104 protein-coding genes and 5 pseudogenes (1 of these 109 cut by a window edge) are annotated in these 112936 nt (G+C 63.4%); 43 read left to right on the top strand and 66 right to left on the bottom strand.

The features are described from left to right. Both HDG39_RS20560 and HDG39_RS20555 read right to left on the bottom strand, forming a co-directional pair. On the bottom strand, nt 1-249 hold the 5' end (the start) of the coding sequence (locus HDG39_RS20560) for a GntR family transcriptional regulator (RefSeq protein WP_184008123.1). The gene continues 426 nt to the left of window position 1, outside the view; 249 of the gene's 675 nt are visible here — the first part of the coding sequence; it begins with the start codon at nt 247-249; its stop codon lies beyond the left edge, outside the window. 606 nt (nt 250-855) lie between these two features. Then, nucleotides 856-1536: pseudogene (locus tag HDG39_RS20555) on the bottom strand (IS6 family transposase). Nucleotides 1537-1730: 194 nt separating this feature from the next. Here HDG39_RS20555 and dinB point away from each other — a divergent pair. Next, nucleotides 1731-2876 (top strand): DNA polymerase IV, encoded by a 1146-nt coding sequence (gene dinB / locus HDG39_RS20550; RefSeq protein ID WP_026226600.1) that lies wholly within the window; start codon nt 1731-1733, stop codon nt 2874-2876. Further along, nucleotides 2877-3267, top strand: a pseudogene (locus tag HDG39_RS20545) (DinB/UmuC family translesion DNA polymerase); the annotation flags it as partial. It lies immediately after the preceding gene. Here HDG39_RS20545 and HDG39_RS20540 read toward each other — a convergent pair. The 6 genes from HDG39_RS20540 to HDG39_RS20515 form a co-directional block, all read right to left on the bottom strand. After that, a complete protein-coding gene (locus tag HDG39_RS20540; protein WP_184008121.1) occupies nt 3234-4712 on the bottom strand; it encodes a heavy metal sensor histidine kinase in 1479 nt (492 codons plus the stop codon). The pseudogene HDG39_RS20545 and the gene HDG39_RS20540 overlap by 34 nt on opposite strands. Further along, nucleotides 4709-5395: a heavy metal response regulator transcription factor gene (locus HDG39_RS20535; RefSeq protein ID WP_018424874.1), complete on the bottom strand. Its 687-nt coding sequence runs from the start codon at nt 5393-5395 to the stop codon at nt 4709-4711. The genes HDG39_RS20540 and HDG39_RS20535 overlap by 4 nt, the downstream gene beginning before the upstream one ends. 106 nt (nt 5396-5501) lie before the next feature. Continuing rightward, complete coding sequence (locus HDG39_RS20530; RefSeq protein ID WP_184008304.1) at nt 5502-7037, bottom strand: efflux transporter outer membrane subunit; 1536 nt, start codon at nt 7035-7037, stop codon at nt 5502-5504. A gap of 50 nt (nt 7038-7087) precedes the next feature. Further along, nucleotides 7088-8314: an efflux RND transporter periplasmic adaptor subunit gene (locus HDG39_RS20525; RefSeq protein WP_184008119.1), complete on the bottom strand. Its 1227-nt coding sequence runs from the start codon at nt 8312-8314 to the stop codon at nt 7088-7090. Nucleotides 8315-8337: 23 nt separating this feature from the next. Beyond that, nucleotides 8338-11592, bottom strand: a complete 3255-nt coding sequence (locus HDG39_RS20520) for an efflux RND transporter permease subunit (RefSeq protein WP_184008117.1) — start codon at nt 11590-11592, stop codon at nt 8338-8340. A gap of 392 nt (nt 11593-11984) precedes the next feature. Then, entirely contained in the window at nt 11985-12419 is a 435-nt protein-coding gene (locus HDG39_RS20515; protein ID WP_184008115.1) for a VOC family protein, read from the bottom strand. 151 nt (nt 12420-12570) lie between these two features. On the opposite strand from HDG39_RS20515, the gene HDG39_RS20510 reads away from it, so the two are divergent. The 3 genes from HDG39_RS20510 to HDG39_RS20500 all read left to right on the top strand — a co-directional run bounded on the left by HDG39_RS20510 (nt 12571) and on the right by HDG39_RS20500 (nt 14722). Further along, a complete protein-coding gene (locus HDG39_RS20510) occupies nt 12571-13446 on the top strand; it encodes a LysR family transcriptional regulator (RefSeq protein WP_184008113.1) in 876 nt (291 codons plus the stop codon). A gap of 187 nt (nt 13447-13633) precedes the next feature. Then, nucleotides 13634-14272, top strand: coding sequence for a LysE family translocator (locus HDG39_RS20505; protein ID WP_184008111.1), 639 nt, complete (start codon nt 13634-13636; stop codon nt 14270-14272). Nucleotides 14273-14371: 99 nt separating this feature from the next. Next, a complete protein-coding gene (locus tag HDG39_RS20500; RefSeq protein WP_184008109.1) occupies nt 14372-14722 on the top strand; it encodes a hypothetical protein in 351 nt (116 codons plus the stop codon). 222 nt (nt 14723-14944) lie between these two features. On the opposite strand, the gene HDG39_RS20495 is transcribed toward HDG39_RS20500, so the two are convergent. Beyond that, nucleotides 14945-15679, bottom strand: coding sequence for an IS6 family transposase (locus HDG39_RS20495; protein ID WP_184008107.1), 735 nt, complete (start codon nt 15677-15679; stop codon nt 14945-14947). A gap of 260 nt (nt 15680-15939) precedes the next feature. Between HDG39_RS20495 and HDG39_RS20490 the strand changes: the two genes are divergently transcribed. The 6 genes from HDG39_RS20490 to ugpC all read left to right on the top strand — a co-directional run bounded on the left by HDG39_RS20490 (nt 15940) and on the right by ugpC (nt 22508). Further along, nucleotides 15940-16722 carry an inositol monophosphatase family protein gene (locus HDG39_RS20490; RefSeq protein WP_184008105.1) on the top strand — a complete coding sequence of 261 codons (783 nt, stop codon included), beginning with the start codon at nt 15940-15942 and terminating at the stop codon, nt 16720-16722. A 304-nt stretch (nt 16723-17026) separates the two neighbouring features. Continuing rightward, on the top strand, nt 17027-18259 hold the full coding sequence (locus HDG39_RS20485; protein WP_184008103.1) for an ABC transporter substrate-binding protein: 1233 nt from the start codon (nt 17027-17029) through the stop codon (nt 18257-18259). Nucleotides 18260-18291: 32 nt separating this feature from the next. After that, nucleotides 18292-19161 carry a carbohydrate ABC transporter permease gene (locus HDG39_RS20480; protein WP_184008101.1) on the top strand — a complete coding sequence of 290 codons (870 nt, stop codon included), beginning with the start codon at nt 18292-18294 and terminating at the stop codon, nt 19159-19161. A 50-nt stretch (nt 19162-19211) separates the two neighbouring features. Next, entirely contained in the window at nt 19212-20012 is an 801-nt protein-coding gene (locus HDG39_RS20475) for a carbohydrate ABC transporter permease (RefSeq protein WP_260328132.1), read from the top strand. Between the two features lie 107 nt (nt 20013-20119). After that, a complete protein-coding gene (locus tag HDG39_RS20470) occupies nt 20120-21325 on the top strand; it encodes a porin (RefSeq protein ID WP_184008099.1) in 1206 nt (401 codons plus the stop codon). A 91-nt stretch (nt 21326-21416) separates the two neighbouring features. After that, complete coding sequence (gene ugpC / locus HDG39_RS20465) at nt 21417-22508, top strand: sn-glycerol-3-phosphate ABC transporter ATP-binding protein UgpC (RefSeq protein WP_184008097.1); 1092 nt, start codon at nt 21417-21419, stop codon at nt 22506-22508. Between the two features lie 25 nt (nt 22509-22533). Here the strand turns inward: ugpC and HDG39_RS20460 are convergent, their stop codons facing one another. Beyond that, the gene (locus tag HDG39_RS20460; protein ID WP_184008095.1) at nt 22534-23553 is read right to left on the bottom strand and encodes a LacI family DNA-binding transcriptional regulator; all 1020 of its coding nucleotides are present in this window, start codon (nt 23551-23553) and stop codon (nt 22534-22536) included. A gap of 276 nt (nt 23554-23829) precedes the next feature. On the opposite strand from HDG39_RS20460, the gene HDG39_RS20455 reads away from it, so the two are divergent. Both HDG39_RS20455 and HDG39_RS20450 read left to right on the top strand, forming a co-directional pair. Next, on the top strand, nt 23830-24699 hold the full coding sequence (locus HDG39_RS20455; RefSeq protein ID WP_260328108.1) for a phosphatidylinositol-specific phospholipase C: 870 nt from the start codon (nt 23830-23832) through the stop codon (nt 24697-24699). Nucleotides 24700-24924: 225 nt separating this feature from the next. After that, complete coding sequence (locus tag HDG39_RS20450) at nt 24925-26517, top strand: phosphatidylinositol-specific phospholipase C domain-containing protein (protein ID WP_184008091.1); 1593 nt, start codon at nt 24925-24927, stop codon at nt 26515-26517. 477 nt (nt 26518-26994) lie between these two features. Here HDG39_RS20450 and glnA read toward each other — a convergent pair whose 3' ends face one another. From glnA to HDG39_RS34650, 15 genes and pseudogenes are all read right to left on the bottom strand, one after another. Further along, nucleotides 26995-28500 carry a type I glutamate--ammonia ligase gene (glnA, locus tag HDG39_RS20445; RefSeq protein ID WP_184008089.1) on the bottom strand — a complete coding sequence of 502 codons (1506 nt, stop codon included), beginning with the start codon at nt 28498-28500 and terminating at the stop codon, nt 26995-26997. Between the two features lie 101 nt (nt 28501-28601). Next, nucleotides 28602-28805: a hypothetical protein gene (locus tag HDG39_RS20440; protein ID WP_018424860.1), complete on the bottom strand. Its 204-nt coding sequence runs from the start codon at nt 28803-28805 to the stop codon at nt 28602-28604. Nucleotides 28806-29116: 311 nt separating this feature from the next. Next, nucleotides 29117-30283 carry a radical SAM protein gene (locus tag HDG39_RS20435; RefSeq protein WP_184008087.1) on the bottom strand — a complete coding sequence of 389 codons (1167 nt, stop codon included), beginning with the start codon at nt 30281-30283 and terminating at the stop codon, nt 29117-29119. 180 nt (nt 30284-30463) lie between these two features. Beyond that, complete coding sequence (locus HDG39_RS20430) at nt 30464-31555, bottom strand: hypothetical protein (protein WP_184008085.1); 1092 nt, start codon at nt 31553-31555, stop codon at nt 30464-30466. Between the two features lie 338 nt (nt 31556-31893). Beyond that, nucleotides 31894-32019 (bottom strand): zinc ribbon domain-containing protein, encoded by a 126-nt coding sequence (locus HDG39_RS20425; RefSeq protein ID WP_409339020.1) that lies wholly within the window; start codon nt 32017-32019, stop codon nt 31894-31896. A gap of 160 nt (nt 32020-32179) precedes the next feature. Beyond that, nucleotides 32180-33796 (bottom strand): methyl-accepting chemotaxis protein, encoded by a 1617-nt coding sequence (locus HDG39_RS20420; protein ID WP_184008083.1) that lies wholly within the window; start codon nt 33794-33796, stop codon nt 32180-32182. A gap of 179 nt (nt 33797-33975) precedes the next feature. Beyond that, a pseudogene (locus HDG39_RS35175) lies at nt 33976-34381 on the bottom strand (phosphatase PAP2 family protein). A gap of 155 nt (nt 34382-34536) precedes the next feature. Beyond that, complete coding sequence (locus HDG39_RS20410; RefSeq protein WP_184008081.1) at nt 34537-36249, bottom strand: SulP family inorganic anion transporter; 1713 nt, start codon at nt 36247-36249, stop codon at nt 34537-34539. Nucleotides 36250-36907: 658 nt separating this feature from the next. Beyond that, a complete protein-coding gene (locus HDG39_RS20405; protein ID WP_184008079.1) occupies nt 36908-37960 on the bottom strand; it encodes a LacI family DNA-binding transcriptional regulator in 1053 nt (350 codons plus the stop codon). A 45-nt stretch (nt 37961-38005) separates the two neighbouring features. Beyond that, a complete protein-coding gene (locus HDG39_RS20400; RefSeq protein WP_260328106.1) occupies nt 38006-39166 on the bottom strand; it encodes an ABC transporter ATP-binding protein in 1161 nt (386 codons plus the stop codon). A gap of 3 nt (nt 39167-39169) precedes the next feature. After that, nucleotides 39170-40087, bottom strand: coding sequence for a carbohydrate ABC transporter permease (locus tag HDG39_RS20395; protein ID WP_184008077.1), 918 nt, complete (start codon nt 40085-40087; stop codon nt 39170-39172). Then, on the bottom strand, nt 40084-41040 hold the full coding sequence (locus HDG39_RS20390; RefSeq protein ID WP_184008075.1) for a carbohydrate ABC transporter permease: 957 nt from the start codon (nt 41038-41040) through the stop codon (nt 40084-40086). Before HDG39_RS20390 ends, HDG39_RS20395 begins: the two co-directional genes overlap by 4 nt. Before the next feature lie 8 nt (nt 41041-41048). Continuing rightward, nucleotides 41049-42287 (bottom strand): ABC transporter substrate-binding protein, encoded by a 1239-nt coding sequence (locus tag HDG39_RS20385; protein ID WP_184008073.1) that lies wholly within the window; start codon nt 42285-42287, stop codon nt 41049-41051. Between the two features lie 94 nt (nt 42288-42381). After that, nucleotides 42382-43800 (bottom strand): GH1 family beta-glucosidase, encoded by a 1419-nt coding sequence (locus tag HDG39_RS20380; RefSeq protein WP_184008071.1) that lies wholly within the window; start codon nt 43798-43800, stop codon nt 42382-42384. A gap of 66 nt (nt 43801-43866) precedes the next feature. Then, nucleotides 43867-44133, bottom strand: coding sequence for a hypothetical protein (locus tag HDG39_RS34650; protein ID WP_184117204.1), 267 nt, complete (start codon nt 44131-44133; stop codon nt 43867-43869). Here HDG39_RS34650 and HDG39_RS20375 point away from each other — a divergent pair. Further along, nucleotides 44120-44506 (top strand): ester cyclase, encoded by a 387-nt coding sequence (locus HDG39_RS20375; RefSeq protein WP_184008298.1) that lies wholly within the window; start codon nt 44120-44122, stop codon nt 44504-44506. The two genes, HDG39_RS34650 and HDG39_RS20375, sit on opposite strands and share 14 nt — an antisense overlap. A 275-nt stretch (nt 44507-44781) precedes the next feature. On the opposite strand, the gene HDG39_RS20370 is transcribed toward HDG39_RS20375, so the two are convergent. Next, entirely contained in the window at nt 44782-44937 is a 156-nt protein-coding gene (locus HDG39_RS20370) for a hypothetical protein (protein WP_184008069.1), read from the bottom strand. A gap of 82 nt (nt 44938-45019) precedes the next feature. Continuing rightward, nucleotides 45020-45148: pseudogene (locus tag HDG39_RS35635) on the bottom strand (DUF1479 domain-containing protein); the annotation flags it as partial. A 303-nt stretch (nt 45149-45451) separates the two neighbouring features. On the opposite strand from HDG39_RS35635, the gene HDG39_RS20360 reads away from it, so the two are divergent. The 3 genes from HDG39_RS20360 to HDG39_RS20350 all read left to right on the top strand — a co-directional run bounded on the left by HDG39_RS20360 (nt 45452) and on the right by HDG39_RS20350 (nt 48418). Beyond that, nucleotides 45452-45835, top strand: a complete 384-nt coding sequence (locus HDG39_RS20360; RefSeq protein ID WP_184008296.1) for a nuclear transport factor 2 family protein — start codon at nt 45452-45454, stop codon at nt 45833-45835. A gap of 104 nt (nt 45836-45939) precedes the next feature. After that, nucleotides 45940-46887: a lactate/malate family dehydrogenase gene (locus HDG39_RS20355; RefSeq protein ID WP_184008067.1), complete on the top strand. Its 948-nt coding sequence runs from the start codon at nt 45940-45942 to the stop codon at nt 46885-46887. A 52-nt stretch (nt 46888-46939) separates the two neighbouring features. Further along, a complete protein-coding gene (locus HDG39_RS20350; RefSeq protein ID WP_018424839.1) occupies nt 46940-48418 on the top strand; it encodes a DASS family sodium-coupled anion symporter in 1479 nt (492 codons plus the stop codon). 184 nt (nt 48419-48602) lie between these two features. Here the strand turns inward: HDG39_RS20350 and HDG39_RS20345 are convergent, their stop codons facing one another. Together HDG39_RS20345 and ftrA are read right to left on the bottom strand one after the other, a co-directional pair. Continuing rightward, nucleotides 48603-49820, bottom strand: a complete 1218-nt coding sequence (locus HDG39_RS20345) for a DUF2252 domain-containing protein (RefSeq protein ID WP_184008065.1) — start codon at nt 49818-49820, stop codon at nt 48603-48605. A gap of 175 nt (nt 49821-49995) precedes the next feature. Next, on the bottom strand, nt 49996-50955 hold the full coding sequence (ftrA, locus tag HDG39_RS20340) for a transcriptional regulator FtrA (protein WP_184008064.1): 960 nt from the start codon (nt 50953-50955) through the stop codon (nt 49996-49998). 120 nt (nt 50956-51075) lie between these two features. Between ftrA and HDG39_RS20335 the strand changes: the two genes are divergently transcribed. Next, nucleotides 51076-51531, top strand: coding sequence for a rhodanese-like domain-containing protein (locus HDG39_RS20335; RefSeq protein ID WP_184008294.1), 456 nt, complete (start codon nt 51076-51078; stop codon nt 51529-51531). A 152-nt stretch (nt 51532-51683) separates the two neighbouring features. Then, a complete protein-coding gene (locus HDG39_RS20330) occupies nt 51684-53768 on the top strand; it encodes a putative bifunctional diguanylate cyclase/phosphodiesterase (protein ID WP_184008062.1) in 2085 nt (694 codons plus the stop codon). Here HDG39_RS20330 and dapA read toward each other — a convergent pair. Continuing rightward, on the bottom strand, nt 53761-54654 hold the full coding sequence (gene dapA, locus HDG39_RS20325; RefSeq protein WP_184008060.1) for a 4-hydroxy-tetrahydrodipicolinate synthase: 894 nt from the start codon (nt 54652-54654) through the stop codon (nt 53761-53763). The two genes, HDG39_RS20330 and dapA, sit on opposite strands and share 8 nt — an antisense overlap. A gap of 437 nt (nt 54655-55091) precedes the next feature. Here dapA and HDG39_RS20320 point away from each other — a divergent pair, with 437 nt between their 5' ends. After that, nucleotides 55092-56384: an aspartate carbamoyltransferase gene (locus HDG39_RS20320; RefSeq protein ID WP_184008058.1), complete on the top strand. Its 1293-nt coding sequence runs from the start codon at nt 55092-55094 to the stop codon at nt 56382-56384. A 19-nt stretch (nt 56385-56403) separates the two neighbouring features. On the opposite strand, the gene HDG39_RS20315 is transcribed toward HDG39_RS20320, so the two are convergent. Next, a complete protein-coding gene (locus tag HDG39_RS20315) occupies nt 56404-57264 on the bottom strand; it encodes an alpha/beta hydrolase (RefSeq protein ID WP_184008056.1) in 861 nt (286 codons plus the stop codon). Nucleotides 57265-57409: 145 nt separating this feature from the next. Continuing rightward, nucleotides 57410-58234: an NAD(P)H-dependent oxidoreductase gene (locus HDG39_RS20310; protein ID WP_184008054.1), complete on the bottom strand. Its 825-nt coding sequence runs from the start codon at nt 58232-58234 to the stop codon at nt 57410-57412. A gap of 70 nt (nt 58235-58304) precedes the next feature. Between HDG39_RS20310 and HDG39_RS20305 the strand changes: the two genes are divergently transcribed. After that, complete coding sequence (locus HDG39_RS20305) at nt 58305-59213, top strand: LysR family transcriptional regulator (RefSeq protein ID WP_184008052.1); 909 nt, start codon at nt 58305-58307, stop codon at nt 59211-59213. On the opposite strand, the gene HDG39_RS20300 is transcribed toward HDG39_RS20305, so the two are convergent. Then, nucleotides 59214-60089 (bottom strand): aldo/keto reductase family oxidoreductase, encoded by an 876-nt coding sequence (locus HDG39_RS20300; RefSeq protein ID WP_184008050.1) that lies wholly within the window; start codon nt 60087-60089, stop codon nt 59214-59216. 107 nt (nt 60090-60196) lie between these two features. Between HDG39_RS20300 and HDG39_RS20295 the strand changes: the two genes are divergently transcribed. Then, nucleotides 60197-61123, top strand: a complete 927-nt coding sequence (locus HDG39_RS20295; RefSeq protein WP_184008048.1) for a LysR family transcriptional regulator — start codon at nt 60197-60199, stop codon at nt 61121-61123. A 39-nt stretch (nt 61124-61162) separates the two neighbouring features. Here the strand turns inward: HDG39_RS20295 and HDG39_RS20290 are convergent, their stop codons facing one another. Further along, complete coding sequence (locus tag HDG39_RS20290; RefSeq protein WP_260328103.1) at nt 61163-61627, bottom strand: response regulator; 465 nt, start codon at nt 61625-61627, stop codon at nt 61163-61165. Nucleotides 61628-61756: 129 nt separating this feature from the next. Here HDG39_RS20290 and HDG39_RS20285 point away from each other — a divergent pair, with 129 nt between their 5' ends. Continuing rightward, the gene (locus HDG39_RS20285) at nt 61757-62965 is read left to right on the top strand and encodes a sensor histidine kinase (protein WP_184008290.1); all 1209 of its coding nucleotides are present in this window, start codon (nt 61757-61759) and stop codon (nt 62963-62965) included. A 194-nt stretch (nt 62966-63159) separates the two neighbouring features. Then, nucleotides 63160-63354 (top strand): hypothetical protein, encoded by a 195-nt coding sequence (locus HDG39_RS20280; RefSeq protein ID WP_184008046.1) that lies wholly within the window; start codon nt 63160-63162, stop codon nt 63352-63354. Here HDG39_RS20280 and HDG39_RS20275 read toward each other — a convergent pair. The 3 genes from HDG39_RS20275 to HDG39_RS20265 all read right to left on the bottom strand — a co-directional run bounded on the left by HDG39_RS20275 (nt 63346) and on the right by HDG39_RS20265 (nt 65584). Then, a complete protein-coding gene (locus tag HDG39_RS20275) occupies nt 63346-63588 on the bottom strand; it encodes a hypothetical protein (RefSeq protein ID WP_260328102.1) in 243 nt (80 codons plus the stop codon). The two genes, HDG39_RS20280 and HDG39_RS20275, sit on opposite strands and share 9 nt — an antisense overlap. A 197-nt stretch (nt 63589-63785) precedes the next feature. Next, a complete protein-coding gene (locus HDG39_RS20270; RefSeq protein ID WP_184008287.1) occupies nt 63786-64733 on the bottom strand; it encodes a hypothetical protein in 948 nt (315 codons plus the stop codon). Between the two features lie 272 nt (nt 64734-65005). Next, nucleotides 65006-65584, bottom strand: a complete 579-nt coding sequence (locus tag HDG39_RS20265) for a hypothetical protein (RefSeq protein ID WP_184008044.1) — start codon at nt 65582-65584, stop codon at nt 65006-65008. A 170-nt stretch (nt 65585-65754) separates the two neighbouring features. On the opposite strand from HDG39_RS20265, the gene HDG39_RS20260 reads away from it, so the two are divergent. Then, nucleotides 65755-66102, top strand: coding sequence for a metal/formaldehyde-sensitive transcriptional repressor (locus HDG39_RS20260; RefSeq protein ID WP_260328101.1), 348 nt, complete (start codon nt 65755-65757; stop codon nt 66100-66102). Between the two features lie 7 nt (nt 66103-66109). Further along, on the top strand, nt 66110-67036 hold the full coding sequence (dmeF, locus tag HDG39_RS20255) for a CDF family Co(II)/Ni(II) efflux transporter DmeF (protein ID WP_184008042.1): 927 nt from the start codon (nt 66110-66112) through the stop codon (nt 67034-67036). A 125-nt stretch (nt 67037-67161) separates the two neighbouring features. Here the strand turns inward: dmeF and pcaF are convergent, their stop codons facing one another. The 7 genes from pcaF to HDG39_RS20220 form a co-directional block, all read right to left on the bottom strand. Next, on the bottom strand, nt 67162-68364 hold the full coding sequence (gene pcaF, locus HDG39_RS20250) for a 3-oxoadipyl-CoA thiolase (protein ID WP_184008040.1): 1203 nt from the start codon (nt 68362-68364) through the stop codon (nt 67162-67164). A gap of 364 nt (nt 68365-68728) precedes the next feature. Beyond that, entirely contained in the window at nt 68729-69709 is a 981-nt protein-coding gene (gene denD, locus HDG39_RS20245) for a D-erythronate dehydrogenase (protein ID WP_184008038.1), read from the bottom strand. Between the two features lie 33 nt (nt 69710-69742). Next, a complete protein-coding gene (gene otnI / locus HDG39_RS20240) occupies nt 69743-70543 on the bottom strand; it encodes a 2-oxo-tetronate isomerase (RefSeq protein WP_184008036.1) in 801 nt (266 codons plus the stop codon). 61 nt (nt 70544-70604) lie between these two features. Further along, entirely contained in the window at nt 70605-71267 is a 663-nt protein-coding gene (otnC, locus tag HDG39_RS20235; protein WP_184008034.1) for a 3-oxo-tetronate 4-phosphate decarboxylase, read from the bottom strand. Continuing rightward, nucleotides 71264-72577 (bottom strand): 3-oxo-tetronate kinase, encoded by a 1314-nt coding sequence (gene otnK / locus HDG39_RS20230; protein ID WP_184008033.1) that lies wholly within the window; start codon nt 72575-72577, stop codon nt 71264-71266. Before otnK ends, otnC begins: the two co-directional genes overlap by 4 nt. Nucleotides 72578-72591: 14 nt before the next feature. Then, on the bottom strand, nt 72592-73482 hold the full coding sequence (gene ltnD / locus HDG39_RS20225; RefSeq protein WP_184008031.1) for an L-threonate dehydrogenase: 891 nt from the start codon (nt 73480-73482) through the stop codon (nt 72592-72594). Between the two features lie 72 nt (nt 73483-73554). Continuing rightward, nucleotides 73555-74259, bottom strand: coding sequence for a FadR/GntR family transcriptional regulator (locus HDG39_RS20220; protein ID WP_184008029.1), 705 nt, complete (start codon nt 74257-74259; stop codon nt 73555-73557). 245 nt (nt 74260-74504) lie between these two features. Between HDG39_RS20220 and HDG39_RS20215 the strand changes: the two genes are divergently transcribed. Continuing rightward, nucleotides 74505-75329: an IclR family transcriptional regulator gene (locus HDG39_RS20215; RefSeq protein WP_018424811.1), complete on the top strand. Its 825-nt coding sequence runs from the start codon at nt 74505-74507 to the stop codon at nt 75327-75329. A gap of 84 nt (nt 75330-75413) precedes the next feature. On the opposite strand, the gene HDG39_RS20210 is transcribed toward HDG39_RS20215, so the two are convergent. Continuing rightward, the gene (locus HDG39_RS20210) at nt 75414-76604 is read right to left on the bottom strand and encodes a M20 aminoacylase family protein (protein ID WP_184008027.1); all 1191 of its coding nucleotides are present in this window, start codon (nt 76602-76604) and stop codon (nt 75414-75416) included. A gap of 43 nt (nt 76605-76647) precedes the next feature. On the opposite strand from HDG39_RS20210, the pseudogene HDG39_RS20205 reads away from it, so the two are divergent. Continuing rightward, nucleotides 76648-77220: pseudogene (locus HDG39_RS20205) on the top strand (LysR substrate-binding domain-containing protein); the annotation flags it as partial. Nucleotides 77221-77235: 15 nt separating this feature from the next. On the opposite strand, the gene phnN reads toward HDG39_RS20205, so the two are convergent. Genes phnN through phnF form a run of 3 tightly spaced genes read right to left on the bottom strand, consistent with a single transcriptional unit; the run spans nt 77236 to nt 79303 of the window. Continuing rightward, on the bottom strand, nt 77236-77787 hold the full coding sequence (gene phnN / locus HDG39_RS20200; RefSeq protein WP_184008023.1) for a phosphonate metabolism protein/1,5-bisphosphokinase (PRPP-forming) PhnN: 552 nt from the start codon (nt 77785-77787) through the stop codon (nt 77236-77238). Further along, nucleotides 77784-78548, bottom strand: coding sequence for a DUF1045 domain-containing protein (locus HDG39_RS20195; protein ID WP_184008021.1), 765 nt, complete (start codon nt 78546-78548; stop codon nt 77784-77786). The genes phnN and HDG39_RS20195 overlap by 4 nt, the downstream gene beginning before the upstream one ends. After that, entirely contained in the window at nt 78545-79303 is a 759-nt protein-coding gene (gene phnF / locus HDG39_RS20190; protein WP_018424806.1) for a phosphonate metabolism transcriptional regulator PhnF, read from the bottom strand. Before phnF ends, HDG39_RS20195 begins: the two co-directional genes overlap by 4 nt. Nucleotides 79304-79482: 179 nt before the next feature. On the opposite strand from phnF, the gene phnG reads away from it, so the two are divergent. Genes phnG through HDG39_RS20155 form a run of 7 tightly spaced genes read left to right on the top strand, consistent with a single transcriptional unit; the run spans nt 79483 to nt 85402 of the window. Continuing rightward, complete coding sequence (gene phnG / locus HDG39_RS20185; RefSeq protein ID WP_184008019.1) at nt 79483-79998, top strand: phosphonate C-P lyase system protein PhnG; 516 nt, start codon at nt 79483-79485, stop codon at nt 79996-79998. Then, complete coding sequence (phnH, locus tag HDG39_RS20180) at nt 79998-80609, top strand: phosphonate C-P lyase system protein PhnH (RefSeq protein ID WP_184008017.1); 612 nt, start codon at nt 79998-80000, stop codon at nt 80607-80609. The genes phnG and phnH overlap by 1 nt, the downstream gene beginning before the upstream one ends. Then, complete coding sequence (locus HDG39_RS20175; protein WP_184008015.1) at nt 80609-81745, top strand: carbon-phosphorus lyase complex subunit; 1137 nt, start codon at nt 80609-80611, stop codon at nt 81743-81745. The genes phnH and HDG39_RS20175 overlap by 1 nt, the downstream gene beginning before the upstream one ends. Then, complete coding sequence (locus HDG39_RS20170; RefSeq protein ID WP_184008013.1) at nt 81742-82680, top strand: alpha-D-ribose 1-methylphosphonate 5-phosphate C-P-lyase PhnJ; 939 nt, start codon at nt 81742-81744, stop codon at nt 82678-82680. The genes HDG39_RS20175 and HDG39_RS20170 overlap by 4 nt, the downstream gene beginning before the upstream one ends. Next, nucleotides 82677-83447 carry a phosphonate C-P lyase system protein PhnK gene (phnK, locus tag HDG39_RS20165; RefSeq protein ID WP_018424801.1) on the top strand — a complete coding sequence of 257 codons (771 nt, stop codon included), beginning with the start codon at nt 82677-82679 and terminating at the stop codon, nt 83445-83447. Before HDG39_RS20170 ends, phnK begins: the two co-directional genes overlap by 4 nt. Nucleotides 83448-83455: 8 nt before the next feature. Beyond that, the gene (phnL, locus tag HDG39_RS20160; RefSeq protein WP_184008011.1) at nt 83456-84232 is read left to right on the top strand and encodes a phosphonate C-P lyase system protein PhnL; all 777 of its coding nucleotides are present in this window, start codon (nt 83456-83458) and stop codon (nt 84230-84232) included. A gap of 36 nt (nt 84233-84268) precedes the next feature. After that, a complete protein-coding gene (locus HDG39_RS20155; RefSeq protein ID WP_184008009.1) occupies nt 84269-85402 on the top strand; it encodes an alpha-D-ribose 1-methylphosphonate 5-triphosphate diphosphatase in 1134 nt (377 codons plus the stop codon). Between the two features lie 194 nt (nt 85403-85596). Here HDG39_RS20155 and HDG39_RS20145 read toward each other — a convergent pair whose 3' ends face one another. Both HDG39_RS20145 and HDG39_RS20140 read right to left on the bottom strand, forming a co-directional pair. Further along, on the bottom strand, nt 85597-87435 hold the full coding sequence (locus tag HDG39_RS20145; RefSeq protein ID WP_184008008.1) for a GGDEF domain-containing protein: 1839 nt from the start codon (nt 87433-87435) through the stop codon (nt 85597-85599). After that, nucleotides 87435-88445, bottom strand: coding sequence for an extracellular solute-binding protein (locus HDG39_RS20140; RefSeq protein WP_184008283.1), 1011 nt, complete (start codon nt 88443-88445; stop codon nt 87435-87437). Before HDG39_RS20140 ends, HDG39_RS20145 begins: the two co-directional genes overlap by 1 nt. Between HDG39_RS20140 and HDG39_RS20135 the strand changes: the two genes are divergently transcribed. From HDG39_RS20135 to HDG39_RS20120, 4 genes are all read left to right on the top strand, one after another. Next, nucleotides 88396-88740 carry a hypothetical protein gene (locus HDG39_RS20135; RefSeq protein ID WP_184008324.1) on the top strand — a complete coding sequence of 115 codons (345 nt, stop codon included), beginning with the start codon at nt 88396-88398 and terminating at the stop codon, nt 88738-88740. The two genes, HDG39_RS20140 and HDG39_RS20135, sit on opposite strands and share 50 nt — an antisense overlap. A gap of 557 nt (nt 88741-89297) precedes the next feature. Then, the gene (locus tag HDG39_RS20130; RefSeq protein ID WP_184008007.1) at nt 89298-90080 is read left to right on the top strand and encodes an ABC transporter substrate-binding protein; all 783 of its coding nucleotides are present in this window, start codon (nt 89298-89300) and stop codon (nt 90078-90080) included. Between the two features lie 267 nt (nt 90081-90347). Then, nucleotides 90348-91463, top strand: a complete 1116-nt coding sequence (locus tag HDG39_RS20125) for a succinylglutamate desuccinylase/aspartoacylase family protein (protein WP_184008006.1) — start codon at nt 90348-90350, stop codon at nt 91461-91463. A 329-nt stretch (nt 91464-91792) separates the two neighbouring features. Next, nucleotides 91793-92971 (top strand): porin, encoded by a 1179-nt coding sequence (locus tag HDG39_RS20120; protein ID WP_184008005.1) that lies wholly within the window; start codon nt 91793-91795, stop codon nt 92969-92971. Between the two features lie 94 nt (nt 92972-93065). Here the strand turns inward: HDG39_RS20120 and HDG39_RS35165 are convergent, their stop codons facing one another. Further along, a complete protein-coding gene (locus tag HDG39_RS35165; protein WP_260328097.1) occupies nt 93066-93200 on the bottom strand; it encodes a hypothetical protein in 135 nt (44 codons plus the stop codon). Between the two features lie 134 nt (nt 93201-93334). Here HDG39_RS35165 and HDG39_RS20115 point away from each other — a divergent pair, with 134 nt between their 5' ends. Both HDG39_RS20115 and HDG39_RS20110 read left to right on the top strand, forming a co-directional pair. Beyond that, entirely contained in the window at nt 93335-94627 is a 1293-nt protein-coding gene (locus HDG39_RS20115) for an MFS transporter (protein WP_184008004.1), read from the top strand. A gap of 44 nt (nt 94628-94671) precedes the next feature. Then, nucleotides 94672-95727, top strand: a complete 1056-nt coding sequence (locus HDG39_RS20110; RefSeq protein ID WP_184008003.1) for a serine hydrolase domain-containing protein — start codon at nt 94672-94674, stop codon at nt 95725-95727. A 135-nt stretch (nt 95728-95862) separates the two neighbouring features. Here HDG39_RS20110 and HDG39_RS20105 read toward each other — a convergent pair whose 3' ends face one another. The 3 genes from HDG39_RS20105 to HDG39_RS20095 form a co-directional block, all read right to left on the bottom strand. Then, nucleotides 95863-97596, bottom strand: coding sequence for an IlvD/Edd family dehydratase (locus HDG39_RS20105; protein WP_184008002.1), 1734 nt, complete (start codon nt 97594-97596; stop codon nt 95863-95865). 225 nt (nt 97597-97821) lie between these two features. Continuing rightward, nucleotides 97822-98247: a DUF1801 domain-containing protein gene (locus tag HDG39_RS20100; protein ID WP_184008000.1), complete on the bottom strand. Its 426-nt coding sequence runs from the start codon at nt 98245-98247 to the stop codon at nt 97822-97824. A gap of 260 nt (nt 98248-98507) precedes the next feature. Beyond that, nucleotides 98508-99299, bottom strand: a complete 792-nt coding sequence (locus HDG39_RS20095; RefSeq protein ID WP_184007998.1) for a DUF899 domain-containing protein — start codon at nt 99297-99299, stop codon at nt 98508-98510. A gap of 296 nt (nt 99300-99595) precedes the next feature. Between HDG39_RS20095 and HDG39_RS20090 the strand changes: the two genes are divergently transcribed. Beyond that, complete coding sequence (locus HDG39_RS20090; protein ID WP_184007996.1) at nt 99596-100039, top strand: VOC family protein; 444 nt, start codon at nt 99596-99598, stop codon at nt 100037-100039. A gap of 53 nt (nt 100040-100092) precedes the next feature. On the opposite strand, the gene HDG39_RS20085 is transcribed toward HDG39_RS20090, so the two are convergent. From HDG39_RS20085 to HDG39_RS20045, 9 genes are all read right to left on the bottom strand, one after another. Further along, nucleotides 100093-100470 carry a BON domain-containing protein gene (locus tag HDG39_RS20085; protein WP_184007994.1) on the bottom strand — a complete coding sequence of 126 codons (378 nt, stop codon included), beginning with the start codon at nt 100468-100470 and terminating at the stop codon, nt 100093-100095. A gap of 30 nt (nt 100471-100500) precedes the next feature. Beyond that, nucleotides 100501-101646, bottom strand: coding sequence for a porin (locus HDG39_RS20080; RefSeq protein ID WP_184007992.1), 1146 nt, complete (start codon nt 101644-101646; stop codon nt 100501-100503). 139 nt (nt 101647-101785) lie between these two features. Next, nucleotides 101786-103411, bottom strand: a complete 1626-nt coding sequence (locus HDG39_RS20075; RefSeq protein WP_184007990.1) for a 3-(methylthio)propionyl-CoA ligase — start codon at nt 103409-103411, stop codon at nt 101786-101788. Between the two features lie 49 nt (nt 103412-103460). Next, the gene (locus HDG39_RS20070; protein ID WP_184007988.1) at nt 103461-103817 is read right to left on the bottom strand and encodes a Rieske (2Fe-2S) protein; all 357 of its coding nucleotides are present in this window, start codon (nt 103815-103817) and stop codon (nt 103461-103463) included. A 32-nt stretch (nt 103818-103849) separates the two neighbouring features. Next, the gene (locus HDG39_RS20065) at nt 103850-104416 is read right to left on the bottom strand and encodes an RBBP9/YdeN family alpha/beta hydrolase (RefSeq protein WP_184007986.1); all 567 of its coding nucleotides are present in this window, start codon (nt 104414-104416) and stop codon (nt 103850-103852) included. 18 nt (nt 104417-104434) lie between these two features. After that, nucleotides 104435-105283, bottom strand: coding sequence for a TauD/TfdA dioxygenase family protein (locus tag HDG39_RS20060; protein WP_018424780.1), 849 nt, complete (start codon nt 105281-105283; stop codon nt 104435-104437). A gap of 10 nt (nt 105284-105293) precedes the next feature. Continuing rightward, the gene (locus HDG39_RS20055) at nt 105294-106274 is read right to left on the bottom strand and encodes a quinone oxidoreductase family protein (protein ID WP_184007984.1); all 981 of its coding nucleotides are present in this window, start codon (nt 106272-106274) and stop codon (nt 105294-105296) included. Between the two features lie 107 nt (nt 106275-106381). Continuing rightward, a complete protein-coding gene (locus tag HDG39_RS20050; RefSeq protein ID WP_184007982.1) occupies nt 106382-107704 on the bottom strand; it encodes an MFS transporter in 1323 nt (440 codons plus the stop codon). 157 nt (nt 107705-107861) lie between these two features. Further along, nucleotides 107862-108917, bottom strand: coding sequence for a beta-keto acid cleavage family enzyme (locus HDG39_RS20045; RefSeq protein ID WP_184007979.1), 1056 nt, complete (start codon nt 108915-108917; stop codon nt 107862-107864). Between the two features lie 242 nt (nt 108918-109159). Here HDG39_RS20045 and HDG39_RS20040 point away from each other — a divergent pair, with 242 nt between their 5' ends. Beyond that, nucleotides 109160-110161 (top strand): AraC family transcriptional regulator, encoded by a 1002-nt coding sequence (locus HDG39_RS20040; RefSeq protein ID WP_184007977.1) that lies wholly within the window; start codon nt 109160-109162, stop codon nt 110159-110161. 87 nt (nt 110162-110248) lie between these two features. On the opposite strand, the gene phaC is transcribed toward HDG39_RS20040, so the two are convergent. The 3 genes from phaC to HDG39_RS20025 form a co-directional block, all read right to left on the bottom strand. Beyond that, complete coding sequence (phaC, locus tag HDG39_RS20035; RefSeq protein WP_184007974.1) at nt 110249-111991, bottom strand: class I poly(R)-hydroxyalkanoic acid synthase; 1743 nt, start codon at nt 111989-111991, stop codon at nt 110249-110251. 14 nt (nt 111992-112005) lie between these two features. Beyond that, nucleotides 112006-112476: a MaoC family dehydratase gene (locus HDG39_RS20030; protein ID WP_184007972.1), complete on the bottom strand. Its 471-nt coding sequence runs from the start codon at nt 112474-112476 to the stop codon at nt 112006-112008. Nucleotides 112477-112558: 82 nt separating this feature from the next. Next, nucleotides 112559-112936 (bottom strand): electron transfer flavoprotein subunit alpha/FixB family protein (locus tag HDG39_RS20025; RefSeq protein WP_221305802.1); only part of this gene is annotated, 378 nt, incomplete at its 5' end.

Here is a 112936-nt window from a genome sequence, read left to right as displayed (position 1 = left end):
CTCTTCACTCGACAGGGGGGTCACAAAGAAACCGCGGTTGGGATCATGCTCAATGATCCCCTCGGCCGCCAGCAGTTTGAGCGCTTCTCGAACGGGCACACGACTGATGCCGAAACGCTTGGCAAGGTCGGACTGCCGCAACTGCAAGCCCGGCGCTAGCGTTCCTCGATTAATCAGCTCGCGCGTTTCCGCCGCTATTTGAGCAGGAAAATCGATGGCGTCCAGTTCGGGAAGTGCCACAGTTGTCATCAGTCCTCCGTACGCGATTTTATATGGTTTGGCATTATATCGGGCTGCGTCGAAGATCCAGCGGCCTCTCAGCTTATGCGGGCATCCTTCCCCATACGTGCCTTGTGAACACGGCGCGCTCGCGCTGGATATCGCCCATACCCCTTCACGAGGCAATGATTGGATGCGGCGGTTTTCGCCGTCGTAAAGGCGCTCGTGGTCTTGGATGACCTTGACTGTTAGTTGCGTTGACCTAAGCGTTCGGACCGGTTGCGGCTTCGCGCAAGCAATCGCGCCGGGCTTGGCAGTTCACGTGATCTGGGGGCGAAACATCCATTTAGCACGGTGCTGCACAGACGCCACCGAGCGGGCCGGCGGGCGAATGTTGTCGATCCAGTGGGACTCGAGCCGCCTGTTTGTCGACACAGTGCGCGCGATTGCCGTTGCAGTATTGCTAGACGTTGCGCCGGCTCACGGTGGACATCTTCAGTCGCGCCTGCGTCGTCGAAGACCGCCGGCCAGCGACCGACAGCGCAGCCGACAAACGCGCCGGCAGCCGCATGATGTCCCGCGGCTTTGTCGCGGTAAGATTCCAAGAGCGAGCGATATCGCAAGGAGAAGTACTGCTTATGTCGCGAGCTCGTAGAATTGGTCAGTGGCGGACGGATGGGTTCCGCGCATACGTTGCATCTGTCCTTTGGCGATCATTTGCATGATCTCAATGCCGGCCAGAAGGATCCGGGCACAGCGAAAGGTTTTGAACCTTGGCATGGGCCGCGTTCGTCGTTTGATCGCCCGATGATCCTGCTCTACCCGGGTATTGAGATATTTGGACTGGCGGATCTTGATGGGCGCTTCGAGCGCGGCGAGACTGGCGCCGCTTTTGTCGATGGTTACTGTCTCGGGTACACCGTTCTGGGCGATCGATTTCTCAAGGTAACGCCGGGCCGCAGTCTTGTCCCGATGGGCGCGTAGCAGAAAGTCAATGGTGTTGCCTTCCTTGTCGACGGACCGGTAAAGATACCGCCATTCCCCCTTGACACGGATGTACGTCTCGTCCATCTGCCAGCTCTTCCCCACCGGCCGCTCACGGCGGCGAAACGCTTTCTCCAGCACCGGCAACGGCTTAATGGCCGAGCGGTGCACAATCGAATGATCGACTGAAACGGCGCGCTCAGCCATCATTGCCTGAAGGTGCCGCAGGCTCAGTGGGTAGGCCACGTATCAGCGCACGCAAGTCAGGATCACGTCGAGCGGGTAGCGCAGGCGTTTGAGCACTCGGGCCACCGCCGGATTCATCGTTTTCATCGCGCTTTCAGTCGTTGTGTCTTTCCGCCCATCATAGCGGCCCCCCTTACTGCAACAGAACCATAAATGTACAGTCTCAGAAAATGCCCCCCCAAACGCGACATGTCGCGGTCTCGTTGCCTGCCCCAAAAGGCCGTTGAGGACAGTCGTTTCGGTCGGGCGAAGCATTAATCGCTATTTTTTGAGTCTTAGGCATGCCAGATGATCGGCGCATAGCCCATATCGACATGGACGCATTCTTCGCGTCTTGTGAACTGTCGCAGTACCCCGAGCTACGAGGCGAAGCCATGGTGGTTGCTGGTCGTCGCTCGGATGCGCCGCGAACAAATTCGGATGGCACACGCGAATTCTCCCGGCTGCGCGACTATGTGGGCAGAGGCGTCCTTACGACCGCGACATACGAAGCTCGCGCACTCGGAGTTCATTCCGGAATGCCCGCGATGAAGGCCGCCCGGTTAGCGCCGGACGCCATTCTCCTTCCCGTGAACTTTGACCTCTACAGAACTTACTCGCGACTGTTCAAGGACGCAGTGCGATCAATTAGCCCGTGCATAGAAGATGTTGGAATCGACGAGGTCTACGCCGATGTTTCGCTCACGAATGGCAATTCAGAAGAAATCGCGCGCAAGTTGAAGTCGGCGGTGTTCGAAGCAACTAGTCTGACATGCTCAGTCGGAATCGCGCCAAACAAGCTGCTTGCAAAGCTGTGCTCCGATATACAAAAGCCGGATGGGATTACGATCCTCAGGTTTGAGGACATCGAATCCAAAATTTGGCCGATGGCCGCGAACAAGATCAACGGCATTGGACCTAAGGCCAGCGCCAAGCTTGCGTCGTTGGGAATAGCAACCATTGGCGAGATCGCTGCGTGTGACGAAACTTGGCTCGTGGAGCACTTTGGACGAAGCTATGGGGCGTGGCTTCGCAAAGTCTCTCACGGTCTTGATGATAGGCCTGTCGTGACGTACAGCGAGCCAATCTCGATGAGTCGCGAGACGACTTTTGAGCGCGATCTGCACGTCGTACGGCACCGACAGGAACTCGGCGCCGCCTTTACCCGTCTTTGCGAACAGGTGGCGCTCGATCTACAGAGAAAGGGCTATCTGGCTCGGAAAATCGGGATCAAACTGCGCTTCAATGACTTCAAGACAGTAACGCGCGATGTAACGCTTCCTGAACCAATTGCTGATGCGAAAGCGTTGCGCCGCGCGGCGACGGAGTGTTTGAAAAGAATTGATCTTGTTAAACCCATCAGACTGTTGGGAGTCAAGGCTGGCAATCTCCAACCCGCTGGGGAATCAACCGGCAATGAGTCGTCTCAGTTCACGCTGGATTTTTAGTCGCAGCCGAAGTCGATCGGCCGCGAGACCACGTTCGAGCGCGATCTGCATCCGCGCCACGACCGGCCGGCGTTATCGAGCGCGTTTACGGGGCTGTGCGTGCGTGTCGCCGACGATCTCGTGCGCAAGAGCTACGTGGGCCGCCCGATCGGCATCAAGCTGCGCTACGACGATTTCCGCACCGTCACGCGCGACCTGACGCTCCACGAACCGACCGCCGACGCGACCGAAATCCGCCGCGCGGCGACCGAATGTTTGCGACGCGTGGAGTTGGAACCGCAAGCTGCGGCTATTGGGCGTGCGCATCAGCACGCTGACGTCGGCCAGCGAACAGGCGCTGAAGCCGCGCCTGCCGGTTCAGGCCGACTTGCCTTTCGCGAGCGACGAATAGGCGCTATCGGCGGCGGCGCCGGTCGCATTCGCGTTCGCACGCATGGCCGGCACGTCGCCCGACGTGGACAGCGCCGACGCCGCCACCGAAAACGAGAACGTGTTGACGCCGTTCGCGCTGTGCGCGGACACGGTGCCGCGATGCATCTCCGCGATCGCCTTCACGATCGCGAGCCCGAGCCCGTGGTTTTCGCGGCTATTGGTGCGCGAGACTTCCGCGCGATAGAAACGGTGGAACAGATGTTCGAGGACGTCCGGCGCGATCGGCTCGCCAGGATTTGCCACGGCGACGCGCACCTGGTCGCGCATCGGTCCTTTCCCGCGCGCGATCGTCACGCTGATCGACGCGCCCGGCTCGCAATGCTGGATCGCGTTCATCAGCAGGTTCGTGCACGCGCGGCCGAATAGCGAGCGGTTCACGCGCGCGAACGCATCGCCGTGCAATTGCGCATGCACGCGCGCCTCTTCGAGCGGAATCTCCAGAAACTCGAGCGTATGCGCGAGTTCCGCCGCGAGCGACACCTCGACGAGCCCCGTCGCGCGTTCGCCCTGATCGGCGCGCGCGAGGAACAGCATGTCGTTGATGATCGTGCGCATCCGCTCGAATTCTTCGAGATTCGATTGCAGCGTGTGGCGCAGATCGTCGACCGAGCGGTTGCGGGTCAGCGCGACCTCGGTCTGTCCGATCAGGATCGTGACCGGCGTGCGCAGTTCATGCGCGACGTCCGCGTTGAACGATTCGAGCCGGCCGTAGGCGCCGTCGAGCCGTTCGAGCGCGCCGTTGAACGAGTTCGCGAGATCGTTCAGTTCGAGCGGCAGCGACGCCGTATTGAGCCGCTGCGAGCGATTGTTCGGGCTGACCGCCGATGCGTCGCGCGTCAGACGCGTGAGCGGTGCGAGACCGATGCGCGTGACCGAGTAGCTGAGCAGCAGCACCGCGAGACTGCCGAGCGCGGACAGCGCCGCGAGCGCCGAGCCGAACACGCGCATCGTGCGCAGGTTCGGTGAATAGCTCGACGCGACCTGCAACTGCACCGGCGGCCGCCCGGCGTTGGCGGGCAAGGTCACCGTCGAGGTCAGCATGTCGGGGCCGCCGCCCGCCGGCGCGATGCGCGCATAGCCGCCCGGCCAGCTCTTCGTGACGGCGCCCTGCACCGGCATGCCGAAGTGATAGCTCGGGTCCGCGCTCGTCACCGAGTACACGGTGCTGCCGTCGTGCGGCGTCATGTCGGTGAGTTTTTCGCGGCACATCCGCCATTTTTCGGGCGTCACCGCGTGATTGACCATGATGCGCGCGATCTGCGTGCGATCGTCGAGCGACTCGCGCAGATGATGTTCGAGCTGCGTGCGCAGCACCAGAAAGAGCCCCGTGCCGACGAGCGTAAACACGAACAGCGCGACCAGCGCGAACATCGACGCGAGACGGCGGGCAATCGAACGGTTCATGATGTCTCGGCCTCTTCGCGCACTTCGAGCACGTAGCCCATGCCGCGCACCGTGTGCAGCAGCTTCGACGGGAACGGGCCGTCGAGCTTCGCGCGCAGCCGCTTGATCGCGGTTTCGACGACGTTCGTATGGCTGTCGAAGTTGACGTCCCACACGAGTTCTGTGATCGCGGTCTTCGACAGAATGTCGCCCTGACGGCGCGCGAGCACGCTGAGCAGTTGAAACTCTTTGGCGGTCAGGTCGAGGCGTACGCCATCGCGCGTCGCGCGGCGGCCGATCAGATCGACGAACAGATCGCCGACGGAAATCAACGTGGACTCCTGCGAACGCGTGCGGCGCGCGAGCGCATGCAGACGCTCGACCAGTTCGAGGAACGAGAACGGTTTGGTCAGGTAGTCGTCCGCGCCTTCGCGCAGGCCGCGCACGCGGTCGTTCACGTGATCGCGCGCGGTCAGCATGATGACCGGCGTCGACTTGCGCATGCGCAGCGCCTTCAGCACGCTGAAGCCGTCGCGCTTAGGCAGCATCACGTCGAGGACGATCACGTCGTAATCGAATTCGGTGGCCAGATGCATGCCTTCCTCGCCGTCGAGCGCGACATCGACGACCCAGCCCTGCTCTGTCAAACCGGAGCGCAGGTAGTCCACCACCTTGTGCTCGTCTTCAACGATCAGCAATTTCATCCGCGTCCCCATGCCACTTGTGGCGGTCAACTTTGCATTATAGGAAACGCCCCTGATGCCTCGCGCCGATCCCACTCCCTCGGCATGGAAGCTCGGCCGGGGCCATTCAGTGTGCAGGAGCCGGCATCTCCTTCTGCTGCGCGCCGCCGGCTGGCGCTTGCTGCGGCGATGCCGTAGCACTGGCGAGGTTCGCTGTCGCGTTCGTACGGTTAGCCTCGTTCCCGGCCATTGCGCCACCTTGCGCGCCGCCCTCCCAGCCGCCGCCGAGCGCCTTCACGAGCGCCACCGACAGCGTCAACTGCTGGCCGTGAATCTGCACGTCCGTGCGCTCGCTCGTCAGCAGCGACTCCTGCGCGTCGATCACGTTCAGATAGGCGACGAGGCCGCCCGAATAGCGATCGTTCGCGAGCGACAGCAGCCGCTGCGCGTCCTCGACCGCCTCGCGAGACTGCTTCGCCGCGCCGTCGAGCACCGACAGTCCTGTGATGCCGTCCTGTACCTGCTGGAACGCGCTCAGCACGGTCTGCCGATAATTCGCCTCGGTCGCCTTGTAGCCCGCGCTCGCGTACTGGACGTTGGCCGCGCGCCGGCCGCCGTCGAAGATCACTTGACCGACCGTCGCGCCGAGCGTCCACATCAGCGTCGGCGCGCTCAGCAGATTGGCGAACTCGGTGCTCTCCCAGCCGATGCCCGGCGTCAGCGTGAGGCTCGGGAAGAACGCCGCCTTGGCCACGCCGATCTGCGCGTTGGCCGCCGCCATCGCACGTTCCGCCGAGGCGACGTCGGGACGCCTTTGCAGCACGTCGCTCGGCACGCCGAGCGGTACGGTCGGCGGCTTGATGTCGAGCACCTTCGGCTCGATCGCGAACTGCGGTGCGGGCACGCCGACCAGCGCGGCGATCGCATGCTCGAACTGCGCGCGCTGATTGAGCAGCAGCTGCGCCTGCACGCGCGTCGAATCGAGCTGCGATTTCTGCTGCAGCACGTCGAGGCCCGATACCGAGCCGAGATCGTGCTCGGTGTTCACGTAGTCGAGCGCTTTCTGCTGCAGCTTCACCGACTGGTTCAGCACGTCGATCTCGTTGTCGAGCTCACGCAGCGAGAAGTAGTCGGTGGCGAGGTCGGTCGTCAGCACGAGGCGCGCGTTCGCGAGATCGTCCGCCGACTGTTCGGCCGACGCCTGCGCGCCCTCGACCTGACGACGGATGCGGCCGAACAGATCGGTGTCGTAGCTGATCGTCGGCCCGAGCTGGAGGTTGTTCTGCACCGTCGATTCGGTCGGCGTCGCGTAGTTCGTCAGTGGCCGGTCGTGCGAAATACGGAAGCGCGAGGCCTGTGCATTGAAATCGACTTCCGGCACGCGCTGCGCGCTGATGTTCGCGAGCGTCGCCTTCGCCTGCTCGTAGTGCGCGCTCGCCGCGGCGAGCGTCTGGTTCTGCGCGAGTGCCTGGGTTTCGAGCGTCGCGAGCGTCGGGTCGGCGAAGCCCGTCCACCAGTCCGGCGCGATCGGCGCATGCGACGGCGCGGCGACGCGCCAGAACGAATCGGTGTGCCATTCGGGCGGCACCTCGGCCTGCGGCCGCTGATAGTCCGGGCCGACCGTGCACGCGGCGAGCAGCGCCGCGCCGGCGCAAGCGCTCAGCGCGGTGAAGACAGTGCCACGCGTACGCGCCTGGCGTGAAGCCGCGAACGTCACGACGCCCCCTTGCCGTTCTTCTGCAGCGGCTGCACCTGCACGTGATCGCCATCGGCAATCGAATCGCTCGGGTTGACGATGATGCGATCGCCCGGCGAGATACCGCTTTCGATTTCGAGTTGCTGTCCGAGGTCCACCGCGATCACGACCTTGCGCAGGCTCACGTTGCCCTTTGCATCGACGACCGCGAGGCGCGGACCCTCCGCGCGAAACAGCAGCGCGTTGCCGGGCACCGTGAGACGCGCATGCGCGACGGCCGGCACCGCGACCTGCACGTACGCGCCGGGGCGCAGCTTGTCGTCGGGATTCGGCAGCGTCACTTCGATCTGCAAGGAGCGCGTGGGTACGTCGATCGCGCCAGATATATGCGTGATCTTGCCGTTGAACTGCTGGCCCGGCAGCTCGGCCTGCGTGACCACGACCTTCTGCCCGACCGCGACGTTCTGCGCGTAGGCCTGCGGCAACTGCACATAGACGCGCAACGGGTCCGATTGAGCAAGCGCGAACAACGCACGGCTCGTGCCGCTGCCCGCGTCGATCAGATCGCCGACGTCGACGTTGCGCTGCGTCACCACGCCGGTAAACGGCGCGACGATCCGCTTGAACGATTCGAGTTGCTGCAGACGCTTGACGTTCGCATCGGCGGCCGCGAGATTCGCGAGATCCTGCGTGTAGGTGCTTTGCCGTTCATCGAGTTCCTGCTGCGACACCGCATCGCGCTGGCGCAACTGCTGCCAACGGTCCAGCGAGCTCTTCGCGAGCGCGAGGCTCGAATTGATCTGCTGACGCTGTGCCAGAGCCTGCGCGAGTTCCTGGTCGATTTCCGGCGTATCGAGCTCGGCGAGCAGTTGCCCCTGCTTCACGTGGGTGCCGATGTCGGCGTACCAGTGCAGCAGATAGCCGGTCGCGCGTGCATAGATCGGCGACTCGACATAGCCGCGCAGCGTGCCCGGCAGCAGCGTGTCGCCGCCGCCCTCGGTCTGGGTCGGCGTGACGACGTTCACGTACTGCGTGGCATTCTGCTGCGCGATCGCCGCGACTTCGCGGTTTTGCAGCACGTTCGCGATCACGGTGCGAAGTGTGCCTACCACGAGCAGCACGAGCACGATCACGACGGCGATCTTCGCGCGCTTCCATTCGCGATGGCGCGGCGGCAGCCGGTGCTCTCCTTCTTCGGTTTCCCGCGCGGGGATCGCTAGCGATGCATGAGTTTTTTCGGTCATCTCAGTCAACCATCGTTTAACTTTTACGCGGGCGTCGCCGCACTGCTGGGTTCCGGTGCGGGGGTGCCACGATGGCCGCCACTGCCACCGCCGTTGCCGCCATCGTCGCCACCGCCGTTGTCGTCGTCGCCGCCGTTCTTATGACGGCCCGCGAGCCACGAATGAATTCCCGCAAACACGAGCGGCACGAAAAACAGCGTCGATACGGTCGCGAACAGCAACCCGCCGATCACCGCGCGGCCAAGCGGCGCATTCTGCTCGGCACCCTCGCCGAGGCCGAGCGCCATCGGAATCATGCCGATGATCATCGCGAACGCGGTCATCAGCACCGGACGAATCCGGCTCGCGCCGGCTTCGAGCGCGGCCGTGAGCGGCGGCGCGCCGGCCGACAGCCGCTGGCGCGCGAACGCGACCATCAGAATACTGTTCGCGGTCGCGACGCCCATCGTCATGATCGCGCCGGTCAGCGCCGGCACGCTCAGATGGGTGCCGGTCAGGAACAGCATCCACATGATGCCCGCGAGCGCCGCCGGCAACGCGCTGACGATGATCAGCGGATCGACCCACGACTGGAAGTTCACGACGATCAGCAGATACACGAGCACGATCGCCATCGCGACGCCGATGCCAAGCCCAAAGAACGAACTGCGCATCGTCTGTACCTGGCCGCGCACGGTGATCGTGCTGCCGCGTGGCAGCGAGCCGCGCACCTCGTTGACGATCTTGTCGACCTGATTCGCCACGCTGCCGAGATCGCGCTTTTCAACGCTCACATACAGATCGATCACCGGACGGATGTTGTAATGCGTGACTTCCGCGAACTGGCTCTTCGGCGAGATCTGCACGAGGTTGCCGAGCAGTTGCGTCGGCCCGTTCATTGTGGCCGAGACCGGGGTGCGCAACAGTTCGTCGATCGAAGACACCTGGTACTGCGGCGTCTGCACCGCCACCTTGTATTCCACGCCGTTCCTGTTGTTGACCCAGAAGCCCGGCGACGTCTGCGAGCTGCCCGATAGCGAAACGAGCACGTTCTGCGCGACGTCGTTCGCGGTCAGGTTCAGTTGTTGCAGGCGGGTGCGGTCCATGTGCAGATCGATCACCGGTTCGTCGAGCTTTTGCTGGATATGCGTGTCGACGGTGCCGGGAATCAGTCGCACCTGCTTCAGCAGCTTGCGCGCGACGTCGAGGTTGCCCTGCTGATTCGCGCCCGAAATCTGCACGTCCACCGCGGCAGGCAGGCCGAAGTTCAGGATCTGCGTGACGATATCGGCCGGCTGAAAGAAGAACTCGACGCCCGGGAAACGCTGCGGCAGGATCGCGCGCAGCTTGTCCATGTAGATCTGCGACGGCTTGTGGCCTTCGTTCAACGCAATCTGGATCTCGCCGTCGAGCGTGCCCATCGTGCCCGCGTTGCTATACGACAGGTTGATGCCGCTATACGGCAGCCCGAGGTTGTCGAGAATCGTGCCCAACTCCCTGGGCGGCACGACTTCGCGGATCACCTTCTCGACCTCGTCGGCCAGCCGCGCGGTTTCTTCGATACGCGTGCCGGTCGGTGCCCGCATGTGCAGACGGATGTCGCCCGCGTCGACGCTCGGAAAGAAGTCTTCGCCGAGTGCAAAGAACAGACCCATCGACAGCACGCAGAAACCGAGGAACAGCGCGCCGAACATCTTGCGACGCACGAGCAGGCTGCTCAGGATCATGATGTAAGTCGCGCGCATGCGCTCGAAGCCTGCGTCGAAGCGGTGATACAGACGCATGAACAGATTCGGCTTCGTGCCCGCCTTCGACTTGTGCGCGTGGCCCATCAGCAGCATCGCGAGCGTCGGCACAAGCGTACGCGACAGGATGTACGAAGCGAGCATCGCGAACACCACCGCCTCCGCGAGCGGCACGAACAGATAGCGCGCGACGCCGGTCAGGAAGAACATCGGCACGAACACGATACAGATACACAGTGTCGAGACGAGCGCCGGCACTGCGATTTCGCCGGCGCCGTCGAGAATCGCATCGTGCAGATTCGTGCCCATGTGCAGGTGCCGCTCGATGTTCTCGATCGTCACGGTCGCGTCGTCCACCAATATGCCGACCGCGAGCGCGAGGCCGCCCAACGTCATGATGTTGATGGTCTGCCCGAGCGCGTGCAGCACGATCAGCGACGACAGAATGGACAGCGGAATCGAGATCGCGATGATGCAGGTGCTGCGCCAGTTGCCAAGGAACAGCAGGATCATCGCGGCGGTCAGCGCGGCGGCGACCAGCGCTTCACGCACCACACCCTGCACCGCGGCCTTCACGAACACCGACTGGTCGAACAGCGCGGTGATCTGCAGATCCGGCGGCAGCGAGGCGCGCGCGGCCGGCAAAATGCCTTTCAACGTATCGACGATCGACAGCGTCGACGCGTTGCCGTTCTTCAGCACCGACATCAGCACGCCGCGATGACCGTTCTGCCGCACGATGTTGGTCTGCGGCGAGTAGCCGTCGCGCACATGCGCGACTTCACGCAGGTAGGTCGTCGCGCCGTTGACGGTGCGCACCGGAATGTCGTTGAGACCTTCCAACGTCGGCGGCGACCCGTTCATGTCGATCGTGTATTCCTTCGCCCCGATCTTGGCCGTGCCGGTGGGCAGAATCAGGTTTTGCGCGTTGAACGCGTTGACCACATCGGCAGGTGTCAGGCCCTTGGCCAGCATCGCGCGCGTGTCGAGGTCGACCGAGATCAGCCGCGATTTGCCGCCATACGGATACGGCACGGCCGCGCCCGGAATCGTCACGAGTTGCGGTCGCAGGAAGTTCAGCGCGGTGTCGTTGAGATCCTGCTCCGAGAGCTTCGGACTCGACAGGCCGAGCTGGATCACCGGAATACTCGAAGCCGAGTAGCTGATGACCAGCGGCGCGGTGGCGCCCGGCGGCATCTGCTTCAATTGCGCCTGCTCGACTGCGACCGTCTGCGCGATCGCCGTCTGGATGTTCGCGTTCGGCTGCAGGAACACCTTCAGGATGGCGATGCCGGGCAGCGATTGCGACTCAATATGTTCGATGTCGTTGACCGTCGTGGTCAGACTGCGCTCGTTGACCGACGTGATACGGGTGGCCATGTCCTCGGCCGACAGCCCCGTATACGTCCAGATGATGCTGACAACCGGAATGTTGATTTCCGGCAGCACGTCGACGGGCGTGGTGAACAGCACGAAGGGCGTCGCCAGCACGATCAGAATTGCCATCACGATGAACGTGTATGGCCGCTTAAGCGCTACGTTGACGATCCACATTGAAACGGGCCAGAGAAAATGCGGGTGGACGGAGGGATTGAATCTGCGCTTATGCTAGATCGATTGCACCAACGCCTGCATGGCACGAAAATGGCGAAATCGTCAGGAAGCTGGTTGAAAGCAAATGCGCCATTTTTGAAGGCGAAGGGTTCGCGCCGAATTAGCTGCGAATTTGCCGCAAAGCAAACGTTTGTTGAATAAATTTACGCGCAGTTAATGAAACGTTTGCTGATACGCGGCACGTTTTTTGGCCGGATAATATGAAACATGCTTTCAGATTGATTCGCAAGACGGGCGGCCATCCCCTTCAACGAAAAATGGCCGGTCGACCTGAATGATCGACCGGCCTTCATTTGCAGTTATCCGTATCTAGGCGTCAACGCCCGCGACGCTTATTTGGCGAACAGCGACGACATATCGGCGAACGCCTTGAACTCGAGCGCATTGCCCGACGGATCGAGGAAGAACATCGTCGCCTGCTCGCCGACCTCGCCCTTGAAGCGCACATGCGGCTCGATGATGAATTCGATGCCGGCCTTCTGCAGTTTGTCCGCGGCCGCCTGCCATTGCTCCATCGACAGCACCGCGCCGAAGTGGCGCACCGGCACCGCGTCGCCATCCACCGCGCTGGTATGACGGTGACCGACTTCGTCCGGCGCCAGATGCGCGACGATCTGATGACCGTAGAAATTGAAATCGACCCATGCGTCCGAACTGCGCCCTTCCGGGCAGCCGAGCAATTCGCCGTAGAACTCGCGCGCGGCGACGAGGCTATGAACAGGAAACGCCAGGTGGAACGGCGGCAAAGCGGTTTCGGCAACGCTCATGATAGGAAGACTCGCTGGGGTGGGTGTGAGGATGAATTACGACTGGCACGACTGGCAACCGGTTCAGTCGAAGCAAAGTTTAGCCATGAATAAAAATGTTGAGAAACGATATATATTTGATCTGACCATCACCAAAATCGATTGATCGATCATGCTCAGCGAGTTGAAAACCTTGATTGCCGTCAGCCAGTACGGCACGTTCTCCGGCGCGGGCGCGCGCATCGGGCTCACGCAATCGGCCGTCAGCGCGCAAATGCAGCGGCTCGAACAGGAACTCGGCTTTCAGCTGTTCGACCGCACCGGCCGCTCTGCGACGCTCAACGAGGCGGGCCGCGAAACGCTCGCGCTCGCAGAGGAAATGATGACGCTCTATGCGCGGCTCTCCGAGCGCAGCGGCGGCGCCGCCGAAAGCGGCATGCTGCGGGTCGGCGCGATCGCGTCCGCGCAGGTGTCGCTGCTCACCGACGCGCTCGCGCGCTTTCGCGACGACCGTCCCGGCTGGCGGATTCGCGTGGTGCCGGGCGTGTCGCTGGGGCTGCTCGGCCAGGTCGACTCGGGCGAGCTCGATCTGGCCGTCATCATCAAACCGCCGTTCGCGCTGCCGTCGGAACTCGAATGGCGCACGCTCGTCGCCGAACCGTTCGTGCTGCTCGCGCCGAAAAAGCTTGCGCGCGGCGGCCGCTCGTGGCGCGAACTGCTGCGCAGCGAGCCGTTCATCCGCTACGACCGCGCGTCGTTCGGCGGACGGCTCGTCGACCGTTTTCTGCGGCGCGCGCGCCTTGGCGTGCGCGATGCGGTCGAGCTCGACGAATTGCAGGCGATCGTGCAACTGGTCGCGCGCGGCATGGGTGTCGCGCTGATTCCGAATACGGCCGGGCTCGGCAAATGGCCAGCGAGCGTCGTCGCACTCGAACTCGGCGATGCGAGCTTCGAGCGCGAGATCGGGCTCGTGCTGCGGCCGCGGCATAGCCGGCCGATGGTCGCCGATGCGTTGGCGGAGTGTATTGCGAGCGCGACGCACGGTTGAGCGCTTTGCACGCCGCATTCGATGCGAGTTCGCTCCGGGTTCGCATCGAGTGTGCTGCCATACGTACGCGCAACTGTATCTGTGAGTCGCGCGCGACGGCGCGCACAATCGTTGCTTCATTCAACCGGCTGTGTGGCGCGTTGCAGTGCATTGTCGAACACGCGCTCCGCCCTTACATTTGCCCGCCATGATCGCCAGCCCTCTGCTCACCGCCGATGTCCTGATCGCCTACAGCGCCTATTTCGTCGGCACCGCGAGCCCTGGGCCGAGCAATCTCGCGATCATGTCGCTCGCGATGAGCGCGAGCCGACGCGCGGCACTGGTGTTCGCGCTCGGCGTGGTGTCGGGCTCGTTCTCATGGGCGCTGCTCGCGTCGCTCGGGTTGTCGGCGGTGCTCGCCGCCTACTCGGAATGCCTCGTCGCGATCCGGATCGCGGGCGGCTTGTATCTGCTGTGGCTCGGCTTCAAGTCCGCACGCTCGGCGTGGAGCGGCGGCAAGCCGGCCGCGATCGCGGCGCGCGTCCACGAACCGCTCGGGCGACTCTATCTGCGTGGCCTTTTGCTGCATCTCACGAATCCGAAAGCGGTGCTGGTGTGGCTGTCGATCGTGTCGCTCGCGATGTCGCCGGTACACGGCGCCGCGCACGTGACGCCGGTCGTGCTGGGCTGCATGGTGATCGGCGCGACGGTATTCAGCAGCTACGCGGTGCTGTTTTCGACGGCGTCCGCACGCCGCGTCTATACGGCGATCCGGCGCTGGCTCGATGGCTCGCTCGCGGTGATGTTCGGAATTGCGGGGGTTAAATTGTTGACGTCGAAGAGTTGAGGTGGGTCGGGCGCGTCTGGGTCGCCCGAGGCCGCGCTCTGCGATACTGGCGGTTCGGCTCCATCAACGACGGCTGCTAGCGCACCCACCTACGCAACGATGAACGGCAACGACCACGACGCACCTTCTTCCAACCAACGCTCGCCGCTGCAAAAGCGGCTCTATCTCACCGGCGCGGCGATCCTGGTCGTCAGCCTGATCGCCGCGGTGCTCATCTACGTGAGCGTGCCGCCGCCCGATAGCGCGGTCGCGATGTACGGCATGATCGATCCGCGCTATCAGATCGAGCTACAGCAGATCGGCGGCAACGCGGCGGTACTGATGGCGCAGTTGCATCAATGGTTCGATAGCTTGTGGCACGGTGTCAGGCTCGCTTATACGGTCGCGGCGCTGGGCGCCGCGCTCGCGGCTGGCTGCATTTTCATCGGCCATTTTTTCGCGGACGATTGAGTCGCGAGGCGCTCGCATCGAGGCGGCGCGCGTCAAGCAGGTTGTCGCCTCACTCATGCAGCCAGAGGCTGTTTATTTGCGCCGATCGACGCCATCTCAACGACTGAGTCACGTTCGGGGTTAAGCGTCACGGCACCAACCGGTGTCCAGTTGCGCGTGTGACACGACGGCGCTGTCAACTTACGTGACATCATCGATACCGATTACGCAAGACATTGCGACTCAGAAAGTATTCGACGGATTTTGGGCGAGTTCGGCGAATTCGCGCCATGCAACGAACCGGGCTGCGAGTTGTTTGCGATAAAGCGCCGCGCGCAGCAGGTGCCGCTTGAGCGCGAAGTGTTGCCGGATCGGCCCGAAGCACGAGAGGAATTCTTGCGTGCGTTTCGGGTCGCGAAAGCCGCGCATGCGACGCTCGCGTTCGCGCGTTGGTTGGTGGCTATTCTCCGCGCGGTTGTTCACGCGCGCGGCCGCTTTAACGAACACATGCTTTACGTTCACCAACTCTGGAATTTCGGCCTTTGCGGCCGGATAACTTCGCAACTGGTCGGTGACGATCTTGCGCGGCACAGGGCTGGAACGCAGCACACGCTGGAAGAACCGTTTGGCTGCGGCCTTGTCGCGCCGCTTTTGCAGCAGGATGTCGAGTTCGGCGCCGTGCTCGTCGACCGCTCGCCATAGCAGATATGGTTCTCCACGAAGCGTGACAAACATTTCGTCGAGATGCCATGTACTACCCGGCTTACGCCGCGCCGCTTTCGCGCGATGAGCAAAGCCTTTACCAAACTTGTCACACCAGCATCGGATCGTCTCGTAGGTCACGATCACGCCACGCTCGAAGAGCAGTTCCTCGATGTCGCGCAAGCTCAACTGGAAGCGGAAATACCATCGAACAGCGCAGCTGATGACCCCAGCCGGAAAACGGTGACCGTGATAGAGCGATTTCGATTTTTTCATCGCATCATCTTATCCGACGAGCCTCGCAACCTGACAGTGCCGCCCGGTTCGTTGCATGGCGCGAATTCGCCGAACTCGCCCAAAATCCGTCGAATACTTTCTGAGTCGCAATGTCTTGCGTAATCGGTATCGATGATGTCACGTAAGTTGACAGCGCCCTCCTGTGGACTTGCACTTGACGTTGACAGCCGATTACCTAAACTGCGTTACTTTTTACTTCGGGGCCGTCATGGCTGCCACCATTTATAAGGACGTGGTTCATGTGCGATACAACGATGCAGTTACGATACCTGTCCGCCTGTGCAATCGCGCGCGAAGCGGGCAATCTGATGCGCACGCGTTTTATTGAGCGCAACGGCGTACAGGATCTGACCTTCAAGGGCCCGCAGGATTATCTGACTGCAACCGACGGCGACGTCGAGCGGCTGATCGCTCGACGTCTGGCCGCGGCGTTCCCCGACGACGACTTCTTCGGCGAAGAGAGCGGTGGTGCTTTAGGCACGAACGTCTGGGTGGTCGATCCGATTGACGGTACCTCAGAGTTTGCGCGAGGCGTCCCACACTTTTGCGTGTCGATCGCGTTCCTGCGCGATGGCAAGGTCGAGATTGGCGTGCTCTTCGACCCGATGCGCGATGAGCTGTTTGCGGCCTGGCGCGGAGCTGGCGCGACGTTGAACGGGCAACCACTGCGCGTCAGTAAGATCGATGATATCGCGCGCGCAAGCGTCGAACTTGGCTGGTCCTCGCGCGTGCCTTACGGGCGTTACGCCACCGTCCATGCGCGGTTGCACGCTCTCGGGGCCGGTGTGACCCGGCGAGGCTCGGGTGCGCTCGGGCTTGCCTACGTCGCGATGGGTCGCCAGGACGCCTATTGCGAACTGCACATCAACGCCTGGGACGCGGCAGCGGCCATTCTCCTCGTGGAGGAAGCGGGCGGCTGGGTCAATGACTTCCTGACCGCAGAATGTATGGTGCAAGGCAATTACGTCATCGCCTGCCCCCCGGCGCTGCGCGATGTGCTGGAGCAGGCAATGGACGCGTGAACGCCAGAAATCTCCCTGTGCATCCTGACACGCAATTGTCACGCTTGATCGCGGATAATTCGCCTTACTATTTCTTTGCAGTTCATTGCACACGTGTGCAACAGCGTGGCCGCATGTTCGTTGGAACCAGGCGGGCAGGGGCAATGCTGGACGTGTTCTGCCGCTCGATGCCATCGGGATGGCGCCGGTCTCGAACTGAAGCGGGGAAGCAGTGACCTGTTGTCAGGGACCCCGTAAATTTCAACCATTCGGATGGGCCCTGGTAGCCGGTCTGTCCAGAGTCATCACTTACCTGAGAGAGCAAATGAAGGTGCTTACCTGTTGGCGCGCGTTTTCGGTGGCAGTAGCACTGTCCGTTGTGGCGTTGGCTGCCGATGCGGCGGACCTCGTGATCGCGGGGCGCGGCGACATCTACGGGCAGGGTCTTGCGCAGGCGGTCGCCGGCTACAGGAAGCTGCATCCGGATACCGATATCGAACTGCTGAAGTTACCTAACAATAATCTGTACCAGAAGTTGAAGCTCTCCATGCGGGAGCGCACGGGCGCCTACGACCTCGTGATGATGGACGACACGTGGACGCCCGAGTTCATCGCCAACGGTTGGCTGAAGCCGCTGTCCGAAGCGCTTGCCGACGCGGACATGGTTCAATCAACGGTTGCGCTTGGCCGTGCCCCGTCGGGTGGGTTGTATGCATTGCCGATCGTCGGAAATGTCGAAATGTTCGCGTATCGCAAGGACCTGCTCGCGAGCAGGGGCCTGCAACCACCACACAGTTGGGACGATGTACTGAAGATTGCGCGCACCACCGGCGCAGACAAAGGCGTCTCGGGTGTCGTGTTCCGTGGCACGAAGGGCAACCCGGTCGTAACGGGCTATCTGCCGATCCTGTGGGCGTACGGTGGCGATGTGGTCGACGCTGGCGGCAAGGTGACGATCGACTCGCCGCAGGCGCTGGCAGCACTGAGGATGCTGATCGCGCTGAAGGCGGCCGCGCCCAAGGATGTCGACGTATACGGAGCAGCCGAAGTGCGCGATGCCTTGCAGAGGGGCGTAGCTGCACAGGCCATCGAAGTCTGGCCCGCATGGATTCCTGCGCTGGATGACCCGTCGAAATCGCGCGTGGTCGGCCAGATTGCATTGCAATCTCCGCCGGGGCAGGTGAAAGGTCCGGCCCCCATGCTCGGTATCTGGCAAATGGGGATTCCGAACGATGCGCCGCATGCGAACCGCGCAGCAGATTTTCTTGCGTATCTGACTTCGCCAGCTACGCAGGCGCAGCTGGCAACGCTCGGCATTCCGCCGACGCGTAAGAGTGTCTTCGCCAACCCGGCACTTGTCAGGCAGTACCGCTGGTATCCGGATCAGCTCAAGGCGCTCGAAGCGGGCCGCGCGCGGCCGCGGGTGAAGGGCTGGCAACAGATCGAGGCGATCCTAGGCGATTCGCTCCAGCTCGCGCTGACGGGACAGGTTGCGCCAGATGTCGCACTGCGGCAGGCTGCGCAGAAGATTGCACTCGTGCTGCCTGTGTCCGGATGATCAACATGCAACTGAACGCTTCAGGTTCGCTCATGTGCATACTGCGTCGGCACTTGCCGCTGATCGTCCTGGTGAGTCCGGCTATGGTGGTGCTCAGCGTGCTCGCGCTGTACCCGGTGGCGCGGGTCGTGATTGACTCGTTCTACGACATCGATTACGCCTCCGGCCACCGGACGCTCATCGGTTTCGCGAACTATCGCGCGGTTGCTGCGGATGCCGGGTTCGGCGCGAGCTTCCTGAACACGCTGGAGTTCACGATCGTCGCATCGATCGCCGAAGTCCTGCTCGGGCTTGGCCTCGCGCTCCTGTTCGCGCACGCGTTTCCGGGCCGCAAGATCGCGTTGCCGCTTGCCATCCTGCCAATGATGCTCTCCACGCTTGTGTGCTCGGCCATCTGGCGCAACTGGCTCAACTACAGCGGCTTTCTCAACGCGTTGTTGGCGGCACTGGATCTGCCGCCCGTGCCCTGGCTGTCCAGTCCGCACCTCGCGCTCTGGTCGCTGATTCTCGTCGACGTGTGGCAGTGGACTCCCATGGCATTTCTTGTGATTCTCGCCGGCTTGCAGTCGCTTCCGCGCGAGCTCGCCGAAGCGGCCCGCACCGACGGAGCAAGTGAGTGGCAATGCCTGTGGCACATCACGCTGCCGCTCATCGCGCCGCACATCATGCTCGCGCTGCTGCTGCGCTCGATCGATACCTTCAAGCTGTTCGACAAGGTTTACGCGTTGACGGGTGGTGGCCCGGGAAACGCGACCCAGACACTTTCGACCTACATCTACGACACGGGTTTTCGCTTCTTCAACGTCGGACCGGCCAGCGCGGCTGCCGTGTTGATGCTTGCCACGTGCGCCGTTCTTGTCTCGGGGTACATATGGAAATCAGCCGTGAAACGGGGTACGTGATGCGAGCGTTGCGCGGTTTCCCATTGGCGCCGGTTGCGCGAGGCTCGCTTATGCTCGGGATACTCCGGCTTGGCGCACTCGCGGTCCTGCTGTTGCCCTGCGTGTGGATGATCAGCGCGGCGTTCATGCCGACCATCGAGCGCCTTGATCATCCACTCGCGCTGTTGCCTTCCGCCCCAACGCTAACCCACTTGGTGACAGTATGGCAGAGCGGCATCGACAGACAGTTGCTCAATTCGGTACTTGTCGGGCTTGGAGCGACGCTACTCTCGCTCTCGCTCGCATTCCCGGCCGCGTATGCACTCGTCCGGCTGCGCTTTCCGGTGCGTCTGGACCTGCTATTCCTGGTCCTCGTGCTTGCGCTCAAGCTGATGCCACCGATCACGGTTGCCGTGCCGCTCTTCTCGCTGGCGAAGTGGCTGCATCTGCTTGATTCGCAGTTCGGGCTGATGCTCGTTTATCAGGTCTACACCCTGCCGATGGCGATCTGGATGCTGTTGCCGTTTGTGCGCGATGTGCCCCTGGAGTGCGAAGAGGCGGCAGGCCTTGATGGAGCCAGTCTCGCGCAGCGCATCGTGTTCATTGTGCTGCCGCTTTGCGCGCCGGGATTGATTGCTACGGGCATCTTCGTGTTTATCACCGCGTGGAACGAATTCCTGCTTGCGTTGCTGTTCGTTTCGTCCCCGAGCCGCTTCACGCTACCCCTTGCCATCGCGGCATACGTGACTGAGAACGGTATTGACTGGGGTGAGTTGATGAGCGCCGGGCTGATCGCATCGCTACCGACGCTGATGCTCGCCGGCTATGTCCAGCGATACCTGCTGCGTGGCTTCACGGGCGGGTTGAAGTGAGCACTGGATAAAGCGGAAGTCGCCGACACGGTGATGGCGGTGGCGCGGGAGCCAGGTGAGTTGCTTTTTTAGCTTGTAGAAGTAGAAACTTAAATCAGGACGCCAAAATGAAAGACGGCATCAAGGTAGTTCTCGCATTTGCGGGGCTGGCGGTAACGTCGATGTCTCACTCCCAGACGAGTGTTACCCTCTTTGGCGCGGTGGACAATGGTATTGCATACCAGAGCAGCAGCACGTCGAGAGGGGCGACCACGGGCGGCCGTTCCGCCGTAACGATGACAAACGGTGCGTGGGCTGGAAGCCGCTTTGGTTTGAAAGGGGCAGAGGATCTTGGCGGTGGCACAACGGCGATCTTCCAGCTCGAGTCGGGCTTCAACAGTCAAAACGGCCAGGCGCAATTCGCAGGAGGTATCTTCACACGCCAGGCGTTCGCTGGTCTGGCAAATGAGAACTATGGCTCGCTTACCTTCGGCCGCCAGTACACGTCGTATTACCTGCTGCTCTCACCGTATAGCCCGACGAAGTACCTCACCGGCTTTTTTGGCGCCCACCCGGGTGACATCAATTCGCTCGACACCACTTTCCGCGCGAACAATTCGGTAGTCTATACGTCTCCGGGAATCAAGGGTTTCACGTTCGGCGTGTCATATGCGCTGGGCGGGGTCGCTGGCGCGTTCAATAGCGGCTCGACCTGGAGCGCGGCAGCGCAGTACCTGAACGGTCCGTTTGGCCTGGCTGCAGGCGTGCAGCGTGTCAATAACGCCACGCCGGGAGGCGGTGCCTGGGGTGCGGGTTCCACCGCGAATTCGGGCGGTCAGCCGGGTCTCTCCGCGCTCAACAATGGCTACGCGACCGCGCAGGCGCAACAACGTATCGCGGTGACGGGCGGCTACAGTTTCTTCCCCGGGTGGGACGTCTCGATGTCGTACTCGAACGTCCAGTATGTGCCAGGTGTGGGTTCGTCGTTCCAGCAGAAGGCGATCTTCAATACAGCGGGTCTCGTGCTGCACTGGAAGCCGGGGGCGGCGCTGGATCTTGCTGGCGGCTACAGCTACACGCGGGCGACCCAGGCGAACGGCATTCACCATGCGGCCCGGTATCAGCAGATTTCGCTCACGCAGTTCTACAGCCTCTCGAAGCGCACTGGCCTCTACTCGGGCCAGGCATATACGCGTGCGAACGGTCAGACTCTCGGCTCCGACGGCGTGCAGATCATCAATGCGACGGCCACCGTGGGAGACGGCTTTAACGGCACGCCGTCGTCCTCGGGCAGCCAGGTCGTGGTGGGCGCAGGCATCCTGCACCGCTTCTGATGATTCCGGCTGCCGGGTCCTGCGCATTCGCCGTGCACCTTTGTGATACCCCGTCGGCCGGCGTTCAAGTTCCAGTCCGGAGATAGAACAGATGTCCACACTTGCATTTCGTTCGGTTGGCAAAACCAGACAGTCTGCGCATCAGGTGCTACATGAGATTGATCTCGACGTGGCCGACGGCGAATTCGTCGTCCTGGTCGGGCCATCGGGCTGCGGGAAGTCGACGCTGCTCAGGATGACTGCAGGACTCGAGTCCGTGACGACGGGGCAGATCCTGATCGGTTCGCGTGTCGTCAACGACGTGCCTTCACAGATGCGTGACGTGGCGATGGTGTTCCAGAATTACGCGCTCTATCCGCACATGAGCGTGGCGGAAAACATCGCGTTCGGCATGAAGATGCGCGGCACGCCCCAGGATTTGATCCACCGGCGCATCCACGAGACTGCGCGCATGCTGTCACTGGACGCGCTGCTCGAGCGCAAGCCGGGCGAGCTCTCCGGAGGGCAGCGCCAGCGTGTCGCGATGGGACGGGCGATTGTGCGCGAGCCGCAGCTTTTCCTGTTCGACGAGCCGCTTTCGAACCTGGACGCGCGCCTGCGATCGCAGATGCGTGTGGAGATGCGCAGCCTCCATGCACGCCTTGGCACGACAACGCTGTATGTCACGCACGACCAGGTTGAGGCGATGACGCTTGCTCAGCGCATTGTCGTACTCAACCAGGGGCGGATCGAGCAGATCGGCACGCCAGCGCAGATATATGACAGGCCGCAGACTGTTTTCGTGGCGGGCTTCATGGGCGTCCCAGCGATGAACCTACTCAAGGGGCAGCTCGCGGCGGACGGCCGCACCTTCAAAGTCGACGGCGTGGCCAATGGGAATATCTGCGTAGCCAATACTCCCGTGCACCGCTTGCTTGTGCCAGGGCACCCCTACGTGTTGGGCATTCGCCCCGAACACATTCTGGCAGGCGGCGTCGAAGGCGGCTGCACGACACGGCTACCGGTGAAACTGTGCGAGATGCTCGGCGCGGACAATCTGGTGTTTGGCGCGTGGGGTGGGCAGGAACTGATCGTGCGTCTGCCATATCAGCAGTGCGTCGTGCCGGGCGACGCGATCGATGTACTACTGCCGCCCGAGCGGCTGCACTTCTTCGACGCCGGTACAGGCCACCGTGTGGGTTGACGTCCACCCGGTGGCACGACACTGGCTACGTACAGCTCCTGCGCACGAGTACCTCCACTGGCACGACGCGCGTACGTGATTCGCCTGAAAATGCGTTGATCCGTTCGATCAGCATCGCGATTGCCGCATTGGCCAGGCCCGTCGTGTCCTGCCGGATCGTTGTCAGCTGATAATTTTCGTAACCGGAGGCAGGGATATCATCGAAACCGATCACGAACAGATCACCGGGCACGCGCAGGCCATAACGATGCCGTACCGTATCGATCAGTCCAAGCGCGAGCAGGTCCGACGAGCAAAACACGCCATCGGGGCGCGGCTTGCCACGGAATATTGCATGTGCGGCGGCGACTCCGGATTCGTAGGTATCGGACCTGCTTGTGTGCGTTGTGGCATGCAACGTCCCTCCCGTGACAAGTGTTTCCACGGCGCGCGTAAAGCCTTCCGAGCGCGCCTTTGCGCTGAAGCTCGTCTTTGTTGGCCCGACGAAGACGAGACGCCTGGCTCCCGCGTTCGCCAGCATGAGAACCGCGGAAGAGGCGCCGGCCTCGTTGTCGCTCAAGACCATGTCGGCGCCAGGCAGGTTCACGGCGCGGTTAATCATTGTCACCGGGATGCGGTGGTCAAGATACTGACGTGCGAGGCTGACCGGCGGCGACGCCGAAGTCATCACGATGCCCGCGATGCGATAGCTCAGCAGCATCTCGAGCGACTGGCTGATCTGGCGCGGATCTTCAGCGTTCAGCACGAGCGGCGTCAAGGCATGCCGGCTCAGCCCGGAGATGATCTGCGCGAGCAGTTTCGTCCGGAAGGGATTTTCGAAGCCGGCCGTGACCACGCCGACCATGCTGCTGCGCTGCATGATCATTTCTCGCGCTATCAGGTTGACCTGATAGCCGAGGGCACGGGCTGCCCGCATCACGCGCTCGCGTGTTTCCGGTGCGATGCTAGCGGTCGGCGAAAAGGCGCGCGATACGGCAGAACGCGACACACCGGCGTGCTGTGCAACTTCGGCGGCGGTGACCCACGGTGTTTGTTTCTGCGACATGTCTTAGCGGGTAAATGCAAACAAGGCTGGCTTATTGCAGCTTGCATGATCAAGAGGACGCGAGGTGCGCATCGGGCAACATATAACGGAAGAAAACAATTTCAGCGGAGCGCGCAGTGCAACGCCACTGTACAACCAGAAAACGGGCCGTCTGCACGCGGCATGTGCGTACCCGCTTCAGTGCGATTCATGCCGGGGTCGAGTCCAGTACCCCCGCAATATAACCCATCACCCCCGATGAACACTTACCTTACCGAAGCTTCGACGGCTTGCTGGATGTCGAACCTTTCCGATGATCTCGCGCTGAACCACATGACTTTGCCGGGCAGCCACGACAGTTGTGCATACACGATCGAGGATCCGCTCGCCAAAACGCAGGGCGCAACACTGGCCGAGCAACTGGTGCATGGCGTGCGGGTACTCGATATTCGCTGTCGGCATCAGGGAGACGTTTTTCACATCAATCACGCGCGCATTGCGCTTGGCCTGATGTTCGAGGATGTGATCGCCGCCTGCGCTGCGTTTGTGGCACAGCATCCCGGCGAATGCATCATCATGTCTGTGAAGGACGAATGTGGTTCCCAGGACTGCACACGCAGTTTTGAACAGACGTTCAGGTCGTACGTCGCGCACCATGCGAGGTTACGCTGGTATCTGGGCGACACGATTCCGTGTCTGCGCGAAGTGCGTGGCTCAATTGTTCTTTTGCGGCGCTTCGCCAGCGAGTCCCGCTTGGGAATTGATCTGTCCGCATGGCCCGAGAACGACACGTTCGAGTTAAACCTGCCAGGTGCTGCCTTTACCATCCAGGACGAATACCGTGTCCCGGTACGGGCATCAATTGACTATAAGTATGGCGTGATCGAAGCACTACTCAGTCACACTGGACGAAGCAGTATTGGGCGCTGGGTCATCAATTTCTGCAGCGGCACCGGGATGGGCGCCAACCCACGGGTGGTGGCCTGTGGGGACAACCAGCGGCGCGGTATCAACGACATGCTGGCCGAGCGCCTCACCAGTCACGATGGACCGTGCGGAACCGTGATGATCGACTTCTGTGAGTACGCGGACTGGGCACTCGTTCATACGCTAGTGGTGTGCAATACGAACCAGCGCCTGGGCAGACAGTCGCTGACGGACTCCTGAGCAACACAAAAATCGTTGATTTCATGTTATTTCCATTTTCCCGCTCTACGATTGGAACGGTCGCCATGTGTGTCCGGAGTCGGAATTGGAGTCAGCAGACCTAACGATGTGCATACTTTCACTTTGCATTGTGACCGAAGACTATGGCGCATCGGCACAAGCCACACCCTTTCACCATTGCTGGTGTACGGCATTCTCCCGTTTTTACGTGCACCGGCGTAGTTAATGCCGCCGTTACCGCTTTCGGCAGAGTTGATGTTCTCGCAACCGATCGTCATTTCATTCCGAGGTAAATTTATGAAAAATTCAAGAACGACATGGTTATTTCATGCCACGTTTTTTTTGCTTTCCTTGATCGCGTCAATGCGCTCAGAAGCGGTTACCGAGCACGAGAACGAAGTAACTTTTTCTTCCTATTCAAGTCCCGTTTCCGGGCAGACGATAAAATTAGGTGGTTTAATAAACGTGGAGTACAGCATAACTGCGGGACAGCCGTACAGCGGGGTTTATCTAAAAAATGATCAGACGCTGGTGGTCAGGGCCGGAAGAAAGGGCAGTACTACCCCGGTAACCTGGCTAAAAAGCAAAGGTTTTCCACTAGGGAGCAATCCGGCCGATCTTAATTTTGCTGTCGCTGGTGACCTCGTACTGAATGTAACGTCGCCATCTTACACTGGTCAGCTAACCTGCAGGAATATCGCTCTAGCACAAGGCCACAACGGAGCAAATAACGACTGGTGGCTGTATAGCAATACAAAAAACGATTTTAATGACGGGTTGAATTATTTTCATGTAAATAACAAGGTGCTTGTTGTAAATTGCGAAAATGGATCCCGGGATCCGTATTATCTTTTTCTAGGAAACTCCGGCGTCTCTGCGTTTTTCCTACGCGGTGCTATCGTTAGCCGCAGTACGAACGACTGGATGGGGAAACTGCCTTCAAGTTTTCAATATTTAAATCAGATTGCGCTGCCAGGCAGTCACGATGCTGGAATGTCGGAAGTTAATCATTGCACAGTCGGAGCCGCCGCATGGAACACACGAACGCAAAACCGGAACATATTGAATCAGGCTTTGGCAGGTTCCAGATATTTCGATATCAGGGTTGATTACGATCATGATGAGTTGTGGACATATCATAGAACTGGCGCCGGCGTTGGTTGCAGCGGGCAACGTCTGAATGATGTCCTCAACAATGCCGTATCTTTCCTGTCTGCGAATCCGACTGAGACATTGATCCTGAAATTTTCCCACACGCGGTCGGATAGCGGCCATTCACAGAGGGATATTGTCGAAAGGGTTGTAAATTTACTCACATCAAGTTACACGGATTATCTGTATAAATCAGATAATAATGGCGTTAATCTTTCCAGAGTGGACCTTGACTCGATGAGGGGGAAGATCATAGCGGTATTTGATTACGAATACTTTGCGCACATCAATCCGCAGCAAGGGATTTTTAGTTATCTTGACTATGACCCGTCTTATCCAACGATTAGTGCCAACCTGAAAGTATACGATCGCTACTCAAATTCCAATAATGTGCAGACTATGCGATCGGATCAATTATCAAGACTTCGAAACTATGGTGGATTGGGGAAAGACTATTTGTTTCTGTTGTCGTGGACATTGACCCAGCAGGTTGATGACATCTTGCGCGGCAGGTCCATTGAGACTCTGGCGACAGTGTTTGCCAACCCGGCGCTCCAGGGGGCGTTAGATGAGGTGCGACAGCAGGCGTACCCCCGACCGAACATCGTCTATGTTGATTTTATAAATCCCAGCCTGTCGAGCAGCATTATTAACCTCAACTATTAACAAAAAGGATAAAATCCACGTCTTGTAGGCGTGACGTCCGCCTGACTGGCAACGCCATTCAGGCGGGGAATCTGCAACCAAAGCTAATCCGCCTTTTGGCCTTGTCCTTTTAGGATCGCGTCGAGTTTGGCCTCGATGCGAAGGTTTGTACACCCGATGAGATACACGAGACAATAAACATTTAGACCGGGGATTGCGCATAGGGTCGTCCAGCGCAAAAGAGGCCGTCCCTTATCTTTCGCGAGGAAATAACCCAAGATCCCGAACGCTAAACTCATGAGGAGCAGCGGGATAAATGCTATGAATCTGTCGGCTTGCTGTGTCGGCTGCATCGTGCCTCCTCTTTTATTCGTAGCGGTGTAGCGTCGTGCCTACGCGCCGCGAGGCGCGGAAGCAATTTGGCTCTTCCTATGCGTTAGCTGCCTCGTCGTTGCGGCGCTCTCGCACCAAGACCGAGTCACCGCCTGCGTTGTTCTTCTAGATATCGAAGTACAGATAAAACTCCCATGGATGCGGACGCAATTTGATGGTGTCGATCTCGCGGCTGCGCTTGTAGTCGATCCAGGTCTGGATCACGTCGTCGGTAAAGACATCGCCTTTGCGCAGGAACGTGTTATCGGTTTCGAGCGCCGCCAGCGCCGCGTCGAGGGAGCCCGGCACCTGCCGTATATTGCGCGCTTCTTCGGGCGGCAGATCGTAGATGTTGCGGTCGAGCGGCTCGCCGGGATCGGTCTTGTTTTCAATGCCGTCGAGGCCGGCCATCAGCATCGCGGCGAAAGCAAGATATGCATTGGCCGACGGGTCCGGACAGCGAAATTCGACGCGCCGCGCGTTCGGCGAATCCGAATACATCGGAATGCGCGCCGCGGCCGAACGGTTGCGCTGCGACATCGCCAGATTGACGGGCGCCTCATATCCGGGTACCAGGCGTTTGTATGAATTCGTCGTCGGCGCGCAGAAGGCCATCAGCGCGGGTGCGTGCTGGAGCAATCCGCCGATGTACCAGCGGCACATGTCCGAAGTCAGCGCCCAGCCGCCCGCGTCGTAAAAGAGGTTCTGTTCGTCTTTCCACAGGCTCTGGTGACAATGCATGCCGCTCGCATTGTCGGCGAACAGCGGCTTCGGCATGAAGGTTGCGACTTTGCCGTGCCGACGCGCGACGTTCTTGCAGACGTACTTGTAGATCATCACGTTGTCGGCCATGCGGGTCAGCGTCGCAAAGCGCATGTCGATCTCGTTCTGTCCCGCGGTCGCAACTTCGTGGTGATGCACTTCGATCTGTACGCCCGCCTGCTGGAGCGTCAGCGCAATTTCCGAGCGGATCTCCTGCAGCGTGTCATGAGGCGGCACCGGAAAATAGCCCTCCTTGTAGCGCTGCTTGTAGCCGAGGTTGCCACCGCCGTATGCGCCTTCGTCGCGACCGGTGGTCCAGTCGCCCTCGCCCGACTCGACGTAGTAGTAGCCGCAGTGCTGATCCTGGCCGAAGCGGATGGAGTCGAAGATGAAGAATTCGAGCTCTGGCCCGAAATAACACGTCGTCGCGATGCCCGTCTGGCGCAGATAGTTCTCCGCCTTTTTCGCCACGTAGCGCGGATCGCGCGAATACGGCTGCCGCAGCACGGGATCGACGACGTCGCAAATGATCGACAGCGTCGGCGTGCCGCAAGCCGGGTCGACGAAGGCCGTTGCCGGGTCAGGCCGCAGCAGCATGTCGGACTCGTGGATCTCCTGAAAGCCGCGGATCGATGAACCATCGAAACCGATGCCGGCGCTGAACAGGTCGTCGTGAACTTCGGGAAGCGTGATCGAAAAATGCTGCCAGAGTCCGGGCAAGTCGGTGAATTTCAGATCGACGATCTGAATATCGCGCTCTTGCAGCAGGCCGATCACATCGCTTGCGCTTTGTGGTCGCGTGACGCGATAGCTGCCCGCTTCGACGGACGCCGCAAACGGCGATCCGGTGGTTCCTTGCGTACTGGCCATGAACTTTGCCCTCTTCCGCCCCTTTACCGCCCGTGTACTTATAGTCCAACGTTAGTACGTTAGTACGTCCACGCGCGAAAACAAGGCGGCAGTGCGCGGACCTAGCGGTCTTGCTCCAGAGCCTTCAAATGAGCCTCGCCGGCATCTCTGGCAGCGGCGGAGGTCGCATACGTCTCGTCCGAAACGAGCGAGCGTTTGACCTCACGGGCCGCGAAGTCGACCAGCGTGATCACCCAGACATGCTCGCCACCCTGCTCGGCCGTTTGCACGAAAGCGCGCACGTCGCCCTTGTCCTCTGATTTCATCGTGACCTCCTTGTGGAAAAGTCGCGCGAAAAAAGGGGAGCGCGACCATAAAGCCGTTCGCGAGCCGCGGTGCTTTCCGCACGGAGCGCGTAGCTTGATCTTAGGCAATGGAATCGGTCCAGTGACGGTTTTCTCGCTTCCGATGCCGAGCACAGCCGATGGGTTCGGCGGTGAAAGCGGCTTGCCCGCAATCATCTAAAGCCCTCATCAAGTCCTTGTCGGGAGGCGCGGTTGCGCCCGTCGAGTAACGCGGACGGGCGTTCGAATGGGCGAGCCGTCTCCCCCAGGGACCTCAGTCGCGGAAATCGAGCTCATTCAGTTTGCGGCGTGGAACGGCGTTGGCCAGTCCGTCCTGCGAACGAGATGAGCGCCGCTCGAGGTAATTCTTCCACTGAAAGCGCCCACAGCGAATACGCAACGCCGCGCTGGAACAACAAGCCGACAGCAGCCCGAAGCTGCCCCTTGCCCAGCGCGTACACCGAGTCGGTCACGGCGACGGCACCGTGCATCAGAATGCTGGCATGCCGGTAGCACCCCATCATGCAGTCATTGCAGGGTTGCCGTTGATCGGGCAGGCGGTCGAGGTCGAAGACGGAGCCCATCGGCTCAGGCCACGCCTCGCAACGCCAAACATCGAGGTTCCAGTCGATATAAAAGTACTTGCTGCCACCGATGCATGGAACCAGTTGCTGTTCGCCGCGCACGAAACGCGCGACCTCGGCCAGCGCAGCGCTCGGGTCCATGACACGGAAATGCTTCTTGAGGCGCGCGATTGCGCTCAACGCTTCGAGTAGTTCTTCCGCGTTCAGGTCGACGAGTTTCGATTCTTCGTCGTAAACAAGCGATGTAGATCCAAACGCCTCGCGCCGTGGATAGGAAAAAACGACGGCATCGAAGCCAAGGCGGTTGAGCGTCTCGGGAAGCAACTCGTAACGGACCAGTCGGCTCACCGTAATCGATGCGCAGACCTCGATGCCGAAGCTATGGGCCTGAATGATGCCGTCGCGGATGCGGGCCTCGAGACCGCGCAGACCGCGATTGCGCTCATGCTCGCGCATGTCCGCGCTATCGATGGAAATCAGCAGACGCCTGAGTCCGGCCGCCGCCAGTGGCTTGATGTAGCGGGGAAGAAACCAGCCGTTCGTGATCACGCCGCACTGCATGCCGGCCTTGGTGGCCGAAGCCACGAGCGATGCGATCTCGGGATGAACCAGCGGCTCGCCTCCCTGCAGCGTCATGTAACGAATCCGGCGTCTGCGCAGGATCGGCAGTGCGCGCGCGAACTCATCAGGGTCGAGATAGCGACGTGGCCCCGCCAGATTTTTCTCGCGAGAGAACCCGCAGAAGTCGCATGCGGCGTTGCAGACGTTCGTCACCGATACGTCGCACACCGCGGGCAGCGGATTGCGCGGTTCGCTGCCGACACCGTCTACATGCCGCTGATCGCGCCACTTGATGATCCGCTCTGTCGTATCCATGGGACCCTCACCGCCTGCCGACGAATTCGGCACGAAGCTTCATAGAATACGCTCAACGCGCTGCGCATGATCCATTCTTACGCCAGCCTACGCCTTGAATCTACCGGTGCGTGCCGTCAATGCGAGTCCGATAACCGCAATACCAGCGAAGAGCGCCGTCAATCTGGCAGCACGCACTGTCTATTTCCAGATTTGCACGCTCCCATCGAGATACCCAATCTCCTTCGTCTTGCTGCCCGTGAGCAGGCACGAGGTTGAAACGGCCCGAGTCTGGAGCGCAAGTCGGCTCACGTCTCGCAGATGTGCATAGGATTTCAAACGAGTCGGCGTTTTTGGTGTGACATCCCGTTTCAGGCTCCTGATAAACACGTACTTATAGTCGCTTTCTGTGTCGTGTTCGGCCAGGTAATTAGCTAACCACGCAGTCGCAATTGAAATGACGCGATTCCGCGCTTCATTGGCGTTATTCTGGGCTATCGACTTCCCCATATTGACCGTTCCGAAACCGGCCATCGGATGCTTTGCCATCTTACGCTTGAGGCCTGGTTTCGCGCTCCGTCCTGGAATGTCGTCCGGAGCGGGTTGCGCGTCTGACGCGCCGGCATGCATCAACATCGACGCCCAGGTATAGTACTGGCCGCTTAGCCCGTAGCATATTTGCTTCTCAATCAAGTCGAGCAGCATGAAGGTCGCCATGAAAACGCCTCCTCCCGACTTATCACGGTCGGCGCCTCCCTCGCTGATCAGCAGTCCCGCGATCGTGTTGGCCAATTCGACCGCGTCGTCGTCGCCGCTCGTTTGCCCCCACAGGAGTTGCCGCGCTTTGGTGGCCGCTGTCGAATAAACCTTCGCGACCCGCCGTGCCTTGCGGGTGTAGACCGTCTGCGCCTTCGGGTCGAATCCGCGCGCCTTGTCAGCCGACTCGCCTGCGGCTACCACGTGCGAAGTCGCCATGGCGACTTCGCCTTCGAAGAGTTCGGGCGGAACTTCAGTCACGTCCGACGTGTAGCTCTTTAAACCTTTTGCCGCCCCGCCCCACTTCGCAATTAGCCGGTCTGCCACCTTGATAAAAACGGCTTCTTCACCCACCGGCTGTTGGCTTAACCAATACCAGTCTCCAATTCCAAGGGGTTGGTAGGGAACGGCGAACGTGCCCTCCCCGTGTGGTTTGCTTGCGGTCGGTTTGGTGCTTGCTAACAGGTTCCAGATGTCCGCATACAGCAGGTGATCAACGTCTAGCGATTTGAATGCTCTACCGAATCCGATCTTCATCTCGACCTCACAAAATGGGTTTGAATCGAAAATTGGTATGTCGCAATGAAGCTCTCGCGCAAGTTGGCGGAATTAGCGCGTTCTTCAATTCGAATTCCTCGAGCTATGCCTTTTCAATTCCGCCCATCTGTCCGGATGGATTGCCTACAGAAATGTGGTTACCGGACTCGACTGCACCGCACAGTCGGCAACCGGCATACGGCATCCCACAAGGCGACGGGAGGATCGACGAGCGCAGATCCGCCGGCAGGGCTGAACCGACGCACGAATGTCCGCGCGAAAGCATGGGGCAACCGCCGCAAATGGCCGGATTTTTCCGTCGCCCGGTCAGACAGGTTTCAGCTCTTTCTGGAGGTTTTCGCCACAAATGGCGTGGGTATGTGCAGAACCTTCTCGCTTCCGCACTTCGGGCAGGCCGGGTGAGCGTTTTCATGTTCAGCAAGATGCTCGGCATGTTCGAACATCTCACCGCACTTCTCACACCTGTACCGGTAAGTCGGCATGGCATTCCTCCAATGAGAATCCCGCACATCGGGCTGACCAGATACGTCTACGACGTCGGCAATAACCCATTCTAGTGCAGGAAAGTGCGAGAAACGCCTGCTTGCAACTCGGGCGCAGCGCTCATCGTATGGGGCGAATGTCAGTTTGCCCGCCGCCTACCAGCCGAAATACCTGCACGGCATCTTCCAATGTGGACGCCTGCTCTTGCATGCTGGCTGCCGCGGCTGCCACCTGCTCCACCAGGGCAACGTTCTGCTGGGTCATCTCGTCCATCTGCCCGATCGCGCGGTTGACTTCGCCGATGCCGGTACTTTGCTCGTTGCTCGCGTGGGTAATCTCACCCATCAGGGTGACCACACTATCGACAGCCGTGACGATTTCGCTCATGTCCCGGCCGGCCTGGTCGACCAGTTCGCCGCCTGCATTGACGTTGCCGACCGAGTCGGTGATCAGCGCCTTGATTTCCTTGGCGGCCATGGCGCTGCGTTGGGCCAGGCTGCGCACCTCGGCGGCGACGACCGCAAAGCCGCGTCCCTGGTCGCCGGCGCGTGCTGCCTCGACGGCCGCGTTCAAAGCCAGGATATTGGTCTGAAAGGCAATTGAGTCGATCATGCTAATGATGTCGACGATCTTGTGTGAACTGCCGCGGATCAACGACATGGTGGTCACCACATGGCCCACCACGGTGCCGCCTTTGACCGCGAGATCGGAGGCCGAGGCGATGTGTTGGTTGGCGTGCGAAGCGCGTTCGGCATTGGCGCGGACCATCGCCGTCAATTGTTCCATCGTCGATGCGGTTTCCTCGAGCGAGCCAGCCTGCGCCTCGGTGCGAGACGAAAGCTCCGCGTTGCCGGCCGCAATTTCGCGCGCGCCCAGCGCGATCATATCGGAGGCACGTCGGACGTTGCCGACTACCGAGGCCAAACCGACACTGATGCCGTTCATCGCCTGCATCAACTGGCCCAGTTCGTCGCGCCGGCTGACATGAACTTGCGCGGTCAAATCGCCGGCTGCGAGTTTTTCGGCGGCGGCCTTCGCTTCGAGCAGTTGCATGCCGAGACCGCGCCGGGTCGTCACGAAGACCAGCGCGCTGACCAGCAGCGCGCCGAGTAGCCCGAAGCCGATCACCCTGGTTTGCAGGAAGGCGGGCAACGCCGCTCCCGGGCTCGATCGGTCGGGGGGGATCACTGCCTCCAGCAGCCGACCATAGCCCAGCAGAAGTACGGTATTGGCGGCCAGCGTAAGCAGCGCGATTCTGGCTCCGATCGACAGGTTCCACATCTCACTGACGTCGAGGCCGACATACAGCGCGCCGATTACCTCGCCAGAACTGTCCCGGATCGGCTCGTACCGTGTCATATATTGCTTGCCGAATAGCGTCGCGTAACCGGTGTAGGGTTGCCCCCCGCGCAGCATCCGATAGCCGGGATGCGAGCGGTCGAGTACCGTGCCCACGGCCCGCTCGCCGGTTTGCCTTTTGACCGAAGTGGCGACGCGCACGAAGTCGTCGCCAATTGCGACGAATAACGTGCCCGTCGCGCGGGTTTTGGCGGTGAAGTGGTCCACTTCGCCGTAGTTGAGGTTCAGCACGGTGTTCCCGTTTAGCAGCCTGGGAGTCATGACACCGAGGATGTCGACACTGCTTGATTCGTCGCGTGAAAATGGAGCTGGAAAATACCCGGCGAGCGTTCGCGCGTGACGGCGCACCCGGGCCTTGAGCGGCAGCAGAGAGTACATGAAGTGAACCCCGTCGACTAAGTCAGCGAGCCGAATAAATCGGACGTTTTATTCTGAATTCATTAGACAGAATATTGCATGAGATGGCAATAGAGCGTGCTCGCTAATCGCAGCTCACTGAAAGGCGGCGCCAGGCGAACCTCAAGAATATCGGCATGCGCCGTGGCGCTCCGCGCGGGTCATAGATGTTTGAAGACTCCGCACGCCAGAGCACGCAGTTCTTCGAACTGCGTGACGAGTTCGACACACAAAATGAAGGCCAGCATTGCAGAAGGTCCCGGATAGCGTTCGATCTATCCCCACGGCGCCCCCTACCAACAAATCGGTCGGATAGTGAAAGCCCAGATAGGCCCGCGGAAGGCAAATGAAGAGCGCCACGACACCGCTGAGAAGCGTCGCGAGAACTATTTCGCGCCGCCATTCGGAGCGCCCGTCTTGCTGAAACCAGATCCACCAAAGCACGGCAATCAGTACCAGGCCTTTAAAGGTGTATAGGTCGGCGATGGCTTGTATCGATTGTGTCGCGAAATGACCGAAGTGTATGCTGGACAGATATGTTTCGATGGACGAATCGAAGCTATTCATCTTCTTGTAATCGATATCTGATAGTCGAAGCGGAAGGTCAGCATAATCGAGGCAAGCGACAACAAATGAGGCGCAGACAACGTTTGCTAGCAATTTTCCCGTCCGAGGCGGTGTTCACGGCACGCGCCGCCTCAGTGCGAAGCCAGGACTCTCCGTTATGGCGCCCCCTTAACCTGCTCATGCGGATTTTCCACTCCCGCCATGCTCAGCGCCTCATGCAGCGTGCCGAAAATACAGCGCTCCTCGACGATCGGCGTGATTCCATGCCGATCCATATCCGAGCGCAAATAGCGATTCACCCGCGCAAAGACCACCTCGATCCCATTGCGCTTGAGTGCCGAGCACAACTCGCCCACCGAGCGCGCCGCCGAATAATCGACATCCGTAATCGCGCTCGCATCGACGACGAACCAGCGCACGGCATTCGGTGCGTGATCGATCAGGCGGCGCGTATCGTCGACGAAAAAATGATCGTTCGCGTAGAACAGATCGGCGCCGAAACGATAGACGATCAACCCCGGCGCGGTCTCCACGCCGGGCACCGCCGGCACCGGCACCCACATGCCGTCGCCGTTGGGCGCGAGCATCATCGTGTGGGGGCGGTAGCTGTGTCGCACGTGACGCAGCAACGACAACGCGACGGCGACCAGAATGCCGTGCTCGACGCCGATCAGCACGACCGCCGCCGCCGTGAACAAAGCCAGCGCGAATTCGCCGGGACTTTCGCGGCGAATCGAAAAGAGCGACTGCAGATTGATCAGGCCGACCGCGATCGTAAACACGATGCTCGCGAGAATGCAGTGCGGCAGATACTGCAGATAGCGGCTGAAAAACAGCAGCACGACCACCACGACCACCGCGAACACGAGCTGCGCGAACTGGCTGCGCGTGCCGGCGCGATCGGCCATCGCGGTCTGCGTCAGGCTGCCGTTGACGACGAACGCGCCGGAAAACGCCGCCGCCGCGTTGGCGGCCGCGATGCCGAGCAGGTCCGCGTTGGTATCGACCGGCTCGTGATAGCGGTCGGCGAACACCCGGCTCGCCGCGGCGCTTTGCGCGACGATCATCACGAAGCACGACGCCGCGACCGGCACGAGATCGAGCATCTGCTGCCACGTCACCGACGGAATCCGCAGCGGCGGCAATCCGCCCTCCACCGGTCCGAGGATGGAGATGCCGTGCGCGGCGAATCCGAACACATCGCTCGCGGCGATGCCCGCGACGACCGCGGCCAACGGCACCGGCAGGCGCGGCCAGAAACGCTTGCAGACGAGAATCGCGGTCACCACGAGCAGCGAGATCGCCAGTGTCGGCCGATTGATCTGCGCGGCGTCGCTCACGACGAGCAGCAGTTGTTTCACGCTGCTCGCCGCATGTCCGCGCACGCCGAGCATGTCGCCGAGCATCGCGATGCCGACCTGCACACCGACGCCCGCAAGAAAGCCGACCAGCACCGTACGCGACAGGAAATCGGCGAGAAAGCCGAGCTTGAAGATGCGCGCGACGAGGAGCAACCCGGCCGTCAGCAACGCGACCATCGCCGCGAGCGCCGCATACTCGGCGCTCGACGCGGGCGCCATCGTCGAAAGACGACTCGCGAAGATCGTCGCGGTGGCCGAATCGGCGGCGACGACCAGATGCCGCGAAGCACCGAAGAACGCGAATGCGACGAGCGGCAGGAACACCGTGTAGAGCCCGGTGACGGCCGGCATGCCGGCAATGCGCGCATAGCCGAGGACCTGCGGAATATCCATCGACGCAAGCTGCACACCGGCCAGCGCATCGCGCGCCGCCGCAATCCGGCTCAAAGGAAGAACGCCCTTCAGCACGCTGGCACGTGCCGCCATTTTTTGCAGAGAATCTTGCATACGCGATGCTGACCTGAAACGAAGGTAATCGCGCATCGTGCCGCGAACCGGCGCGCCAAGGCAAGACTTATGGAAGGGAGAACGGGCTATTGACGAAAACGAAAACGAGAAAGCAAACCGAAAGAACGCAAACGATTGCTCCTTTCAAGCGCACAGCAAACTAACGGACGTTAATCGCAAAGCGAAAATCTCCACGGCGCAGCCGCGGAAAAAAACGCGCGAAGAAGCTCTACCGTTTGAATTGCCCTGTGTGCGGGTCCACGTGGCGCGCAAAACCGAACAGCGCAGCAATGCAGATCGGACAGGCGATCAGAAAGATGGCCAACATCACACTCACCCCGTAACAACTTGTTACCAGCAAGTGTAGAGAAATTTGAAGCAAGTTTAATGAGGGAAAACCGCAAAGCACTATTGCGGAGGATTACGAGAGCCTGAAAAAGATCGTCGATACGTAAGTGAAAAACGCGAATAAGCGCACCTGCCGCGCGTGAAAAACCGCGCGGAAATATCCGTTGGACTTCAAGGAAAACCCCGCCGCGCATTGTTGGCAGCCGCGCCCCTGGTTCGTTCGCAGGTCTGCACACCGCCCGCATACGACAGCCGCCACGGCGCGTGTCCGCGCGCCAGGCACCACACCGCCACGATTAGGCAAACCCTTCTACCGCTTGGCGTCGCGCCTATTTTTCTTCGGCATCGGCGCTGGCCCGACCGATTCGCGCATCGTCACGCTGAGCGGAAACTCGCGCACGATCTCCCAGGTGGTGCCGTAACACTGGTTGATGAGCCAGCGCACCGCATTTTGCGTAAGTTCCGCGGTTGGAATATGCACCGACGTGAGTCCGGGCGCCGCGTAGGCGGCCGAGTAGTCGTCGTCGTAGCTGATCACGGAGATGTCGTGCGGCACCGAAATGCCCGCCTGGTGAAAGCGCGCGAGCACGCTGACCGCCATCGTGTCGTTCGCGCAGAACAGGCCGGTTACGCGCCGCTGCGTCTCGAGCAGCTTCTGCGCGGCCGCGTAGCCGCCTTCGGGCGAAAAGTCGGATTCGATCAGCGTGACGTCGTCGCGCGCAATGCCGGCTCGCGCGAGCTCGGCGAAAAAGCCGTCGATCCGCATCACGTTGTCCGACGCGGTAGCGGGCCCGGAAACCACCGCGATGTCGCGATGCCCGTGATCGAGCAGCGTGCGCGCCGCGAGTTCGCCGCCGCGCCGATGATCCGCGCTGAACGACGCCTCGGGCAACTGCTCGAACGCGCGATTCAGGAACACCATCTTCGGATGCATGCCATGCAGCATGATCAGGTCTTCGTCGTGCAAATCGTGGCTGATCACGACCACGCCATCGCAATCGCGGCCGATCAAAAAGCGCACTGCCTCGATCGCCTGCTCGCGCGGCGACACCTCGCCGCAACCGGTCGCGACCACGACATGGCGCCCCACCGCGCGCAGCTCGGTGTCGGTCTGCTTCAGGATCGTGCCGTAGTAGGAACCAAAGAAAGTCGGCACGAAGATGCCGATGATGCCGAGCTGCCGCGTCGCCATCGCCCGGCCGATCGACGACGGGCGGAAATTCAGCGCCTCGATCGCCGCCTTCACGCGCGCCGCGGCATCGGCAGAAATCGGTCCCTTGCCGGAAATGGCTCGTGAGGCGGTCGACATGCCCACGCCGGCCAGTTCCGCGACGTCCTTGAGTGTTGCCACGCGGTTCTCCATCAAGCCTGTCTCGACGAGCCGCTTCGCGCGTGACGCGCCGCGGCGTTATAAGCGCGCGCCGCTCGCTTCGTCGAATAGCGAGACATGCGCGGCGTCGAACGAGAACGCCACGGTGTCATCCTCCGCAATCGGCGCTTTTGTCTGATCGATCGACGCGATCTGTTCGCCATGATAGTCGAGCCAGATCACGCGGTGGTTGCCCATCGGCTCCATTAGCGAAACTTTCGCGCGCTGGCTGGCGTCTTCCGTGATATGCACGTCTTCGGCGCGTACGCCGAGTACGCAGGGCACGCCCTGCGCGGGCGCCCCCTTGAACGCGTACGCCGACACGTCGATCCGCACCTGCCCAGTGCAAAAGTGGAGCGCGCCGTCGCGCGTCTCGAGCGCGCCCTTCAGCAGATTCATGGCCGGCGAGCCGAGGAAGGTCGCCACGAACAGATTGTTCGGCCGCGCATAGACCTCGGCCGGCGTGCCGAACTGCTGGATCACGCCGCCGCGCATCACGGCCATGCGCGTCGCGAGCGTCATCGCCTCGACCTGATCGTGCGTCACGTAGATCATCGTCGCGCCCAGGCTGTGATGCAGCTGCTTCAGTTCGCGGCGCAGTTCGGTGCGCAGCTTCGCGTCGAGGTTCGACAGCGGCTCGTCGAACAGGAACACGTCGGCCTCGCGCACGATCGCGCGGCCGATCGCAACGCGCTGCCGCTGTCCGCCCGACAACTGCGACGGCTTGCGCTTGAGCAGCGGCCCCAGTTGCAGCATCGCCGACGCGCGGGCGACACGCCGCGCGATTTCCGCCTTCGGCGTGCCGTTGATGCGCAGCGCGAACGACAGGTTGCGCTCGACGCTCATGGTCGGATACAGCGCGTACGACTGGAACACCAGCGCGATGCGGCGATCCTTCGGGTCGGCCCACGTCATGTCCTCGCCGGCGATCTCGATGCTGCCGTCGCTGACATCGATCAATCCCGCGATGCTGTGCAGCAGCGTGGACTTGCCGCAACCCGACGGCCCCAGCAGCACGACGAACTCGCCGGCGAGCACGTCGAGATCGAGGTTCTCGATCACCGTGTTCGAACCGAGGCGAATCGTCAGATTGCGGACCGCCACATTGGCGGGATGCGTGAGCGCCGCGGCGTCGGAGTCAGCGTTAGCGCTTGCACCCGGCACGCCGGCTGCATCGATCGTATTAGCCATGTTTGCCATGCCCTACCCCTTGACGGCGCCCGACGCGATGCCGCGCACGAACCAGCGGCCCGAAATGAAATAAACCGCGAGCGGCACCATCGACGTCAGAATGGTCGCCGCCATATTGACGTTGTAGAGCCGCTCGCCGGTCGTCGTGTTGATGATGTTGTTCAACTGCACCGTCATCGGCAGATTCTTCGTGCCAGCGAACACAAGGCCCAGAATGAAGTCGTTCCAGATGTTCGTGACCTGCATGATCAGCGCGACGACGATGATCGGCGTCGACATCGGCAGCATCAGTTGAAAGAAGATGCGCCAGAAGCTGCCGCCGTCGATGCGCGCGGCCTTGAACAGCTCCTGCGGAATCGACGCGTAGTAGTTGCGGAACAGCAGCGTCATCACCGGCATGCCGAACATCGTATGAATCAATACGATGCCCGGCAGCGAGCTGAACAGATGCACGCTCGCGAGCACGCGCACGAGCGGATAGATCATTACCTGCACTGGAATGAACGCGCCGATCAGCAGCACGCCGAACAGCAGACCCGCGCCGCGCGGCCGCCAGAACGACAGCGCGTAGCCGTTCACCGCGCCGACCATGATCGACAGAACCGTGCTTGGCACGACGATACGCACCGAGTTCCAGAAGCCGACGCGAATGCCGTTGCAATCGAGCCCGGTGCAGGCCGACTGCCACGCGGCGCTCCACGCGTCGAGCGTGAAATGCATCGGCAAGCCGAGCAGATTGCCGAGGCGGATCTCGCTCATCGGTTTGACCGACGTGACCAGCATCACGTAGAGCGGCAGCAGAAAGAACGCCGCCGCGGTGAGCAGAAACGCGTAGATGCCGAGGCGCGCCGGCGAAAACGCCGAGCGGCGGGGCCGCGTGCGCGCGCGATGCGGCAGGCCGCCTTTGAGCGTGGAATCGAGCGTGTTCATCCTCTCTCCCCGCGCAGCGCCGCACGGCTGCGTGCATAGAAGAACGGCGCGAGAACCGCCAGCACCGTCGCGAGCAGCACGATCGATGCGGCCGACGCAAGGCCGATGTTCGCGCGCCCGAACAGATAGTCCATGATGAATTTGGCCGGCACTTCGCTCGCGGTGCCGGGGCCGCCCTGCGTCATCGCGACTACCGCGTCGTACAGCTTCACGACCATCACGAACAGCAGCACGAACGCGGTAGAGATCGACGGTCCGAGCATCGGCACCACGATGCTCGCGTACACGCGCCAGCGTGGAATACCGTCGATGCGCGCGGCTTTCCACAACTCTTCGTCGATGCCGCGCAGGCCCGCGAGCAACAGCGCCATCACGAGGCCCGAAGCTTGCCACACGGTCGCGATCACGATCGTGTAGATGACCCAGTCCTGATCGACGATCCAGTCGAAGCGCGCATGCGCGAAGCCGAGATTGCGCAGCACCTGCTGCGCACCGAGCGCGGGATTCAGGATCCATTGCCATACGAGCCCGGTCGCGACGAACGACATCGCGTACGGATACAGAAACACCGTGCGCAACGCGCCTTCGGCGACCACGCGCTGATCGATAAAGATCGCCAGCAGCAAGCCGATCACCATGCACGCGATGATGAAACACGCGCCATAGATCACGATGTTCTGCAGCGACATCAACCAGCGGTCGTTGTGAAAGAGCCGCACGTACTGCGTGAAGCCCACGAAGTCGTTCGACGGAAACGTGTGCGAATTGCTGAGCGACACGCGCGCGGTCCAGACCATCGTGCCCAGGTACGTGAACACGACGGTCAGGAGCATCGGCAGCAAGGCCAGCCAGACCGCGATCGAAAACCGCCGGTTCAGCGGCTTGTTTCGCGGTTTGGGGTGCGACTTGTCCTGTGGTTTCGAACCCTCGGCTGGCAGCTTGAGCGCGTGCATGGCGAGGCCTAGCCCTTCAACGCGCTGGCGAACGCTTTCTGCGCGTCGTCGACGGACTCGTTCTTGTTCCAGAAGTTCGTCACGACGTCAGTCAACGCACCCTGCGTATCGGGCGACAGCAACATTTCCGGATTCGGCAACTGGCGCGACTTGTCCTTCATGATCGCGATGCCCTCCTTGGCGCAGACGTCGAGGCTGCTTTCGTCGACGTCAGACCGGATCGGAATCGAGCCCTTCTTCGCGCTGAACGCGACCTGCGCGGACGTCGAGGTCATCACCGTGGCGAGCAGATTCTGCGCCTTGATCGCCGCCGCGCTGTCGGTTTTCGGGAACACGAAGACGTCGCCCGCGACCAGATACGGCGAACGCGGACCGAAGCCCGGGAAGCAGCCGAAGTCCTTGCCCGCCGTTTGATTCGCCGCGACGAACTCGCCCTTCGCCCAGTCGCCCATGATCTGAACGCCGGCCTTGCCCGAAGTCACGAGCGCGGTCGCGTCGTTCCAGTTGCGGCCAGGCGAGCCCGGATCGACGAAATCGTGCAGCCGCTTGAACGACACGAGCACCTTCTTGAACGCATCGGAGTTGACCGCGGTCTGATCGTGATCGCGATAAATCTTCATATACAGGTCCGGGCCGCCCACATCGGCGAGCACCGCGTCGAACGTGATCTTCTCCTGCCACGGTTGGCCGCCGAACGCGAGCGGAATCACGCCCGCGCTCTTCAGCTTGCCGAGATCGGCGATGAATTCGTCGTAGCTTTTTGGCTCGCTCGCGATGCCCGCTTTCTGGAACACCGGCTTCGAGTAGAAGAACCACGCCGGCATATGAATGTCGACCGGCGCCGCGTAGAAGTGGCCCTTCACGCGGATACTGTCGAGAATCGACTGCGGGAAAATGCCGTTCCAGTTTTCTTTCGCGGCGACGTCGTCGACGTTATTCAGGAGTCCCTGGTCGATCAGATCGTGAAACTGCTTCGACGTATTGAATTGGGCGGCGGTGGGTGGATCGCCGCCGACGATCCGGTTGATCGCGGTGGCACGCGCCTGATCTCCGCCGGCGACTGCGTTGTCGACCCATTGGCCACCGGCCTTGTCGTACGCGACGGCAAACTGCCGAATCGCGGCCGACTCGCCGCCCGAGGTCCACCAGTGAATCACGTTAGCCTTGAGCGGTTCCGCATGCGCGACGACGCCATACAGCGCCAGTGCCGCAACTACGCCTCGCAAGACCATTCTGTTGCTGTTCATTCCGTCTCCTCCAGGCTCAGTGCCCGTGTGTCAAGTCGAAATACTTTCCAGCTCCACCCGGCTTTACATCGTTGCTGCGTCGTTTTAATTGTGTTTATTGCGCTTGCGCGTTGCGATCTTCGAGGAATTTCGACACCAGCTCCGCGCTGCGCTTGACCGTACGCTTCTGCGTTTGGTAGTCGACGTGCACGATGCCGAAGCGCCGCTCATAGCCGAAAGCCCACTCGAAGTTGTCCATCAGCGACCACAGGAAATAGCCGCGCACGTCGACGCCCGCCTTGATCGCCTGATCGACCGCGGCGAGATGGCGCTTCAGGAACGAGATGCGCTGCGTGTCCTCGACGCGGCCGTCGATCACCTTGTCGTCCGATGCCATGCCGTTCTCGGTGATGTAGATCGGCGGCAGATTGGCATAGGTATTCCTGAAACCGGTCAACAGATCGCGAAGACCGTCAGGGTAAACCTCCCAGCCCATCTGCGTGCGCTCGACACCCTCGAGCGGCACCTCCTTGAAACCGTGCGCACCATCGCTCGCCACGTTGGTGCGGAAATAATAGTTGATGCCGAGAAAATCGAGCGGCGTATTGATCGTCTGCATGTCGCCTGCGAGCACGAGCGGCTCGCTGCCCGGCCACAACTCGAACAGGTCTTGCGGATACTCGCCCTTGAACAGCGGATCGAGAATCCACGCGTTGTGCTGAACTTCGAACAGCTCGGCCGCGCGACGGTCGGCGGCGCTGTCGCTATTCGGCGTGCCGCGCCCGACATTCGCGACGATGCCCTTGTGCGAGCGCGGATCGTTCGCGCGCAGCACCGGAGTCGCGAGACCGTGCGCGAGCAGCAGATGATGCATGGCCTGCGCGGCGAAACGCAGGTTCGAGAGTCCCGGCGCGTGATGGCCGTTGCCGTAGCCGAGGTACGCCGAACACCACGGCTCGTTGAGCGTCGCCCACGCATCGACGAGGCCGTGCAGCTCGCGGCTCATCAGATCCGCGTAATCGACGAAACGGTACGCGGTTTCGCGATTGAGCCAGCCGCCGCGATCCTCGAGATGCTGAGGCAGGTCCCAGTGATAAAGCGTGACGAAAGTCGCGATGTTCTTCTCTTTGAGCCGTCCGAGCAGGCGCTTGTAGAAGTCGAGCCCCTTGCGGTTCGGCGTGCCGTTTTCGTCCATCACACGCGGCCATGCGGTCGACAGCCGGTACGCTTCGAGGCCGAGGCCCGCGAGCAGGTCGACGTCCTGTTCCCAGCGATGGTAGTGATCGCACGCGACGGCGCCGGTGTCGCCGGCCAACACCTTGCCCGGTGTGGCCGAGAACGTGTCCCAGATCGACGGCAGGCGGCCGTCTTCGTTGACCGCGCCTTCGATCTGATACGCCGCGGTGGCCGCGCCGAGCAGGAAATCCTGGCGCCACAGCGACGAATCGGCGGGCGGTGTGAATGGATCGGAATGCGGGTCGCGGTGAGCGGTTGGACGGGCGGCGTCGGTGACTGCTGATGCGTCGTTTACCACGGATTCTCTCCTGCCATGAGGTCGTTGAACCGGAGGTGGTGGAACTCGAGGCGCTGGCGTTCGGACTTACTGTGAACGCTTAAGTGGAAGCGCTTCCACACTGTCCAGCGAACGATAGCAGCGGGGAAATCGGCGCAGCAATCCGGGTTTGTCTGGAGGGGTTTCTGGCATGCGTGCGAGGGTGATGCGGCGCGCATCGAGGTTGTTCGATCGCAGCGGATATTTGAGGCTTCCGACGAAAATTCCTGGCAGCCGTGCAACGCAAAGTCTCGGATCGCCGACAATCGGCTTATCCACTGAAGCATGGAAGACGATTGCGATGAGCGAACTCAATCTGTCGGAACTCTACCGCGCCTATATCGCCTGCCTGAACACGCAGGACTGGTCAAAGCTGCGAGACTTCGTTGGCGAAGACGTGAAGTACAACGGCCAACGAATCGGTTTGTCGGGCTATCGCGAGATGCTGGAAAGAGACTTCCGCGAAATTCCGGACCTGCACTTCGAGATTCAGATGCTGGTTTGCGAGCCGCCACATATCGCAAGCCGATTGCATTTTGACTGCACACCCATCGGCATGTTACTTGGGCTTCCCGTGCAAGGAAAACGGGTGGAGTTTTCCGAGAACGTCTTCTACGAGTTTGGTGACGGCAAGATCCAGCAAGTCTGGTCGGTCATCGATAAAGCCGCGATCGAGAGTCAGTTGTAGCGGCTCAGGGACACGCCGCTCAAACGTTTCTCTTTGGCAGCACTGGCGCGTGTCGCCCGCGTGCATCTTTTTGTGCGCGCGGAGACGGCCCGTCAGCGAGGCTGTCACGGAGCGCATCGCTCCGGCAAACCTCCGTCTCCGTTGAAGTCGCTATGCGCGGCACTCATGGCAAAACCGAACTCGCGCGGCAATTCCGCCATGTGAGGAAATGCCGCGGCTATCAGAAACGCCCGCATTTCGCTTCGATTCTTTTTTTATCGGGCGAATGCGCTCGTCTATGGCTTGTCGTCCTCGCTATCGGGGTCGATGTCGGGATCGAGCGGCGGCTCATCCGGGTCCAGCGATGGACCGAGGTCGGGCAGATCCGTCTGCACGACGTCGGACTGATCCGGGCGGATCGGGTTTTCGTCCTTGTTCGGTGTGGTTGCCATGGCCGGTCCTCCTTAGGTCGTTGCCATGCTGAAGGCGCAGCAAGTTCTGCTCCCGATCCAGACGCGGCCATGCCCGTTCCGGTCACAAGTCGAAGCCCGTTTGCGCACGGCCAAGCTCGGTGAGATCGTCTGGCGTCGCGCGGCCGACGAAATCGACTTCGAAATGATCGGCCGGAAAATCCGGTGGACTCCTGCCTTCGAGAAAGCGCGGCGGGCGGAGCAACAGATGTCGCCAATGCTCACCGAGCGCTCGCCTTCTCTTCAGAGACTCCGCAACAAAGGAGACGGCAAACGGATGTCCCGGCCCTCGCGCGCAGGCCGGCAGTCCGAATGACCGGACCGCTCGGCGAGCAATCCCTGCAGGCGCCAGACATTTTTTGCACGTCTGGGAGAGTACTTCCAGCAACGGTTGGGCCAGGGATTTTATGGCGCAGACTATGCGCTGGCGGCGAAATTTCAACGCGGCGGCCACGCGCGGCTGGTCGACTGCAACACCCGGCTCTGGAGGCGCTCCATGAACGAAGAAGCGATACGTGCAGCCTTGAACGCACACTGGCGAGCGTCGGCGGACGGCGATCTCGACGCCGAACACGCTATCTACGCCGACGATGCGATCTGCGACTATCCCCAATCGGGCGAGCGAATTCATGGACGAACCAATTTGCAGGCGCTGCGCGGCCATCATCCCGGCAAGCCATCGGGATTCGCAATCAGGCGCATTCAAGGCGAGGGCAATCTGTGGATCACCGAGTACACGATCAACTATCAGGGGCGCATCGCTTACACGGTCAGCGTGATGGAGTTCCGCGAAGGCAAGGTCGTCCACGAGACGCAGTATTTTGCGGATCCGTTCGAGGCACCGGATTGGCGGAGTCAATGGGTTGAGCGGAGCGCGTGAAAAAACGTGCCGCGGCCGTGTAGGACCAAGGTCCGATTGATGACAAACGCGCGCGTGCGACTATGCCCCGAGGGGGCTGAAGCCCGAACTTGACGAGGTTCGCTATGCGGCAGGCCAAGATCGTTATCGTCGGCGCGGGGCTGGTCGGGGGATCGGCAGCGCTGTTCGTGGCGTTGGCCATTCCGAGCGCGAAAGTCGTCATCATCGATGTCGCGCGGGTGCGCGCTGAGGGACAGGTTCTCGATCTCGCCCACGCCGCGGCATTCTGGGGGCACAGCCGTTTTCGCGCAGGGGACTACGAAGACGCGCGTGACGCCGACATCGTCGTGATCACGGCCGGCGCCGGCGTCAAATCCGGCGAGACTCGCCTGCACCTTGCCAGAACCAATGCGGACATCGCGACCGAAATCGTCGGGCGGATCGCGCCGCTCGCGCCCGACGCCATCTATCTGATCGCGACCAACCCGTGCGACGTGCTGACCGGCGCCGTTTACGACCAACTGCGCTGCGAGCGCGAGCGCGTGATCAGCACGGGCACCTCGCTCGATACCGGGCGGCTGCGCTCCCTGCTGTCCGAGCGGCTCGGCGTGGTGGCCTCCGCGATTCACGCCTATGTGCTCGGCGAGCACGGCGAATCGGCCGTGATCCAGTGGTCCGCGGCGACGGTCTGCGGCATGCCGCTCGAAACCTTTCTGACGCGGAACGGCAAGGAGCTGGGCCCCGCCAGCAGGGATCTGATCCTGCGCTCCGTCCACGAGGCGGCGAAGCTCATCAAGGAAGGCAAAGGCGCCACCCATTACGGCATCGCCAGCGCGATAGGAAGGATCTGCGAGGCCATCGTGCACGACACCGATCTGATCCTCACGGTTGGCATCGTTCAGCCCGAAGTGGAAGGCGTACCGGACGTGTGCGTGTCGCTGCCGATGGTCGTCAATGGCGCGGGGGCGCGGTTGATCGCCTATCCGGAACTCGACCCTATCGAGCGCGAGACCTTGCTAGGTAGCGCGCGCATCGTCAAGGACGCGACGGAAAGCGTGCTCCACGAGCGGTGACGCCTTCCCGCGCACTCCGAACATACCCAACCACGCCGCCACGAGGTCCAACATGGCTCCTACACCTGCCAAGGTTTCACGGCCCACCAGCTCGCCTCCCGCCACGCCGAAGCCCTCGGTCGGACTGCCGGCCGGCGTCTGGAAATATCTGGTACCGATCGCGGTCGGCGTCGTGCTGTGGTTTCTGCCCGCGCCCGCCGGGCTCCAGCCGAAGGCGTGGCATATGTTCGCCGTGTTCGTCGCGACCATTGCCGGCATCATGACAGCCCCGCTGCCGATGTCGGTGGTTGCCATCATCGGCTCGACCATTGGCGTGCTCGTCGGCGTTCTGTCGTTTGCCGACGTCACCAAATCCACCGGCACCGACCTCGTATGGCTCGTCATGCTCGCGTTTTTCATTTCACGCGGCGTGATCAAGACCGGCCTTGGCCGCCGGATCGCGCTTCTGTTCATGCGATTGCTGGGAAAGCGAACGACCGGGCTCGGCTACGGGCTCGTGTTGACCGAACTCGTGATCTCCCCCGCGATGCCGAGCATCACCGCGCGCGCGGGCGGCGTGATGTTGCCGATCACGCGAGCCATTTCCGACGTGCTGGGCAGTCACGCCGACGATCCGGAATCACGCGTGAAGGTGGGACGCTACCTGATTCTCTGCGCCTTCCACGCGAACATCATCACGGCGGGCATGTTCATCACGGCAATGGCGGGCAATCCGCTGGCGGTGAGGCTGGCCGCGGACCAGGGCGTGTCGATCAGCTGGCTCGACTGGGCGGTGGCGGCGTCGATCCCCGGTCTGCTGTGCCTCGCCGTGATTCCGATCGCCATGCTGTGGATCGCCCCGCCGCAGGTCAGACGCACCCCCGATGCCACCGACCTCGCGCAACGAGAGCTCACGACGATGGGGCCCATCTCGGTCAAAGAAATCATCATGGCGTGCATCTTCGTCGGCTTGCTGGTGCTGTGGGTGTTCGGCGACGATCTCGGCGTCGGCGCGACGCTCGCGGCGGCGATCGGCGTTTCGTTGCTGTTCATCAGCGGCGTGCTGACCTGGCAGGACGCGCTGAACGAGAAGTCCGCCTGGGACACGATGATCTGGATCGGTCTGCTCATCATGCTGGCCTCCAAGCTCAACGAATATGGCATGGTGAGCTGGTTCGGCAAGGAATTCGGCGCGCATCTCGCGGGCTTTCCGATGCTGGCGGTCTATATGCTGGTGGCCGCGATCTACGTTTACATTCACTACTTTTTCGCCAGCGCCACCGCGCATATCAGCGCGCTGTTTCCACTTTCCATGGCACTGATGGTCGCCGCCGGCGTCCCGCCCTTCGTCGCCGCCGTCTCGCTCGGCATTCTGAGCAATGTGAACGGTTGCCTGACGCAATATGGCATCGGCTCCGGTCCCGTCATGTTCGGCGCGGGCTACGTGACCCAGGGCGAATGGTGGAAGGCGGGATTTTTGATGAGCCTGTTTTACATGGTGGCCTGGCTGGTCGTTGGACCGCTTTGGTGGAAGGTGCTGGGGCACGTATGAGACAACGCGACTTTCGACGCGCGGCTCGTACGGCCCGCGCACACGTGATCCTGCTCCGTTTCCCGCTTCGTCAATCGCGAGCGGTCATGGCCCGCGCAACTTCCCCGGTCGTCATCGATCGCCGCCGATCACCGCGACGCCGTCCGCAGCCCTGACGCCCGCGCCGGCCCTCCAATGCAACGCTTCAGTGGGCCGTGCCGCTGGTCTCGAAGCTTCCCCGATCATAAGCTTCGCAATAAGCCTTCCAGTCCGTCGCGACCTGCGCCTCACACTGCGTCGCAAGATCGATCAACGGCAGTTGCCAATCGCGCCGACTGCCGAACGCGATCAGATCGTCCGCGATCGCCGACTTCTGCCGCCCTCCGCTGCGCAGATGCGCCCACGCGCTCAACTCGGCCATGCTGTTGATCACTGCCTCGAGCCGCGGCAGCTTGCCGTCCCAGCCGGCAAGCACGACGCGATCTTCCGATGGCTGCAAACTCCGCAGCACATAAGAGCGCTGGTTGAATTCCACCGCGTGCAAAAAGGCCTGCGAGACCGCCTGATTGCGCCGCTGCACTTCGACGACACGCTGCGCCTCGGTCTGCCACTTCGGCTGCGTCGCCGTCACGTGCGCACTCACCGATGACGGCAGCGCCTCTTTCAAATCGATCAGATAGTTGCCATCGGGCGAGCCCTTGCCTTCGACCAGAATCACATAGCGATCGACACCGAGGCTGCCCGTCCCCGCGATACGGCGCGCGACATCGAGCGTGCGGTAGAACTCGGGATTCGGCTCCGTCACCGCGAACTGCTGCATGAACTGCGCGACCGCGGCACGCCGTTCATCGCTGACGGGCAGCGCTTTCTTGCCGTCGATCTTCAGCATGCGCGTTTTGCCCTTGAGCACCGTGCGCCGGTCCAGATGCGCGGCACGCGTGCGGCTTGCCAGCGCGACGAACAGATCGCGCACCATGCCGGTCGCGGTCTCCGCTTCGATCCAGCGCGACTTGCCGTAGGCGAGCGCGGCGCCGTAGGCATCGAGCGCGGTGTGGCACAGCGCGAGCGCTTCAGCGCGGCTCAGCTTCAGGTTGGCCGCGCCGACCAGCACGCTCGTCAACAGACGCACGAGCTCGTAGGGAACCGGCGCGAGACAGGCTTCGTCGAAGTCGTTGTTGTCGAAGTAGACGAGGCGATTGTCGCCCTTGTAGCTGCCGAAATTTTCGAGGTGCATGTCGCCGCAGATCCACACGTGCGGCGCGTCGTCGAGTACGTTCGCGCGCGGCAGACGCGCATAGAACAGATGGCAGGTGCCGCGCAGAAACACGAACGGCGAGCCGCGCATGGCTTTGTATTTCATCGCGAGTCGTTCGGGGTCGCGCCCGGCGTTGAAGTTGGCGATGATCTTTGCGATATCGGGCATAGCGGGTTCCGTTGAATGAGCGAGCTCGACGTGAGCTCCATGCCTGCTGTTGTGACCTCGGAGCGTGCCGCGAATTCAATGCGGCTCCTGTTGCTGACGAACGCGCCATGTTGGTTCGAATAGATGTCCAATGTCATCAATGTGTCGCATCCATTGTGCTTACGATCTGCTGGACTCACCCCTGCCCACCGAACCTGCGCCGATACGCCCCCGGACTCGTCAACGCGATCCGGCGAAAATGCCGCCGCAACGACTCCTCCGACCCGAACCCCGCCAGCTCGGCGACGCGCGCCATCGGCAGCGGCGTCGCGGTTTCGAGCAACTCGCGCGCAAGCGCGACGCGCTCCCTGACGAGCCATTCATAAGGCGCCATGCCGGTCGCGTCGCGGAACTGCCGTTGCAGCGTGCGCGGGCTCATCGCCGCGCGCCCGGCGAGCGAGCGCAGCGTATGCGGCTCGGCCGCATGGCTGCGCACCCAGTCCATCAGCTTCGCGATACGTCCGCTTTCGTCGCGCTGCATCGGGCGCGGCACGAACTGCGCCTGGCCACCCTCGCGATGCGGCGGCACCACGAGCCGTTGCGCGACGCGATTCGCAACCGCGCCGCCATGATCGCGCCGCACCAGATGCAGCAGCATGTCGAGCCCGGCCGCCGATCCCGCCGACGTGATCACCTGCCCTTCATCGACATATAGCGCGTCGGGCTGCACACGCAGTTGCGGATAGCGCTGCTGCAACTTGTCCGCGTAGCGCCAGTGGGTCGTCACGGTCTTGCCGTCGAGCACGCCGGCCGCCGCGAGCACGAACACGCCCGAGCAGATCGAGCAGAGCCGTGCGCCGCGCTCGTAAGCCGCGCGAAGCTTGCGCAGCAGCGCGGCCGGCGGCACCTCGTCGGCATCGCGCCAACCCGGAATCACGATCGTGTCGGCGCTCGCGAGCAGCTTCAGCGTGTACGGCGCGGCCAGCGTGATGCCTCCCGCCGCGCGGATCGGACCGGGCTCGCTCGCACAGACCGCGAAGCGATACCACGGCACGCCGAGCTCGGGACGTTCGAGTGCGAACAGTTCGGTCACGCAGCCGAATTCGAAGGTGCAGAGCCGGTCGTAGGCCAGCGCGACGACGAGATGATTGTGCATGGCGCAATGTTACCGAAGATTGACGATCACGCCACTTACCGGGCGACCCGCCGCTCGTCACAATCGACCGTGCCTGAAACGCGCGCGCCCCACCACCCGATGAACTTACCCCTGCTTGCCATGACTCACGACAACCTCACCACCGTCCCGAACGCCGTCACCGCAATCCCCGCCGCCGACAGCACCGCCGCGCTCGCGCACTTCCAGGCGTCGCTGCGCTTCGAAACCGATTGCACCGACGTCCACGCCGCGCTCGCGAGCGGCGCCCCCGGCTTCGTGCTGCTCGACGTGCGCAGTCCCGCACTGTTCGCGCAGGGCCACGTGCCGGGCGCGCTGAATCTGCCGCACGGCAAGATCGTCGCGTCGAAGCTCGCGGCTTATGCGCCGGACACGCTGTTCGTCACCTACTGCGCGGGCCCGCACTGCAACGGTGCGGCGCGCGGCGCACTGCGGCTCGCCCAACTGGGGCGGCCCGTCAAGCTGATGGCGGGCGGCGTCACCGGCTGGCTGGACGAAGGCTTCCAACTGAGCCGCGAGGACGCCGATCCGCCGTCCGATCCACGCTCCGATGCATAGCGTGACTCGCCATCCGACACGCGTTCCAGCGCGGCATTCGCCGCCGTCCGCGCGTCGGCTTTGCCCCCTGTTCGCAAATCGCAAATAAGTTAAACAAAAGGCGGAAAAGTGCCGATAACATGTCCAGCCGGACTCTTCCCGGCGGACATAATATGCAGAGTTCATATAATTTCTGGCTCGTCGCGATTTCGTTCGCGGTCGCGACCCTCGCGTCGTACACCGCGCTTGATCTGACGGGCCGCATCTTCCTGCTCGGCTCCACGCGCCGGCGGCATGCATGGCGACTCGGCGGCGCGTTCGCGCTCGGTGTCGGCATCTGGTCGATGCACTTCGTCGCGATGCTCGCGTTCTCGCTGCCTATCCCGCTCGGCTACGACCCGGCGACGACCGCCTGCTCGCTGGCCCTCGCGATCGGCGCTTCGTATCTGGCGCTCTCGCTGACGACCCAGCAGCGCCTGACGCCGGTCCGGCTGCTGATGGGCGGCGTGGCGATGGGGATCGCTATCGCCGGCATGCATTACACCGGGATGGCGGCGCTGCGCATGGCGCCCGCGATCCACTACCAGCCGGCATGGTTCGCGGCCTCGATCGCGATCGCGATCGGTGCGTCGAGCGCCGCGCTATGGATGGCGCGCGCGCTCAGCAACGAAGACGAGCGCCATATCGCACGCAAACGTCTCGCCGCGGCGCTGGTGATGGGCGTCGCGATCAGCGGCATGCACTACACCGGCATGGCCGCCGCCGACTTCGCGCCGGGCGCGATCTGCGGCGCGGCCAACGACATGAATTCGCAATGGCTCGCCACCTCGGTGGTCCTGCTCACGTTCGCGGTGCTGATCGTCACGCTGATGCTGTCGCGCTTCGACGTGCGCACCACCTTCCTGCTCGGCGCGGTGTCGCGGCTGAACGGCCAAATCGTGCGGCTCGCGACGCTCGACGCGCTGACGGGCCTGCCGAACCGCGCGACGCTGACGGAGCGGATCGAACGCGCGATCAGCGGCGCGCGCCGACAGCGTACGTCGTTCGCGGTGCTGTTCATGGATCTCGACGGCTTCAAGACGATCAACGATTCGCTCGGTCACTCGGCCGGCGACGCGGTACTGTCCGCATTCGCGCAACGCCTGCAGCAATGCGTGCGTTCGAGCGACACCGTCGCGCGGCTCGGCGGCGACGAGTTCGTCGTGCTCACGGAACACCTTACGTGCGGCGACGACGCGGCCGCGCTCGCCGACGGTGTGCTGCACCGGATGCGCCAGGGCACGTGGAGCGACGAACAACCGCTGCAGGTGATGCCGAGCATCGGCATTGCGCTCTATCCGCGCGATGGCGACAGCGTCGAGACGCTGCTCCAGCACGCGGACGCCGCGATGTACGAAGCGAAGCGCGCCGGCCGCGGCACCTACCGCTTCTTCGAGCGCAGCATGAACGAGGCCGCCACGCGCACGCTGCGGATCCAGCAAGTGCTGCACGACGCCTTCGCGAATGATCGTTTCTCGCTGCTGTTCCAGCCGAAGTTTCAGCGCGGCGGCGACGCGCTCGCGGGCGCCGAGGCGCTGATCCGCCTGCACGATCCGGAGATGGGCGCGCTGACGCCGGCCGAGTTCATCCCGGTCGCCGAGCGCTCCGGGCAGATCGTGCAGATCGGCTACTGGGTCGTGCGCGAAACCTGCCGGCGCATTCGCGGCTGGATCGAACAGGGCCTGCCGGCGATGAAGGTGGCGATCAACCTGTCGCCGCGTCAGCTGTTGCAACCGGACCTCGTCGAGACGATCCTCGACATCGTCAGGAGCGAGGGCGTCGCGTGCGAGCAGATCATGTTCGAGATCACCGAGACCGTAGCGATGCAGGACGCTGCACGCACCGTCGAAGTAATCCGCGCGTTTCAGGCGAGCGGCTTCGACATTTCGATCGACGACTTCGGCACCGGCTATTCGAGCCTCGCGTATCTGCAGCGCTTCCAGGTGAAGCAGCTGAAGATCGATCGCTTCTTCATCAACGGTCTCGACGCGAACGGCGCCGCGGGCAGCGCGATCGTGTCGGCGATCATCGCGCTCGCGCACTCGCTCGAAATGGACGTGGTCGCCGAGGGCGTCGAAACCCAATCGCAGCTCGACAAGCTGTGCTCGATGATGTGCGACGAAGTGCAGGGCTACCTGCTCGGCAAGCCGGTCAACGCCGACGACTTCGGCGCAATGCTCCGCGGCAGAATGATGGCCGCAAGCGGAGTCTCTATCTGAGCAGCGTCTCCCCCAACGCCGCGAGCCGTTCGGTCAATGCCTCGCTCGCACGCGTCATCGGCAATCGCAATTCGTTGCGCACCCATCCCCTCGCCGCGAGCAGCGCCTTCACCGGCGCGGGATTCGGTTCCGCGAACGCGAGCTGGATCTGCGGCAACAGCGCGTGAAAAATGCGTCGTCCTTCGTCGAGCTTCCCGTCCGTCAACGCGCGATAAAGCGCGACGAAACCCTCGGGCCGCCAATGCGCCGACGCCGCGATCGCCCCACTTCCACCCGCGCACACCGTCGAGAAGAGTTCGAGGTCGTTGCCCGCGAGCACTTGCAGACGGCCGTCGCGAATCAGCGCGAGCGTCGTGTCGAGCGAACCGGCGCAATCCTTGATCGCCTGAATTCGCGGATGCGCGGCGAGCGTCAGCAGCGTGTCGAGGTCGAGCCGCACGCCGGTGCGTTGCGGAATATCGTAGAGCACGACTGGATGCGCGCTCGCGTCCGCGAGCGCTCTGAAATGCGCGACGATGCCGTCCTGCGAGGGCCGTGTGTAATACGGCGCGGCGATCAGCATGCCGGCGATCGGCAATGGATTCAACTGCTCGATCCGCGCGCGCATGCTCGCCGTGTGATTGCCCGAGACGCCGACCAGCACCGGCAACGCGCGCCGCTGCGGCGACCCGCTGACGGCTTGCACCGCGTCGAGAATCGTCGCGAGCACGGCGTCCTGTTCGGCGGGGTCGAGCGTGGCGGGTTCGCCGGTCGTGCCGAGCGCGACGAGCCCGGCCACGCCGGCCTCCGCATAGCGACGCACCAGCGCACGCAACGCAGCGTGATCGACGGCGCCGTCGGCGAACGGCGTGATCAGCGGAATCCAGATACCCGAGAAATCAGACATGTTTTCTACCTCGATGACGACCGTATCGATTCCGGGTCAGCGGTGCGAGGGAGAACAGAGGAGAAAGCCGCAGGCGGGCGGTCGACCGGTCGTTCCGTCGCACATCTGACGACGGAACAGCGTGCTCCGGTCAGATGAGCGGCTGTTTTTTGGCTTTGGCGCCGACGTTGCGCGAAACACCGATCGCGCGTGCGACCGCCGCGCTCGCCAGAGCGACGCGGGCGAAGGTCGAAGAACGGAGCGGGAACGTGGGGCCGGAGTGCATGGACCGCAGTGTAACCGCGAAACCCGCGTCGCAGGGCCTTCGGCGCCTCGCGAACCAGGTCGCGGAGGAAAACGCTTGACTTCTACGCGCCGGAAACTAATATACGCACCGCGTACATCAACGCGTTTTGCTACCTAACTCCCGCCGACCCACTTTTGCGACAGGTGCCCTCATGAGCGTTCCGCAACAAGCCTTCCTACGCGATGCGATGCGTCGCCTGAACATGACGCGCGATACGTTCGCGAACCGCATCGGCGTGTCGCGCAGGGCGCTGGATACGTGGCTGCTGCCGGACGACTCGCAGGAATCGCGGGCGATGCCGGAAATCGTCGAGCGTTTCGTGTCGGAGATCGTCGCGAACACGGAGCCGGGCGAAGGATATACGCAAAGCGTAGACTCACAATCGCTCGCAAACCAGATTCTGTTCGAGGGCAAGCCGCAGTTGCTGTCGGTCGATCAGTTTTCGCGCGACTCGGTCGAGGCACTCTTTCGCGTCGCCGACATCATGCAGCCGATCGCCCGGCGCCGCAAAATCTCGCGCGTGCTCGAAGGCGCGGTGCTCGGCAATCTGTTCTTCGAGGCGAGCACGCGTACCCGCGTGAGCTTCGGCGCGGCGTTCTGCCGGCTCGGCGGCTCGGTGTGCGACACGACCGGCTTCACGTTTTCGTCGATGGCGAAGGGAGAATCGATCTACGACACGAGCCGGGTGATGAGCGGCTATGTCGACGCGCTGGTGATCCGCCACCCGGAGCAAGGCTCGGTGGCCGAATTCGCGCGCGCGACCAACGTGCCGGTGATCAACGGCGGCGACGGTCCCGGCGAGCATCCGAGCCAGGCGCTGCTCGATCTCTACACGATCCAGCGCGAGTTCTCGCGGCTCGGCAAGATCGTCGACGGCGCGCACATCGCGCTGGTCGGCGACCTCAAGTACGGACGTACCGTGCATTCGCTCGTGAAGCTGCTGGCGCTGTATCGCGGCATCAAGTTCACGCTGATTTCGCCGCCGATGCTCGAATTGCCGGGCTATATCATCGAGCAGATTTCGCGCAACGCTCACGTGATCGAACAGACGCACGACCTGCGCACTGGCTTGCGCGGCGCCGACGTCGTATATGCGACGCGCATCCAGAAGGAGCGCTTCACCGACGAATCGTTCGAAGGCTACACGCCCGACTTCCAGATCAACCAGGCGCTCGTCGATAGCGTGTGCGGCGCCGACACGCTGATCATGCACCCGCTGCCGCGCGACAGCCGGCCCGGCGCGAACGATTTGAGCACCGACCTCAACCACGATTCGCGGCTCGCAATTTTCCGGCAGACCGACAACGGCATTCCGGTGCGGATGGCGATTTTCGCGGTGCTGCTCGGCGTCGACAAACAGGTCCAGCATTCGATGCGCGATGCCGCCTGGCGCCCGCCGGTCTACCTGGGACCGGACGACGCGGTGTTTCAAGGAATCGATTGACGCGGATAGCCGTCCGCCGTCAGGCCTCGGCCGCGGCGCGCGCGTCACGCATTTCGCGCGCCGCCTGCCTGAACGTGCCGGCAAAGAACAGCACCTGATATTTGACCGCGTTCGACCAGTACTTCCACGTATGGCCGCCGGGCCGCTCGGCGTAATCGTGCGGCACGCCGAGTTCGACGAGCCGCTCGTGCAGCAGCCGGTTCGACTGCACGAGCGAGTCGTTCACCCCGCAATCGATCGTCAGCGCGATATGGTCGCGGCCGAAATCCTCCGCACTCACGACGATCGCTTTGCTGTTCCAGAAGTCCGCAAATTGCATCGGGTCGCCGAACACCCGCTCGATGCCGGGCTCGTCCTCGCTCCCGCGCGGGTCCACCGCACCGCTGATGCTGCCCGCCGCGCCGAACGCGTCGGGCCGGTCGAGCGCGATGCGTAGCGCACCGAAGCCGCCCATGCTCGAACCCGTGATAGCGCGCGCCTGCTTCGTCGCGATCGTGCGGAAATGGCTGTCGATATAGGCCACTACTTCCGTACCCACGTAGGTTTCATAGCGGCTGCGCGGATCGACGGGGCTATCGATGTACCAGCTGTCGCGGCCGCCGTCAGGCATCACGAGGATCACGTGATAGCGGTCGGCGAGCTTGCCGATATGCGAATTCGCGGTCCAGTCCGAGTAGTCGCCGCCCGAGCCATGTAGCACGTAGACGACCGGAAAGCGCGCGGCCTGGTTGCCACGCGCGTATCGATCGGGCAGCACGATGGTTGCGTCGAACGTACGATGCATCGCCGCGCTCGGAATCGTGACGACGCGCGACTGGAACGCCCACGCCGGCGATGCGATGAGCATCAGAATGAGCCAGAACGTATGGACTGGATTCATGGTGGGTCGCCCCTCGCGCTTGCTTCCGGCTGTTACGTTCGTCAGGCATCCGAAGAAGAGCGCCCCGGCATGCCTCGGCCTATGTCCGTCGACGACTGTAGCAATGGCGACTTACAACCAAATTTCAGCGAAACATACGATCCAGTCAGGCTTCGGTCGCCTCATCGGCTTCAGTTGCCGTCTCTGCGCCCGCATCTTCAACATGCGCGGCAAACCCAACCCGCCCCGGCGCCAGATCGTCCCGCAATGTCAGCGCCGGAATCTCATACGCGCCGCCGTTCTGCGGCAGGAACGCGATCGGCGCGGCCGTCCACAGCGTGTCGAGCCGTCGCCCGAGCGCCTCGCTGACCTCGGCATACTTCGCCTCGTCGACGCGGCTCGTGCGATAGACGACGAACGGCGGCAATACCTCGAAGCCGGGGTAATACAGCACACCGTGCTGGATCGGGAACAGCACGTCGTCGATCGGACCGTTGATGCCGCGTGCGCTGTAGTGCGACTCCCAGCCGCCCGCCGTGACGATCAGCATCGCGCGCTTGCCCGCGAAACGGCCCTCGCCATAACGCTCGCCCCAGCGCGCATCGGAATGCTCGCCGACGCCATACGCGAGACCGTACGCATAGACACGCTCCACCCAGCCCTTCATGATCGCCGGCATCGAGAACCACCACAGCGGAAACTGCAGAATCACCACATCGGCCCACTTCAGCTTGTCCTGCTCACGCACGATATCCTCGCTCTGCAAGCCGTTCTCGAACGCATGCTTCGATTCTAGCGACGCGAAGAAGCGCTCGCCGCTGTGACGCTCGCGGGTGTCGTGCGCGTCTAGCGACGCTTTCCAGTTCATCGCGTACAGATCGGACACCAGCACCGTATGGCCGGCGCGTTCGAGGTGGCGGACAGTGAAGTCCTTCAGCGAACCGTTCAACGATTTCGGTTCGGGATGCGCATAGATGATGAGAACGTTCATGATGGGACCTTCGTGGCTGAAAACAGTCACGATAGGCATCGCCGAGGTATATTGGAAATGAATTCCCAATATGTCAGGTATTGCCGTGGTTAATCTCAGAAGACTCGACCTGAACCTGCTGGTCACGCTCGATGTGCTGCTCGAAGAGCACAACGTGACCCGCGCCGCTGAACGGCTGAACTTCTCTCAGCCGTCGGTCAGCGTGCATCTGGCGAAACTGCGCGACGTATTCGGCGATCCGCTGCTATTGCCGGGACCGCGCGGCATGCGGCCCACCGCGAAAGCGCAGGCACTGCGCGAGCCGTTGCGCGAGGCGCTCGACGCACTGCAGCGCGCGGTCGCGCCAACCAGTCCATTCGATCCGGCCGCGGCGGCGCAAACCTGGCGCATCGCCGCAACGGACTACGCGGAGTCGACGATCATCCTGCCGATGCTCGCGGGCTTGCGCGCGGTGGCGCCCGGCACGCGTCTCGCGATCGTCGAGGCGGTGCCGCCGCGGCTCGCTCGCCAGGCCGAACAGGGCGATATCGATATCGGCTTTCATACGAGCGAAGGCGCGCCCGAAGGCTTGCGCCGTCGCGTGCTGTTTGCCGAGCGCTACGTGCTGGTCGGCCGCGCGGGTCATCCGAAGCTGAAGCGCCGGCCCACCCTCGCGCAGTTCTGCAAGCTCGAACACGTGATCGTGTCGCCCGATGGCGGCGGCTTTTTCGGTGTCACCGACGAGACGCTCGCGAAGCTGGGACTCGCGCGCAAGGTCGTGCTGTCGGTGCCGCACTTTCTGTTCATGCAGTCGGTGCTCGCGAGCACGGATCTCGTGGGGATGCTGCCCGCGCGTCTCGTGCGCGGCACGGACGCGCTGCGGATGGTCGAACCGCCCGTCGAGGTGCCGGGCTACGAGATGGCGATGCTATGGCACGAGCGGGTGCATCGCGATCCCGCGCATCAATGGTTGCGGGAATTCATCGCGGCATCGGTGTAATCAGCCCTTTTCAGCGCCGAGCGCATCCAGTCGATCGAGCGCCTCGTCGTTGAGCTTCAACTGCGCCGACTCCAAGTTTTCACGCAGATGAGTCACCGAAGACGTGCCCGGAATCAGCAGAATGTTAGGTGCCCGATGCAATAGCCAGGCAAGCGCGACCTGCATCGGCGTCGCCTCAAGCTTGCGCGCAAGCTCCGACAGCCCGGACGATTGAATCGGCGTGAAGCCACCCAGCGGGAAAAACGGCACGTAGGCGATGCCCTGCTCCGCGAGCGCATCGATCAACGCATCGTCGTCGCGATGCACGAGGTTGTAGTGGTTCTGCACACACACGACCTTCGTGATGCGCTGCGCCTCGGCAATCTGCGCGGCCGTCACGTTGCTCAGGCCGACATGACGCACGAGCCCGCGCTGCTGCAGCTCGGCAAGCGCCGTGACCTGCTTTTCGATCGAGCCCTCGATCGGCTCGTGCACGTTGCCCATCACGCGCATGTTGACCACGTCGAGCGCATCGAGCCCGAGGTTGCGCAGATTGTCATGCACCGCGCGCTCGAGGTCGGCGGGCTCCTGCGCCGGCAGCCAGGCGCCGGTGCCGTCGCGCACCGCGCCCACCTTCGTCACGATCGTCAGATCGCGTGGATACGGGTGGAGCGCCTCGCGGATCAACTGATTGGTCACGTGCGGCCCGTAAAAATCGCTGGTATCGATGTGGTCGACGCCCGACGCGACCGCCTCACGCAATACCGCGAGCGCCGCGTCGCGGTATTGCGGTGGCCCGAACACGCCGGGGCCGGCCAGCTGCATCGCGCCATAGCCCATGCGCCGCACCGGGCGGCCGGCTAGTGCGAAAGTGTCGATGGAGCTGAAGTTCGGCATGACGATCTCCTTGTGAAGTGGTGAGCGGCAGTATCGCCGGAATTGCGTTGTTGAATAAAGCGGTCTAACGTGTACGGGTTGTTCAAAATTCTGCACAATCAATCGTCATGGAACTGAATGATCTGGCCGCCTTCGTTTCCGTCGCCCGCGCCGGCGGCTTTCGCGACGCGGCGCGCGTGAGCGGCGTGTCGGCGTCGAGTCTTAGCGTCGCGGTGCGGCGCCTCGAAACGAAACTCGGGCTGCGGCTCCTGAACCGCACCACGCGCAGCGTCGCGCCGACCGAAGCCGGGCTGCGTCTGATCGAGAAGCTGACGCCGCTGTTCGGCGAAATGGAAGCGGCGCTCGATGTGCTGAACGGCTTTCGCGACAAGCCGACCGGCACATTGAAGCTCAACGTGCCGTCGAGCGTCGCGCGCATCGTGCTGCCTGACGTGCTTGCGCGCTTTCTGAAGCAGTACCCGGATATTCGCGTCGAAGTGGTGGTCGAGGATGGTTTCGTCGATGTGCTGTCGATCGGTTGCGATGCGGGCATTCGCTACGATGAACGCCTCGAGCAGGACATGATCGCGGTGCCGATCGGCGCGCGCGTGCAGCGCTTCGCGACCGCCGCGTCGCCCGCGTATCTCGACGCGCACGGCCGTCCGCACCATCCCGGCGAATTACTCGCGCATGCCTGCCTGCGCGGGCAATTCGCCAGCGGCGCGATGCCGACCTGGTACTTCGAGCGCGACGGCGAACTGCTGCAATTGAATCCGACAGGACCGCTGCTGGTGCGTCCCGGCGCCGCGATCGACCTTGCGGTCAGCGGCGCGGTCGCGGGCCTCGGCATCATTCACCTGTTCGAAGACATGCTGCGCCCGCATCTGGACAGCGGCGCGCTCGAAGCGATTCTCGAACCGTGGTGGCAGCGCTTTTCAGGGCCTTTTCTTTACTATCCGGGCCATCGTCATGTGCCCGCGCCGCTGCGCGCCTTCGTCGATTTCCTGAAGGCCGACTCAGCAGGCGTCCGGGTCGATGACGTGGCACGGCGTTGACGTCATCACACGACGGTGAACGCGGCGACGCGTGCCATATCAGCACCGTGGCGCGCAGAGCTGCGCGATCGTGGTCAGAAAGAGATCCGCGCCGATCGGCTTCAGCAGACATGCGCTGCAGTACTTCGCATCGCTGTCCGAAGGCGGCACCGCGGTATGGAGCAAAATCGGTACGTTGACGGATCGCGGCATCGATTTCAAACGGCGGCACAACTCCGCGCCGTCCATGACCGGCATCATCCAGTCCGTAACAATCAGGTCGGGAACGTGAGCGACGACACAAGCGAGTGCTTCGGCGCCGATGCTCGCACAACTCACCTCATACCCTTCGCTCTCCAGAATCAGCCGCCATGCGGCTAGAATTTCCGGTTCGTCGTCGACCAGCAATATCGAATACATCATGTTCTGCGGACAAAATTTGCCTTCTCGTCTGATCAAAGTCTCGCAAGAGGTGTTCCACGAACGGCAATTGCGCGGATAATGACGCGGGTTGCCGGCGCACATCGGGTGGACTGGCCGATCGGCAGCGAAACAGGTTTGCGGTGCCCGCGCAAATCGAGGCGTTCGAACCGTTCGCGCGTTGTATGTTGTAGAAACTCCATTCCGGTATCCATCATGACCGACAGACGCGTGATGACCGACAGACGCGTGAGCCCGCTGCGCAACTTCGCCAACTTCATCCGCGCGGAACGGGGCGGGCTGACGCGGCAATGGATGCATGCCGTCTCCGCCGACGCCGATCTCGTCGAAGCGGGCAAGCTCACTTACCGGCAACTGGCCGACCACCTGCCGGATATTCTCGACGAGCTGTGCCGGGCGCTCGATGCAGAAGATCTCGAGCGCGTCGAAACGTCGATCGAACGCGACGCGAAGAAGCACGGCAAGGTCCGTTGGCAGCAGGGCTACCGGAGCGAAGAGCTGGTGCGCGAACTGGACCTCTTTGAGCAGGTGCTCTTCGAAGCGCTCGAAGAGTTCGTCGAACGCGACCGGACGTGCACGCGCCGTCACGAGAGCCGCGCGCGCCGCCTGATCGCCGAAGCATTCAGCGTGGTCAGGTATGAGTCGATCAAGGAAGTGGTCGCCGAGCGCGATCGCAAGATCGACGAATACACGGGACGGCTCGAACGCGCGAATCACGAATTGACGCTCGAGCAACGGCTGGTCGGCGACCTAAATGAATCGCGGATGCAGATCACGCGCAGCGTCGTGCACGATCTGCGCAATTTCCTCAACGCGTTTTCGGTCGCGCTGCAACTGATCGAGCGAGCGCCGTCGAAAGCCGATACCGCATTGACGCTCGCGAACCGTCAGGCCGCCGACATGAAGCAACTGGTCGACCAGATGGTCGAGTACTCGGTCGTGCTCGGAGACTCTGCGCCGCTCGTGCTCGAAGACGTCGATTTGCGCGAACTCTTCGACGAACTCGTCGCGTCGACGCGACCGTCGATCGAGGCGAAAGGGCTTGCGTTGCGCGGCGCGTTCGACGCGGCGCTGTCGGTCGTCACGTCGAACCGGCTGAAGCTCAAGCAGATCGCGGTCAATCTGTTGACCAATGCGATCAAGTACACGAAGTTGGGGCAAGTCGAAATCCGGTTCACGATGCATGGCGCCGAACACTGGGCGATTCGCGTTTCCGACACCGGCGTCGGCATTGCGCCCGCCGACGCGGAGCGCGTATTCGATGAGTTCGAGCGCGCGGCTTGCGACGAGATTCCGGGCACGGGGCTCGGGCTCGCGATCGTCAGGGAGGTATGCCGCGTGCTCGATGGGCAGATCGAGTTTGCGTCGCGCGAGGGCGTGGGGACCACGTTCGAGATCCGGTTTCCGCTGCGCGTTCAATGACCCGACCCGTCGCATGATCAATCTGCACACTGCCTGCTTCCAGTCGGGCGCGGCGGACCGGCCACCACTACCGCCGCTGCACGATGTTGAATTAAGCTGGATGGGGTCTAACGGCTTTGTGCTCACCGGCATCGAATTCATCGGCGAAGTCGCCTATGCTCAGTCGTGGTGGTGCCGCTTGCCTGAGATGCGACGTGTTGTGCCCTGCGCCTGCCACGCATCTGGTGCCGGGCTATCGCCGCATGCGTCTCGACAGGCTGCCGACGATGCAAGCGGCGCTCGGCGTCTACGCAACGATGGGATTCGAGCCCATCGACGCCTACGTGTTCAGTCCGATCCCCGGCGCGATTTTTCTTGAATGCGATGCGACGCGGCCGCGTTCAATGTAATGGCGGTGCAGGCCTGACCCGACCTGCAGGTATGCACTCGCTCATTGCCCCGTTCTGCTGGCTCAAGCCACGCACGACCACCTCGGACGATTTGCCGTCACGCCGCGCGAGTTCGGCCAGATCGAGCAACGCGGCGTAGCGCGCGGAACAGTCGCTCGCCGCGCCGGCGGCGCGGTTCGCGCGAAGGCCGTCGTTAGCGTCGCTGGCGTCGATGACTGCGTTGATCGCCAGCAACGTCGCCACGACGATCGTCGCGAGCGCGACCGTTTTGCGGAGCGCGCTCCGCGCAGCCGTTTGCGCTCGCGAGTGACGCACCGCCTCAGCAGACGGCGGACACGAGCCCACCATTTCGCACATCGCGTCGCACCGCGCGGCCCGACGTGAGCGCCACGATTCTACGCAGGTTCTGATTCTCATCGCCGCGCTCATCGTCAGGCCCAATGCGCCGGCACCCACACGCGCCCGACCCAATGGCCCGGCACCCAGAGCGCAGCCCGCGGCGCGACATACACGGGACGCGGCGCGACGTAGACGGCCGGCGGCGGGGGCGGCGCCACGACCACCATCGGCGGCGGAACATAGGCCGGCGGAGGCGTCACCACGACCGGCGGCGGCACGTACACGACCGGAGCCGGCACGACGACCGGCGGAGGCGGCGCGACCACCACCGGCTTCGGCGCAACGACCACGGTCGTACCGGTCGCCGTCGTGGTCCCGCCCGCGACCACCACGCCGCCTGTTACCACCGTACCGCTCGACGTCACCGTGTGGCCTTGCGTGCCGGTCACGCTCGTCGAAGTCGTCACGACGCCGGGCGCGACCCGCGTCGCGGTGCCTGAGTGATAGACGTTGTTGTTGTCCGGACCCGTCACCGTGCCCGAGCGAGCGCAGGTCGAACCCGCGCAATTCGTCGACGCAGAATGATTGACCGTATTGCCGTTCGATCCGGTGATCGAGCCCGACGACGAATACTGGCCCGGCGCGGTGCGCGTCACGTCGCCGGACGTCGTCGCCGTTTTGCCGTCGGGACCGGTCAGCGTGCCGCTATGCGAGCAGGAGCCGCCCGCGCAGTTGGTGTCGCCCGAGTGCTGCACCGAGTTGCCGTAGCGGCCCGTCGCGGTACCCGAGTTCGAGAACTGACCGGGCGCCGTGCGCGTGAGCGTGCCAGTGTTGCTCGCGACGCCGCCATAGGGGCCGGCCACGCTGCCCGCATGCGAGCAGCTACCGCCGCCGCACGAGCCGTAGTGCGCACCGTCATAGACGCCGCGCGACGTGTACGCGGTGCCGTGACCCGACCACGCGAACGCCGATGCGCTGCCGAGCGCGAGCACGGCGGCGGCCGCGCCGAGCACCACCTTGCGCAGCGCGCCTCGCGCCATGCTGGCGCAGACCCTGTCGGAACCTGCGAATGAACGATTTTTCACGGTATGTCCTTGCTGGATTCGGGCCACTTGCGTCACTGCCGCGTGGCGACGAACGGACTATAGAAGGACCCACCGCGGAAATCATCACGGAAGATATGTCGCGCTGTTTCGCCGCGACGCGGGCTCGCCAGGCAAGGCTTTGCGGGCATTCGGCGGGAGCCGCGACATATTTCGACATAGATTGCGAAACAGATGCGGCCGCCGGAATGGACTGCGGCCCCAGCCGCTCACTGCCCGACCGGCGTCACCTGCACCGCGGCGGCCGACACGAACGCCGCATGCACGGTGTCGCCGACCTTCACGTCGCTCAGATCGACATCGGGCGCGGCTTCGAAGGTCTGGGTCTGATACGCGCCGCGCAGCGTCACGAGGCGCTGCTTGCGATCGATCTTCAGCACGGTGGCGAGCACCTCGGTCTGCCGCGCCGACTCGTAGCCGCCCGACGCCGGCGCATAGCTGCGCCGGTCGACCCGCTCGCGAATCCCCTTGCCCGCGCTGCTTGCCTTGTCGACCTTGGTGAGCAACGCATTCTTGTACAGCACGTCGACGCGATCGCCGATCTTCAGCTGATCGAAACTGGCGACCTGCTGGCTGACGAGCACGATCGCGACGTCGCCATGCGGACCCTTCAATGTCAGCGAACGGTTGCCCGCATCGATGGCGACGATCTCCGCCGTCATATGCACCGGCTGCGCCGCGCCGAGCATCGCTTTCGCGGTGCTCGCCATGTCGTCCTGCGCTCGCGCCGGCGGGGCCGCGACCACCACCGCGATGACCAATGCTGCAGCTATCGTCGCTGTTTCCATCCGCGTTCTCCTCGTGCAAGGTATCGATACGGCTTGACGGTCGGTCATGCGCGTCGAGCGCAATCGCTTCGTGCTACGCAGCATTCGTGCCCGGCGTCATGAACTCTGCGCCTACAGGACAACCACGGCCAACAGTATGACGCGAACGATTTGCCGACGTATGCATCGGCATGGCCGCCGACAGCCATCAGAAACGCCATCTCAGTACCGTGCTATCCTATATACCTATAGGGGGGATATGTATGGCACATCTGAGCACACACAAAGACGGCTTATTGAAGCGCGTTCGTCGCATCGCGGGCCAGGTTCAGGCTATCGAGCGTTCACTGGAGTCGGACGCAGATTGCGAGAAAGTCCTGCACCTGGTGGCCGCGACCCGCGGCGCAATGAACGGCCTGCTCGACGAGATCGTCGAGGCGCACGCGCGCGAGCATGTCGCGCATCCTGACCTGACGGCCAACCAGCGCAAGAAGGGAGTTGATGCATTGATCGGCGCAATCCGCCGCTATTCGAAGTAAGTTCCGTATGACTGAAAATCAGATCCGCAAACACGAGCACTCGTTTCTCGGCAGCTCGCACGACGAAAAAGCGCGCCGGACCCGCTCCGTCGTCGCGCTCACCGTTGTCATGATGATCGGCGAAATCGCGGCCGGTTACGTGACCGGCTCGATGGCGCTGCTCGCCGACGGCTTCCACATGGCGACGCATGCCGGCGCGCTCGGGATTGCCGCGCTCGCGTATTCGTTCGCGAGACGCAACTCGGCAAACCGCGCGTTCAGTTTCGGAACGGGAAAAGTGGGCGAGCTTGCCGGCTTCGCTTCGGCGTTGATTCTCGCTCTGGTGGCGCTTGGCATCGGTATCGAATCGGCGGTCCGGCTCGTTCATCCCACCGGTGTCGCGTTCGGGCAGGCCGCGGTGATTGCGGCGATCGGGCTGGTCGTGAACATCGTCAGCGCGCTGCTGTTGTCGGGCGGCCATGCGCACCATGGGCATCACGATCACGACCATCATCGCCATCATCACGGCCATGCGCATGGGTCCGACAACAACCTGCGCTCCGCCTACGTGCACGTGCTCGCCGATGCGCTGACCTCGGTGCTGGCGATCGTGGCCCTGCTGGCCGGCCGCTATCTCGGGTGGGTCTGGCTGGACCCGCTGATGGGCGTCGTCGGATCGATCGTCATCGCGCGCTGGGCATGGACGCTGATGCACGACACGGCCGGCGTGCTGCTCGACAAAACCGACGAGCACGTGGCCGGCGAAATCCGCGAAATCCTGGATTCGCACGGCGACGCCGAAATCGCCGACCTGCACGTCTGGCAGATCGGCCCGGAGGCGCGAGCGGCGATCGTCAGTGTGCGCACGCATGGCGGCGTTACGGCCGAGACGATCCGCGCGCGTCTCGCGCCGGTGCATGAGGTCATGCATCTGACCGTCGAAGCGGCGTCATAACGCCTGCGCCCGGCGCAACAAGGCGCGATCAAAACAAAGGGCCGGCGTGTCTCGACGCCGGCCCTTCTGCTTTTCACTATTCAGCTTGCGCGGAGACCGAAGCTCGCGCTAAACCAGCTCACGCATCACACGCGCTCGATCGCGATCGCGATGCCTTGGCCGACGCCGATACACATCGTGCACAGCGCGAAGCGGCCCTGCGTGCGTTGCAGCTGATACGTCGCGGTCGTCACCAGACGCGCGCCGCTCATGCCGAGCGGGTGGCCGAGCGCAATCGCGCCGCCGTTCGGGTTCACGCGGGGATCGTCGTCGGCGACGCCGAGGGCGCGCAGCACCGCGATACCTTGCGAGGCGAACGCTTCGTTCAGTTCGATCACGTCGAACTGGTCGATCTTCATGCCCAGACGCGCGAGCAGCTTCTGCGTGGCGGGTGCCGGGCCGATGCCCATCACGCGCGGCTCGACGCCGGCGGTGGCCACACCAAGCACGCGGGCCCGCGGCGTAAGGCCGAAACGCTTCGCGGTCTCTTCATTGGCAAGCAACAACGCCGCCGCGCCGTCGTTCACGCCCGATGCGTTACCGGCTGTAACCGTGCCGTCCGGACGCACGACGCCCTTCAGCTTCGCGAGCGTTTCGAGGCTCGTTTCGCGCGGATGCTCGTCCTGCATGACCGTGATCGGATCGCCCTTCTTCTGCGCGATCGTCACGCCGACGATCTCCTGCGCGAGCGTGCCGTCGCGTTGCGCGCGCGCCGCCTTCTGCTGGCTGCGCAGCGCGAATGCGTCCTGGTCGGCGCGGCTGATGTTGTAGTCGGTCGCGACGTTTTCGCCGGTTTCCGGCATCGAGTCGACGCCGTACAGCTTCTTCATCAGCGGGTTCACGAAACGCCAGCCGATCGTCGTGTCGTAGACCTCGTTCTGACGCGAGAACGCGCTGGTCGCCTTGGGCATCACGAACGGCGCGCGGCTCATACTTTCGACGCCACCGGCAATCATCAGCGCGGCCTCGCCCGACTTGATCGCGCGCGCGGCGATGCCGACCGCATCCATGCCCGAGCCGCACAGACGGTTGACCGTCGAGCCCGGTACGTCCTTCGGCAGACCCGCGAGCAGCAGCGACATGCGCGCGACGTTGCGGTTGTCGTCACCGGCCTGGTTGGCGCAGCCGTAGATGACGTCGTCGATCGCGGTCCAGTCGACGTTCTTGTTGCGCTCCATCAGCGCCTTGAGCGGCACCGCGCCCAGGTCGTCGGCGCGCACCGACGACAGCGAACCCGCATAGCGGCCAATGGGGGTGCGAATCGCGTCGCACAGGAATGCTTCGGTCATGGGATGTCTCCAGTTGGGATGCTGCGTGCGCTGCGCCTCGGCCGGCCTTGCACCGACGACGCCGGTTCGATGCGCCGAGGCATCGGCCCGAGGGCCAACGGCTGCGGGCGGGAGGCTGCAAAACGGCGGCGTCGCGACGGCCGTCACGTCGGAGCAGCTTAGCGCAAGATCGTGAACGATGGGCTTGGGATTGACGACCGATACGGCTGTCACCTCTTCCTCGTCCTGCCGCGTGTTCTATATACGAACACACGGTCATATATCGAACAAAACAGGCTCGATAATAGGCGGGGGCGCGAAAGCATGTCAAGCACGGCCGCAGCCGTGCGAAGCGACACCAGGGAATACGCGGAGGGGGTGATCTTCAGCGAACCTCGATTCCTTCATCGGCGATGTAGCCGCGAATCACGTCCGCGAAACTGCGCTCGGCCGCGAGTCCGAGCCGTTCGGCGCGCGACGTATTCCACGCGCCGGGCCAGCTCCCGACGATCTTCTCGATGCGCTCGTCGGGCTGCCGCACAATGCGGCTCGCGACCGCCTCGCCCGCGACCTCGCGCAGTGCCGCGATCATCTCGTCGACGCTGACCGACAAGCCCGGCAGGTTCAGCGCGCGTTGCTTGCCAAGCGCGGCGCCATCGAGTTCGAGGCCGGCGATGAGACTCTCGATCGCCTTGCGCGGCGACAGCAACCACAGCCGCGTCGAACCGGCGACCGGACAGACGGCCGCCTCGCCATTGAGCGGCTCGCGGACGATGCCGCTCGCGAACGACGACGCCGCCGCATTCGGCCGCCCCGGCCGCACGCTGATGGTCGGCAGTCGCAGCACGCGGCCGTCGACGAAACCGCGCCGCGAATAGTCGTTGAGCAGCAGCTCCGCGATTGCCTTCTGCGCGCCGTACGACGACTGCGGATTCAGCGCGGTGTCGTCCTGCACGACTGCAGGCAGATCGCCACCGTAGACCGCGACCGAACTGGTGAACACGACGCGCGGTCGGTGCCCGCGCTGCCGGCAGATTTCGAGCAGCAGCCGCGACGCATCGAGATTGATGCGCATGCCGAGATCGAAGTCCGCCTCGGCCTGGCCGCTGACGATCGCAGCGAGGTGAAAGATCGCCGAGGTCTGATCGTCGATCACGCGTTCGAGCACACTGCGCTCCGCGATATCGCCGACTTCGGTGCGCACGCGCGCATCGCCGAGATCGTGTGCGCGCACGACGTCGAGCAACACGAGCCCGGTAATCGCTTGCGGTGCGCCGTGTGCATCTTTCAGTGCGCCGCGCGCGAGCAGCTCGCGCGCGAGACGCTGGCCGAGAAAACCGGCACCGCCGGTGATCAGTACTTTCATGGTTACGTGTTCGTCAGTGGTTGTCGGAAAGAGTCAACGCCCCGCATCGAGATAAGGCTTCAGCCAGCCAAGCCCCGCCGAGGTTCCCGCGCGCGGCCGGTATTCGCAGCCGATGTAGCCGTCGTAGCCGAGCGCATCGATCAGATCGAACAGGTACGGGTAGTTCAGCTCTCCGATGTCGGGCTCGTGCCGCTCGGGCACTCCCGCAACCTGGATGTGACCGATGCCGGCCATATCGCGTTTGAGCTTCGTCGCGAGATCGCCCTCCACGATCTGGCAGTGATAGCAATCGAACTGCACCTTCAGATTCGGCGCGCCGACTTCGGCGCAGATCGCTTGCGCGTCGTCCTGTCGATTGAGGAAATAGCCGGGCATGTCGCGCGTATTGATCGGCTCGATGACGACCGTGATCTGTTCGGCTTGCGCGGCCCGCGCGGCATAGGCGAGGTTGTTCAGGTACACGTCGCGTTGTGTTTTGCGCTGCGTTTCGCCCGCTTGATCGCCGGCGATCAACCCCGCCATCACATGCAGCTTGCGATTGCCGAGCACACGCGCGTACTCGAGTGCCGTGTCGATGCCGCGGCGGAACTCGTCCTCACGGCCCGGCAACGACGCAAGGCCGCGCTCGCCGCCGCTCCAGTCGCCGGGTGGCGCATTGAACAGCGCCTGCGTGAGGCCATGCGCGTCGAGCCGCGCCTTCAGCTCGCCCGGGCGGAACTCGTAGGGAAACAGGAATTCGACCGCGTTGAAGCCGTCGCGCGCGGCGGCGGCGAAGCGATCGAGGAACGCGTGCTCGTTGTACATCATCGACAGATTGGCGGCGAAGCGAAGCATGGCGGCAACTCCTTCAAGACAGTGCGATACGGTGCGCGGCGTTCATCGGTCATCCGCGCTGCTACCAGCGCGCGCCGAACGCGGCACGGAGTTCTTCGATCGCGGCGGCGTCGAGCGGCGCGGGCCGCGGATTCGTCATCAGCCACAGGCGCGCGGTCTCCTCGAGTTCTTCGAGCGCATACGACGCGTGCGCGACCGAGCGTTCCCACACTACCGGCCCCAGACGTTCGAGCAACACCGCGCGCACCCGATCGGCCAACTCGGCGATCTGCGCGGCCACTTGCGGATCGCCTGGGCGTTGGTAGCGAATCAGCGGTACGTGGCCCACTTTCATCACGTAGTACGGTGTGATCGGCGGCAACACGTCCGCTTCGCTCCATACGCCCGCGAGCGTCAATGCGACCAGATGCGTCGAATGGGTATGGACGATGCCGCGCGCCTCGCCGTTGCGTGCATAGATACCGCGATGCAGCGCCAGCGTTTTCGACGGTTTGCCGCCCGACACCGCGTGGCCGTTTGCATCGACCTTCGCGATGTCGGCGGGATCGAGGCGGCCGAGGCACGCGTCGGTCGGGGTGATCAGCCAGCCGTCGTCGAGCCGCGCGCTGATGTTGCCGGCGCTGCCGACCGTGTAGCCGCGTTGATACAGGCTCGCGCCGACTGCGCAGATTTCCTCGCGCACGCGCGCTTCGGGGGAGGTGTGAAGTGCCGGTGCGTCGCTCATTGCGCGGCTCCGTCGAGATGGCGCAGCGCCTTGTCGAAGAAGTCGGTGGTGCCGAAATTGCCGGATTTCAGCGCGAGAGCGAGCGGTTCCGCTTCGGTCGTCACCGTGGCCGGCACGCCCGGATCGATCTGCGCGCCGATGCGCAGCATGCGCACGTCGAGCGCCTGCACGACGGCGCCCGAAGTCTCGCCGCCCGCGACGACGAACTTGCGCACACCCCGTTCGCGCAGACCGCGCGCAATCGCCGCCAACGTCTTCTCGACCAGATGCCCGGCCTCGTTGACGCCGAGTTCGCGCTGCACGGCCTGCACTTCGTCGGGCGATGCAGTCGCATAGACCAGCACCGCTTCCGCGTGCACGAAGCGCTGTTGTGCGAACGCGAGCGCCTCGCCGACGACGTCCTCGCCGCGCGCCGCCGCGAGCGGATCGATGCGGAATGCGGGCCGTGTCGCGCACCAGGCGGCGACCTGCGCGTTGGTCGCCGTCGACGCACTGCCCGCGAGCACCGCCGACAAACCTTCTATACGCGGCAATTGCGCGGCATGGGTTTGCTCGTCGAGCAGACCCGCGCGCCGGAAGTTGGCCGGCAAACCAAGCGCGACGCCGGAGCCGCCGGTGATCAGCGCGAGATCCGCGCAGGCCGCGCTAAGCGTGTGCAGATCGGCGTCGGACACCGCATCGGCAATCGCGATGCGCACGCCGTCGGCGCGCAACGCGGCGAATGCGGCACGCACGGCCGCATCGCCTTGCGCGAGCTGGTCGTAACGCACGAGCCCGACCTTCGATTGAGTTTGCCGCCGCAGCACGCGCACGAGGTTCGCGTCGCGCATGGGCGTCAGCGGATGGTTTTCCATGCCCGACTCGTTCAGCAGCGCATCGCCGACGAACAGATGGCCGCGAAAAATCGTGCGGCCGTTCTCGGGAAACGCGGGACACGCGATCGTGAACGATGCGCGCTCAGCGAACTCGGCGGACAGCGCATGCAGCAACGCATCGGTCACCGGGCCGATGTTGCCTGCATCGGTCGAATCGAAGGTCGAGCAGTACTTGAAGAAGAATTGCCGGCACCCTTGCGCGCGCAGCCAGGCGAGCGCGGCCAGCGATTGCGCGACCGCGTCGGCGGCCGGGATCGTGCGCGACTTCAGCGCGACGACGAGCGCGTCCGCGCCGAGCGCTGCGTCGGAGGTGGGCACGCCGATCGTCTGCACCGTGCGCATGCCACCGCGCACGAGCATGTTGGCGAGATCGGTGGCGCCGGTGAAATCGTCGGCGATGCAGCCGAGCAGCGCGGGTTTCGTTTGAGCCGTCATGACCTCTCCCTCGCCTATTGCTTCGTCGGCAATTCGATGCCTGGGAAAATCTTCACGACCGCCGAGTCGTCTTCGCCACCGTGGCCCGCCGTCGACGCCATCATGAACATCTGATGCGCGGCCGCCGACAGCGGCAGCGGAAACTTCGTGCGACGCGCGGTATCGAGCACGAGGCCGAGGTCCTTGACGAAAATATCGACCGCCGACAGCGGCGTGTAGTCGCCCGCGAGAATATGCGGCACGCGGTTCTCGAACATCCACGAATTGCCCGCGCTATCCGTGATCACGTCGTACAGCGCGTGCGGGTCGACACCTTCGCGCAGGCCGAGCGCCATTGCCTCGGCGGCCGCCGCGATATGCACGCCGGCCAGCAGCTGGTTGATGATCTTCACCTTCGAGCCTGCGCCATGCGTGGCGCCAAGCCGATACACGTTGCCGGCGATCGCGGCGAGCACGTCTTCGCACGCGGCATAAGCGGCCGCGGGACCGGACGTCATCATCGTCATCTCGCCCGACGCCGCGCGCGCCGCGCCGCCCGACACCGGCGCATCGAGCATCTGCAGACCGGCCGCCTCGACGCGCTGGCCGAGATCGCTCGCGAACTCCGGCGCGACCGTGGCACTCGCGATCACGACGCCGCCCGGCTTCATGGCCGCGAGCGCGCCGTGCTCACCGAACAGCACTGCCTCGGTTTGCGCGGCATTCACGACCAGCGTGATCACGACCTCGCACTGCGCGCCGAGCTCCGCGGGCGTCGCACAGCCGATGCCCCCTTCATCGACGAACGCCTGCAGCGCGTCGCGCCGCAAGTCGCACGCGTGAACCCTGAAGCCCGCACGCAACAGCGAGCGCGCGACGCCGAGCCCCATGGCCCCCAAACCTATGACACCGACATTTCTCGACATGCATGACCTCTATGGATGGGTGCTGCATTCGTGGGTTCGCGCGCGTCGGAATCACCGCGCGCCTTCAGCGCGTCAGACGATGCCCGCCTCGGCAAGCCGCCGCGCCGCGTTGTACAGATGCGTCTGCGCGGCATTGCGCGCCGCCATCGGATCGCCGGCGCGAATCGCCGCGGCGATCGCCGCGTGCTCCTCGCGCACCTGCCGCGAGAAGTCCTCGCGCAGCGCCTCGTTGCGGCGCGTGACGACCGTGCCCGCTGCGAGGTACTGATTGAGGAACGTCAGCGTCTTCAGGAAATACGGATTGCCCGTAGCCGCCGCGATCGCGCGATGAAACGCGACGTCTTCGGCGACGCCGTCTTCGCCATTGCCGACCGCGCGCTCGATGCGCGCGAGCGCGGCGTCGATCGCGGCCATGTCGGCATCGCTGCGGCGCATCGCGGCTTCCGACGCGACCTCCGCCTCGATCGCGCGACGCAGCGCGAGGATTTGCACGACCGAGCCCGGCTCCACGGCTTCCGCGTAGTCGATTCGCAGCGGGCGGATCGCGCCGTGCCCGGCGACGAACACGCCACTGCCCTGGCGCGGCTCGACCACCCCCTCGTTCTTCAGTCGCGACAGCGCCTCGCGAATCACCGTGCGGCTTACGCCGAACTGTTGCGCGAGCACGGCTTCGGTCGGCAGCCTGGCGCCGCGCGCGAAGGTGCCCTTGTCGATCTGCTTCAGCAGTTGCTGCGCGACGGTGTCGCTCAAAGCGCGCGCGGGAATCTTGTCGAACATGGCGGATAGGTTGGACCGGGTGTCTCGAACTAGTCAGGTTATCGGGTCATCATACAAATTTGGAGTGGGGAATCGCATCCACGCAAACCCTGGGGTTTTTGCACGAATCGGCGTTATTTGGCGAAATAGAAGGCTTAAGCTATCGTCTCGCCTTTGCGCCGTAACGCAAAACGCGGCGCCGCATCGAAACGAACGCGCGTCGCGTGTCCTTCGCGCGCACTCTTCCGAAACCACGATCAAGGTCCATGAGCAAAGCCCTGCCGCCGTCTTCCGTCGCGCCCGCCAACGCCGAACCGGCCCCGGAGAAACCGGGCGACTCGTACGTGCAGTCGTTCGCGCGCGGCCTCGCGGTCATCCGCGCGTTCGACGCGACGCGGCCTGAACAGACGCTCACCGACGTTGCCGCGGCGACTGGCCTCACGCGCGCCGGCGCGCGCCGGATCCTGCTGACGCTGCAAACACTCGGCTATGTGGAAGCCGAGGGACGCCTGTTCCGTCTGACGCCGAAGATTCTCGACCTCGGCTTCGCGTATCTGACCTCGATGCCGTTCTGGAATCTCGCCGAACCGGTGATGGAAAGCCTGTCGGCGCAGGTGCACGAAAGCTGCTCCGCGGCCGTGCTCGATCGCACCGAGATCGTCTACGTGCTGCGCGTGCCGACTCACAAGATCATGACGATCAACCTGTCGATCGGCAGCCGCCTGCCCGCGTACTGCACGTCGATGGGCCGCGTGCTGCTTGCCTCGCTCGACGACGAGACGCTCGACGCGACGCTGAACTCGACGCCGCTCTACGCGCACACGCCGCGCACCGTCACCGACAAGCAAGAGTTGAAGAAGCTGATCGAGCAGGTGCGTCGCCAGGGGTGGGCGATCGTCGATCAGGAGCTCGAAGGCGGCTTGATTTCGCTGTCCGCGCCGATTCGCAATCGCCAGGGCCGCGTGATCGCCGCGATGAACATCAGCGGCAACGCACAGCGCAATTCGGCCAAACAGATGGTGAAGGCGTTCCTGGAACCGCTGCAGCGAGCCGCGCAGACAGTCTCGGAGATGGTCGCGCGGCGCGGCTAATGAACGCTTCGTGGCTCTGGCCGCGCGGTGATGAGCAGCCGGGCGCGCACGGCTCGTGCGCGCCGCGGCGTGTGCATCAAGCGCTCACCGCGCGAGATAGCGCTCCACCAGCCGTGCCCAGAACGCCGCGCCGATCGGCAGGCTGCGATCGTTGAAGTCGTAGTGCGGGTTGTGCACCATGCAACCGTCCTCGCCGACGCCATTGCCGATGCGCAGGAACGTGCCCGGCCGCTTCTGCAGCATGAATGCGAAGTCCTCGCTGCCCATCAGGATGTCGGTCCGCTCCACCACCTTGTCGTCGCCCACCAGTTCGCGCGCGACCTGCACCGCGAAATCCGTTTCGGCATCCGTATTGATGACGACCGGATAGCCTTCGATGTACTCGACGTGCGCTTTGCCGCCATAGCTCGCAGCCTGCGACTCGGCAAGCTCGGTGATGCGCTTCTTCAGCAACGCGCGCACCTCTGGGCTGAACGAGCGCACGCTGAGCTCGAGCCGCGCGCTGCTCGAAATCACGTTGTTCGCGGTGCCCGCGTGCATCGAGCCGACCGTCACCACGGCGGGCTGCGACGGATCGACGTTGCGCGCGACGATCGTCTGCAGCGCCATCACGATGCTCGCGGCGACCACGACCGGATCGACGGTCAGATGCGGACGGGCCGCATGGCCGCCGACGCCTTCGATCGTGATGATCGCCTTGTCGCCCGCCGACATGAACGGTCCCTTGCGGAACAGCAACACGCCCGGCTCGGCTCCCGGATGGTTGTGCAGGCCGAACACGGCGTCGCACGGGAAGCGCTCGAACAGGCCGTCGTCGATCATCTTCAGCGCACCGCTGTCGATGCCGCTTTCCTCGGCCGGCTGGAAATACAAATGCACGGTGCCCGAGAAATTGCGCGTGGCCGCGAGACGTTGCGCGGCGCCGAGCAGGATCGTGGTGTGACCGTCGTGGCCGCACGCGTGCATCTTGCCGTGGGTGCCGCTCGCGTACGGCAGGCCGGTCTGTTCGATGATCGGCAACGCGTCCATGTCCGCGCGAATGCCGATGCTGCGCTTGCCGTCCCCCTCTTTCAGCGTGCCGACCACGCCGGTCTTGCCGACCCCACGCGTGACCTGCCAGCCCCACTGTTCGAGTTTTTCCGCGACGAGCGCCGCGGTCTGCACTTCCTCGTACGCGAGTTCCGGATGCTGGTGAATGTGATGGCGAATCTCGCGCAGGCTCGCGGCGGCGGGTTCCAGATCGGACACTTCGGTCAAACGCGGGGTCCCGTTCATAGTTTGTATGGCTCCAGTGAGTAGCCTCGCACTATAGCCGAGCTTTCGCGAGCGGATGCCGCTCGTGAGTCTGCATCTGGAGGAAGTGACGGTGCCCGACGCGCTCGCGCGTCTGCGCAACGGCGCGCTCGATCTCGCGGCGATCCATCACGTTCTGGCATTGGATAACGATCTGGTGCAGGTGCCGCTGTACTCGACGCAGTTCGTCGTCACGATGCGCGCCGGCCATCCGCTCGCGAACGTCACGCGTCTGTCCGAGCTGCTCGACGCCGAGTGGATCGTCACGGTCGGTGCCGATCACTTCCCGCACAGCGTGATGATGGCGATGTTCAGCGCGCACGGCTTGCCGGTACCGAAGCGCTTGCTGCGCGCGCCGTCGTCGTTTGCAGTCACGCTCGGGCTCGTGTCGCAGACCGACGCGATCAGTTGTTTCACGCGGCCGCTTGCGCAGAGGGTCGCGCCGCTCGGCATTCGCGTCGCACAGATCGAAGACGCGCTGCCGAACTACGATCTGAGCATCATCTCGCGACGCGATCTGCTGCCCACGCCGGCCGTGCAGCAGTTCGTCGCATGTTTGCGGCAAGTGACGCGGGAGCGGATTGGGGCCATGCAGTAAGGCCGCGTGCTTGCGCTACGCGCTCACGTGCTCCTTGAGCACCGTGATCAATGCGTGCCCCGCTTCTTCGAGCGCGCCGGAGTTGTCGATCGTCGTGCAGCGCACGCCGGCCGGCAACGCAAACGGCGCGCGCCGCGCGAGCCGCGCCGCGACCTGCTCCGACGATTCGCGCGCCCGCGCGCCGAGCCGTGCCTCGAGAATATGCGGCGCAGCGCTCACGTGCACCACTTGAGCGCGTGGATAGCGCGCGAGCGCATGCTGCAGGTACTGCCGCGAGCCGTTGACGACCACCGTGCAGCCGCGCGCGAGCCACGCATCGAGTTCGATGCCGATGCCATAGCGCAGCGAATGGCTCGACCATTCGAGCGCGAACAGGCCAAGCACCGAGCGCGCGGCGAACTCCTCGACGCTTAGTGCAACATGCACCTCGCCATTGCCGCTCGGCCGCGTGATGTAACGATGCGCGAATACGAGCGGCTCCCCGGCGAGCCGCATGCGCGCGAACTGCAGCAGCGAATCCTTGCCCGCGCCCGACGGCCCCATCACATAGATCAAACGCCCAGTCATTGGCTGCTCACCTCGTCTTGCTGCTCGTCAGTGCGATCGCCAGGTTGCGCGCCGGGGCTGAACGGCAGCGGCTGCCAAAGCTCGAACGGCTCGCCCGGCGCCGGCTCGACGAACAGCGCGGCCTGATCGACAGCGAGCGGCCCGAGCGCGGGCGTGCGCTCCCGCCACCATGCGAGCAGCGTCGCGCGCTCGTCGGCATCGGCGAGCGAACTGGACAACGTCATATGAAAACGGAACTCATCGAACACGTACGGATAGCCCCATTGCAACAGCAACGCACGTTGGCGTTCGCTGAGCGGCGCGGCGAGCCGTCGTTCGAGATCGGCCGCCGACGGCCGCGCGCGCAGCCTGTCGAGCGACTGCAGCGCGTTCGACGCGAGCTCGCGAATGCGCGTCTCGCCATCCGCATCGGCCGGTCGCAACGCGACGAAGTCGCCCAGCGTGGCCGCTTCTACCCGCAACGTGAACGGCCGCTGCGCGAGCGCCCAAGCTCGCGCGGCCGCGAGCACGTCGGGCTGCGTGACGCCGGCGCCGAGCCGGAACGGGGCGACCAGCGTGCCATGCCAGCCATAGCGGCGGGGCGCGTCGGTCAATGCGGCGAGCGGGCGCGTCAGGCCTGGCGGCTGCGGCTGCGCGCGGCGCTCGCCGCTGTGCGCATCGCGGCCGAGCCATGTCGAGCCGACCTGCCACCACGCCGATTCAACCGACGGCGCGTAATAGAGCCCAAAGCGCGCTTCGGCACTCCATGCGGGGCCGCTCACAGGTCATGCTCCACGAGCAGTTGCACGCGATCGGCCGCGAAATGCGTAAAGCCGTATTTGACCGGCGTGCCCTGCAGATCGACGTCGACGTTCTCGACCCACAGCACCGGCTGCTGACGGTTGATGTTGAGCCGCCGCGCAACTTCCGGCTCGGGCAGCACGCTGCCGATGCGGCTCCACTTGCGCAGATAATCGTCCACGCCGAATTCGGCCAGCGCCTTCGTCGTGCCGCCGAGGCGTTGCACGACCTCCGGCAAATCCGGAAAACGCGCGGCCGGATACCAGCTGCGCGCGAACGTGAGCGGCACGCCGTCGGACGCGTTCAGCGATTCGATGCGATACACGGCCGCGCCCGCGCGCAGACCCAGCGCCTTCGCGACACTGGGCTCGGCCTTCACGCGTGCGGCCGACAGCATCGTGCCCGCGGGCGAGTGGTGTTGTTGACGCAGGTTTTCGGTGAAACGCGTGCGGCGGCCGATCGAATAGTCGATCGCGCCGGGCTGCACGAACGTGCCACGCCCCTGCTCGACGCTGACGAGGCCGAGCGCGGCGAGGCCAAGCATCGCGCGGCGCACCGTGTGACGGTTGACGTCGAAGCGCTTCGCCAGCTCACCCTCGCTCGGCAGCCGCCCTTCTTCGCCGAACCCGCTTGCCGTGATCTCTGCGGCGAGAATCTGTTCGATCTGTCTCCAGACGGCCACGCCCGCGCCGCGTTCGAGCGTCGTGGCCGGCGCCGCGCTGTCGTTCGATGTCATGGTGCTGTCATTCCCTTCGGTTCAAATGATCGCCATGACATGCATTGTAGTGCGCGAGCCGTGATGAAAATATGAATGTCCGCCGCGCACGACAGTCCAGACAACTATGCTTATAAACGTCTAGACGTTTAGATGAATAGATGCTCCAATGTCCACTCGCTGGATCGACAGGAAATCCGATGAGCCCGAGTTCCGTTCCGCCCCGTCCACCCTCTTCGCCGTTGCCGGCCGTGTCTTCGGCGGCGCGGCGCGCCTGGATGGCCGTGCTGGCGCGCACGCCGCGCGCCGACCTCGAAGCCGCGCTGCAGCGCGCGCTGCAAGGCCGCCCCACCCCCGCCTACGACTGGCTGCGCCCCCCTGAAATCGGCCTCGCGATGGTGCGCGGGCGCATCGGCGGCAGCGGCGATCCGTTCAATCTCGGCGAAGCCACGGTTACGCGCGCCACGCTGCGTCTGCATGCCAGCGACGACGCCGAAGCGACCGTCGGCGTGGCCTGCCATCTGGGACGCGACCGCCGTCGCGCCGAACTTGCCGCGCTCGCCGATGCCTTGCTGCAGATGCCCGAGCATCACGACAGCCTGCATCGTCGATTGATCGAGCCGTTCGCCGCGCAACAGCAGGCCCTGCGCGCGCAACAGCAACAGGACGTCGCGGCGACGCGCGTCGAATTCTTCACGATGGTGCGAGGCGACTGATGGAACGTTCACCGATTGCGTTGTCCACGCTGACGCCGGGTTTCGCGGACCCGGTCCACGACACCCAGGCCGTCTTTCGCACGCTGCTCGACGCGTTGTCGCGACCCGGCACGATCGGCGTGATCCGCGACGTGCTGCCCGAGTTGCGCAATACGCCGGTCGAACCCGCCGCGTTTGCCGCACTGCTGACGCTCTGCGACTACGCGACGCCGGTATGGCTCGCGCAGCCTGATCCCGCGCTCGCGGCGGCGTTGCGCTTCCATACCGGCGCGCCGCTCGTCGATGCGCCCGGCAACGCCGCGTTCGTGTATGCGCACGATGCCCACGCGTTGCCGTCGCTCGAAAGCTTCGCGCCCGGCAGCGCCGAGTCACCGGAACAATCGGCCACGTTGCTGATCCGCGTCGACGCGCTGACGGGCGGCGCAGCGGTCACGCTGAGCGGCCCCGGCATTCGCGATACCGAAACAATTTCGCCGGTCGGTCTTCCCGCGCGGTTCTGGCAAGAACGCGCGATGCTCGCGCCGCTGTTTCCGTGCGGCATCGATTGTTATCTGGTTTGCGGCGCGCGCGTGATCGGCCTGCCGCGCACATCCGAAGCGAAGGTGAACTGATGTACGTTGCCGTCAAAGGTGGAGAACGCGCGATCGAAGCGTCGTGGCGCCTGCTCGACAAAGCGCGCCGCGGCGATACGCAGATCGCCGAACTGAGCGTCGAGCAGATTCGCGAGCAGTTGCGGCTCGCGGTCGCACGCGTGATGACCGAAGGCTCGGTCTACGACGAGGAGCTTGCGGCGCTCGCAATCAAGCAGGCGGCCGGCGATCTGGTCGAGGCGATCTTCCTGCTGCGCGCGTATCGCACCACGTTGCCGCGCTTCGGCTATATGCGCACCATCGATACCGAAACGATGCAGGTCGAGCGGCGCATCTCGGCGACCTTCAAGGACCTGCCCGGCGGCCAGCTGCTCGGCGCGACCTATGACTACACGCAGCGTCTGCTCGATTTCGCGTTGCTCGTCGATGGCGATGACGCGCGGCAGGACGTGACGCGCGGCAACGCGCCCGTTCCGCAAGAACCGCCAGCGGCTGAATCGATGCCGCGCGTCGTGTCGCTGCTCGACAAGGAAGGCCTGATCGAACAGGAGCGCCCGACACCCGACGGCGCGGAACCCGGCGATCTGTCGCGCGAACCGCTCGCGTTTCCGGCAAGCCGAGCGACGCGTCTGCAGAACCTCGCGCGTGGCGACGAAGGCTTTCTGCTCGCGATGGGCTATGCGACGCAACGCGGCTATGCGCATTCGCATCCGTTCGCGGGCGAGATCCGTTTCGGCACGATCGCGGTCGAGATGGACCTCGACGAACTCGGCGAAGCGGTCGACATCGGCGATATCGACATCACCGAATGCCAGATGATCAACCAGTTCGCGGGCAGCGGCGCGGTGCCGCCCACCTTCACGCAGGGCTACGGTCTCGCGTTCGGCCACTCGGAGCGCAAGGCGATGGCGATGGCGCTCGTCGATCGCGCGTTGCGCGCCGAAGAACTCGGCGAAACGCTCGCGTCACCGACGCAGGACATCGAATTCATGCTGTCGCATAGCGACAGCGTCGAGGCGTCGGGCTTCGTGCAGCACCTGAAGCTGCCGCATTACGTCGACTTCCAGGCGGAGCTGGAACTGGTGCGGCGTCTGCGCGCGCAACATCACAGCCACGATGAAACAAGCCACGCCACCGACAAGGAGCAGGCAGCATGAACGCGCCCGACACCGCTGTTGCCAACACCTCATACGACACCGCCGCGCACGGCTACAACTTCGCGTATCTCGACGAGCAGACCAAGCGCATGCTGCGCCGCGCGCTGCTGAAGGCAGTCGCCGTGCCGGGCTACCAGGTGCCGTTCGCGTCGCGCGAAATGCCGCTGCCGTATGGCTGGGGCACCGGCGGCATCCAGGTGACCGCCGCGATCATCGGCAGGACGGACACGCTGAAGGTCATCGATCAGGGCTCCGACGAAACCACCAACGCCGTCAACATCCGCCGCTTCTTCGCGCGCACCACGGGTGTGGCGACCACGCGGCACACGAGCGAAGCGACAATCATCCAGACGCGGCACCGGATTCCCGAAACGCCGCTGACCGAGCAGCAGATCCTCGTCTATCAGGTGCCGATGCCCGAGCCGCTGTACCGGCTCGAGCCGCGCGTTGCCGAATGCAGGAAGCTGCATGCGCTCGCCGATTACGGGCTGATCAGCGTGAAACTGTACGAGGACATCGTGCATCACGGCAGCATCGCGACCACGTACGACTACCCGGTGATCGTCAATCATCGCTATCTGACGTCGCCGTCGCCGATCCCGAAGTTCGACAATCCGAAGATGCATATGAACGCCGCGCTGCAACTGTTCGGCGCGGGCCGCGAGCGCCGCATTCACGCGATTCCGCCTTATACGCCGGTTCGCAGCCTCGACTTCGACGATCATCCGTTCGAAGTGCAGAAGTGGCAGCACGCGTGCGCGCTGTGCGGATCGAAGGAAAGCTTTCTCGACGAGATGATCGTCGACGATGCGGGCACGCGCATGTTCGTGTGCTCGGACAGCGACTACTGTCACGGGCGGCGCGGCGACGCCGACGGCGCTATCGAAGCGCAAGCGCCGCTGCCCCACGCCACGCGCGAAGGAGAATCCGCATGACGCCGCTTCTGAGCGCACGCGCGCTCACCAAACAATATGGCGGCCGCAACGGATGCCGCAACGTGAGTTTCGATCTGTATCCGGGCGAGGTGCTGTGCATCGTCGGTGAATCGGGTTCGGGCAAGACCACGCTGCTCAACACGCTGGCGCTGAAGACCGAGGCCGATAGCGGCTCGCTGCACTACACCGCGTCGCATGGCGACTCGCTCGATCTGCGCGCGCTGTCCGAGCCGCGCCGCCGTCTGCTGATGCGCACCGAGTGGGGCTTCGTGCAGCAGAATCCGCGCGACGGCCTGCGCGGCGGCGTATCGGCCGGCGCCAACATCGGCGAGCCGTTGATGGCGGTCGGCGCGCGCCACTACGGCGAAATTCGCCGCACAGCCACGCAATGGATGGAGCGCGTCGAACTCGACCCCACGCGCATCGACGAATTCCCCGCCGCGTTTTCGGGCGGTATGCAGCAACGTCTGCAGATCGCGCGCAATCTCGTCACCGGTCCGCGTCTGGTGTTCATGGACGAACCGACCGCCGGTCTCGACGTGTCCGTGCAGGCGCGTCTGCTCGATTTGCTGCGCACGCTGAGCTCGACGCTGCATCTATCGGTGCTGATCGTCACGCACGACATCGGTGTCGCGCGTCTGCTGGCGCATCGACTGATGGTGATGCAGGCGGGCGAAGTCGTCGAAGCCGGCCTGACCGATCAGGTGCTCGACGATCCGCAGCATCCGTATACGCAAACGCTGGTTTCCTCGGTTCTGCCGGTTTGAGGCTCACGATGCAATCCACTGAGGTAGTCATTGACGCAGGCAGCGATGCACGCCACGGCGAGCGCGCTTTCGCCGACAACGCGGCGCTGATGCTGCGCGCCATCGGCATCGGCAAGACTTTCACGCTGCACGGCCAGGGCGGTGTGCGGATCGACGCGCTCTCGAACGTGTCGCTCGAGGTCGAGCGCGGTGAATGCGTGGTGCTGGTCGGGCCGTCGGGCGCAGGCAAGAGCACGCTGCTGCGCTGTCTGTACGGCAACTATCTGGCGAGCACCGGCTCGATTGCGATTCGCGACACCAGCGATCAGGGTCGGCCCATTGCAATCACCCGTGCCGAACCGCGTGACGTGTTGCGGCTGCGCCGTCGCGTGGTCGGCTATGTGAGCCAGTTTTTGCGCGTGATCCCGCGCGTGCCGACGCTTGCGCTCGTCGCCGAGCCGCTGGTCCTGGACGGCGTCGCCGAACCTGAAGCAAACGCGCGCGCCGCTGAATTGCTCGCGCGGCTCAACGTGCCGGAACGTCTGTGGTCCCTCGCGCCCGCGACATTTTCGGGCGGCGAGCAGCAACGCGTGAACATCGCGCGAGGTTTGATCGCCGAACATCCGTTGCTGCTGCTCGACGAACCGACCGCTTCGCTCGATGCGGAAAATCGCGACGTTGTGGCCGATCTGATCGTCGAGGCGCGCGAGCGCGGCGCGGCGATCGTTGGTATCTTTCACGACGAAGAGACCCGCAACAAGGTCGCGACGCGCCGACTGGAACTGCGGCCGCCGGTGCGGTACTAAATTGACACCAGTCCCGACTGACTACGGAGCAAGTCGATGTTGATCAGCAACACTCGCATCGTGACGCGAGACGAAGAATTCATTGGCACCGTGCGCGTGGAGGACGGCGTGATTCGCGACGTCGAACGCGGCGCGGGTTCGGCGCGCGACGCCGAAGACTGGGACGGCGATTATCTGCTGCCCGGTCTGATCGAACTGCATACGGACAACCTCGAGAAGCACCTCGTGCCGCGTCCCGGCGTCGAATGGAATACCGACGCGGCGTTCGTGATTCACGACGCGCAGGTCGCCGCAGCCGGCATCACGACGGTGTTCGACGCGCTCGCGATCGGCTCGCGCTCGAGCATTGGGCTGCGTAACCGCGATGTGCAAACGCAATGCGCCGATTCGCTGCTGCGGCTGTCCACGCGTCGACTGCTACGCGCCGAGCACTTTCTGCATCTGCGCTGCGAGATCGCGACCGCCGACGTGCTCGAGGTATTCGATTCGCTGTGCGCGCATCCGCTGCTGCGGCTCGCGTCGGTGATGGACCATACGCCGGGCCAGCGCCAATGGCACGACCGCGAGCAATGGCGCCGCTTCCAGGAGCGCAACGGCAAGATGAGCGACGAGCGTGTCGCGAGCACGCTCGCCGAACTCGCGGTCGAACAGGAGCGTTACGCGGATGAGCACCGCCGCGAGATCGTCGCGCGTTGCCGGCGGCTCGGCATTCCGGTCGCGAGCCACGACGACACGCTGATCGAGCACGTCGAACAGGCGAAGGCCGAGGGCATCGTGCTCGCCGAATTCCCGACCACGCGCATCGCCGCGCAAGCCGCGCGCGAGCACGGCATCGCGACGATCATGGGCGCGCCGAACATCGTGCGCGGTGGCTCGCATTCGGGCAACGTGTCGGCACTCGAACTCGCGCGCGCGGACCTGCTCGACATCCTGTCGTCGGATTACGTGCCGTCGAGCTTGCTGACCGCGGTGTTCGATCTCGTCGAAAAAGCGGGCTGGTCGCTGCCGCGCGCGATGGCAACGGTCTCGGCCGAGCCGGCGCGCACCGCCGGCCTCACGGACCGCGGCGCGATCGAGCCCGGCCTGCGCGCGGATCTCGTGCGCGTGACGATGCTCGACAAGCTGCCGGTGCCGCGCGCGACTTATCGCGCAGGGGTGCGGATCGTTTGAGTGGGCTGGTTGAGCGCGCCTGCGTCTCAGGTCGACAACGGCACACGCTCCGGCTCGTCGGCCTCGAACCGCGCGGGATTGCGCTGGGCGATGGGGCCGAGCGACATGAGGATTTCGCGAAGATGGTGGCGCATCGCGTCTTCTGCGACGCTCGGGTCGTGCGCGCGGTCCCGAGCGGCGCGGGTAAGACCGCGTCAGGCGGTGGGCTCCGCCTCGCGCCCCTCGGTCGCATCGCGCGCTGCGTGCGCCTGGGCGAGCTGGGCCTCGGCAGCCCTCGCCTGCTCAGCCTGTTGGTCGAGCCGCATGGAGAGCAGATCCTGATAGCGCAGATACGCGCAACGGCCACCCGATTTCGCCGCATACATCGCGGCATCGGCGTTCAGCAGCAGCTCCTCGGCATTGCCGCTGTCGTGCGGAAATTCGCTGATGCCGATGCTCGCGCCGACCGTCATGCTATTGCCGTCGACGGTCAGCGTTTCGTTCAGCGCGTCCATGATGCGCTCGGCGATTTCTGGCGTGACCTCGGCCGCGCGCTGCCCTTCGATCAGCACGATGAATTCGTCGCCGCCGAGCCGCGCAACCACGTCCCCGGCATACAGCACGTCCTTCAGACGGCGTGCGACCGCGACCAGCACCTTGTCGCCAACGGAGTGACCGAACTGATCGTTGATCTGCTTGAAGCGGTCGAGGTCGACGAACAGCACGGCGAGGCCTTCGCGGCGGAACCTTGCCTCCTCGATCGCGTTCTCGAGCTTCTGCATGAACAGCATGCGGTTCGGCAAGCCGGTCAGCACGTCGTGCGAGGCCAGATGCACGAGCTCGCTCTGCTTGCTGTGCAGCGTATCCATCTGCGCGCGGATTTCGCAACGCAAACGCTCGAAGCAGCGCGCGAGCACGCCGATTTCGTCGGTGCGTTTGAGCGGCAAGGTGTGCATCGCGTGGTCGGCGAACAGATGCGTCGCCGCATACGCGAGCAGATGCAGCGGCTTGGTCAGCGCTCGCGCGAACAGGATCGCCAGCAGTAGCGACAATGCGCTGAACACCAGCACCATGCGAATGATCCGCGTGCCGAGCTGATTGGCGCCGGTCAGCACGTCCTCGAGCGGCTTCGTGAGACCGAGCACGATGAAGCGGTTGCCCTCGGAGCCGCCGAACGGCCGTCGCACGAACGCGAGCACGCGGCCGGCCGCCTCGCCGGGTCTCGCGAGACCGTTGACGAGCACCTCGCTCTGGCGTTGCTCGAACAGCTGCTTCGTGGCCGGGAAGCTGTCCTGCATCAGCACGCGACGGCCGCGGTCGAAACCGAAGGTTTTCGACGCGTCGGGATGGATCAGGAAGTCGCCCCACTCGTTCGCCAGATAGACCTGATAGTCGCTCGGCAGATCGCTCTGCAAACGCCGCAGCATGCCGGCCAGATCGACATCGATTACGACGACGCCGACCACCGTGCCGCGCGCATCCGCGATCGGCGTGCCGAGACGCAGCGTCGGCTTGCCTTCTGCCGCATGCGTGCCGGATTCGTGATTGACGGAAATCGGCGACGTGTAGATGCGGCCCGGCGAAAACGCGAGCGTTTCGAATACGTAGGGAAACTGGGCTTTTTCCTGCAAATCGTCACCCTCTACCCGCACGAGGCCGTCGCTGTCGCGATCGAAACGGATCAGTTCGAGACCGTGATGCTGCCGCGTGATCAGCCGCACCTGCAGATACTCCGGGTGATGCAGCATGAAGCTCGAATACACCTGCGCGAGCCGCTCGCGGCCGAGGTTCGGGCCGATACCGTCGTCGCTCTGCGCGACGCTCACCGACGACGGCATCGTCGCGAGCACGAGCGCGTCCGCCGCGACGTCGTCGATCGATACCGCGATGCGCTGGCCGAGCAGCTCCGTCGACGTCAGCAGGCTGTGCTCCGCTTCGTTGACCAGCATCGTGCGATTCGCGCGATACGCGTAATAGCCGGTCGCGCCCGACGCCAGCACGCCGATACACGCGAGCAGCACGGATAGCTTGAAGGTCAGGCCGCGATGCAGCATCAGAAGCGCTCCGAACGGTCGCCCGACACGATGCGCGTCCACAGTTGCCCGCGGCGCTCGATATCTTCCACCGGACTGATCCAGACGATGTGCGCGTTGGCGCTGCCTTCGGCCGGCTCGGTCAGCGTATTCGCGAGCCCCTGGCGCTGTGTCAGCAACGCGCTCACGCTCGGCTCGAGCATGTAGTTGATCCACGCGAGCGCGAGCGGCTGGTCGCTCGCCGCGCGCGTCATCGACCAGCAATCGAGCCACGCGAGCGCGCCTTCGTCCGGAATCACGTAGCCGACGTCGGCACCCGCGCGCCGCAGCAACTGCACCTGCTGCGTGCCGTAGTTGCCGAACATCAACGCGACCTTGTGCTGGATGAAGAACGCGGTCGCCTCCTCGGGCAGCGTGTAGTAGGTCAGCAGGTTGCGGCGCAGATCGACGAGCTTGTGCGCGATCGTGCGCATCTGCGCGAGGTCGAGTTGAAACGGATGCGGATAGCCGAGCGCAAGCGCCGTGAACGAGAAGTTGTGCTGCGCGCTATTGAAGTCGAGCACCTTGCCACGATAGCGCGGGTTCCACAGTTCGAGCATCGAATGCGGCGCAACCGGAATCTGCTTGCGATCGTAGATGAGCCCCATCGACGAATACGTGAACGGAATCGCGTATACCTTGCCCGCCGAGGTCAGGCCGTCGATCGAGCCGAGCGCCTGGAAACGCGGCAACTGCTTCTTCGTATTCGGCAGACTCGCGAGATCGAGCGGCGCGAGCAGATTCGCCTGCGTATAGCGGCGGATTTCGGCGGTGTTGGCGGCGAGTACGTCGAACGGCGGCGTGCCCTTGCTGTGCATCTGCGCCCACAGCGCCTCATCGGAATCGACGAGCGTGACCTCGACCTTCGCGCCGTAGCGCGCTTCGAACGCCTTGACGACGTCCGGGTCCGCGTAGCCGGGCCATGCGAGAACGTGCAGCACTTTGTCGGCGGCCGCTGCGGGCGTCGCCGCGCCGAAACCCGCACACAGCAATGCGCCTATCAGAACGCGCGACACACGGGCTAAAACCCCGGAAAAAACGTCGCACGAAAATCCGGATGCGCCAATCGATGAAAATCCCGATGTAACGCTCGACAAAAAACTGTCAAAAAACCGGCGTTGCAATAATGCCGCGCGAGCCCGCACGCCGGCGCTAGCGATTTGTCGCTTAGAAGTCTGTTTAGAACAGCCTGTTCGATCCGCCGTGAACAACATCGTGTGCATGCATAACACCGTTGAGCAGAAAGGCCATTTGAGCGAGCGCAAACGCGCGGCATTTGAATCCTGACGGCCGTCCCATGCGGGCGGCCGGCGTCCAACGCAGGGAGCATCGATGATAGCGCCAAAGCCTTTGTTTTTGCACCGGTTCGAAACGGCGGCGCAAAAATATCGGTGCTGGTAATAACGTGTAGGGCAATAGCCTCGAGGCCGCTCTTAATTAACGGCAAATTCAGCCGCGAGCTTTAACGATCCGTCCGCGTTTCAAACTCGCGTTTCAAACCGGTTTTCGGTGAACTCGCGAGAAAACCGGCGTAAATCCCGGTCGATTACGCTCGCCGGCCCCTCGTATTACCGCTCTGCATTGCATCCGCGTTACGCAAACCCCACCAACGGTGTACGATCCGGTCACACCGGCCGGGGCGCAAGCGTTGACCTAGAGGGCATCCTCCCGCGCCATCCGGTGTTTTACTAGCTTCCCAATATTTTTGAACTGATAAGCTTGGCGCGCGTTGCAGGCCACCCCGGCCTGCATCCTGACCAGAAGCCCGTTTGCGAGACGCGCCGGGCGTCCCAAGGCGGCACAACCGCCGAGGGCGTAATTGAACTACACGAGGAGTTAAAACAGTGAAAAAACTGCTAGCGGCTTTGACGGTTGCTCTGCTTGCCACCGTCTCGATTGGCGCACACGCTAAAGATTGGTCGACGATCCGTTTTGGCGTTGATGCCAGCTATCCCCCGTTCGAGTCGAAAGGCGCGGACGGCAAGCTCGTTGGCTTCGATATCGACCTCGGCAACGAAATCTGCAAGCGCGTCGGTGCGAAGTGCGTGTGGGTGGAAAACGACTTCGACGGCATGATCCCGGCACTGAAGGCGAAGAAGTTCGACGGCGTGCTGTCGTCGATGTCGATGACGCCGCAACGCGCCGAACAGATCGCTTTCTCGTCGAAGCTGTTCAACACGCCGACGCGCCTCGTCGCGAAACAGGGCTCGGGCATCCTGCCGACCGCTGAATCGCTGAAGGGCAAGACGGTGGGCGTCGAACAGGGCACTATCCAGGAAACCTACGCGAAGACCTACTGGGAACCGGCGGGCGCGAAAGTCGTGCCGTATCAGAACCAGGACCAGGTCTACGCCGACCTGATCTCGGGCCGTCTGGACGCAGCGCTGCAAGACGCGGTGCAGGCTGATCAAGGCTTCCTGAAAACGCCGCGCGGCAAGGGCTTTACGTTCGTCGGCAAGGACCTCGACGATCCGAAGATCCTCGGCAACGGCGCCGGCATCGGCATGCGCAAGGAAGACACCGATCTGAAGGTGAAGGTCGACAAGGCGATCGCCGACATGATCAAGGACGGCACCTACAAGAAGATCGAGAAGAAGTACTTCGACTTCGACGTGTACGGCAGCTAAATCGCCCACGCGCGCCGCACGGCGCGCCGGCAGCTTGTCCGAAACGGGCTCCGCGACGCGGAGCCCGTTTTGTTTTGCGGCTCCACATCTAGCCACATCAAGTCACATCGGGTGGCATATCGGCTAAGATCGTGCGAGACGCGGCCCACCCTGAGACAGGTTGCCGCGGTCCGCGCATGCGGACCACGCGCGCTGCCGGCGCGCATCTTTCCCCTTGCAATCAACCACCTAGCGCGGCTGCTCCGAACGGGCCGCGAAGCCAAAACCATGCAAACCCAGACCCATCCGCTGATTGCCCCGTCGCTTGGCACCGCCCGTGAACTGACGAGTTTCCACTACGGTCCCGGCGGCGGCCAGAAAATCTATATCCAGTCGTCGCTGCATGCGGACGAACTGCCCGGGATGCTGGTGTCGTGGTCGCTGCGCCGCAAGCTGGCCGCGCTCGAAGCCGCGGGCAAGCTGCGTGGCGAAGTCGTGGTCGTGCCGGTGCCGAATCCGATCGGCCTTAATCAGCATCTGCTCGGCCAGATGCTCGGCCGCTTCGAAACCGGCAGCGCGCAGAACTTCAACCGCAACTTCTACGACCTCGCGGAACTCGTGCAGCCGTTCATCGAATCGCGTCTGACCAGCGACATCGACGCGAACCGCGCCGCCATCCGCGCGGCGATGCGCGAAGCGCTCGACGCGCAGCAGCCGACCACCGAACTCGGCTCGCAACGCCTCGCACTGCAAAAGCTCTCGTACGACGCCGACGTCGTGCTCGATCTGCATTGCGACTGGGAAGCCGCGATGCACCTGTACACTAATCCGGACCTGTGGCCCGAAGTCGAGCCGCTCGCGCGCTACCTGGACGCGAAGGCGTCGCTGCTCGCGCTGAACTCGGTCGGCAATCCGTTCGACGAGATCCACAGCTTCTGCTGGTCGGATCTGCGCGGCCGTTTCGGCGAGCGTTTCCCAATCCCGAACGGCGGCATCTCGGTCACCATCGAGCTGCGCGGCCAGCGCGATGTGTCGTACGAACTCGCGGAAAAAGACGCGCAGGCGGTCATCGAGTATCTGACCTTGCGCGGCGTGGTCGAGGGCGAGCCGGCGCCGATGCCGCCGCTCGAATTCGCCGCGACGCCGCTCGCGGGCGCCGAGCCGCTCGTCGCGCCGATCAGCGGCGTGCTCGTCTATCGCTGCGAGGTCGGCACGTGGATGGACGCGGGCCAGGAAATCGCGGACATCGTCGATCCGTTGACGGACCGCGTCGTCACGATCAAAAACACCGTGGCCGGCGTGCTGTACGCGCGGCATCTGGCGCGTTTCGCGACGGCCGGCCTCGAATTCGCGCGCATCGCCGGCGCGACGCCGTTCCGCAGCGGCTCGTTGCTGAGCAACTGACACCAACGACGCTGCGACCGTCGATGCTGTCGCGGCCGGCCATGTAACTGAATTTTCACGCACCAGCTGAAATAACCGATCGCCCGCCGCCAGGCGGGCGATTCGCTGCCACGCGTCCAGCCTCACTCCAGGGTCGACCGACCCGCCCCGCCACCGATACACCTGCCTCCGGTGCACACGCAAAGTGTCGCGCCGACACGACACCTTGAAAAGAATTTTTCAGTGTCACATACCTTACTCTGCGTTCCCTTAAATTGCCGGCCATCGCACGACGTTGCCGCAGAGCAGCGCGTCGCGATCGCCAAAATTTGCTAACTCGGAGAAGTACTTTGAACAAGAAAATCCTGACCGCCGCTACGTTTGCCGTCTTCGCCTCCGCCGCTCACGCACAAAGCAGCGTCACGCTGTACGGCCTGATCGATGCCGGTATCAGCTACGTGAACAACTCGAAAACGGCCACCGGCCACAGCAGCCTGACCAAGTACGACGACGGCGTCGCGAACGGCAGCCGTTGGGGCCTGCGTGGCACGGAAGACCTCGGTAACGGCCTGAAAGCGCTGTTCGTGTTGGAAAACGGCTTCAACAGCGGGAACGGCACCGCCGGCCAGGGCGGCGCGATGTTCGGGCGCCAGGCGTACGTCGGCCTGTCGCAGAACAACGTCGGCTCGCTGACGTTCGGTCGCCAGTACTCGTTCTCGACCGACTACCTCGGCTCCAACTACGCGACCGGCGGCCAGACCGTCGCGGGCAACTACGCTTACCACATCAACGACGTCGACCAGCTCACGTCGAGCCGTATCAACAACTCGGTCAAGTTCAGCAGCGCGAACTTCTCCGGCCTGACCTTCGGCGCGATGTACGGCTTCTCGAACACGGCAGGCGGCTTTGCCGGCACGCCGGCTACGGGCACGTCCACTGCCCCGGTGGCAGGTTCGTCGCGCGCTTACAGCTTCGGCGCGAACTACGCGAACGGCCCGTTCGGTATCGGCGCGGCGTACACGGACATCCGTTATCCGGGCCAGGCATCGCCGGCCTTCTCGACTTCGCTGGCAAACGTCAGCTTCCCGACGATCGGCAACGGCCAGATCCAGGATCTGCGCACGGTCGGCGTTGGCGGCCGTTACGCTTTCGGCCCGGCGACGCTGTGGGCTCTGTACACCAACACGCGCCTCGCACCGATCTCGGGTGGGTCGACCACGTTCGCCGCCTACGAAGCAGGCGCGAAGTACGCGGTCACGCCGGCTATCACGGCAGGCGCGGGCTACACGTACATGCACCTGAGCGGCGCGAACGTCGGTCACTGGAACCAGGTGGACCTGAGCGGCGACTACGCGCTGTCGAAGCGCACGGACGTGTACGTGCTGGGCATCTATCAGATCGCGTCGGGCCGCAACGGCACGCAGGATCTGCAGGCACAGATCGGTTCGAGCACGAGCTACTTCAGCACGTCGGGCGTCGGCGCCGACAACCAGCTGGCGTTCCGTGTCGGTATGCGTCACAAGTTCTAAGCGGACGGTTCGTAGTGGGGAACACCTGTGTTCCCTGCCTGATTGAATCGATGGAAAGCGCCCTACGGGGCGCTTTTTCTTTTGCGGCGCGAAATCAGTCGAGCAACATCGGATTCTCGATCGCGCCCGTCAGCAATTCGACGAACACCGGATCGAACGCGTGGCCGCCGAGACTGCATGCGATATCGAATAGCTGGGTCAGCTCGATTCCGCTTTGCCGTTTCGGCAACGATATCTGCCAAATATTGTAATTGTCTATAAATATCGTCCACCCCAACATCGGGTCACACGCTTCGATCCCGCGCCCGCGCCGCTCACGCGACACTGCCGGCGCGCCTCCCAATGCCGCCAGAGGATTTCGTCATGAGCATGGACTCCGTCACCACCGCCGACGCGCTCGCGCGGCACACTTCGCGCTCGAGCGTATCGCGGCTGATTCTCGCGACCTCGATCGGCAACGCACTGGAGTTCTACGATCTGGTCGTATACGGCTACTTCGCGGCCGTGCTGTCGCGCACGTTTTTTCCGGTGCACGACCGCACCGTGTCGCTGCTGCTCACGCTCGGCACCTTCGCGCTGTCGTATCTCGCGCGACCGATCGGCGCGCTCGCGCTCGGCTCGTTCAGCGACCGCAAAGGCCGCAAGGCATCGTTGACGCTATCGATTGGGATGATGACGGTCGGCACCGGCATGATCGCGTTGATGCCGTCGTATGCGGCGATCGGCGTGCTCGCGCCGATCGGCGTATTTGCGTCGCGGCTGTTGCAGGGATTCTCGGCGGGCGGCGAGTTCGGCAGTTCGACCGCGTTTCTGATCGAACATGCGCCGGAGCGCAAAGGCTTCATGGCGAGCTGGCAATTCTCGAGCCAGGGCGCGAGCACGCTGCTGGCGTCGCTGTTCGGCGCGGTGTTGACGAGCACGCTGACGACCGCGCAACTCGAAGGCTGGGGCTGGCGCATTCCGTTCATGTTCGGCATGCTGATCGGTCCGGTCGGGCTCTACATTCGCCGTCGCATCGACGAAACGCCGGAGTTCGAGCGCGCGGAAAAATCCGCCGCGCCGGTGCGAGAAGTGCTCGCGACCCAAAAGGAACAGGTGCTCGTATCGATCGGCGCGCTCGTGCTGACCACCACGGCCAACTACATGCTGCTCTACATGCCGACCTACGCGGCACGGCAGCTCGGACTCGCACCGTCGTCGGGCTTCATCGCGACGTTCGCGGCCGGTCTGATCATGATGGTGCTCACGCCGGTCGTCGGTCATCTGTCCGACAAGGTGGGCCGCGTGCGCATCATGCTCGGCGCCGGCGTGCTGTTCTTCGCGACCGTGTATCCCGCCTTCGTGCTGATGAACGCGCACCCGTCGCTCGGCTCGTTGCTTGCCGCGGTCACGTGGGTCGCGTTGCTGAAGGCGACCTACTTCGCGCCGATTCCGGCCTTGATGTCCGAGCTGTTCCCGACCCGCACGCGCACGACCGGCATGGCGCTCGGCTACAACATCGGCACCACCGTGTTCGGGGGCTTCACGCCGCTCGCCGTCGCCGCGCTGATCGCGGCGACCGGCAATAATCTCGCGCCCGGACTTTATCTGATGCTCGCGGCCGTGCTCAGCCTTTTCACCGTGATGTGGGCACGCGTGCGACTGCATGCACGCTGAGTCTCTGCCTCGCGGGCTTCGTTGAACCGACAAGGACCTTATCCATGCAAGACCGTTTGCAGCAAGCCGTGCAGTTCGCGGTGAATCATGAATCGCTTTGGGACCGCCATGTGGGCGGCGCGTGGGGTGTGCACGTGAACGACCCGCCGCCGTGGAACAGGCTGCTCGGTCCCGTGCATGATCGCGGACCGGTGTCGGGCGCGATCGCCGTCGACGGCCGCGTGCTGACGAGCTGGGGCGAACCGGATCGCGCCGACCTGACCTTCAGTGTCGCGAAGATGTACCTCGCGCTGCTAGCCGGCGTCGCGCACGATCGCGGGCTGTTGCCCGACGTCGACGAACCGGTGCGCGTGCGCGTACCCGACATCGGCTTCGACGACGAACACAACGCGCCGATCAGCTGGGCGCATCTACTGCAGCAAACGAGCGAATGGCGCGGCACGTACTTCGGTTTGTCGGATCAGGCGGATCACTACCGTGCGGTCAATTTCGCCGCGCCGCCCGATGGCAAAAAAGGCGATCTGCGTCCGCCGCAACGGCCGGGCACGTACTGGGAATACAACGACGTCCGCATCAACCAGTTCTCGCTCGCGCTGCTGCATCTGTTCCGTCAGCCGCTGCCCGAGGTGTTTCGCGAAGCGATCATGCGGCCTTCGGGCGCGAGCGAAAACTGGCAATGGGTCGGCTACGACAATGCGTGGGTCGAAATCGACGGGCGACGCATGCAGTCGGTGCCGGGCGGCACGCACTGGGGCGGCGGCATGTCGGTCAGCGCGAACGATCAGTTGAAGGTCGCACAGATGCTGCTCAACGACGGCGTCGCGAACGGCCACCGCGTGCTGTCCTCCGAATGGATCGCGCGCATGCGCACGCCGTGCGCGATCGCGCCGTTCTATGGCTACCTCGTGTGGCTCAACACCGGGCGCAAGGTGTTCCCGAACGTGCCGGAGTCGAGCTATTTCGGCGTCGGCGCAGGCAGTTCGTTCACGTGGGTCGAACCGGAGCGGCGCATGACGGTGATCGTGCGCTGGCTGAATCCGGCCGCGGCGAACGAGTTCTTCGGGCTCGTGCTCGACGCGGTCGACAACCGCGGCCAATAGTCATTAGCCATTAGCGGCGCACCATCCAAGGCAACTGCGCCGCGAACGCCAACGACAGGTCAAAAAAATGCGGGCGATGCACGAATGCATCGCCCGCACGGTCATGGGCCGAGCCGTTGCCGTTGCAACGGCGCGTCAGTGCGAATGCCGCGGCACCGCGGAACCTCGACACCCCACGAGGAAGTCGAGGTCGCAACCTTCGTCGGCCTGCAGCACGTGATCGATATACAGGCGCCGGTAGCCGCCACCTTCCGGCGGCTGGGGCGGCACATGCTGCGCGAGACGGCGCTCGAGTTCCGCGTCGCTGACATCGAGGTGCAGCGTGCCCGCGTCGCAATCGAGCTCGATCCAGTCACCGTCCTGCACCGCGGCGAGCGGGCCGCCGGCCGCCGCTTCCGGCGTCACGTGCAGCACCACGGTGCCGTAGGCGGTGCCGCTCATGCGCGCATCGGAGATGCGCACCATGTCCTTCACGCCCTGCCTCAGCAGCTTCGGCGGCAGGCCCATGTTGCCGACTTCGGCCATGCCCGGATAACCCTTCGGCCCGCAGTTCTTCATCACCAGCACCGAATTCGCATCGACGTCGAGCGTTTCGTCGACGATGCGCGCCTTGTAGTGCTCGAGGTTCTCGAACACGACCGCGCGTCCGCGATGCTTGAGCAACTCGGGTGTCGCCGCCGACGGTTTCAGTACCGCGCCGCGCGGCGCGAGATTGCCGCGCAGCACGCGGATGCCGCCATCGGCGACGAGCGGCTTGTCGAGCGGACGGATCACTTCGTCGTTGGTGTTGGGTGCATCCTTCACGTTGTCCCACAGCGACTTGCCGTTGACCGTCAACGCGTCCGGATGCGGCAGCAGGTTCGCTTCGCCGAGCCGGCGCAGCACGGCCGGCAGTCCGCCCGCGTAATAAAACTCTTCCATCAGGAAACGGCCCGACGGCATCAGGTCGACGATCGTCGGCGTGTCGCGGCCGATGCGCACCCAGTCGTCGAGTTCGAGATCGATACCGATGCGCCCCGCGATCGCCTTCAGATGAATCACCGCATTGGTCGAGCCGCCGATCGCCGCATTGACGCGAATCGCGTTGATGAACGCCTCGCGCGTGAGGATCTTCGACAGCTTCAGGTCTTCGAGCGCCATTTCGACGATCCGGATTCCCGACATATGCGCAAGCACGTAGCGGCGCGAGTCGACCGCGGGAATCGCCGCGTTGTGCGGCAGCGACGTGCCGAGCGCCTCGGCCATGCAGGCCATCGTCGACGCGGTGCCCATCGTGTTGCAGGTGCCCGCCGAGCGCGACATGCCCGCCTCGGCCGACAGGAACTGATGCAGATCGATCTCGCCGGCCTTCAGCGATTCGTGCAGCTGCCACACCGCGGTGCCAGAGCCGATGTTCTTGCCGTCGAGCTTGCCGTTCAGCATCGGGCCGCCGGTCACGACGATCGCCGGCACGTCGCAGCTCGCCGCGCCCATCAGCAGCGCGGGGGTCGTCTTGTCGCAGCCGGTCAGCAGCACGACCGCGTCGATCGGATTGCCGCGGATCGCCTCCTCGACATCCATCGCCGCGAGATTGCGCGTGAGCATCGCGGTCGGACGCAGATTCGATTCGCCGTTGGAAAACACCGGGAATTCGACCGGGAAGCCGCCCGCTTCATAGACGCCGCGCTTCACGTGCTCGGCGAGCTTGCGAAAGTGCGCGTTGCACGGCGTCAGCTCGGACCACGTGTTGCAGATACCGATCACGGGACGCCCGTCGAACTCATGATCGGGAATGCCCTGATTCTTCATCCAGCTTCGATACATGAAGCCGTTCTTGTCAGCCGTGCCGAACCACTCGGCCGAGCGCAATTTCCGCTTTTTTTCCGACATACTAGGTCCTTGATGCATGTGCCGGGACCCTCACCGGCCAATTTGACTGAAGCGGCCCGCCCGGCGCTACGGCGCAAGGTTGCCGCTCAGTGTCCAGGGATGGTGCAGTGTACGGAGCGAGTTGATATCTTTCCAATCATATTTTGGGTCCTATCGATATCAGTTCTGGTATCGATCCGCCGAGGCTGGCGGCGCGGCGGGGCTGGCGAGCAGACTGTGCCGGCCTCAGGCGTCGCCGGACGCCTGCTTACGGCGGGCTTTCGGTAGTGCGCCGCGCGTATTCGTCTTCAGATGATTCTGGTTATAGTCGATCGCGGCGCAAATCAGCGCTTTCAGTGCGCGCTCGTCGACCTCGTCGCTTTCGAAGAAGTCGATAGCGCGCCGCGCGTTGCCTTCGAGGCCTGCGTTGAACAAGCCGTCCGGGTCGGCCAGGCCCGCCCCATGCGCGAAGGTCAGCTTGACCTTACCCTTGTGCGCGTTGGCGACCGCGATCATGCCGTCACGCGACCAGACCGGACTACCCATCCACTTGAATTCCTCGACGATCGCCGGGTCCGCCGCGAGCACGCATTGACGGATGCGAGCGAAGGTCGCGCCGCGCCAGTCGGTGAGTCCCGCGATCAGTTCGTCGATACGTTCGGATGCGTTCATCGGAGTGCGGCCCTCGTAAGCGGGGAAACGAAGCGGTTGAACCGATAGGATGCCGTAACGTCCCTGTCATTGTAATCATCTCCGCCTCGATTCGTGGCTGGCGCACGGCCGTTCCACGAGCGCGCTCAATACGACGACGTGATTTCAAACATCGAACGTACCGCGATACTGCTCATTCGCATCCGGGCATCGCTTCACAGTTTGCCCGCAGGCTGCAGCATCGGACGGAGAAACGACAGCGATCGATGATTCGTCAGGCGCTAGTCGTCGCGTTTCCGAAACGCAGCCTCTCCGGCATCTGACACCTCGACCCACTTCGGATCGGGAGCAGCGCCGGGGACGTAAGTGTCGTTCCAGTTCCACCACTTGTACGGTCGGCTCTGCGGGTAGCCCTCCGGCGAATCCTCCCACGTCTCCTGCCGCCCGAGCGCCGTCATGTCAAGGTAGCTCCAGATCGTGCCCATCGCCTCGTCCCCACGCCCGTTAATGAAGTACGTTCGGAACACCCGCTCGCCGTCCCGGATGAACGCGTTGTGGCCGTGCCATTCGTCCACGCCGAAGTCGGCGTCGAAACTGTCGGTGATGGTGTACCAGGGGATCATCTCCCAGCCCATCCGGGTCTTCTGCCGCGCGATATCGGCTTGCGGCGCGCGGGACGCGTACACCAGCGTAGTGTCGCGAGCGTTCAAATGGGCAAGGTGGGAGACCTGATCGGCCCCAAGGGAACAGCCAATGCACGCATGCTCTGGCCACCCGTGCACACCGGGCTCGAAAAAGGCGCGATAGACGACCAACTGGCGGCGGCCGTTGAACAGGTCGAGCAGGCTTACTCTGCCCTCCGGCCCGTCGAACGCATACGTTTTTTCCACCGCAAGCCATGGCATCCGCCGTCGCTCGGCGGCCAGCGCGTCGCGGGCACGTGTCAAGGCTTTCTCCTTGACGAGCAGCTGCTCGCGCGCGGCCTCCCACTCTTGCCGCGACACAATCGGTGGTGTCTTCATGGCAGGCTGTCCATCTTTCCCAAGCTTCTCAGGTGACTTGATCGTCGTCATCGTAACCTCCGGGTTAGAGCGATGTCCTGTGCGTTCGGGTCGGAGGCGGTTCGCTCACCGGGCATCGCTCGCTGTTGATGATGGGGTAGTTTAGGCCGCCGGACATCGAATGGTGGGAGTGACAAATGTGACGCGATTCAGGTGCAGCTTGATTCAGAAGGAGCAGCGCTAGCGACCTCGATTCATCGTCGGTCAAAAGCCGATGGAATCCCGTGGGTAGCCAAGCGACCGCTTGGCGGATCGGGGCAGACTATTATGTCCGGCAACCCCTATTCGCCCACCACCCGGAGGTGACGATGAACGCGATCCACGAGGTCTACCCCTATCTGCGCGTGCGCAACGCCGCACGGGCTATCGAGTTCTACGCGCAGGCATTCGGCGGCGTCGAGCAGTTTCGCCTGACCGAGCCAGGCGGCCGCATCGGTCATGCCGAAGTGAAGATCGGTCCCGCGACCGTGATGCTGTCCGATGAATATCCCGAGCATGACATGCTCGGACCGACCGGCGACAGCCGGCCGAGTGTGCTGCTGCATATCCACTGCGACGACGTCGACCCGCTGTTCGGACGAGCGGTTGCAGCGGGCGCAACCGTGGTCCGCCCGCTCACCGATCATTTTTATGGCGAGCGCTCGGCGACCGTGCGCGATCCATTCGGCCACGAATGGATGCTCGGCGCGCAGATCGAAGCGCTCACGCCTGAAGAGATGCAGCGCCGTTACACGGCGCTGTTCGACAGCTAGTGGATTGTTATATTGGGCTCCTCGCGCTTAATCCCCCGATGCGTGAGCTCTTTTTACATCCCGCCGAACGGCTTTGCCACCGTGAGCTTGTTGGTCACCGAAGTCACCCCCGGAACACCCTTCGTGATCTCCGCGACCTGATTGATCTGGGAAACGTCGGTGACCGTGCCGCTCAGCGTCACCGCGCCGCCTTTTGCGATGACGCTTATATTGCCGGCGCTGATCTCCTTGTGCTTGCCGATGGCGGCATACACCTGCCGACGCAGCGCGCGATTGGCTTGCCTCGAGCTGACGGGAGCGGCTGCACTAGCTGACATCGCGGGTGCGCCCGAAGGTGCACTAGCCGTCTGGCCCGACTGCGACCATGCGTTGCTCGACGCGGCCAGAATCAATATGGCAATCGCCAACGCGCGTGCGTGAATGCTTTTCATCGAATACTCCAGTTGTTATAGGTGACGTAATCAGAAGTTATGGCGGATGCCGACCATGGCCGCGGTGGTGGACACGCCTGGCGCAACCGGGGCGCCATAGACGATGGTCTGGTTCATGGTCCCCCTGTTGTTGACATAACCCACCTGCGCGTAAGCCTTGGTGCGCTGCGACAGGTTGTATTCCGCGCCCACGGCGAATTCGCCCGAATGGTTCGCCGAGTTGTTCTTGTCTTTCAGGTAGTAGTACCCGGACGTAATCTTGAAACGCGTATTGAACTGGTAGCCGAGGCCCCCCGAGATCATTTCGAAGTCCGCGGTGTTGGTATGGGCCGGGTTCTTGCCGGCGCCGTACGAGGCCGACACCGAAAATCCGGCGATCGTGTACATCGCACCGAAATAGTAGAAACGGTTGTTCGCAAGCCCGGTCGCGGGGATAGCGGGCGCCGCCGGGTAGGTGATCGGGTACGGGTTGGTATCGTGGCCGTTGTAATACAACGCGGACAGATTCAGACCGTAGTTCGAATACTTGAGCACGGCCGACTCGCGCGTGCCGCCCTGGAAATGACCGGCCACGCCGCCCGGCGCGTACTCGAGCGCGAGCGACGCGCCATGGAATTTCGGCGAGTTGTAGACGAGCGCGTTGCTGTCGTACAGCGCGCCGATCGGCGCGTTCGTGCTCGTGCCAGGCCAGCCGGCCGCCTGATTGATGCCCAGCCACGCGGTCAGAATACTGCCGAAATACTGCGCGCCGCGGACGTCGGTTTCCGCCATCGCGTAGATCATCGGAATGATCTGCCGGCCGGCGTCGAAGGTACCGAACGGCCCTGATGCGCCGACCGTCGCGAACTGGTTGAAGATCGCCGTGACGCCCGGCGTGTCGGACAGACCGAACTTGCCGTTCGCGGTGTTGAACGTACCCTGCAGCTTGAAGTTGATCTTGTAGCCGCCGCCGATGTCTTCGCTTCCCTTCACACCCCAGAAGCTCGCATAGATACCGCCGTCCTTCAGCTGATAAATTTTGCCCGTGTTCGGCGCGTGCGGCAGAAAGGTAGCCGCCGATGTGCTCTGATACAGCAGCCCCGTATCGACTACGCCATAAAGCGTCACTGACGACTGCGCATGAGCCGCGGTGGCGAAAATGGCCAACACGACAGCGCTGCTTGATTTCAACTTCATTGTGTCTCCTTCGCGTACCGGCGGTGGCGCAAAAGCCGATGCTGCGGTCGCTTCAAATGATTAGTGGTTTTGTATGCGCCCGGGGGTACCCGGTCGCGTTGTTGCGTGAATCGAACTGCGTTGCTGCGGGAGCCGCGCGTCAGGGCAGGTAGTAGTTGCCGAACTGTTCGCGTAACTGGTTCTTCAGGACCTTGCCTGTTGCGCCGATAGGCACCGTGTCGACGAACACCACTGCATCGGGGGTCCACCAGCGCGCGACCCGGCCGTTGAAGAAGGACAGCAGTTCGTCGCTGGCCAGCTCGCTGCCCGGCTTTCTCACGACCAGCAGCAGCGGCCGTTCGTCCCACTTCGGATGCCGTGCGGCGATACACACTGCCGTCGAGACTTCCGGATGCAGATAAGCGACGTTTTCGATCGCCGCCGAACTGATCCATTCGCCGCCCGACTTGATCACGTCCTTGCTGCGATCGGTGATCTGCATGAAGCCGTGCTGGTCGATCGTCGCGATGTCGCCGGTCGGAAACCAGCCGTCGCACAATGGCGACTCGACGTCGGCGCCGAAGTACTGCTGCGTGACCCAATGACCGCGCACCTGCAGATCGCCAGCGCTCTCGCCGTCCCACGGCAATTCATTACCCTGGGAGTCGACGATCCGCATGTCGATGCCGAACAGCGCGCGTCCCTGCTTCGCCTGAATCTTGTACTGATCCTCCATCGGCAGCGACTGCTGATGCACCTTGAAGCTGCAGACCGTGCCGATCGGGCTCAATTCGGTCATGCCCCACGCGTGCAGTACCTCCACCCGGTGGCGCTTCTGGAACGCCTCGGTCATCGCGGTCGGACACGGCGCGCCGCCGATCACCGTGCGTCGCATCGACGAGAAGGTCCCGCCCATCGCATCGACATGCGTGAGCAGTCCCTGCCACACGGTCGGCACGCCGGCCGACAGCGTCACGTGTTCCGTTTCGATCAGTTCATAGAGCGACTTGCCGTCGAGCGCCGGCCCCGGAAACACCAGCTTCGCGCCGACCATGCAGGCGATATAGGGCAGTCCCCACGCGTTCACATGGAACATCGGCACGACCGGCAGGATCACGTCGCGCGCGGAACAGTTCAGCGAATCGGGCAGCGCCGCCGCGTAGGTGTGCAGCACGGTCGAACGATGGCTATACAGCACGCCCTTCGGATTACCGGTGGTGCCCGACGTGTAGCACAGCGACGACGCGCTGTTTTCATCGAGCAGCGGCCATTCGAAAACGTCGTCCTGCAGCTCGAGCAGATCCTCGTAGCACATCAGCATGCCGGTCAGGTCGTTCGCTTGCGGCATGTGCGCGCGATCGGTCATCGCCACGAATACTTTCGGGCTCTTCACCCGGGGCGCGACGCTCTCGATCAGCGGCAGAAAGGTCAGGTCGAAGAACACGACACGATCTTCCGCATGCTCGATGATGTACGCGAGCTGGTCGACGTGCAGTCGTGGGTTCAGCGTATGCAGCACGGACCCGGAGCCCGACACCGCGAAATAGAGTTCCATGTGGCGATAGCCGTTCCACGCGAGCGTCGCGACGCGCTCGCCCTGGCCGACGCCGAGCGTCGCCAGCGCGTTGGCCATACGGCGCGCGCGCTGCGCGAGGTGCCGATACGAATAACGATGGATGTCTCCTTCCACGCGTCGCGACACGATTTCCTGTTCGCCGTGATGGCGCTCCGCGTGCGTGAGCAGCGCGGAAACCAGCAGCGACTGCTGCATCATCAATCCTTGCATCTTTCCGTCTCCTGATTGGTTGTGGCGTCTCGCGCCTGGCCTACCGGCCTTAAGTTGCCGCGCTGCCGGCTCGCGCTTGCGAGGGCGTCGCGTTCGGCGCGTCGAGACTGACCACCACCTTTGAATCCACTATTTCGACCGGGAAGGTCGTCACGCTCAATCCGCCTGTTCCCGCCATGCAGCCCGTGCGCACGTCGAAGCGCAGACCGTGCGCCGGACAGCGCAACATGCAGCCTTCCAGCTGGCCGCTCGACAGCGCGGCCCCGTTGTGCGGACATGTGTTGTCGATGGCGTGAAGCGAGCCTGCGATGTTGAACAGCACGATGCTGCGGCCATCGATGAAGGCCAGCTTGCGCTGGCCCGGCGCGAGCTCGCCGGCAACACCCACCACGATCCGACGCGACATCCCAGACTCCTTCTGATGTGACGCGGGCCGCGTCACATCAGTACCAGGCGGCGAATCAACGTCTCCGCCATCGGCCATTCGCCAAAGCCCGAAGCAGGGTTGAGGTGCCCCACTTCGCCGAGATCGACGAGGCGGCTGCCCCAGTCCTGCGCCATGTCCTGCACCCGCTCGAAGCGCGCGAGCGGATCGTTGCGGCTCGCGCCGACGATGCTCGGAAACGGCAGCGGCTTGCGCGGAATCGGCAGCCAGCCGTTCTGCTCGAGCGTATCCAGCTCCGGATAACCCGCCGGCATCGGCGTCTCGAGGTCCGCGGGCGCCGCGAGCAGCGCAGCGTGAATCTCGCGCTTGTGCTGCGCCGCCCAATGCACGGTGATCATCACGCCAGCGCTATGCGCGACCAGAATGACCGGGCCGTCGATCCGCGCGAGCGTGGCATCGAGCGCCGCGACGCGTGCCGCGCAACTGAGCTTGTCGTGCTCGAGCGGCGGCACCGACTGCGCCTTCGGCAGCCGTTGCTGCAGCAGGGTTTGCCAATGCTCGGCGACGTGGTCGCGCAGACCCGGAACCATCAGAATGGTCGGTTTCAATTCGTAATTCATGGGAAGCTACCTGCTAGTTCAGTACGGCTTGTCGCCGACGATGCCGGCGCGCTCCATCTTGCGGTGGCACGGCGGGTAGTCCATCACCGCATAGTGCTGCGTGCTGCGGTTGTCCCAGATCGCGATGCTGTTCTTCTGCCAGCGCCAGCGCACCTGGTACTCCGGGATGTACGCCTGGCTGATCAGATAGCGCAGCAGATCGCCCGCGCCCGGATTCGCGTCCTGCCCGAAGCGCACTCGCTCCGGCGTGTGAAAGTTCGTGAAATGGCTCGTGAAAGCGTTCACGAACAGCAACTTCTCCTTTGTTTCCGGATGCGTGCGCACGACCGGATGCTCCGCGTCAGGAAATTGCGCCTTCAGCGCGAGACGCTTTTCGATCGGCATCGCGGCACCGAAGCTCGCCTCGATGCTGTGGCGCGCGCGCAGGTCCGCGATCTGAGCCTTCACGTGCGCCGGCAGATTCTCGTAGGCGAGGACCATGTTCGCCCACATCGTGTCGCCGCCGACGGGCGGACACTCGACGCAGCGCAGCACGGCACCGAACTGCGGCGCTTCGCGCCAGGTGGCGTCGGCATGCCACGCGTTTTCGTAGCGGTCGTTGGGCTGATCCGGGGTCTTGTAGATACGCACGAGGCCCGGATTTTCCGGATCGCTGCCCGCGACCGGATGGTCTTCCAGTTCGCCGAAGCGGCGCGCGAACGCCACGTGTTCGGCACGCGTGATGTCCTGGTCGCGCAGGAACAGCACCCGGTGCTTCAGCAGCGCCGAGCGGATTTGGGCAAACAGGCCATCGTCGTAGATGGCGTGGGCGAGATTCACCCCGATCAGTTCGGCGCCGATCGAGTACGTCAGTTGTTCGACTCGCATGGCTAGCTCCTTAGATCACGAAGACCGACGAACCCGTCGTCTTGCGCGATTCCAGATCACGATGGGCTTGCGCCGCATCTTCGAGCGCATAGCGCTGATTCAACTCGATCTTGATGTGTCCCGAGGCGATGAGCCCGAAGATTTCGCCGGCAAGCTCGTCCTTTTCGGCCGGGTCGGCGATGTAGTCAGCCAGAGCCGGGCGGGTCAGATAGAGCGAGCCTTTCATAGCCAGCAGTTGCGGATTGAACGGCGGGATCGGGCCGGAGGCCGTGCCGACGCAAACTAGCAGACCTCGGCGCTTCAGCGAATCGAGCGAAGCCTCGAAGGTGTCTTTGCCGACGCTGTCGAACACGACGTTCACGCCGACACCATCGGTCAGTTCGCGCACCCGCCTGGCGACGTCTTCGTGGCTGTAGTTGATGATGTGGTCGCAGCCGTGCGCACGGGCCACCTCGCCCTTGGCCTCAGTCGAAACCGTGCCGATCACGGTCAGACCCAGCAGCTTCGCCCATTGCGAAACGATCAGGCCGACACCGCCGGCGGCGGCATGCAGAAGGATCGTGTCGCCCGCCTTGAAGTCGTGAATGCGGCGCATCAGATACGCGGAGGTCAACCCGCGCATGGTCATGCCGGCAGCCGTTTCGCAGTCGATCGCATCGGGCAGCCGGATCAGCGGCGCGGCCGGAATCAGGCGTTCGGTGCTGTACGCGCCGAGCGTGTTGAGGAAGCCCGTGTAGGTCACACGATCGCCCACCGCAACGTTCGTGACGTCCGGGCCAACGGCCTCGACCACGCCGGCGGCCTCCACGCCCATCCCCGCGGGCAGCGGGACCGGATACAGGCCGCTGCGAAAGTAGGTGTCGGCGAAATTAAGGCCCACTGCCTGATGGCGCAGGCGAACCTGACCGGGACCGGGGTTGCCCACTTCGACGTCCTCGTAGCGCAGCACGTCGGGACCACCAGTTTCATGAAAGCGAACTGCCTTTGCCATGTTGACTCTCCAATTCTTTACTTGATCTGCACTTTGCAGAATTCGTTGCGCCAGCGGCGCAGTTACAGGTTCCGTGCTCCGCGCCGTCCGCGCGGCACCATGCGATGTCAGCGTGCGGCCTGCTCGCGCAGCGTGTTCAGCCGATCCAGATCGCCCGAGTAGTTCCGTTTGCCGATCATGAATGCGGCGGCCGCGACGAGCGGTGCGAACGGCACCAGTTGCAACGCGCCCAGCAGTCCGATCCGATCGGCGATGATCCCCGTGAGAACAGCCGCCGGCGCGAGGCCCAGCAGGTTGTTCGCGAGCGTCAGGGTCGCAAACGCCGAGGCGTGAATCGTCGGCGGCGTGAGGTTCGCCACCATCGCACCCGACGGGCCGCTCGCACCGGCGCAGAAGAACATGCCGGCGCCGATCACGACCAGCTGCCACGGTCCCGCGGGCATCCGCAAGCCAATCGCGAGCAGAACGAAACAGGCGAGGCAGAAGGCGATCGCGGCGCTCCACTTGCGTTCCCGCATGTTCTTGCTGAGTCGGTCGGCGAGGTTTCCGCACACCACCATGCCCACCCCGGTCACCAGCACGAACACCGCCGCGCACATCGCAGCCTTGCCGGTGGCCATGCCGTAGTAGCGATTCAGGAAGCTCGGCATCCATGCCCACACAGCGGCGGGAACCAGCAGATGGAGTCCGCTGCCCACATAGGCGCACACCACGGACTTCGTCGAAAACAACCCCTTCATCAGCGCGCGCAGGCTCATGCGCATGCCGCGCGATTGCGCCTGCCTCGTCACGCTCGCCGGCTGCAGCGGCACAAGACGCTTTTCGGTGACGACGAGGCGGTAGATCACGACCAGCACGACCCCCATCGCCGCCATGGCGCCGAATGCCGAACGCCAGCCGAGGTGAGCCGCCACCGCGCCGCCGAGCGCCATACCCAGCACCGAGCCGAACGCGCCGCCCGCCATGAAGGTGCCGGTCAGCGTGGAGCGCAGCCGGACCGGAAAGATGCTCAGAACTACTGCGATACCGACACTGCCATAGGCCGCTTCGCCGATTCCGACAAAGGCACGCGCCAGCAGCAACTGCCCATAGTTCGCCGAGATCGCGCAGCCCACCGTCGCGAGACTCCACATCGCCGCCATCAGCACGATGCTCTTCACGCGGCCCCAGCGGTCGGCCAGAACCGACAGCGGGAACGTGAGCACACCGACCATCAGCGCGACCACGCTGCTGAGCGAACCCAGCTGCGCATCGGACAGATGCCATGCCGCCTTGAGCGGCGGAAACACGGCATTCAACACTTGCCGCGACATATAGTCGGAAAGCAGCAATCCGACCGTCAACGCAAACACCACCCACGCATAAGCGCGCACGTCCGTCTGAGCTGCCGAAACTTCGCCCGTCGTGGGCCCTGCCTGCTGAACGAGCATATATTTAGTCTCCTTCCACGCTGACTCCCTGGCGACCGCCTTGCCCGCGTGGGCCGACGACCTGTTATGGATTCAGCTATCTGCTCCCCGCTATGCACCGGGAGCGTTGGCCATGAAGCCCGGCCTCGGCCAATGCGCCGGCCCGGGCTCCTGGCGATCACGCCGCGCGAAGCGGCAGGTTCCTGACACCGGCCTGGCGGTTCGGCGCCATACCGTTGGCGACCAGCGTCTCTTCGACCGTCTCGTACTGCACACCAATACGATAGATCTCGCGCGCTTCTTTGCCAGTGGCAATTTCACGCCCCAGTTCGCGCGCGACGCGCACGCACTGCTCGATCTGCTGCACCGACGTGAAGCGCTTGCCGTGCTGATCGATGATCGTGTCCTCGATGCCGCAGCGCGGATGCAGGCCCATCGACATCGCCATCATGTTGAACGGCAGCACGTTCTTCAGCAGCGACTCGGCGGTGAGCGTGCAGCCATCCGGCGCGCGATGCACGAAGTTGAAGAAGTTGAATGGATTGGGGCCGTCGAAGCCGCCACCGATACCGATCCACGTCAGGTTCAGCGGGCCCTTGTAGACGCCCTTGCGCACGAGGCGCTCGAGCGTTTCGAGCGCGTGGATGCCGGTGAGCTGGAAGTGCGGCTGGATGCCCGAAGCCTGCAGGCGGCGCAGGTGTTCCTCGACCCATGCGGGGCCAGCCGGCACCGTCATTTCACTATAGGCGGCCATGAACGCGGGGTTGGAAAGCGAGGTGCCTTCCAGATACTCCGGATAGAGCAGCTCCATGATGTTCATCTGCGTGGTGTTGATCGCGACCGTCACCTGATCGGGCTTCGGATCGAGATCGGCCAGCATATGGCGCGTGTCGTCGGACAGCCACTTCGCGGCTTGTCCGTCGTCTTCCGGTGCAAACGAGATCGAGCCGCCGACCTGAATGATCATGTCAGGCACTGCCGCGCGCACACCCGCGATCAGTTCATTGAACTTCGACAGGCGCTTCGAGCCCTTGCCGTCCAGTTCGCGCACGTGCAGGTGCAATACCGTGGCGCCGGCGTTGTAGCAATCGACGGCCTTCTGGATCTGCTGGTCCATCGTCACGGGGATGTCTTCCGGGAAGTCCGCCGGCATCCATTCCGGGCCGTAAGGGGCGGTGGTGATGACTACCTTGTCCTGATTCTCAGGGTGCAACGAATCGTCGAGAAATTGCATTTGTTTGCCTCCATCCAGTTTTGAAGTGACAGTGTTCCGCTATCGCGAGGTCGCATGAAAATTTGCTGGAACACTTCGAACGACATGTGCCCACGATACGGCAATCACGGGCTACACTTTTGTGATTGGACGCCATCCTTTTAGCGATTCGTGCCACTGCGCGTTAACACCAATAGTTGCGCGAAGCAAGTGTTTAATGACAAGAAAAATACTCAGCGTATGAATCGTCCGGAGAAACTACGATGGAAACGATGGTGACGTCGGTAGCCATGAGCGGTTATTTCGAAGTGACGCGACGGCTTGGACTCAATCCGGTCGAGCTCGCGAAACAGGCCGGCATCGACGCCGGCGCGCTCGCGAATCCGGACGATCGCGTATCGGCCACCGCCTGTTGCCGGCTACTGGAAATGACGGCCGATAAGGCGTCGTGCCCGACCCTCGCGCTGCAAATGGCGGAAACGCGGCAGACCTTCGGCAGCGGCGTGATCAATGTCCTGCTCGCGCACAAACGCACGCTGCGCGAAGTGTTACTGGCCGCGGCCGAATACCGCCATCTGCTCAACGAAGCGCTGGCGGTGTACGTCGAGGACGCGGACAATACGGTCACCATTCGGGAGGAACTCGTCGTCGAACGAGGTACCCCGACAAGGCAGGCGATCGAACTCGCGCTCGGTGTGCTCGCGCGCCACTCCGGTGCTCTGCTCGGCAAGTTCTGGAAACCGCGCGAGGTCCACTTCACGCATCCGGCGCCCAAAGACCTGACGTTTCATCGACGCTTCTTCGGCTGTCCGCTGGTGTTCGGCAGCGACTTCAACGGGTTCGTCTGCGCGAGCGCCGATCTCGACTACCCGAATCCACTGGCCGACCCCGAACTCGTGCGCTACGCGGAGAGCCTCGCCTCTCCGCTGAACGCGAGCGCAGCGGAATCGGCCGCGCTGGAAGTGCGCAAGGCGATCTACCTGCTGCTGCCGCTCGAGCGGGCGAACGCCGAGCTGGTTGCACGTTATTTGCATCTGAGCGTGCGCACCATGCAACGGCAGTTGAATTCGGCCGGCACCAGCTTTTCGGATCAGGTCGAGGAAGTCAGAGGCGAACTCGCCGTGCGCTACATGAGCAATCCCACCTATCCGATCGGACGGGTCTCGGCGCTTCTCGGCTACGCGCAACAGGGATCGTTCACGAACTGGTTCGTGTCGCGCTTCCACATGACGCCGCGCGACTGGCGCGCGAGCCATGCGAAGTGACGGCCGGTGGCAGTGAAGACAAAAAAAACGGAGGCTGATGCACTGAACATCACCCTCCGTTGTTGCCGCACCCGCTATCGCCACCGCTCACTCGGCGCGAAGCTTCACATAGCGGCCCGGTGCGCTCTCGATTGCCTTGTACTTCCTGTTGCCGAGCTTCGTGCGCGCCTCGACCTGCTCGCCGGAATGCTGCTTGACCCAGTCGATCCAGTGATTCCACCAGCTGCCGCGCTGCTGAACTGACGTTGCGAGCCACTCGTCGGCGTTCTCGTCGCAGGCATCGTTGGTTCGGTAGCTGCGCTTGTTCTTCGAGGCCGGATTGATCACACCCGCGATATGGCCGCTTGCCCCCAGCACGAACTCGGTTTGACCGCCCAGTAGTTGCGTCGACTGATAGGCGGATCGCCACGGCACGATGTGATCTTCCTCGGCCGCCATCAGATAGCTTGGGATATCGATGTTGCCGAGATCCACCGGCGTGTCGCAGAACTTCAGTTTGTTCGGCACGCGCAGACTGTTTTCGAGGTACATGTTGCGCAGATAGAAGCTGTACATCGGGCCGGGCAGATTGGTCGTGTCCGCGTTCCAGTACAGCAGATCGAACGCGACCGGGGTTTTGCCTTTCAGGTAATTGTTCACGACATACGGCCAGATCAGATCGTTGGCACGCAGCGACTGGAATACGAAGCCGAGTTCGCGTCCGGGATAGAGCCCCCCGCCGCCGATCGTATGCTCGCGCATCGCCACGCCCTGCTCGTCGATGAACACGCCGAGATCGCCCGGGTCGGTGAAGTCGAGCAACGCCGTCAGCAGCGTCAGGCTGGCCACGGAGTCGTCGCCGTTCGCACGCATGACCGCCAGCGCCGACGACAGCATCGTGCCGCCCACGCACCAGCCCAATGCATTGACCTGGTCGGCCCGGCTAATCGCACGCGCGACGCTGATCGCCTGCATCACGCCGTCCTCGAGGTAGGCGTCCCACGTGGTCTGCGCCATGTCCTGCTGCGGGTTGCGCCAGGACACGACGAACACCGTCAGGCCCTGCTCGCAGGCGAAGCGCACGAAGGAATTCTCGGGCTGCAGATCCAGGATGTAGAACTTGTTGATGCACGGAGGAACGATCACGAGCGGCCGCGCGGCGACCTTCGGTGTCAGCGGCTCGTACTGGATCAGCTGAAACAGATCGTTTTCATAGACCACCGCGCCACTGGACGTGGCGACGCTGCGGCCCACCTCGAACGCGCTTTGATCCGTAATCGAAATCGAGCCGCTGCCCAGATCGTCGAGCAGATGCGTGACGCCCGCGAGCAGGCTCGATCCGCCCGATTCCACCGCCGCCCGGATGACTTCGGGATTCGTCGCGACGAAATTCGCGGGGCTGGCGAAGTCGATGAACTGGCGCATGAAAAAGCGCAGCTTGTGCTTGCCCTTTTCGTCGAGCGCGCTCGCATCGACGAACTCCGCGAGCGCCCGGGCATTGATCAGATAGCTCTGTTTAAGAAGGCTGTACCAGCCGTTGCTGGACCAGTCGTCGGCGTGAAAGCGCCGATCTCCCTGCTCGGGCTCGGCGACCGCCTTCAACTCGGTGCGCCCGCCGATCAATCCGGCGACGGCGTCGCTCCACAGTTGCGCCTGCTGTTGCAGATAGTGGGCGCTCGTGTGGGTCACGGAGCCTCGCGCGACCGGCCAGTTGAAATCGAAGTCCGAGCCGTCGGTGTCGGGCACCGTCGTAGCGTATTCATCCTTGAGCGGCGAAAAACGCCATAAATCGAAGCCGGCATTGACCCAGCCCGTGGAAAACTCGTGTGGCATGCTGAATGGCATTCTCATGGCGGGGCTCGCTGTCATGCTTTGCTGACGGCGCAAGCCGCGTCCGCGACGACACGGTCGCGGCAGGTCGTCGGCATGACCACGGCGTCGCCTTCGATCACCACCTTGCCGCCGACCGTGCAAACGGTGGACAGCACCACGCGGCGCTTGTCGTGAATCAGTTCCTTGACGGTCACTTCGGCCTGCACGGTGTCGCCGGGTCGAACCGGCGCCTTGAAGCGCAGGTTCTGGCCAAGGTAGATCGTGCCCGGGCCGGGCAGCCGCCCGGCAATTGCCGCGGAGATGATGCTGGCGGTCAGCATGCCGTGAGCGATGCGCCCCTTGAAGAGTGTGGTTCGCGCAAACTGCTCGTTGATGTGAACCGCGTTGATGTCTCCCGACGCGCCCGCGAAGAGCAGAATGTCCGCCTCCGTGATGGTCTTGGCGAACTGGGCACTCATGCCCGGTTGCAGGTCTTCGAAATCGTATCCGTTAAGCTCATTCATGATTATTCCGTTTGCTGGGCACGCATTTGCCCTCTTCTGACGCGTACTGCGCGTTGTGCCGGACGCCAACCGCTGGATGCGGTTAGCCGAGCGCCTGCTCGAGTTCCGGCACGAGGGTGAACAGATCGCCAACGAGGCCGTAATCTGCGACGCCGAAGATCGGCGCCTCTTCGTCCTTGTTGATCGCGACGATGACTTTCGAGTCCTTCATGCCGGCGAGGTGCTGGATCGCACCCGAGATGCCGACCGCCACGTACAGTTGCGGCGCGACGATCTTGCCGGTCTGGCCGACCTGATAGTCGTTCGGCACGAAGCCCGCGTCGACCGCCGCACGCGATGCGCCCAGTGCCGCGCCGAGCTTGTCCGCCAGCGGCTCGAGCACCTTCATGTAGTTCTCGCCGCTGCCCAGACCACGGCCACCCGACACGATGATCTTTGCGCTCGTCAGTTCCGGACGATC

Origin of the sequence: Paraburkholderia lebeckiae, from assembly GCF_014201005.1 — a bacterium.
In the GTDB taxonomy this organism is placed as follows: domain Bacteria; phylum Pseudomonadota; class Gammaproteobacteria; order Burkholderiales; family Burkholderiaceae; genus Paraburkholderia; species Paraburkholderia tuberum.
Note: the sequence above shows the minus strand (reverse complement) of the source record. Positions and strands in the feature narration are given on the sequence as shown.

Excerpts from the sequence above, each read along its gene's own strand:
- dinB (WP_026226600.1), top strand. The coding sequence starts at position 1,731 with ATGCCAGATGATCGGCGCATAGCCCATATCGACATGGACGCATTCTTC.
- HDG39_RS20540 (WP_184008121.1), bottom strand. The coding sequence starts at position 4,712 with ATGAACCGTTCGATTGCCCGCCGTCTCGCGTCGATGTTCGCGCTGGTC.
- HDG39_RS20535 (WP_018424874.1), bottom strand. The coding sequence starts at position 5,395 with ATGAAATTGCTGATCGTTGAAGACGAGCACAAGGTGGTGGACTACCTG.
- HDG39_RS20525 (WP_184008119.1), bottom strand. The coding sequence starts at position 8,314 with ATGACCGAAAAAACTCATGCATCGCTAGCGATCCCCGCGCGGGAAACC.
- HDG39_RS20520 (WP_184008117.1), bottom strand. The coding sequence starts at position 11,592 with ATGTGGATCGTCAACGTAGCGCTTAAGCGGCCATACACGTTCATCGTG.
- HDG39_RS20515 (WP_184008115.1), bottom strand. The coding sequence starts at position 12,419 with ATGAGCGTTGCCGAAACCGCTTTGCCGCCGTTCCACCTGGCGTTTCCT.
- HDG39_RS20510 (WP_184008113.1), top strand. The coding sequence starts at position 12,571 with ATGCTCAGCGAGTTGAAAACCTTGATTGCCGTCAGCCAGTACGGCACG.
- HDG39_RS20505 (WP_184008111.1), top strand. The coding sequence starts at position 13,634 with ATGATCGCCAGCCCTCTGCTCACCGCCGATGTCCTGATCGCCTACAGC.
- HDG39_RS20500 (WP_184008109.1), top strand. The coding sequence starts at position 14,372 with ATGAACGGCAACGACCACGACGCACCTTCTTCCAACCAACGCTCGCCG.
- HDG39_RS20495 (WP_184008107.1), bottom strand. The coding sequence starts at position 15,679 with ATGAAAAAATCGAAATCGCTCTATCACGGTCACCGTTTTCCGGCTGGG.
- HDG39_RS20490 (WP_184008105.1), top strand. The coding sequence starts at position 15,940 with ATGTGCGATACAACGATGCAGTTACGATACCTGTCCGCCTGTGCAATC.
- HDG39_RS20485 (WP_184008103.1), top strand. The coding sequence starts at position 17,027 with ATGAAGGTGCTTACCTGTTGGCGCGCGTTTTCGGTGGCAGTAGCACTG.
- HDG39_RS20480 (WP_184008101.1), top strand. The coding sequence starts at position 18,292 with ATGTGCATACTGCGTCGGCACTTGCCGCTGATCGTCCTGGTGAGTCCG.
- HDG39_RS20475 (WP_260328132.1), top strand. The coding sequence starts at position 19,212 with ATGCTCGGGATACTCCGGCTTGGCGCACTCGCGGTCCTGCTGTTGCCC.
- HDG39_RS20470 (WP_184008099.1), top strand. The coding sequence starts at position 20,120 with ATGAAAGACGGCATCAAGGTAGTTCTCGCATTTGCGGGGCTGGCGGTA.
- ugpC (WP_184008097.1), top strand. The coding sequence starts at position 21,417 with ATGTCCACACTTGCATTTCGTTCGGTTGGCAAAACCAGACAGTCTGCG.
- HDG39_RS20460 (WP_184008095.1), bottom strand. The coding sequence starts at position 23,553 with ATGTCGCAGAAACAAACACCGTGGGTCACCGCCGCCGAAGTTGCACAG.
- HDG39_RS20455 (WP_260328108.1), top strand. The coding sequence starts at position 23,830 with ATGTCGAACCTTTCCGATGATCTCGCGCTGAACCACATGACTTTGCCG.
- HDG39_RS20450 (WP_184008091.1), top strand. The coding sequence starts at position 24,925 with ATGCCGCCGTTACCGCTTTCGGCAGAGTTGATGTTCTCGCAACCGATC.
- glnA (WP_184008089.1), bottom strand. The coding sequence starts at position 28,500 with ATGGCCAGTACGCAAGGAACCACCGGATCGCCGTTTGCGGCGTCCGTC.
- HDG39_RS20440 (WP_018424860.1), bottom strand. The coding sequence starts at position 28,805 with ATGAAATCAGAGGACAAGGGCGACGTGCGCGCTTTCGTGCAAACGGCC.
- HDG39_RS20435 (WP_184008087.1), bottom strand. The coding sequence starts at position 30,283 with ATGGATACGACAGAGCGGATCATCAAGTGGCGCGATCAGCGGCATGTA.
- HDG39_RS20430 (WP_184008085.1), bottom strand. The coding sequence starts at position 31,555 with ATGAAGATCGGATTCGGTAGAGCATTCAAATCGCTAGACGTTGATCAC.
- HDG39_RS20425 (WP_409339020.1), bottom strand. The coding sequence starts at position 32,019 with ATGTTCGAACATGCCGAGCATCTTGCTGAACATGAAAACGCTCACCCG.
- HDG39_RS20420 (WP_184008083.1), bottom strand. The coding sequence starts at position 33,796 with ATGTACTCTCTGCTGCCGCTCAAGGCCCGGGTGCGCCGTCACGCGCGA.
- HDG39_RS20410 (WP_184008081.1), bottom strand. The coding sequence starts at position 36,249 with ATGCAAGATTCTCTGCAAAAAATGGCGGCACGTGCCAGCGTGCTGAAG.
- HDG39_RS20405 (WP_184008079.1), bottom strand. The coding sequence starts at position 37,960 with ATGGAGAACCGCGTGGCAACACTCAAGGACGTCGCGGAACTGGCCGGC.
- HDG39_RS20400 (WP_260328106.1), bottom strand. The coding sequence starts at position 39,166 with ATGGCAAACATGGCTAATACGATCGATGCAGCCGGCGTGCCGGGTGCA.
- HDG39_RS20395 (WP_184008077.1), bottom strand. The coding sequence starts at position 40,087 with ATGAACACGCTCGATTCCACGCTCAAAGGCGGCCTGCCGCATCGCGCG.
- HDG39_RS20390 (WP_184008075.1), bottom strand. The coding sequence starts at position 41,040 with ATGCACGCGCTCAAGCTGCCAGCCGAGGGTTCGAAACCACAGGACAAG.
- HDG39_RS20385 (WP_184008073.1), bottom strand. The coding sequence starts at position 42,287 with ATGAACAGCAACAGAATGGTCTTGCGAGGCGTAGTTGCGGCACTGGCG.
- HDG39_RS20375 (WP_184008298.1), top strand. The coding sequence starts at position 44,120 with ATGAGCGAACTCAATCTGTCGGAACTCTACCGCGCCTATATCGCCTGC.
- HDG39_RS20370 (WP_184008069.1), bottom strand. The coding sequence starts at position 44,937 with ATGGCAACCACACCGAACAAGGACGAAAACCCGATCCGCCCGGATCAG.
- HDG39_RS20360 (WP_184008296.1), top strand. The coding sequence starts at position 45,452 with ATGAACGAAGAAGCGATACGTGCAGCCTTGAACGCACACTGGCGAGCG.
- HDG39_RS20355 (WP_184008067.1), top strand. The coding sequence starts at position 45,940 with ATGCGGCAGGCCAAGATCGTTATCGTCGGCGCGGGGCTGGTCGGGGGA.
- HDG39_RS20350 (WP_018424839.1), top strand. The coding sequence starts at position 46,940 with ATGGCTCCTACACCTGCCAAGGTTTCACGGCCCACCAGCTCGCCTCCC.
- HDG39_RS20345 (WP_184008065.1), bottom strand. The coding sequence starts at position 49,820 with ATGCCCGATATCGCAAAGATCATCGCCAACTTCAACGCCGGGCGCGAC.
- ftrA (WP_184008064.1), bottom strand. The coding sequence starts at position 50,955 with ATGCACAATCATCTCGTCGTCGCGCTGGCCTACGACCGGCTCTGCACC.
- HDG39_RS20335 (WP_184008294.1), top strand. The coding sequence starts at position 51,076 with ATGACTCACGACAACCTCACCACCGTCCCGAACGCCGTCACCGCAATC.
- HDG39_RS20330 (WP_184008062.1), top strand. The coding sequence starts at position 51,684 with ATGCAGAGTTCATATAATTTCTGGCTCGTCGCGATTTCGTTCGCGGTC.
- dapA (WP_184008060.1), bottom strand. The coding sequence starts at position 54,654 with ATGTCTGATTTCTCGGGTATCTGGATTCCGCTGATCACGCCGTTCGCC.
- HDG39_RS20320 (WP_184008058.1), top strand. The coding sequence starts at position 55,092 with ATGAGCGTTCCGCAACAAGCCTTCCTACGCGATGCGATGCGTCGCCTG.
- HDG39_RS20315 (WP_184008056.1), bottom strand. The coding sequence starts at position 57,264 with ATGAATCCAGTCCATACGTTCTGGCTCATTCTGATGCTCATCGCATCG.
- HDG39_RS20310 (WP_184008054.1), bottom strand. The coding sequence starts at position 58,234 with ATGAACGTTCTCATCATCTATGCGCATCCCGAACCGAAATCGTTGAAC.
- HDG39_RS20305 (WP_184008052.1), top strand. The coding sequence starts at position 58,305 with ATGTCAGGTATTGCCGTGGTTAATCTCAGAAGACTCGACCTGAACCTG.
- HDG39_RS20300 (WP_184008050.1), bottom strand. The coding sequence starts at position 60,089 with ATGCCGAACTTCAGCTCCATCGACACTTTCGCACTAGCCGGCCGCCCG.
- HDG39_RS20295 (WP_184008048.1), top strand. The coding sequence starts at position 60,197 with ATGGAACTGAATGATCTGGCCGCCTTCGTTTCCGTCGCCCGCGCCGGC.
- HDG39_RS20290 (WP_260328103.1), bottom strand. The coding sequence starts at position 61,627 with ATGTGCGCCGGCAACCCGCGTCATTATCCGCGCAATTGCCGTTCGTGG.
- HDG39_RS20285 (WP_184008290.1), top strand. The coding sequence starts at position 61,757 with ATGACCGACAGACGCGTGAGCCCGCTGCGCAACTTCGCCAACTTCATC.
- HDG39_RS20270 (WP_184008287.1), bottom strand. The coding sequence starts at position 64,733 with ATGGCGCGAGGCGCGCTGCGCAAGGTGGTGCTCGGCGCGGCCGCCGCC.
- HDG39_RS20265 (WP_184008044.1), bottom strand. The coding sequence starts at position 65,584 with ATGGAAACAGCGACGATAGCTGCAGCATTGGTCATCGCGGTGGTGGTC.
- HDG39_RS20260 (WP_260328101.1), top strand. The coding sequence starts at position 65,755 with ATGGCCGCCGACAGCCATCAGAAACGCCATCTCAGTACCGTGCTATCC.
- dmeF (WP_184008042.1), top strand. The coding sequence starts at position 66,110 with ATGACTGAAAATCAGATCCGCAAACACGAGCACTCGTTTCTCGGCAGC.
- pcaF (WP_184008040.1), bottom strand. The coding sequence starts at position 68,364 with ATGACCGAAGCATTCCTGTGCGACGCGATTCGCACCCCCATTGGCCGC.
- denD (WP_184008038.1), bottom strand. The coding sequence starts at position 69,709 with ATGAAAGTACTGATCACCGGCGGTGCCGGTTTTCTCGGCCAGCGTCTC.
- otnI (WP_184008036.1), bottom strand. The coding sequence starts at position 70,543 with ATGCTTCGCTTCGCCGCCAATCTGTCGATGATGTACAACGAGCACGCG.
- otnC (WP_184008034.1), bottom strand. The coding sequence starts at position 71,267 with ATGAGCGACGCACCGGCACTTCACACCTCCCCCGAAGCGCGCGTGCGC.
- otnK (WP_184008033.1), bottom strand. The coding sequence starts at position 72,577 with ATGACGGCTCAAACGAAACCCGCGCTGCTCGGCTGCATCGCCGACGAT.
- ltnD (WP_184008031.1), bottom strand. The coding sequence starts at position 73,482 with ATGTCGAGAAATGTCGGTGTCATAGGTTTGGGGGCCATGGGGCTCGGC.
- HDG39_RS20220 (WP_184008029.1), bottom strand. The coding sequence starts at position 74,259 with ATGTTCGACAAGATTCCCGCGCGCGCTTTGAGCGACACCGTCGCGCAG.
- HDG39_RS20215 (WP_018424811.1), top strand. The coding sequence starts at position 74,505 with ATGAGCAAAGCCCTGCCGCCGTCTTCCGTCGCGCCCGCCAACGCCGAA.
- HDG39_RS20210 (WP_184008027.1), bottom strand. The coding sequence starts at position 76,604 with ATGAACGGGACCCCGCGTTTGACCGAAGTGTCCGATCTGGAACCCGCC.
- phnN (WP_184008023.1), bottom strand. The coding sequence starts at position 77,787 with ATGACTGGGCGTTTGATCTATGTGATGGGGCCGTCGGGCGCGGGCAAG.
- phnF (WP_018424806.1), bottom strand. The coding sequence starts at position 79,303 with ATGACATCGAACGACAGCGCGGCGCCGGCCACGACGCTCGAACGCGGC.
- phnG (WP_184008019.1), top strand. The coding sequence starts at position 79,483 with ATGAGCCCGAGTTCCGTTCCGCCCCGTCCACCCTCTTCGCCGTTGCCG.
- phnH (WP_184008017.1), top strand. The coding sequence starts at position 79,998 with ATGGAACGTTCACCGATTGCGTTGTCCACGCTGACGCCGGGTTTCGCG.
- HDG39_RS20175 (WP_184008015.1), top strand. The coding sequence starts at position 80,609 with ATGTACGTTGCCGTCAAAGGTGGAGAACGCGCGATCGAAGCGTCGTGG.
- HDG39_RS20170 (WP_184008013.1), top strand. The coding sequence starts at position 81,742 with ATGAACGCGCCCGACACCGCTGTTGCCAACACCTCATACGACACCGCC.
- phnK (WP_018424801.1), top strand. The coding sequence starts at position 82,677 with ATGACGCCGCTTCTGAGCGCACGCGCGCTCACCAAACAATATGGCGGC.
- phnL (WP_184008011.1), top strand. The coding sequence starts at position 83,456 with ATGCAATCCACTGAGGTAGTCATTGACGCAGGCAGCGATGCACGCCAC.
- HDG39_RS20155 (WP_184008009.1), top strand. The coding sequence starts at position 84,269 with ATGTTGATCAGCAACACTCGCATCGTGACGCGAGACGAAGAATTCATT.
- HDG39_RS20145 (WP_184008008.1), bottom strand. The coding sequence starts at position 87,435 with ATGCTGCATCGCGGCCTGACCTTCAAGCTATCCGTGCTGCTCGCGTGT.
- HDG39_RS20125 (WP_184008006.1), top strand. The coding sequence starts at position 90,348 with ATGCAAACCCAGACCCATCCGCTGATTGCCCCGTCGCTTGGCACCGCC.
- HDG39_RS20115 (WP_184008004.1), top strand. The coding sequence starts at position 93,335 with ATGAGCATGGACTCCGTCACCACCGCCGACGCGCTCGCGCGGCACACT.
- HDG39_RS20110 (WP_184008003.1), top strand. The coding sequence starts at position 94,672 with ATGCAAGACCGTTTGCAGCAAGCCGTGCAGTTCGCGGTGAATCATGAA.
- HDG39_RS20105 (WP_184008002.1), bottom strand. The coding sequence starts at position 97,596 with ATGTCGGAAAAAAAGCGGAAATTGCGCTCGGCCGAGTGGTTCGGCACG.
- HDG39_RS20100 (WP_184008000.1), bottom strand. The coding sequence starts at position 98,247 with ATGAACGCATCCGAACGTATCGACGAACTGATCGCGGGACTCACCGAC.
- HDG39_RS20095 (WP_184007998.1), bottom strand. The coding sequence starts at position 99,299 with ATGACGACGATCAAGTCACCTGAGAAGCTTGGGAAAGATGGACAGCCT.
- HDG39_RS20090 (WP_184007996.1), top strand. The coding sequence starts at position 99,596 with ATGAACGCGATCCACGAGGTCTACCCCTATCTGCGCGTGCGCAACGCC.
- HDG39_RS20085 (WP_184007994.1), bottom strand. The coding sequence starts at position 100,470 with ATGAAAAGCATTCACGCACGCGCGTTGGCGATTGCCATATTGATTCTG.
- HDG39_RS20080 (WP_184007992.1), bottom strand. The coding sequence starts at position 101,646 with ATGAAGTTGAAATCAAGCAGCGCTGTCGTGTTGGCCATTTTCGCCACC.
- HDG39_RS20075 (WP_184007990.1), bottom strand. The coding sequence starts at position 103,411 with ATGCAAGGATTGATGATGCAGCAGTCGCTGCTGGTTTCCGCGCTGCTC.
- HDG39_RS20070 (WP_184007988.1), bottom strand. The coding sequence starts at position 103,817 with ATGTCGCGTCGGATCGTGGTGGGTGTTGCCGGCGAGCTCGCGCCGGGC.
- HDG39_RS20065 (WP_184007986.1), bottom strand. The coding sequence starts at position 104,416 with ATGAATTACGAATTGAAACCGACCATTCTGATGGTTCCGGGTCTGCGC.
- HDG39_RS20060 (WP_018424780.1), bottom strand. The coding sequence starts at position 105,283 with ATGCGAGTCGAACAACTGACGTACTCGATCGGCGCCGAACTGATCGGG.
- HDG39_RS20055 (WP_184007984.1), bottom strand. The coding sequence starts at position 106,274 with ATGGCAAAGGCAGTTCGCTTTCATGAAACTGGTGGTCCCGACGTGCTG.
- HDG39_RS20050 (WP_184007982.1), bottom strand. The coding sequence starts at position 107,704 with ATGCTCGTTCAGCAGGCAGGGCCCACGACGGGCGAAGTTTCGGCAGCT.
- HDG39_RS20045 (WP_184007979.1), bottom strand. The coding sequence starts at position 108,917 with ATGCAATTTCTCGACGATTCGTTGCACCCTGAGAATCAGGACAAGGTA.
- HDG39_RS20040 (WP_184007977.1), top strand. The coding sequence starts at position 109,160 with ATGGAAACGATGGTGACGTCGGTAGCCATGAGCGGTTATTTCGAAGTG.
- phaC (WP_184007974.1), bottom strand. The coding sequence starts at position 111,991 with ATGAGAATGCCATTCAGCATGCCACACGAGTTTTCCACGGGCTGGGTC.
- HDG39_RS20030 (WP_184007972.1), bottom strand. The coding sequence starts at position 112,476 with ATGAATGAGCTTAACGGATACGATTTCGAAGACCTGCAACCGGGCATG.